Raw genomic sequence first — 92,677 nt, 5'->3', positions numbered from 1 at the left:
GGGCAGGGGGGAAAGGTAAAATTTAATTCTCCTTGTCCCCTTGTCCCCTTGTCTCCCCATCCTCCCATCTCCCCATCTCCTTGTCCCCTTGTCTCCTAAGTGGTGGAAACGGTTAAAGTGCTGGGTTTGCCTAAGTTGCCGTGTAGGGCGATGCCGCGATCGTTAGCTGCTAAATGACGGACAATTTTGTAAATTGCCTCTGTATCTTCAGTTGCGCCTAATTTTTCGGCAATTTGGCTTAAATACATGGGTTTGCCTTCTTGCTGAATTAACTGAACTACTTTGGTTTGCAGATCCAAAATTTCCGCAGCGGCTTTTTTCCCGGCTTCGACTCCGGGTTGGTGGTAGGCGTTAACGTTAACTAGGAAACCGTAGATGGTGACGGCGCGTTCGTAAAGGGCGATTAGTGCGCCGACTGTGTAAGGATTGACTTGGGGAATGGTGACGGTGATTGATTGACGGTGATTTTCGTAAAGTGCTTTGCGTGTTCCTTGTAAGAAACCGGAAAGATAATCACCTGAAGTTACTCCGGGATCTATTTCGGGGGATTTGCCTTCGCGGTCTTTTAAGACTTCAATGAAGGTGGCGAAGAAATTGGGGACTCCTTCGCGTAGTTGTTGGACGTAGGCGTGTTGATCGGTTGAGCCTTTGTTACCATAAACGGCTATGCCTTGATAGACTGTGTTGCCGTCGAGGTCTTTTTCTTTGCCTAAAGATTCCATAACTAACTGTTGCAGGTAACGGCTAAACAGTAGCAAGCTGTCTTTGTAGGGCAGAATTACCATGTCTTTTTCGCCTTTACCGTTGCCAATGTAGTACCAGGAAAGGGCAAGTAAGGCGGCTGGGTTACTTTTTAAGTCGGGGATGCGGGTGGCGGCATCCATTTGTTTGGCACCTGCTAACATGGCGCGAATGTCAATGCCTTGTAATGCTGCGGGGAGTAAGCCGACTGATGACATTTCGGAGGTGCGTCCGCCTACCCAGTCTTCCATTGGGAAGGTGGCGATCCAACCTTGGGAATGGGCGGTTTTGTCGAGGTTGCTGCCGACTCCTGTGGTGGCGATCGCTTGTTTGGCAAAGTCTAATCCTTGGGCGGCGAAGGCGTGTTGCACTTCGATCATGCCGTTTCGGGGTTCGGGTGTGCCTCCTGATTTGGAGATGACTAATACTAAGGTGGTGGCGAGTTTGTCTTTCAGTTTGGTGAGGATGCGATCGATCCCCGCTGGATCGCTATTGTCGATAAAATGAATTGCTAATGGGGGAGAGTCGGGGGCTAGGGCTTCGGCAACAAATTCTGGGCCTAAAGCCGATCCGCCAATGCCGATGGAGAGAAGGTCGGTAAATTTTGGGGCGTTGGGGGGATGAATTTCTCCGCTGTGGACTTTCTGGACAAATGTTTCGATTTTCTCTAAAGTATCGATGATTCCTTGTTTGAGTTCGGGGCTGGGTGCTCTGTCTGGATCGCGTAGCCAATAGTGACCAACCATGCGGTTTTCGTCGGGGTTGGCGATCGCACCATTCTCTAATGCAGCTAGGTCTTTAAATGCTTTGTCCAATTTTGGTTGCAACGTTTGTAAAAACTTGTCATCAAATCCCACACGACTGATATCTAAGTAAAATCCCAGTCCTTCGTGATAGTAAAGCCAGTCTTGGTAACGTTGCCAGAGTGCCGCTGCATCCATAGCAATTTTCATCCTAAAAGTTTAACAGTATCTTTTTCTTCCAACAGTTTAAAGGAGATAGAAAGATTAGATATATAATTTGGGCAAATCTTACAATCATTTAATGAACAGGTAACAGGCCGCAGAATTTTTTCCAAATCATTTCAGATTGCTTTGACTTGTCCAGTCTTGGCAAAACCCGAATATTAAAAATCTACCTCTCACAATTTAAATAATACTGCTATATAAGGTAAAATGCCTTAACAAAGTAGATACTGGTTTTTTATTTGCTACTGCCAATGATTCTGCCTCTAGGTTATTTAGTTTCCCTAATCATTTTTATATCAGTTTATGCCCTATTCGGCTTAGGACTAAATTTACAGTGGGGTTTTACTGGTTTAATTAACTTTGGTCATGTGGCTTTCATGGCTGTGGGAGCTTACACGACTGTATTATTAAGTTTACAGGGAGTTCCATTATTTATAGCTGCTTTAATTGGTGCGGCTTTAGCTGCGTTGTTGGGTTTGTTGGTGGGGATATCAACGTTGCGATTGCGAGAAGATTATCTGGCAATTGTGACTATTGGTTTATCGGAAATGATTCGCTTAATTGTGAATAACCAAGAATTGCCTGTAGGGAATGGTCAATGGCGATCGGGCGTGTTTGGTTTACAAGGTTTTCCTTTACCATTTAGTAATGTTACCCTGAATCCGCTTTTACAGTTTTTTTTGATTGCTGTACTCACAGGAATTGCGGGAATAGGTGGCTGGCAATTATGGCGGTGGATGAGAAAGAAATTGCAACAGGGAAAGATGAGTCAATCTACCCCTATTGCATCTTTAATTATGGGAATTATTGGAGGTGTTTTAGGATTAATTGTTTATCTTGTGGGTTTACTATCTTTACTTGATGCTAATAGTTTTACTTACAAAACTGGGTTAATGGTAGTGTTACTGTTAGTTTTAACTGTTGTATTTTGGGCATTGGAAAGATTAGTAAAAGCGCCTTGGGGAAGAGTTTTAAAGGCGATTCGGGAAGATGAACAAGTACCAAAAGCTTTGGGGAAAAATGTGTTTTGGTACAAGTTACAATCGTTGATGTTGGGTGGTGCGATCGCTGGATTTGCTGGGGCTTTTTATGCTTGGCAATTAGCAACAGTTTACCCGGATAACTTTCAACCCCAAATCACTTTTGATGCTTGGACAATTATCATTTTAGGTGGCGCAGGTAACAATTACGGAACTTTATTAGGAACGATAATTTTTTGGGCATATTTTGAAGGAACGCGCTTCGTATTACCGGGATTATTACCTTTTGATGATGCGCGTTTGGGCGCTTTTCGGATTATGGTAATTGGTTTATTATTAATTATTTTAATGATGGTCAGACCGCAAGGGATTTTAGGGAAAAAGGAGGAATTAACGCTTGGTAAATAATCCATCAGATTCACTATCAGATGTGCCTTTAAATGAACCACAAACTGATTTAGATGAGATTCTTAAACAGGTAGAAGATGCACCATCACGACCTCAACCTAGTGATAACCTTTTGTTATCAGCTAATGGTGTAAATAAGAGTTTTGGTGGGTTAAAAGCGGTGGATAATGCTACTTTGGAAGTGAGTCAAGGTAGTATTACTGGATTAATCGGGCCAAATGGTGCCGGAAAAACAACTTTATTTAATTTAATTTCTAATTTTATTCGCCCAGATTCGGGGCGGGTAATTTTTGATGGGGAACCTGTAGAAAGTTTAGCACCTCATCAAATTGCTCAAATGGGAATGATTCGCACTTTTCAGGTAGCGCGGGTACTTTCTCGGCTTTCTGTGATGGAAAATATGCTGTTAGCGGCGCAAAAGCAAACGGGAGAAAAGTTCTGGAATGTGTGGTTTCGTGCCCATGAAGTGAAGCAAGAGGAAAAAGATTTGCGCGAAAGGGCGATCGCTATTTTAGAATCAGTAGGATTAGCCCATAAAGCGAATGATTATGCTGGTTCTTTATCAGGGGGACAACGCAAGCTTTTAGAAATGGGAAGGGCGTTAATGTCGCAACCCAAATTAATTTTATTAGATGAACCAGCGGCGGGAGTAAATCCAACTTTAATTAATCAGATTTGCGATCGTATTTTAACCTGGAATCGCGAAGGTATGACCTTTTTAATTATTGAGCATAACATGGATGTGATCATGTCTTTGTGCGATCGGGTTTGGGTATTAGCTGAAGGACGTAACCTCGCTGTTGGTACTCCTGAAGAAATTCAAAACAATTCCCAAGTTTTAGAAGCTTATCTGGGAAAATAATCACGTAAGTTGTAGTTAAAAATATTGTTAATTCGATCCCCCCTCCGCCCCCCTTAATAAGGGGGGAACCAAAGGAAGCTACGCTATTAACATCATGGGGGAAACCAGATTCAAAGTCCTCCTTATTAAGGGAGATTTAGGGGGATAGAAAACACTTAAACTTATAACTAGCGATTTGCATTAATAGTTGTATCATTTCCAACATTTGAATAGAAATATTACTCTACAATTAGATTTAATTCAAGTTTTGGATGCTGAGTTAATGTGACTCAGAATTTTTTGGTGTGAGGATAAGCATGAATAAACTTTTAGGAAACGCACTACCATTGAGTATTGCAGTTATAGTTAATGGTTGGCTAATTTCTAGCCTGACTCAAGCAGCGGAAATTAGCGAAAACACTAATTCGTTGCAACAAATTGTTGAATATGCAGAATCATTAAATTCTGCTTCAGAAACAACAGAAGATTCTAATAGTTCAGAACAGGTAACTTCTGTTTCTCAACTGCGAGATGTGCAACCTACAGATTGGGCTTTTCAGGCATTACAATCTTTAGTTGAAAGATACGGTTGTATTGAAGGATATCCAGACCAAACTTATCGCGGAAATCGTGCAATGACCCGCTATGAATTCGCCGCAGGGTTGAATAGCTGTTTGGATAGAATTCAAGAATTAATCGCCGCTTTACCTCAAGGAGTTAGTAAAGAAGATTTAGATAAATTGCGAAGATTGCAAGAAGAATTTGCCGTGGAATTAGCTAATTTGCGCGGTAGTGTAAACGCTTTAGAAGCCAGAGTAAATAAAGTAGAATCCCAGCAATTTTCCACAACTACTAAACTGGGTGTCGAAGTGATTGCTTACCTTTCTGATGCTTTTGGAGAAAGGGCTGGCGATGTCAATCAAGCTACATTAGGTTATCGGACAAGAATTGATTTTAATACTAGTTTCACTGGAAAAGATCGCTTAAGAACTCGGTTGCAAGCGACTAATTTAAGATTGATTGATACCGGGGCGACTTATGGCGGAAATTTTGGGCTAGGTACAGCCGGACTAACAGGTGAAACTCGCTTTACTCCTAGTAGTGTAACCGAAAATAGTCAGGTAACAATTAATCAATTGCAGTATCGCTTTCCCGTAGGAGATAGGCTGACATTTTATCTAGATGCTGCTAGTATAGACCCTAGTTTTATCACCGATCCAATTAGTCCTTTCATTGAGACTGCTACTGGTGCTTTGAGCAATTTTGGTCAGGTTAATCCAGTTTACTTCCCTATAGGAAATCAGGCGGGGATTGGGGCTAACTTTTTAATAACTAAAGGATTAAGTTTAGACTTTGCTTATCTTGGAGAAGGGGGAAATGCTAATCAACCGAGTCTAGGGTTTTTCAATGGTGGTTACAGTGCTTTCGCGCAGTTAGTTTATAGTGGAGAAAGGTTAAAGTTTGGCTTACTTTATCTCAATTCTTATTCTCGCGAATTTGGTGTTGATACTTTAGCAGGAAGTAATGCCGCAAAAGTAATTGGTGCTGGGCCAGTTGTTGGTAATAATTACGGTTTTCAAGCTAATTATCGTTTCAGTCCTAACTTTGAATTAGGCGGTTGGGTAGGTTATACAGCGGCGCGTGCTTTGGGGATAAAAGGTGATGCAGAAGTTTTGAATTATGCAGCAACTTTTGCTTTTCCAGACTTACTTAAAAAGGGAAATTATGGCGGTTTTGTGTTTGGAATGCAGCCGAAATTGATTAGTACTAGTAATGCGGCTTTAGCAGCAGCAATTGGTTTACCAGATGGGGAAAGAAGCGATCGCAACACCGGATTCCACATTGAAGCATTTTACCGCATTCAACTCAATGATTATATCTCCATCACTCCCGGCTTTTTCTGGCTAACCGCACCTAACCACGACGCACGAAATCCTGATGCGATAGTCGGCGTAATTAGGACTTCTTTTGTATTTTAGTTACAATCAACAGGTATCTACCCAAAGATAGATTTTTGCAAAAATTATGTAACTACAAATACAATCAATCAGATAATAAGCCATATATCATTAATTCCAATAAAATCGGGAATTGCAAAATTGGCTTTTTTTAGGAATAAATAACTAGGAAGTTCATCAACGATGTTTAGAAAAAAGTGGTTAATGGCAATTTTATTTATTGCCACATTAGTCATATCTCTGATAGTCGGAAACTTGAAGACTGAGTATGTAACAGCACAAGACAATGCTGATAAAAAATTAGTCATGGTGACATCAGCTGACTATCCACCTTACCAGTTTCGTCAAACAGATAGCGGAAACAGTGAAATAGTTGGTTTTGACATCGACATTGCCAAATATATTACTAAAAAATTAGGTTACAAACTGGAAATTAGGGACACAGATTTTAGTGGAATTATTCCCGCTTTGCAGTCAGGAAGGGCAGATTTTGCCATGTCGGGAATGACTCCCACTGCGGAAAGAAAGAAAAATGTAGCATTTTCTGACCTTTACTATGAAGCCAAAAATACCATAGTTTCTCAGAAAACTAGTAACCTGAAAAATACCGCAGATTTAGCCGGAAAAAAAGTAGGAGTTGAATTAGGAACGACACAAGAAAAAACTGCTAAATCCCTAAAAGATGTCCAAGTAGTAGCATTAAATAGACCGGGAAGTATCATTCAGGAATTAAAGTCAAAACGCTTAGATGCAGCAATTTTAGAAGACACAGTTGCTAAGGGTTATGTTGCTAATAATCCCGAATTAACTTATGAACCAATTCCTACTACTTCAGAAGAAGTTGGATCGGCGATCGCATTTCCCAAAAATTCACCATTAGTTAACTCTTTTAATCAAGTTCTCCAAGAAATGAAACAAAACGGAGAATTACAAAAATTGATAACAAAATGGTTTGGTAGTGATGGTGCAAAAGTTAGCAGTTATCAAGCTAATAATAATGCCGCTAATGCTGCAACTCCTAGCAATACCCCAATCGCCCAAAACACCCAAAATACAGGGCGAAAATTAATAATGGTGACTTCCGCTGACTACCCACCTTATGAGTTTAGAAAAACGGGTAGTGGCAATGACATTATTGGTTTTGATGTTGATATTGCGAAATACATTACCAGAGAATTAGGTTACGAACTGGAAATTAAAGATACAGATTTTAGTGGGATTATTCCAGCTTTACAATCAGGAAGAGCAAACTTTGCAATGGCGGGGATGACTCCCACTCCCGAACGCCTAAAAAATGTTGATTTTTCTGATATTTACTACGAAGCAAAAAACACGATCGTTTCTAAAAAAGGCTCGAATCTGACAACAATTGCGTCTTTAGCTGGTAAAAAAGTCGGTGTGCAATTGGGATCGACACAAGAGAAATTTGCCAAAGAAAAAATCAAAGGTGCAAAGATAGTTGCTTTGAATAAAACAGGCGATTTAATTCAAGAAATTAAATCTAATCGCATCAGTGCGGCAATTATTGAAGATGCCATTGCTAAGGGATTTATTGCTAATAATCCTGACTTGGAATTTACGACTATTCCTAATAGTTCGGAAGAAGCTGGATCTGCGATCGCATTTCCCAAAGGTTCACCATTAGTGCAACCGTTTAACAAAGTTCTCCAGCAAATGAAACAAAATGGAGAAATGGATGCACTAGTCAAAAAATGGTTTGAAAACCAAGGCGGAAATCAAGCAGCTGAAGAACAGAAAAAACCATCAAGCTTTGAAACAGCTTGGGGTAGCATTCCTTTCATTGCTCAAGGCATAATTGTAACATTACAATTTACCCTAATTTCCTCATTCTTCGGATTTCTCTGGGGCATTGTTCTGGCATTGTTTAAAATTTCAACCATCAAACCTTTGAATATATTTGCGAAGGTTTATACTTCTGTATTCAGAGGTACACCGTTACTATTGCAAATTGCATTAGTATATTACGCAACGCCTCAATTAACTGGTTATGATATTCCAGCATTGTTGGCAGGTGTAATTACCTTCACTCTCAACTCAGGTGCATATATTTCTGAGACAATTAGGGGAGGGATTCTCGCAGTTGATAAAGGGCAAAGAGAAGCGGCTTTATCTTTAGGAGTGCCTTATCAACCAATGATGAAAGATATTATCCTACCGCAGGCAGTGAAAAATATTTTACCTTCCTTGGTAAATGAAAGTATTGCTCTTTTAAAAGATTCATCATTGGTATCAACAATTGGTGTGGTGGATGTGCTACGTCGCGCTCAAATTGTAGGGGCAGAAAAATATATCTATTTTGAACCACTGTTAGTTGCTGGCTTAATTTATTACGTTTTGGTAATGCTTTTAACATGGGGAGGTTCTAAACTTGAACGACGATTACAACGGAGTGCTTAAAAAAGATGCTGCGGCATTAAACGGCAAAACAGATATTGCAATTCAGGTTGAAGATCTGTATAAATCTTTCGGTTCTCTCAACGTTTTGCAAGGGATTTCTACTGAGATTGACAGAGGTCAAGTAGTGGCATTAATCGGCCCTTCTGGATCGGGAAAATCTACCTTTTTGCGGTGCATGAATTTACTGGAAACACCTACTTCCGGCAAGGTTTTTATTGATGGCAAAGAAATTACTTCGCCAAAAACCGACATTATGAAAGTGCGGCAAAATGTTGGTATGGTGTTTCAACATTTTAATCTTTTCCCACACATGACGGTGATTAAAAATATCATGTATGCACCTTTAAAGGTGAAGAATATCTCTGAAGAAGAGGCGCGAAGAGTGGGAATGGATTTGTTAAAAAAGGTAGGTTTAGAAGCGAAGGCAAATGCTTATCCTTCGCAACTTTCGGGGGGACAAAAACAACGGGTGGCGATCGCACGTTCCCTAGCCATGAAACCCGATATCATGTTATTTGACGAACCTACATCTGCCCTCGATCCAGAAATGGTGAAAGAAGTTTTAGATGTCATGAAAGATTTAGCAAAATCTGGCATGACAATGGCAGTTGTGACTCACGAAATGGGTTTTGCCAAAGAAGTTGCCGATCGCATTTTATTCTTAGATCAAGGAAAACTAGCCGAAGACTCACCCCCAGAGCAGTTTTTCTCAAATCCAAAGTGCGATCGGGCAAAACAATTTCTCGATAATATTTTGTAAGGGGAACAAGGACTGGGCACTGGGAGGAAGTGGGGGGAGTTTTGGATATAGTTGAATAATTTCTCCCCATCCCCCCATCTCCCCATTTCCCTAAGCTGCTGCTGCTTGAGGAATGCGTTCTAAAATTGGTTTTCTATTCTTCAAATTGTAGCTATAACCTTCAGGAAGAATGTGCAATCTAGCGCCACAAATTGCCATTACTTCATCCTTCAAAAGGCTATCTACATTACTATGAGTAATTTCTGCCACATCGACAATTGTTACAGAACCACTACCAACTACTTCAATTACATCTTGGCTAACTATTATTGCCGTATCTTCATCAATTCCAAATCCTAAAACAGCAGGTTGCTGTGCTAAAGCAGCAATCAAACGTCCTAAACGTCCCCGTTGAGAAAAATGTTGATCGATGACAATTCCGGGCAGAAATCCCATTCCGGGACCCATTTCTACCACTTCTGCTCTCGCATTTGTCGTCGAATCTCCTTCTACAATCATGACATCAGGCATCATAGCTGCACCTGCGCTAGTACCAGCAACCACAACACCTTCAGCGTAGCGTCTGTGAATTAAAGCATCGAGTTCAGTGCCTTTAATGATACTAGTAATTCGCGCTTGATCGCCGCCAGTGAAAAATACACCAGTAGCTTTTTCTACTGCTTCTAAATATGTCTGTGAGCTAGCATCATCTCTGGTAACAGTATCAATAATCCGAACGTTTTCTGCTCCCAAACGTTCAAATATTTTTGTATAATCTTCTCCTACTTCTCTGGGTAATTCTGTTGCTGCGGTCATAATAACAACGTTAGCTTTCGTACCTCCCGCACGGCGGACAAATTCCCGAAGTACTCTACAATCTCCCTCTCTGTCTTCTGCACCACCAATAATTATTAACTGTCCTGTTCCTTGATTGTCAGCCATAAAAACTCGCTTTTTAAAATTACTCACTTTGTTAGCAATTTTAGTAAAACATGGTTATTTATCCGTTTGAAACAGTCATTTGGTAGATATTAATACAGAATAAAGTTTTTAAATGTGATATATCCTCCTTCTAAAAGCTTATGCTTTAAGAGAGATAAACAATTGCAAGTAAAAATGTAAAATATTTTCAATCCGTTGCTATTAACAAAACAAAACCTCCCAATCCTATTTGTGAATCAGGAGAAAGGAAATTTAAATTTGTTGCTTGATGCCAAGAACGGTTCCTAACGTGATTTCTGGATTAATTTGGTTAAAAAAGAACGTGCCTTTTCTAAGTGGAGATGTCTAGGTTTACCCTGGTAAACGATTTGGTACTCGTCGCTATATTCACCATCTCCGTAACCCGAAATCAGGTTTAGGTGAAAAGCTTTTTCAGCTAATTGATGAACTTCTTCTCTTAGAGGAGTTATCGTGACAGTCATTTTACTGTCCTCCTAAAATGTAATCTTATTTACAATTTAATTTACGGCGCTGCTTTAATAAAGACATCTTTCTCAAGGGGTAGCTTTCAACGATATATTTCATTGGTTCTTCTAGGAATAAAAAATAGTTTCTCAAGCAACTTTTAGATAAAATTGCAACAGCTTTGGGATCAAACTGTAAATACTGACTATAGGTAGAAGAAATTATCTCAAAAATAAACTAAAACTGGGTAAAGATATTAGCTAATTGCAGGAGCGATCGCTAAATTAGAGTGTTCTACCAAAGGAGATAGTAATGATCAGAGAAAAAATTAGTGATGACCCCAGAATTAATGCTAGAGAAAAAGACGCTTTTGACATTTTTAACATTCAGCACTACGTAGGGCCAAACCCATATTTAAGCACAGCAGCGATCGTTTTTGATTTTGACCTCACTGGAGATCTGGAACCTTTAGCTATTGAAGATTACGTTACAGAAATTAGTAAATTTTGTCCCCAATTAAAAGATAAACAATATGAATCTTACGGACACTTATTAGCCGAAACTATCATGGAAGTAGGTAAATTACAGATGAACTTACATCCCAAAGAATGGAGTGTAACCTCATGTAAAAATCATCAAAGAATCGCAGTAGAAACTATCCACGCTAGAACTACAAAAGCAGTAATTTACTTTGTTTGGGATTGGTGGGAAGCAATTACCCAAAACGATGATTTCCCAGTGCATAAAAAATTTAAATTCCTGCAAGAAATGTTTCGCGCCTCAGTTTATGGAGGGCCAACAGTTTATTCTTTATTCCGTACCGCAACTCAAAAAGGCATTCCTGTATTTTACTTGTGGGATGAAGGATTAATGCAGTATGGTTATGGGAAAAAATTAGTGCGTGGTGTAGCTACAACCTTTGACCGTGACAGCCATTTAGATTCTGATTTTACCACTCGTAAAGATGACTGTAAGGATTTTTTGTACACCCTTGGTTTTCCAGTACCTAAAGGTGATATTGTTAGCACTTTCAGAGGTGCTTTAGATGCAGCCGATATCGTTGGTTATCCAGTAGCAGTTAAACCAGTTGTCGGTCATAAAGGAATTGGAGTAACAGCAAATGTGCAAAATGGTGATGAATTAGAACACGCTTTTAATCGTGCATTAAAAGCCATTCCCGAAACCCAACCTGTAAATATTATTGTCGAGAGAAGTTACACAGGAGCGGATTTTCGTTTATTATGCGTCAATGGCAAATTTGTAGCCGCTACCGAACGTCGTCCTGCTTGGGTAAATGGTGATGGGAACTCGACTATTTCGGAATTAATTACCAAGGAAAATTCTAAACCAGAAAGATTAGATACTCCGACTTCACCAATGGGAAAAATTCAAGTTGATGAAGCAATGGAGATGTTTTTGGATGAACAAAACTTGACAATGGATAGCGTAATTGAAGCAGATAAAACAATTTATTTGCGTAAAGTTGCAAATCTTTCTGCTGGTGGAGTAAGCATAGATGCTACCGCTACAGTTCATCCAGATAACATCATTTTGGCGCAAGATATTGCTCAGCATTTCCGAATGGTTTGCATGGGAATTGATGTGATTACGGAAACTCTCGCAGAATCTTGGAAGTCTGGGAATTTTGCGATTCTGGAAATTAATGCTGCACCGGGAATTTTTATGCACTTAAATCCGGCTTTTGGAGAAAGTGTTGATGTGCCATCTTTTATTATTGAGACTTTCTTTAAAAATGCGAATGAAGCGAGAATCCCCATTATTACTTTCAACCGAATTTCTATGAAAGAATTGGAAGAAACGATCGATCATATCCTGCTAAAATACCCTGGTTGGACTGTTGGTGCAGTTTGTCGTCAAGGAGTATTTGTTAACCGCTCCAAAAAAGTAATGCACAAGAATTATAATACTAACGTCCAAAGTTTACTACGCAATCCAAAGCTGGATTTATTGATCGCTGAATATTGCGAAGATATCTTAGAAAGCGATGGAATGTTTTACCAAGGTAGCAACATTATCGTTTTAGATAACCCCACAGCAACAGAAAAAACTTTGGTACAAAATGCTTACGAAGATGCAACCATAGTTGAAAAACAAGGTGATGATATTTCGATTCGTCGTGAAGGTTGGATAGAAAATTACCAACTTAGATCGGGTGAACCTTTTACACCAGTTTATCTCAAACAAATTGGCACTATTTTGTGATCAAAACGGCTAGATTGACGAAAAATTAGACCTTGCAGCAGGGGAGGTAGAACCTCCTTGACTCGTTCCCAGGTTGAACCTGGGAACAAAAAACAGAGGCTCTGCCTTTTGGTGCAAAATCTCAGTAAAATAAGCAAGGAACTATGAACAATAAATAAACAATGCGTTGTGCAATTTCAAGTAGTGCTGGTCAAATTTTAGCCAGGGGTCGTTTGTTAATCCAGAAGGATGAAAATGGCGAACAGAGATTGAGTTTTTTGAGCGATCGCGGAAAATTGATTACCGGGGGAATTATCGGTGAAGATGGCGAAATTAGTGCCGCTAGCGAAGAATTATTTCGCGGATTTTTTACTGCTTGGGGAGTGAGTGGTGTGACAATTATCGTCAGTAAATAAGTGATAGTTTAGTCTGTTGTAAGGACTTCAGTCCTTTAGTTCGTTGTCAGGACTTTAGTCCTTGAATTGCGGAAATGAACGACTAAAGTCGTTACAACAGACTTGGGATTAATTATTGAACATTTTCTTCTGGTTTAGTTTCCACCGGACGAACAATAGGCGCGGGAGTTGATTGTTTGGGTTGGAAAATTGCGTCGATCGCTTGTTCTAAAGTTTCTGCCATCACAATGCGATTTTCATAAGCAACAATTACCCGCACTAAAGTTGGCACGCTATTTTGTTCTGCTTCTAAATAAAGTGGTTCTACATAAAGTAGCGATCGTTCAATCGGAATGATTAATAAATTGCCTTGAATTGCCTTTGAACCTTGACGATTCCACAGGGAAATTTGCTGAGAAATTACGGGGTCTTGGTTAATTAAAGCTTCAATTTGTTCCGGGCCAAAAACTAATTGTTGTTTGGGGAATTGATAAAGTAATAAACGACCATATTCTTGACCATCAGAACGACCTGCTAACCAAGCAATTAAGTTTGTTCTGCCTTTAGGTGTAAAAGGAAGTAATAAAATGAATTCTTCCTCTTTGGCAGTAGGCAATTTCATGATTAAATAATAAGGTTCAACTGTTTGTGGTTTACCACCATAAATTTCTGTTGGAATCTGCCATAAATCTTCTCGATTATAAAAAACAGTGGGATCTGTCATGTGATAGGCGAGTAATCTTTCCGATTGAATGCTGTAAATATCTATGGGATACCGAATATGAGTGCGAAGTGCCGCAGGCATCACAGACAGAGGTTGAAACATTTTGGGAAAGATAGCAGATAAGCTTTTAATAATTGGGTCTTCAGGATCGGCTACATAAAAATCTACATCGCCGTTGTAGGCATCAATGACTACTTTCACTGAGTTTCTAATATAGTTAAATTTATTGTTTCCTGGGTCAGAATAGGGATAGCGATCGCTAGTCGTATAAGCATCAATAATCCAGTATAAATGGTTTCTAATATTATTTGCTATTTCTGATTCTTCAGGATCATCTGTAACTACTAAATAAGGCGAATTATCATAACTTAAAAAAGGTGCGATCGCTTGAACTCTTTCATTAATATTGCGGCGAAACAGTATCTTAGTTTCTTCGGTAATATTACTTGTTAATAACATTTGCCAATCATTTAAATATTTAGCAAAAACCCCTTTTCGCCACCAAACGCCAATTTTAATTCCACCAAACCCATCGTAAGTGTTATAAACATTTTCGTCTCCACTGGGATAGTCCAGTTCTTTAGTTTTGGTGTTAGTCATCACATAAGTATCAGAAATTTCTCCATAATAAATTCGGGGATTACTAGTAGGAATACTGTAGCGAATTAGCGGACTTGATGTTTGTAAATTGCCATCTTTTGTTCCCGCACCTATATTCTTGACGAAATAATATGGTAGTCCTCCTGGTGCAGCTATATTGACTGGACTCATCGTAAATCCATAACCATGAGTATAAACTAAATGTTGGTTTACCCAGGTTTTCGCTGCTTCAGGAACGTCATTATAATCTAACTCTCTAGCAGCTAGAATTACTTGTCTTTTTTCGGTTTGTTTAGGTGTTAAAGTGGCTAATGTATAGCGATCGATATCTGCACTAGGAAATTTATAATAAGGCCGGAATTGTTGTAATTGACGATTAGTTTCTAAAAGTGGACGGGTATCCCAAAGGCGAATATTCCGAATAGTGTCATTATTTTTGGTAATATCAGCTGCACTTAAATCACCTTGAGGATTAAAAGTTTCAACTTCAACTTTATCTAGTTGAAATGCCTCTCTAGTTAATTTAATACTATTTTCAAAAAAAGCTCGTTCCCTGTTTACTTCGTTGGGTTGAACAACTAATTTTTGGACAACTTCAGGAAGAATAAATGAAAATACAAACAAACTAGAAAAAAGTAAAATAAATCCGCTTGTGAATAAGAAATATAAACTGCGTTTATTTGACTGTTTTTTTCCTGGTTTAGCTGATTTGGGGAAAATCGATCGCCAAAATAGTAAAATAGCGATCGCCAATCCCACCAAACTCAGCAAAGTATAAATCGGTAATTGCACTGTAACATCAGTAAAACTAGCACCGTAAACTACCCCTTGAGTTGAATACAATAATTCATAACGCCGCAACCAATAGCTATAAGATATGCACAGCATGACTGCGCCGCCGAGTAATAATAAATGCTTTTGCTGCGCTTTACTAAAACCAGGGAATTTACCTTCACTTAAGCTATTGCCTGATAGTAAATAAATTAAAATTACAGCTATAAAACCAAATCCAAATAGACCTGAAAGCCAAAATTCTAATAATTGCCAAATTGGTAATTTAAAAACATAAAAGCCAATATTTCGATTAAATAAAGGATCGTTACTATCAAAAGCTTGCGCTTGAAAATATTGTAAAAATTTTATCCATTGCCCTGAAAAGACTATACCGAAGCTGAGACTAATTAAAATAGCGATCGCTTTTAGAACAATTCTATGTTTAATAACAATTATTATTAAAACTATGGGAATAAAAATTAATTGCCACCAAGGAGAATTTTGTAAGTTTTGCCAAATTGAGCCAGGAGCGAAATTGGCTGTAATAATAGTAGATACTGCTGTAAAATTTACATTTGGTTGCCAATAGGTAAAAGCAACTTTACCATAATGAAAAACCAACAATCCTACCAGTAAACTTAATGCGATCGTGAGAGTTAAAAGCCCACCTAAACCGAAACTAAAACTTCGCTGCTCATCTTCAGTCTTATATTTAGTTAAAAGGGGAGTTTTTCTAAGTTCCGAAAATGACGAATGAGGCGGAGGATAACTATGGCGTTCAGCAATATTTAAATTAAACAGCAAAAAGCCTAGTGAAAAAAGTGCGATCGTCCATAAACCCAGCTGAGTTCCTAAGCGTATCCAAAAAGCTGATTGATAATCAACCTCAGCAAACCATAAAGCCTCTGCTATTAAGCGACACAATAACTCTACACCCAACCATAAACCCAACAACCATAAAATTAGTTGGGCAAATTTAGGGAAAACCCTTTGAGATTCTCGTTTTTCAATTTTAGATTGCATTATATTGCAGTCCAATAAATGAAACTTCAGCCTTTTCGTTCGCGTAGCGTGCCGTAGGCAATCCCCCTAAATCCCCCTTACAAAGGGGGACTTTGAATCTCGTTCCCCTCTAATACCATTTCACGTTAAGGTTGATACAAATAATTTGTAGGGGCGGGTTTAGCCAATATTTTGGACTACCCACAATCAAATCTTCAACAAAACCCGCCTTTACCAGATATGTATCATTCATTTCCTGAATTGGTATTACAAGGGGACTTAGAATCTCATTCCTCCCTTACCAAAAGGGACTTTGAATCTCATTCCCCCCTTGGTAAAGGGGACTTTGAATCTCGTTCCTCCCTTACCAAAAGGGAAGTTGAATCTCATTCCCCCCTTGGTAAGGGGGGTTAGGGGGGATTTGACTTGAGTAATTATTCAACTATTCTAATTAAAAATTTCTCTCCTGCCCCTAAAAACTATTTTAGATTTCAGATTTCAGATTTTCCAAACAAAAACCCGAAACCCAAAATCTAAAATTACTTGGTTATTAAACAATCAACTGACAACTTTCAGTTATACTGCCTCACCAGATTGAGTTTCCGTACTCAAATTAAACAGCAATTGCAGAGATTGCATGGCTCTGCGTCTTGCTTCAATATCCTGTTGTGCGCGTAACTGTACCATTGGATCGTGGAGAATTTTATTCACAATTCCCCTAGTCAACGCTTCAATTACTTCTTGATGTCTTTCAGCGAATTCAGTACCCAAACGAGAGAGAGCTTTTTCTAACTCTTGAGTCCGAATCGTCTCCATTTTATCGCGCAAACAGCTAATAGTAGAAACAGTTTCCAAACTGCGCCACCACATATCGAAAGCTGCAACTTCTTCCTCTAAAAGTGCTTCAGCTTCTTGCGCCATTTGTCTGCGAGTTTCCTGATTTTGAGCCACAACAGCCTTCAAATCATCCACATTAAAAGCGTGAACATGGGGGATTTCATTAACATCAGTAGCAACGTTGCGCGGTACAGAAATATCGAACAACATCAAAGAGCGACTACCATCCAAAACCTGCTCTAATTTAAAGCGATTTAAAATGGGTTCAGTTGCAGAAGTACTAGTAAAAACGATATCAGCAGCGGCAATTGCTGACATCATTTCTGATAGCGGATGTAAATGAATTTCTACTTCTTGAAACTGTTTAGCTAACTCTTGGGCACGTTGCATCGATCGATTCACAATGCAAATTTGTGTTGCACCTTTGCTGATTAAATGTTGTACCAAAAGGCGCGACATTTTCCCAGCACCCAAAATTGCTATCCGACTGGTAGCTAAAGCAGACATTTTGATTTGTGCTAATTCCACAGCAGCGGAGCTAATGGAAACAGCGCCAGTACCGATGTTAGTTTCAGTACGAACTCGCTTACCAGCAGTGATCGCTGCTTTCAGTAATTGATTTAAAATTCGTCCGATACCTTTGTACTGCTGACAAACTTTTTGGGTATTTTTCACCTGAGCCAGGATTTGTCCTTCTCCCAACACTAAGCTATCTAAACCAGCAGATACTCGCATTAAGTGCATGACAGCATCTTCATGCAACAAAATGAACAGGTGTCTTCTGAGTTCACCCATTGGTAATTTGCTGTAGTCTGAGAGAAACTGACGGACTTCAGAAATTCCTTGTTCGGTTTCTGAGAGTACTATGTAAATTTCCAGACGGTTACAAGTGCTGAGAATCGCAACTTCTTCAATATGAGGATAATTTTTCAGTTGCGCGATCGCACTTTCAGTCTGCGCTTCGGGAATGCTCAGTTTTTCACGAATTTCAACTGGTGCTGTTTTGTGACTAAGCCCTACTACTGCAATATTCATTTGCTAATGGTTAATTGCTAACGGCTAATTGTTAATTTGCTAGTTGGTAATTGGCTGATATTCTTATCTATTATCCATTACTGATTACCAATTACCTACTATTTTAAAAAATCAGGCAGCTGGAAAATCAGGCAGAAAACCCGAATATATTACAAGATAAAAAAGGAATAGGTAAAGTTTAGAAAAGAATCTTTACCTTTACCCTTCCCCTGGTTCCTCTACGACATCAGAAAAACAGAATTACTCCTTAATATCTGATGACTATCTCAATTGCAAATTCTTGGGATTATCGAACAAGTGAATTGTATCGACAAAGCGAGCTGTCTTCGATTGGGTAGAGATTACCAAGCTTTGAGTTCTTGCGCCACCGTGGAAGAAGCGCACCCCTTCCATTAAAGTTCCGGGAGTGATACCGCAAGCCGCAAACAACACCGTGTCGCCAGAAGCAAGTTCATCGGCATTGTAAACCTTGTCAGGGTCATTAATTGCCATTTCCTTCAAACGGGCAATATTACCTTCTCTGCTTTCACCGATTAAGCCAGTTTTCACAACTTCAGGATCGTAAATCAGCTGTCCTTGGAAGTGTCCACCCAAACAGCGCATCGCAGCCGCAGAAATCACACCTTCTGGTGCAGCACCAATACCCATCAAACAGTGAATATTGGTTCCTGCAAAAGCGCAGGAAATGGCAGCAGAAACGTCACCATCGCTAATTAAACGAACTCTAGCACCTGCTTTGCGAATTTCCTGAATTAGCTCCTTGTGACGGGGACGATCCATCACTACCACAACCAATTCTTCAACAGAACGGTTCAGGCACTCGGAAAGAATTTTGAGATTTTCTGTGGCTGACTTGTTAATATCTACATGACCAGCCGCAGCCGCAGGTGCAGCTAGTTTCTTCATGTAGAAGTCAGGCGCAGCAAATAAACCGCCTTTTTCGGAAATTGCTAACACTGCCATTGAGCCTGGTTGCCCATAAGCTACTAAGTTAGTACCTTCACAAGGGTCAACAGCGATGTCAATTTCTACTAATTCATCGGGGTTACAAAAATCTTTGGCATCTTCACGGGTGCAAATACCCACTTCCTCACCAATGTAAAGCATCGGGGCTTCATCACGTTCGCCTTCTCCGATGACAATGCGACCCCGCATATGTATCTTGTTCATCCGTTCCCGCATGGCTTCCACAGCCACTTCGTCGGCGGTGTTTTTCTCACCTTTACCCATCCAGTGAGAAGAAGCGATCGCCGCTTGTTCAACAACTTCAATAATTTCTAATCCGAGCGTACTTTCCAACACGGGGTCTGTCCTCCCAAGGCAAATTTTAGGCAATAGTTCGTCTGGCTCTAACAGTTTTCAAGTCTATCAGAGCGTGTATACCTCTGCTGAACCGTCTTTGTAATACCTCTGTAAAGTTTTGCTGCTAATGCCTGGTTTCCCGTTGACTCTAGCACCCCAAAGGTGTTGTCCTGCTATCTTTGATTTTAGGGACTGGCAACTGGGGAGTGGGTTCCTATTCTTAAGATAATGCCGGAAGACCCAACTGAGTAAAAACAAATTTGAAAAATTACTGTTTAACTTGGAAGAAATCCATTTAGACATAGAACGTTTGGCAAATCAATTGATTGATTTCGTAGAACAAAATGAATCAAAAGAAGAACTAGAAAGCATTTTTGAATCTTTTCAATATGGTTCAATTCCTCATATTACAGGGCATTTGGAAACTATAGAGGAGTTACTTGAAAAGAGTAATAATTAGATGTGGCGATCGATCGACATCAATCTTAACGAGATTTTGTTATCTTTGTTTTTAGTAAGGCTTTTATTCGGTATCCCATGACAGCACCAATTCAACCTCTGAGTCAGCAAAAGATTTTTTACCCCGAAAGCGACGATCAGCCAATGGCAGATAATACTAAACAATTCCGTTACATCGTGACAATTCAAGGTGGACTGGACTCGCTATTTAAAGATAATCCCGATGTTTTTGTTGCTTGCGATTTACTTTGGTATCCAGTTGAAGGAAATAATACTATTCGCCAAGCACCGGATGTAATGGTGGTGTTTGGTAGACCAAAAGGCGATCGAGGTTCTTATCAACAATGGCGCGAAAATAATATTGCGCCTCAAGTCGTTTTTGAAGTACTTTCCCCTGGTAATCGTTTCGGAAAAATGCTGAATAAATTTCGGTTTTACGAACGTTACGGTGTGGAAGAATACTATGTTTATGACCCAGATAACGGAAACTTGGAGGGATGGTTGCGAGCGGGTACAGAATTAAATGAAATTGACTTAATGGAAGGTTGGGTAAGTCCTCGTTTGGGAATTAGGTTTGCAGTAATAGAAAATAAATTGCAACTTTATCGACCTGATGGGCAAAAGTTTGCTAGTTATGTGGAGATCGATCGACAACGAGAATTAGCAGAACAAAGAGCAATCCAAGAAGCCCAACGTGCAGAAAGATTAGCAGAAAGATTGCGAAGTTTGGGCATAAATCCTGATGATGTTTGAGTGGGGAAAATTTGCGATCGACAGTTAGCTAAGTTTGTTGATAAGTATTTACTCGTAGTTTATTAAGTTTTGCTGCTGATGGTCTTGCTTTTCAATCTTCTCCGGTAGTAGGGGAAAACTAAGAGGAAAAGTCAGTATAAAAATATGTCACAGCAAACAGACAACAAATACCAGTGTACTTACCTTCTTGCCGAGGTGGAGAAACAGCCGAAAGAACCCGCAGCACACCAACACCAAGCTTTAACAAAGTTACAACAATGGTTTAAAGAGCAATCTAAATATAAACAATCTGGTGGTATTTTAGTTTTACCCACAGGTGGCGGAAAAACTCTCACAGCCCATCGCTTTCTCTGTACAAATCCGCTTCCCAATGGCTATAAAGTTTTATGGTTAGCCCATACTCACCATTTACTTGAGCAAGCTTTTTATAGTTTAGAGTCAGAAGTTAAACTAATACATCAAAAAAACAACAACAAAGAAAAGCTAAAAGTGCGTGTTGTTTCTGGTACAAAAGGACATTTTCGCCCCTGTCAGATTAAACCAAATGATGATTTTCTTATCTGCACTCTTCAAACGGTAACTCGCGCCCAACAAAACGAACTAACGCAACTAAAAGCTTTCCTCAAAGCAGCCGGAGATAAACTATTTGTTATTTTTGATGAGGCGCATCATTCACCAGCACCCAGTTATTACAGATTTATCAGTAAACTCCGTGAAGAACACCCAGGAATGTGCTTATTGGGTTTAACTGCTACCCCCCTTTATACAGATAAGAAAAAAAGCGGTCGTTTAGGGGAACTTTTTCCTCAAGATATTCTTTATCAAGTTAGTGCATCACAATTAATCGCAGATGGTATTTTAGCAAAACCAGAATTCAAATCTGCTCCGACAAAATTCACTCCAGAGTTTGATGAAAATAAGTATAAACAATGGGTGAGAGACTATCAAGACCTCCCGGAAGAGATTATTACTAAGTTAGCAGAAAACCGCGATCGCAATTCCTTCATTGCCAAAACTTATGCCCAAAATAAAGACCTTTACGGGAAAACGATTATTTTTGCCGATCGCTGGTTTCAATGCGAACAATTACGCGAGTTTTTAGAACAACAGAAAAAAGGCATCAAAGTCGGCACAGTTTATTCTCATATCGATGCCGACCCCGGTAATGCTGATGCTAGAAACAAACGCACCCAAGACGAAAACTCAAAAGTATTAGAAGCTTTTCGTAAAAATGAATTAGACGTATTGATCAACGTGCGAATGTTAACAGAAGGAACCGACGTTCCTAATGTGAATACCGTCTTTTTAACCAGACAAACTACCAGTAAAATTCTCCTAACTCAAATGGTAGGTAGAGCTTTACGTGGCCCAAGATTTGGCGGTACCGAGAAAGCTTATATTGTCTCTTTCATCGACGATTGGCAACAAGCAATTAACTGGGCACAATACGATCCACTTGATAATAGACCTACTTTAACTAATGAACAAAATCAATTACAAACACGAGCAATGAGACTTATCTCTATTGATTTGGTGCGTCGGTTAATCAGTCAAATGGACAGTGGTAATAATATCAACCCAGTTCCTTTTAGTACCTTCATGCCTATCGGTTGGTATAAAGTAGAGTTTAAGTCTTCAATAGCAGGTAGTGATGATAGCGAACCTGTGCAGCTTTTGGTAATGGTTTTTGAAAATGAACAGAAGATCTATCAACAATTTATTGAACATTTAAACCGAGCCAACCTAGATGAATTCTTAGATCCAAATGTTACCTTAGAAAACCAAATTCAACGTTTAGAAGGGTGGCAAAGGCTTTTCTTTTCTGCAAACAATCATATAGGAGGAGATTTACTTAAAAACCTTTTCCACATAGCACGTCATATTGCTGAGAATGGGGAAGAAACTCTTGACTGGTTTGATTTTGAACAACGGAAAGAACACGATCTTGACAAGATTGCTCAAGATTTTATAAATAAAGATTTTGGCCCTCTTACCGTAAGTTCAAAATTACAAGAAGAGTATGATAGAAGAGAGCGTTATTGGCAAATCATTTATAGCGATTTCATCTCCTTTAAATCCCACTATGATGCTTGTGTAAATCGGATTTTATTCCCACCTCCAGCTCCACCCCCACCTCTGCCCTCATCACCACCTCCACCTGACCCAGAACCATCGGAAGCAGTCAAAAAACAAGTGAAAGAAAGAGATAGTTATCGCTGTCTTTGTTGTGGAGAGGATAGTCGATATGTATTAGTAATTGACCATATTATACCCAGATATCATGGTGGTACTAACTCATTAGATAATTTGCAAACCCTTTGTCGTAAATGTAACAACTTGAAAAATATCCAGACAATTAACTTCCGCAAATATCAAACTACTTCAAAGGAACCAATAACGACTTTTCCTCAAATGGAAAAACTGATAAAAGAAGCGGGGGATAATCCCCAAGAATGGAAACAATTACTTCGGCGTAATATTAATTTCTTCTATCAGTGCAGCAGTGTAAAATCAATCGTCAAAAAGAAAGGTACTGCCAAGTTTATTTTAGAGGTTAACCTTGAAGATGGAATCGATCGCACTAGGGTAAAACCGCACATTGAAAAGTTAACGCAAGGGGCTAGTTCAATCCGAGAATGGGAAATTTTAATCAAATAACGGCGATCGATCTTTAGCTGCTAACTTGAATGTAAATTGAATAGCGATCGCACTCTATCCAGTATCTATTAAAATGGAATGCGATCGCTTAACTACATAACAACATGGTTGATATTGGACTTACACATATTGCCCTTCCTGTCTCAAACATTGAGCAAAGTATTGAATTTTACTCAACTTATGCTCAAATGCAGGTAGTTCACCGTCGCATTGATGCAAATGCAGGGGTAGCAGTCGCTTGGCTAAGTGACAATACTCGACCATTTGTAATTGTACTAATTCAAACTCAATCAGTGCAGCCAATTCTCTCTCCATTTGCCCATCTTGGAGTAGGTTGTAAAAGTCGGGAAGCAATGGATGTGCTGTGTAACAAAGCTCGTCAAGAAGGCATATTAGTTGAAGAACCCAAAGACTCAGGTTATCCTGTCGGATATTGGGCTTTCTTGCGCGATCCAGACGGTCATACACTAGAACTATCTTATGGGCAAGAAATAGGTCTGACTGTGGAAAAAGCAGCGAATGTCTAGTACAAAAAAACAGAAGAAAAGAAGACTTGTAAAAAGCTTGATGACATGATGATAATCATCTGCTAATAATACAATTTGAATGTAATTAATGCTTTCATTACATCAATCTTTAACTCACAAGATAAATCTAAATCCCCATCTGTGTTTATCTGTGTCCATCTGTGGATATCTGTGGTAAAAAATAGACACCCCCTCTAATTTCAGGAAACTCAAAATGTTAGACTTCCTCAACCCAATTTTAGGACGACACCCAGAAAACATCAAAGCAAACGTAGAAATTTATACTTGGCAAACTTGCCCTTATTGCATTCGTGCCAAAATGTTGCTGTGGTGGAAAGGCGTAAATTACACCGAATATAAAATTGATGGGAACGAAGAAGCGAGAAACCAAATGGCAGAACGCGCCAACGGACGCAGAACAGTTCCCCAAATATTTATTAATAATCAATACATCGGTGGATGTGACGACATTTACAAATTAGATACTGAAGCCAAACTAGACCCATTATTAACTCAACCAGCCGCATAAAACCAAAAAATTAGTCCGCGCAGGCGGACTTAGTTTGTGTAGCCCCAGATTTCAATCTGAGGGATTAAAAACAATGAACCCCTCAACCTACGAAACACACCAAAAATGGATGAGTCGCGCCATTGAACTCGCCCAAGCAGCAGGAGAGGCGGGAGAAGTGCCCGTAGGAGCAGTAATTATTGACGGCGATGGTAACTTATTAGCAGAGGCAGAAAACCGTAAGGAACGGGACAAAGACCCCACCGCCCATGCGGAAATTATCGCCCTGAGAACAGCCGGAAAAGCCTTGCAAGATTGGCATTTGAACCAATGTACTCTCTACGTTACTTTGGAACCATGTCCGATGTGTGCGGGTGCGATCGTCCAAGCTAGATTAGGAATACTGATTTATGGCGCAGACGATCCCAAAACAGGTGCAGTGCGTACAGTAGCCAACATTCCCGATAGTGCCTGCTCTAATCATCGCTTATCTGTAATCGCCGGAATTCTAGAATCAGCCTGTCGTCAACAGCTAAAATCTTGGTTTAAGCAAAAAAGACATTAGTCAGAAACAAACCACATAGTAAAAATAGCAGCACATCCTCTAAAAGACAGAAGATTTCTCTGTGAAGTCGATCGACAATCTTAAATCGAATGACAGCATTTTAACTGTCCCTACATCCGAGACAATTAAGCCAGAAAATTTTACGGTAGAAATTAGGATGATTAAATATATTTTCTAGCCATCTTTTGTATGATGACTCAACTTGATTCCTCCTCACGTTCATTAGCAACCATCACACCGACAAATACTACTTGTAAAGTTTCTCGTTGGGTAGCATCCCTGGCTTATCCCATCGGACGATATATTGTGCTTCCTGTTTATTTTGGGCAAATTTCTGTAACAGGTAGGGAAAATCTACCTAAAGAAGGGCCTTTAATTTTTGCTCCTACCCATCGTTCTCGCTGGGACCCATTTATGCTAGGCTATGCAGCCGGAAAAGATATTACAGGTCGAGACCTGCATTTTATGGTTTCTGCCAATGAAATGTTAGGAATTCAAGGCTGGTTTATCCGTTGCATGGGAGGTTTCCCCGTAGATACAGACCATCCCGGAATTAGCAGCATCCGTCAGGGAATTGAATTACTCCAAAATGAAAAAGTTTTAGTGATGTTTCCCGAAGGCAATATTTTCCGGGAAAACTGCATTCAGCCACTCAAACCAGGTTTTGCTCGGATTGCATTGCAAGCAGAAGCTAGTAAATCTAAATTGGGAATTCAAGTAGTTCCGATCGCCATCAAGTATAGTCAAGAAATTCCCCATCGCGGCTGCAATGTTGCCATTAACATCGGTTCTCCCCTCAAAGTAGCTGATTATCGCGGCGATAATGTCAAACGCAGCGCCCAGCGTTTAACAGAAGATTTGCAAGCTTCCCTAAGTAAGCTTTATGAATGCCCTCTGAATCAAAGCCTGAGTTAAACATAAGTATTTTTGAGCGTCGCCAAACCAAAAATTGTTCAGGTTGTTACACTCAAATCTCAACCTGATTCGACCTGGTAATGTTAATATACTCCGAAGTTAATATCCATCCTAGATTTCTGCAAAGAAAAAAAGCTGAATTCATGGTGTTTCCTGCAAATGTTCGCTTCTCTCGCCTTAGCGGTTTGACTTCTCTAGCACTTATAGCAGCTTTTAGTTTGCCTTTATCAGTAAGTGCCCAAACAGAACAACCCGCTACTCCCACATCTCCTCCCCCAGCCCAGCCTTTGGAAGGGACAGATGCTAACCAATTACGTCCTCTCAGTCAAGATAACACTGTACTAAGCTTGCCTGGGGGTCAGAGACTAATGGCTGAAGCCAGTAGTGCGGTTTCTGCCCAAAATTATGACTTAGCAGTGAAGAAACTTCAAGAAGCTCGCCAGGTTTTTAATCAGTTATCTAATTTTTATCAAGAACTGGCTGGTAGTTTTTCGGGAATTGATAATCGCATTTCAGATAATCTACGAAAAAACGCGGTAGATAATGCCCAAATGCGAGATGAAGCTAGCTATCAATTAGCATTGGTTCATCGGGCGCAAAATAAACCAGAATTAGCTGTGCCTTTACTGGTACAAGTTATTAAATCGCAAAATCCGACACGAGAGTTAGGAAAGAAGGCTTATGAAGCACTAACTCAAAGTCAAGATAACAATGTACTAAGCTTGCCTGGAGGTCAACAACTCATGACTGAGGCTAGTAGTGCAGTTTCTAACCAAAATTATGACTTGGCGGTGAAGAAACTCCAAGAAGCTCGCCAAGTTTTTAATCAGTTATCTAATTTTTATCAAGATTTGGCAGCTAGTTATTCGGGAATTGACAATACCATTGCGGATAGCCAACGAAAAAATGCTGTAGAGACTGCCCAAAAACGGGATGAAGCTACCTATCAATTAGCATTGGTTCATCGGGCGCAAAATAAACCAGAATTAGCTGTACCATTGCTGGTACAAATTATTCGATCGCAAAATCCGACACGAGATTTAGGAAAAAAAGCTTATCAGCAATTGTTTGAACTGGGTTTTGTGGATTCTCCTTATCCGAGAAGTAGTAGCGATCGCCAACCTACTTCATCAAACCAATAATTCATTTACACTAAAAACAAACTGTCAAAATTTTTTTACGTGAGAGGAATTGAATGATTAGCCCAGAACAGGTTAAGGCGATGATTGTGGCAGAAATGCCTGATGCCCAAGTGGAAGTGCAAGATTTGACTGGTGGTGGAGATCATTATCAGGTAAGTGTCGTTTCTTCATTGTTCGCAGGTAAAGGGCTAGTTCAACAGCATCAAATGATATACGGTGCCCTGAAACAGGCTATGTCTACTGAAGCTATCCACGCCTTAGCACTGAAAACTTCTACCCCAAAATCTTAATCTGTAGCTTGGTTTGCTTGACCAAGCTGGATGTTATCGTTACACTAACTTTGTTAATGTAGAATTTACATCCACTAGGGCACAACCCAACGCAAGTTGTAACATTCTAATTAAAGCGATCGCATAGAGCGTTAGCTGCGCGAACTTACTAAACAACTATGACACCAGAACTCAAAGACCGGATTGATAAGTTAATCCAAGAAAATAAGGTTTTAGTATTCATGAAGGGCAACAAACTCATGCCCCAGTGCGGTTTCTCTAACAATGTAGTGCAAATTCTCAACTCATTGGGAGTACCATTCCAAACTGTAGATGTGTTAGCCGATCCTGAAATCCGTCAAGGAATTAAAGAGTATTCTAACTGGCCTACTATTCCCCAAGTTTACATCAATGGTGAATTCGTTGGTGGCTCAGATGTGATGATTGAGCTTTTTCAAAATGGTGAGTTGCAACAAAAGGTAGAAGTTGCCCTCGCATCCTAATTCTGTGATTAATTAATTCAGTATTCCCTTTAACTAACTGGGATTTAATTTATAAAAACGTCTACAACCTTTAAGGCAAACTTTTGTGTTGTAGGCGCTTTTATTTTAATTATTGTTAACTCAAGTTGCTTATTTAGTGAGGCAGTAGAAGATTTGCTTTTAATGAGCTTAGAAAAGTGGCTGGCATAGTCAGAATATTTACAGCCAAATATCAAAAAAATTTCCGAATTAGAGCCAGAGGTAATTAATAAATATTAGAAATTGGATATCAGAAAATAGCTATATATGTTGATTTGAATGGTATTCCGCAGCGATGCTCCCGCATTATCGCTTTTTCCAAACAAGATGGGGATGTGCGATACGCAATTCTTTCAGGCTACGCCAATGTCACTGACCAAGGTTTTTAAGTTATGCTTAAGTTGATGCTATTATCAACATCAATTTAAACATCAAGATAGTTATGCAAAATCAGACTGTCCGCACCACAATAACTCTACCTGCGGAACTTTTAGCCGCAACAGATAGGATAGTCAGCCAAGGAAAAGCCAAGAGTCGCAATGAGTTTGTAGCGCAAGCACTTCTACATGAGCTTGAAGCACTCAAACGAGCAGAAATTGATGCTGAACTGATTGAAATGACACAAGACCCGGATTATCAAGCTAAAGTGTTACAAATGGAGGCTGAGTTTGGGGTAGCGAGTTGGGAAGCCTTCCAATTGGGAGAATCAGCAGAATGAAACGTGCAGAAGTTTATGATGCTCGACTTGAACCTGTTGAAGGTTCTGAACAAGGGGGAACTCGTCCTGTCATCATCGTTAGTCGAGATGCAATTAATACGTATAGTCCTGTAGTTTTGGCTATTCCCTGCACTACTTATCAAACTGGTAAACGAGTTTATCCTACACAGATATTAATTGCTGCGCCAGACGGTGGATTAACTAATGATTCGATCGCGATGGCAGATCAGGTAAGGGTGTTATCTAAAACTCGCTTACTGAGTTTACGAGGAATGCTTAGTAATGAAGCAATAATTTTGCTGAATCAAGCTTTGTTAATTGCGTTGGATTTGCCCGGTAAATAGATTAAAAAAGCGATATGCCTACGGCAGGCTACGTCAACGCATAAAAGCAGAAAATCTAGAGTGCGATATACAATCTTGGTAGGCTACGCCAACGCATTTTGGGTAAAGATAGAAAGTAAATGGGGAAAAAGTGTTATCTTAAATCTTAGATAAGTTGCTGATTTTGGCAAATTAATATGACTGCAGTGCAAAAAACAATAGATGTGAGTGTTGCACAAATGAGTGTACAACAATTATTAAATCTTATTGATGAAGGAACAGAAATTTTACTGACAGATAGCGGGAAACCATTAGCTCGTATAGTTCCAATTATGGAACAAAATGCACCAAGAATAGCCGGGTTACATCCTGGTGCAATATCAACAAGTAATGATTTTGATGAACCATTACCAGAAGAATTTTGGACAGCAGGTGCATGAAATTATTGTTTGATACTCATACTTTTATTTGGTGGGATAGTCAGCCGAATAATCTCTCACAAACAGCTTTGACACTGTTGCAAGATAGGTCAAATATTTTGCTCCTGAGTGTAATCAGTATTTGGGAGATGCAAATTAAGTTACAGCTAGGTAAATTAACACTAAATCGCTCTTTGTTAGAAATTATTGAAAATCAGCAACAAACTAATCAAATAGTGTCGATTGCCACATTATTTGTCCGCGTTGACAAATAATGTGGCAATCGACAGCCTGAAACCTTTGCTGTATCTTAATTCTTAAAAAGCCCGTGACGAGGATTGAACTCGTGACCTCACCCTTACCAAGGGTGTGCTCTACCACTGAGCTACACGGGCATCGTGGAAGGTGGGCCGAGCTGGATTTGAACCAGCGTAGGCATAGCCAGCGGATTTACAGTCCGCCCCCATTAACCACTCGGGCATCGACCCGTTTGATCCACGATTATTTATAGTAGCACTCAAATTTTTGGTTGACAAGGGGTTGGAGCAAATTTTTTCTGTGTTGATTCTCTGACAAAAAAGAGTCTGGTTTAAAGGCGCGACAGCTTACTTTTACCAACACTGACTCTGGGGGGAATGTCACTCTCATCATAAATTTCTCCCACCAACTCTTCGAGGATATCTTCCAAGGTGATTAAACCCACTGTTCCCCCGTACTCATCGACTACGATCGCCAAATGCAACCGCGTCTGTAGCATCTCTTTGAGTAAACTGGGGACTCGCTTAGTTTCTGGAACATAGAAAGGAGAGTCCATTGCTGCTGTTACCAATGCTTTAGAACAATCGTCTTTTTGGCAATTGTTGAGATGTTGCAATGCCCGTTTCAGGTGAACCACTCCCACAATTTCATCTTTGGAATCTTCCTGTACAGGAATGCGGGAAAAACCTGTTTCTAAGCAAAGATTTACCAACTCTTCTAATGTTGCTTTATGGGAGATTGTCCGCATCTCAATTCTAGGTTTAACTACATCACGGGCAATTAAATTGTCTAGCGTTAAAGCTTTAGTTAATAACTGATGCTTATCTAAATCCAAGTAACCCTTACCGCCCAAAACTTCAATCATCAGTTGAAGATCTCTTAAAGATTCTCCTTCAGGAACGCTACCTCTTTCAAACAGGCGAATTACACTTTGGGCAATGTTTTGAAATAGATAAATTACAGGGGATAAAGGAATGGAAAGCCAGTAAACTGGACGCACTGCTAACCTAAAAATTGGCATAACATGAGTAATTGCCAAGGATTTAGGCGTTACTTCCCCAAAAATTAGCACTAAAAAGGTGACAACCGCTGTTGCAATTCCTATACCTGCATTACCTAACCAAAGAGCAAACAGGTTACTCGTCAGAATAGCGGAAAAATTATTTACCAGATTATTACCAATTAAAAGAGTGGTGATAAACTTGGCACGGTTTTCTAGTACTAAGGTAAAAATCTTCCGGGGATCTCCTTGTTCCTTGATAAAGGCTCGGAGTTTAAAATTGTCTAATCCAGTAATTGCGGTTTCTGCACCAGAAAAAAATGCTGATAACAACAGCATGATTACCAAGGCTGATACATCAAGCCAAATATTCCCTAACAGGGGGCCACTTTCAGTGGTAGTTAGTAAGTAAGACTGATTGGATATGAAAATCACTGGTTGCTAAGGAAGGAAAAAGGCATTTACTCCATCCTGATTTGATTTTCTTTTCTACCTCACGGAAGAAGAAAGGAAGTACAGGGGAATCAGCGCAATGGAGGAAACGGTATAATTCAGTATTGCAGCAGGGGAGGTAGAATCTCCCTGGACTGGTTCCCAGGTTGTTGAACCTGGGAACGAAAAACAGGGGCTGCTAGCCTCTTGGTGCAAGATCTGAGTAAAAGATAAAAGGAAAGCTTTGCTTTCTTTCACCTTTTATTTTTACCTTTTTAACCTAAATTAGCTCACCTGTTTCTTGCAGTGAGTGGAGACGATGATAAATCCCTTCTTGGTGTAATAGTTCGCTGTGTGTACCAACTTCAACTATTTGACCTTGGTCTAAGACAATGATTTTATCTGCTTCCCGAACGGTGCTGAGTCGGTGGGCAATAATTATGGTGGTACGGGTGCCTAAGATACTTCGCATTGCTAGCTGGATCGATCGCTCAGATTCATAATCCAAACTAGAAGTTGCTTCATCAAAGATTAACACATCGGGATTGACTAACAGCGCCCTGGCAATTCCTAACCGCTGTCGTTGTCCACCGGAAAGTCTGACACCTCGTTCTCCAACAACTGTATAGTAACCTTGGGGCATTTCCTCAATTACTTCGGTAACTCTGGCGATGCGACAAGCTTCTTCTACTTCGGCAAATGTGGCGTTGGGATTACCATATTTGAGGTTATCGAGGATTGTTCCGTTAAAGATATCTACTTCTTGGTGGACGATCGCTAATCTGCGTCGGTAAGCTGTAACATCAAGGTTGCGAATGTCTTCTCCGTCGATTAAAATTTGCCCTTGTGTAAGTTCAAAATACCGAAACAGTAGCTTGACTAAAGTAGATTTTCCTGAACCAGAACGCCCAACTAAAGCTACAGTTTGATAGGGTTCAATGAGCAGGTTAATGTTTCGCAGGACTAAGCGATCGCTAACATAGCCAAAACTCATTTTGCTGAACTCTATTTTACCTGTAAACTGATAGCTATTAGTCGGAAGCAAACTCTTTCCCGATGATATTAAATCAATTGTATCTTCGCCAGATGGTTGCTGAATAAATTCATGAAACCTCAGCATCGAAGCATAGCGCCGCGCAAATACTTCTGCTAATTGACTAATCGGTTCTAACTCGGCATAAGCCATGCTAGAAATAGTTAAAGTTGTGACAAAATGCCCTAAAGAAATTTTTCCCCCCACTGTAGCAGCCAAGGTCAAACCTAACACCATAAACACGAAGAATTGAATCACAGTCCTTTGCCAAGTATTTAACTTGACGTAACTTATGTGGATTCGGTAATCAACTACTTTCAATTCTCGATCGAGGCGTTCATTTTGTCGCTTTAATTCTCTTGGTTCGGTCGCAAACGCTTTGACTGTCTTGATATTTGTGATAATTTCCGAAGTGCGGCTTTCAGTATTTTCTATATACTTATCTAGCCGTTCTTCTTTTTTCATTATCTCTTGCAAATTTTTCATGCTAAATCCCAGAATTAGCAGAAAAGACAGCAAAAATAGAATAGCGATTCGCCACTCTATTAAACAAATAATCACAAAAATTCCCAAAACTCTAGCGAGTTTGGGAATTAATTGTCCGGCAACTTCTGGATAAGTCCATGTATGATTAGTAATGCCTCTGGCAACTCTTCCGGCAATGCGACCAGGGTTGTTTTCGTCATAAAATTCTAAGGGTAAGGTGAGGATTTTTTCTAAGGCTTTCTGGGAATTATCCCGCCGAGAACGGAGGGCGATTTCCCAATGAAACCAAGAAGTAAACCAAGGTTGAATTGGTGCTCTGACTACCGTGACAAAAAAGATGATTGCTAACAACACACTTAGGGATAAAATCTTACTTGCAGGTATCCCCGTCAGAGTGGCTACTGCTGCGATCGCTGTTTGCAATGGGCCATCTAAACTCTGTCCAGATAGCACGTTTAAAATTTGCCCAATGGTATAAGGAACCATTAGGTCAACAATCTCAAACACACTCGTAGCGGTAATGCTGAAAAGTGCGATCGTCCGATAAGGACGAAAATATCCGACGACATCTGCAAATTTTGCCATGTCTTGGCTTGTTAACGACAACCACACCCAGTCTTTCCATAAAATCTAACTGGGCTGTTTGTATTATAGTTGTATTATAAAACTTCGGCGGCTGATAAATCTAAAATCTCATGGCTACACCAAAACCCCCCACCCCAGAAAAATACGCCCGACTCAAAGAAGAGATCAAAGCCCCTTATCGCGGGTTAAGACAGTTTATTTATATAGCTTTCGGCGCTTCAGGACTCATTGGTGCTGTAGTGTTTTTGTCCCAACTAGCCGCAGGTCGAGAAGTTGACACAGCCCTGCCTAATTTTGCCCTGCAAGTGGGTATATTAGCTTTAATGGTGTGGCTGTTCCGTTTAGAACAAAGAGCCGCCAAAAAATCCCAGGAGAAAAAAGCCAAGCGTGATTTGTAATCTAAATCAAGGGATTAATTCTTAAAACACTCTAAAGATTTTTATAAATTTTGCTAAGGTAACGTATAAGCAAAATAAATTTACAAAAAGTAACAATTCAAGAAACTTGGTAAGAAATATAAAAAAAACATTAACAATTTTAGGATTTCGCGATATTGCTGTCACAATAAAGGTGTCTGAAACGGGGTCAGCCTATATAAAGACCCTGACTATAAAAACCCCCCCGGACATAAATACCGGGTTTTAAATGGGGTCAGCCTATATAAAGACCCCTAAGCTAAAAAAACTGACAGCTTTTTAAAGTCAGAATAAAGAACCAGCCCCAGAAGTTACTGCGGCTGGTTCTTTATTTTCGTTGTAAACACTTCAGTGTTTCCTAGCCAAAGAGAAACACTGAAGTGTTTACAACGAACGATTATTGTCCTCCTGCTTCTGATGGCGCATTAGAGGAAACGGTTACTATGTAAGGGGAAACAATGGCTTCCGCACGTCCTGCATTTACCATTGCCTGATATACAAAAGCAGCAACATCAGCCCTAGTGACAACTTGGTTGGGATTTAACTGACTTTGTTCTGGGTAATTTACCACCAACTTTTGGTTAGTGGCAGCGGCAACAGCTGAAACGGCGTAACTAGGAATTTGAGCAGCATCTTTATAAAAAGTCAGCACAGAAGTATTACCACTAGGCAGTTTCAAACCAGTTGCTAAAGCGACTAACGCTTGAACTCTGGTAATTTGTTGTAGAGGTCGGAAATTGCGCCCATCGCCAGATAAAAACCCACCTCGATAAGCAGCTTGAATTGCTGGAAAAGCCCAAAAATTATTTTTCACATCAGCAAAAGTTATGCTGGGGCGCTGTGGTGTAGGGGCAAAAGCTTTTTGAATAATTACGGCAAATTGGGCGCGGTTGACTGGTTCGCTGGGACGAAATGTTCCATCTTCATAACCAGTTAAAATACCTTTAGCAGCAAGGGCTTCAATATAAGGTTTTGCCCAGTGTCCTTCAATATCTGAAAAAGCGGCATTAGTTCCGCCAGTGGGAGGTTTTACTGTTGCAGCGACAAAATTGACTCGCCCAGAAATGCGACTGCGGTTAATATCATTACCGATCGCCAAAATGGTAACTGTAGAAGTAGCATTTTGAAGGTCGAATTTTGCATTATTGCGAATAATATTATTTCCTGGTTCAGTCTCCGTTCCCAAATCAGGTTGAGCATTAATTGTGGCTACAATACCAGCACGGGCATTATTTTGAATTACATTACTCCGCAACACCGGACGGGCAGAATCATTAATATAAATGCCATCAGTATTTTGTAGAATGCGATTTTCGGCAACTAATGGAGAAGATGTACCGCCAATAGCAATACCAAAACCCGTACTTTGAAACTGATTACGCAGAATTCGCCCTCTAGCAGCACGCGCCACAGAAATTCCATTACCATCATTGCGGATAAACAGGTTATTTTCAATTGTGGGATTAGCTTCACCAGTAACAAATATTCCTTCCCGTTTACTATCACTAAAAGTACTATTAGCAATAGTCGGATTGCTCGATTCAATCCACACACCTGTACCCCGTTTAATCGGGTTAGTTACAGTTACCCCGCGAATCTCAGATTCACTTTCCGCTATAATTGTGACGTTTTGACCTGCAAAAGTCGGACTCAGATATTTACCACCACCAAGAATCACAATACTCTGACCTCTAGTGGCATCATTCCCCCGTAAAATTACGCCACGTTTGACGGTTAAGGGGAAAATTTCGCCAGTTTGCGAGGTGTAAGAACCTGGTGCTAACTGAATTACTGTTCCCGGTTGCGCTTGTTGGAGAGCAAATGTAATAGTGCGATAAGGTGCCGCTTGATTGCCAGCACCAGCACTATCATTGCCTGTTTGCGGATTAACGTAAATAATATTGGCAGTCGCAGGTGCAGTAATTTGAGTTGGTTGTTGGGAGATTAACTGAGGGTTTGCCCCAGCGGGAAGTAAAATTAATCCACTAGAAGCAGAAAGCAAGAATGCAGCTAATCCAGCTTTTAGGGTTTTAGTAGATTGGATGGATTTAGTAAAATTGTGGTTCAAAATAGTCACCAGATTGATATGAGAAGCCAAGTGTTTACTAATTTTCGGATATTTTGAGTACTACTTTTTTATACTTGGGACAGATGAAAGTTATCTATAGAGGTTTGTAGCTGTTTGTTTACCACATTCAAGGCTCTATCTGCAAGGGTCATAAGTCATAAAATTTGTAGTTATAAGTTATTTTTAAATAAAAAGACTGCTGCTCTAAAAGCAGCAGTCTTTAGCATTGAGGAACTAATGCAGTGCAGCAGAAATAACCAACTCAGTTGAATCAAGAAAAGCCTTCTTTCCTTAGAATACTCTGCCTTCCTGCACTAATTGGTTGAAAGCGATCAATTTAATAAGCTAATGTTTCTAAAGTTTCACGTAGATACCGACGCACTCGATAATCAAGGCTGGTATCATCTCGATCGACTTGTTGCTCATATTGCCAACGCTCAAAACCAGAGCAAGAAGCGATCGCTTCTTTGAGGTTGTCCCAGACTTGAGCATCATTAATATCTTGAATGTTTGATGCAGCAGGTTGTTTAGCCATAACTATCACAAAGAGGAATAACAGATTAGGTGGATGAGGTAGACTTAGTATCTTCTATTGTGAATGAATTTGAATTTTAGCTTAGTGTTTTTGACGACAATTTTTTAGGTAAAATTCTGTCTACTTGAAAACCTGCGATCGTAAAATCGGCAGGAATTCTTTCCACTGGGTAAGGTTCTGTAGTCGCAAATTCTGATTCTTTGGTAAGTAACACCCCCAAAACACTCAAAGGAATCTGAAAAAACAGATTAGCTAACAGAAAAGCGACTCCGGCAACTAACAAACCAACAATTCGCCATGATGGTGCTAAAGGTGGGATTCCCGCTGCCACAGGAGCCACACTATAAATTTGCCACAGCACCCAGAGTAAAAACAATGGTGCTGCTATTGCTCCTACCTTTTCTAAAGGGCGTTTAAATAAACTCAAAATCTTTCTTTGTTCAACAGTTAGTACTTCTGGCTTGAGAGCTACTACCAAAATACAGAAAATATTAAAGGGTTTGACCAACTGCATCCACAAAATTGGCGCAATACCAATAATGGCAATTAAACTAAATTCCAACCAAACTGGCAATACAGGATCGCCGATCGCTAAAGACAGCAGTAGTATTCCTAACCAAATTGGGAAAGCTGCTATTCCAGCCAAATGAATCCAGATGAAAGGCTCAGACCAAAAAGAACGGATCATAATTTATGAGTTTCGAGTATTAAGTTATGAGTTTTAACTTAGTAAGTTAACTCAAAACTTATAACTCAAAACTCATAACTATCTAAAACTTTACACTTTCAGCTAACTGCCAGTCAAAGTACGGCGTTTTGTCACCATGCGGTAAGCCTCGATAATGTCACCTTCTTGCCAGTCGTTGAACTTATCGATCCCAACACCGCACTCAAATCCGGCATTGACTTCTCTAGCATCTTCCTTCATCCGTTTCAAGGAATCCAAAGAGCCTTCGTAAATCACTTGGTTATTGCGGCGTACCCGCACTTTACAGTTACGGATCACCTTGCCAGATTGAATATAACAACCAGCAACCGCACCTCGACCCACAGGGAAGACAGCCCGGACTTCCACCTGACCAAGGGGTTCTTCCACCAATTCTGGTTCCAGTAAGCCTTCCATCGCTCCTTGGATATCTTCCAAGAGTTTGTAGATGATGTTGTACTCGCGGACATCAATACCTGCTTGGTCGGCAGCTTGGCGTGCGCCACTAGCCAGGGTAGTGTTGAAGCCAATAATTACAGCATTACTAGCTGCGGCTAGGTCAACGTCTGTCTGCGTAACTTCCCCTGGTGCAGCTAACAGGATACGAATTTGTACCTGATTTTGCGGCAGTTGTTGTAATGAGCCGATAATTGCTTCTAGAGAACCTTGAACATCTGCTTTCAAGATCAAGTTGAGTTCTTTAAGTTCTCCTTCTTGAGCTTGAGCCGAGAGGGTAGTCAGAGTCACACCGCGCATCAAGCGAGATTGCCGTTGTTCTTCGGCGCGTGCTTCGGCAGTTAGTCTAGCTTTCTTTTCATCTTGGTAGACTTCAAACTCATCACCTGCTGCCGGAACGTCACCCAAACCTAAGACTTCTACGGCGAAGGAAGGAGTTGCGGCATCGACACGCTGACCGCGATCGTCAATCATTGCTCGAACTTTACCAAAGGCCGATCCTGCTACTAGGATATCACCAACTTGTAAAGTACCATTTTGGACTAACAGGGTAGCCACTGGCCCTCTAGATTTATCCAGGTTAGCTTCAATTACAGTACCTTTAGCTGCCCGATTCGGGTTAGCCAATAGGTTTTCATCTACTTCAGCAATCAGCAGAATCATTTCCAGCAGTGTATCCAAGTTTTCTTTTTGGATGGCACTCACAGGCACCATAATCGTGTCACCGCCCCATTCTTCTGGGACTAGAGCAAATTCGGTTAATTCTTGTTTAACGCGATCGGGCTGTGCTTCTGGTTTATCAATCTTGTTAATTGCCACCAAAATTGGCACTTCCGCAGCTTTGGCGTGACTAATTGCTTCAATTGTCTGTGGTTGTACCCCATCATCAGCAGCTACTACTAACACAGCAATATCTGTTACCCTGGCTCCCCGCGCCCGCATTGCAGTAAAGGCTTCGTGACCAGGAGTATCCAGGAAGACCACTTGTTGAGTTTCGCCGTTATGCTGAACATCTACGTGGTAAGCACCAATATGCTGGGTAATGCCGCCTGCTTCTCCCTGAGCCACTTTGCTAGCTCGGATCGCATCCAACAAGCTGGTTTTACCGTGGTCTACGTGACCCATGATGGTAACTACTGGAGGACGACGCTCTAGGTATTCCAGGTCTTCAGCATCAATCATCTCGCTACCTTTAGTAGCTTCCGATTGCTTCTGAGCAGTTTCTACTTCTACACCCAGTTCGGTTGCCACCATCGTTGTGGTAGCCATATCCAGATTTTGGGTCAGATTAACGGCTATTCCCTTCATGAATAACTTTCTGATGATTTCCGTTTCTGCGATTCCCAAAGCTGCGGCTAGTTCCTGCACGGTCATATTGCCCGTCAATACTAGCTTTTGCGGACGTTCTGGTGCTGCTTCTTCACGATTGCGCCTATTATTTGCGGCTCGACTAGCACTTCCTCCATCTCGTGAAGGTTTAGTTCTGGCTGTTGGTAAAGTAGCAGCTGGTACGGGTTGAGATGGTTTGGCAGCTTTCGGCTTTGGTGGACGAGCTACAGACAAACTGACTTGAATCGCCGGAGCTAAAGCATCGAGTTCTGGATCGTCGAAATCAATTTCGTCTTCATCAATGATTTGCTTGCTGCGTTTACCCTTACCAGCCAGTTTGGCAGCCTTTTGCGGTTGTTCTTCTTCCTCTTCTTCCCATTTCTTTTTCTTCGGTGCTGTCCTGGGCGGTATTGCAACAGGCCGCTTCAGTTCTTTATCTGCCTTACTGCGCGGTTTGACATCTAAATCTTCATCTATTACTGCGGTTTCTATATCTTCTTCACCTACAGTTCTCCCTGGAGATTTCTGTGCTGCTGGCGCAGTTGGTCTGACTGGCGGTTTAGGGCGTTGCAGTTCTGGTATTGCTGGGAGCGGTGCCGCAGCAGAAGCTCGATTTGGTTTTTCACCTGTAGGGGCAACTTTTTCGGGTCTTTCTTGCCGATCCCTTGTTTGCCCTACTGGTTTGAGTTTTTTCCGGGGTTGCTCGCTCTTAGGTTGGTCTGCCTTTGGCTGCTCAACTGTCTGCGCTTTTTGCGGTTGTTGAGGTTGAGGCCGACTTGGTGTTGGCAGCGGCGTGTTAGGGCTAGTCGCACTTGGTCTGGACGGTGGTTCAACTAGTTTGGGTTTTTGTGCTACCGGAGGCGTGACGGGTGGATTCTGTAATTGTTTGAGTTTACCATCCGGTTTATCATCCGATGTTTCCGTATCCGTATCTGCTTCTTTAGCGATCGTCTCCGGTTGGGGATTGGGACGTACTGGTTTGTTCGGCGCTGTCGGTTTTACGGATGACTGCGTTGGCTGATTGTTCACTGGCGATTTGGGGGGGATTGCCACTGTTGCCCCCTGCGGCTTGCCTGGGTTGTTTGAGATCTCCTGATGCTGGCGAATTCCTAAAATCTGTTGTTTTTTGGGAGCACTAGGTTTAGCTCCCGAACCGGGCGCATTAGCGCTAAGTTGTAAGTTGGGGTTATTTCTGGAACCTGATGTTGAGACGCGATTCATTACCTCTTTAGTTGGAGAAGAATGCTGAGCGGTGTATTTTTCCGCAGCTAAGGAGCGAATGCGTTCTGCATCCGCGTCTGGAATGGTGCTGCTATGGCTTTTTACCGGAATTCGCAGCTGGTCGCAAATAGCAAGGATATCCTTATTTTCCAAATTCAATTCCCGTGATAACTCGTAAATTCTGACTTTGCCGTTGTTCATCCACGCTTTCCCCTTGAATCCTACCAGTGGTAACTCTCTTTTGAGCCACTGTTTTTGATAGTTGTTTACATCATTGGAACGCTGCCTCCTTTGGCGGTGTTCAAATAGTGTTGGTGCTGCCAAGGAAAAACCAGTTTGGCTTTTTACTTGACTCTGGCTCCTGAGATAAGTTAATAAATCAGATCCAACTTCTAAAGTAGTTGTTTTTGCCTCCGTCCGTCAAATAGCCGGATTGCTCCAAGGCGATTCGCTTTCCGCTTCACACCCACTCTTCTAATCTTGCACCAAATTTTTCTTAAATGTGATTGTTATGGCTGATTATTTAACTCCATTTGTTGTTTAATTATGACTTTTACTATTCTGGCACCCATTACCCAGGCATGAGGTAACTGATTTTCCGGGAAGAATGGCTCCAAGGGAAAAAAGGCTCAAGGTTAATTTTCTTGTTGTTCCCTAGTCTCCTTGTCCCCTGGTCTCCTTGTCCATTTGTCCCAGTAGCCATCATCTATTGCCGAATCGGATGCTGATAGTTTTGGGGTTGTAGGATTCGCTTGTACAGGCTGATTGGATAAACGTTGCCATAAGGCTTGATATAGCTCTGGGGGTACGGTTGCTCTTAATGTCTTACCTAAGCGATTTTTTTTCTGGGCTGTTTCCAGGCAGGTTGCTTGGGGACAAAGATAGGCCGATCGCCCCATGCCCTCATCTAATTGTACCTGCCGGGATGGATAGACTCTCACAATCCGCCAAAAATTTGACTTTAAATCTACCTTTCGGCAACTGATACAACGTCGATAGTTAGGTTTCACTCTTATTCTTCATCTTCTGGCACAGATGTCTCTTCATCGTAGTCTGTTTCTTCTGCGTCGCCATCCAAGCTGTAGATTCTGATGCTATCTTCTCTCTCGGCATCAATGCTGGCTGCTTGTCCTTTAGCTAATGCCTCAGCAATTTTTTGGTCTTCTGCCGCTGCGTCGTACTTGGCAATATCTTTAATATCGATTTTCCAACCAGTTAAACGGGCTGCTAAACGAACGTTCTGCCCTTCTTTGCCAATAGCTAAACTTAGTTGATCTTCGGTCACGAGAATGTGAGCTTGCCGACCTTCAGGGTTAACCAACCGCACTTCTTCCACTCTAGCTGGACTGAGGGAATTTTGAATGTAGGTAGCTGGGTCTGGCGACCAGCGAATTACGTCGATTTTCTCTCCCCGCAATTCGTTAACTACTACTTGAATCCGGGAACCTCTAGCGCCGATGCAAGCACCTACCGGGTCTACGTCTCTTTCTAACGTATCTACTGCTATTTTAGTCCGAGGGCCAAGGGAACGTGAGGGCGGATTAGCCTCCCTAGCTACGGCGACTATCCGTACCACTTCGTCTTCAATTTCTGGGACTTCGTTGGCAAAGAGGTAAACTACTAATCCGGCAGATGCTCTGGATACTAGCAGTTGTGGGCCTCTTTGCGGGCCTTCCCGAACTTTTTTCAGGAATACTTTAAAGGTGGCGTTGGCGCGGTAGTTGTCGTTGGGAAGCTGTTCCCGTTTGGGTAGTTCGGCTTCGACTTCTGGTTGACCAAAGTTACTGCTGACAGCGAGGATTACTGATTGCCTTTCAAATCGCAAGACTCTGGCTTGTAAAACTGTTCCTTCTAAGTCTTGGAATTCTTCTTGAATCAACTTTCGTTGCTGATCTCGCAGTTTTTGGGAGAGTACTTGTTTGGTTTGGATCGCTGCCATGCGCCCAAATTCGCCTTGGTCTGGTGTTACATCTAATACTACGGTGTCGCCTAGTTGGGCTTCTTCTACAACTTCTTTAACTTCTTCAAGGGCTATTTCGTGATCGGGGCTGCTGAGTTTTTCTTTTTCCACAATACTTTTAGTGGCGAGAACTCGAAAGCCTTCTTCTTCTACGTCTAGTTCGACTTCTAAGTTGTCGAAGTAGTTGTCGTCGAAGTGCCGTCGATCCATGTTTTGTGTGCGTCGATAACGTTCGTATCCTTTAAGAAGTGCTTCCCGCAGTGCTTCTTTAACGGAATGTTTGGGTAAGTTACGTTCTCGACTAATACTTTCTATTAAGTCTTTTAGTCCTGGTAATTTAACGATCGTCACAAGTAAAAAGCCTCCGATTTATTTGTTTTTCCGAGGTGACACTCTGGTGGGTGAATTTTAGATTGGCGATATGCAATCGATTCCCCAACTTTCATTTAGCGACCGTATATGTACGATCAAAAATCGAAAATCGGCAATCTAAAATCGAAAATTGCTACTCTTTCTCTTCCAGTTGCACCCTAGTAATCAAGGGGCGGGGAATGGCGAAAGCCCGTCCTTTTTGGTTCAAGTAAACTGATGCGTCATCTCGCTTGATCAGTTTTCCTCGCCACTCACTCTTGCCTTCATAAGGTTCAGATGTATTGACGAGTACTGTAAATCCTTTAAAGGAGATAAACTCTCTATCGCTGGATAGATGGCGAGAAATTCCCGGACTGGAAATTTCCAGTACATAAGCGTCTGGAATTACGCCTGTGGCATCTAAACTGGTTTCTAAAGCCCGACTCATCCGTTCGCAGTCATCTAAACTAGTGTCTTGCACAGGATTACGAATGTCTACTCGCAACACGGGAGGGCTTTGGTTGGTATGAAATACTACGCCCACAACTTCTAAGCTTAAGGCTTCAGCGATGGGGTTAGCGATTTCGATAATTTGTGGTACTAAGGGATGAGTCATCCGTCAACTCCAATAAAAAAAGTGGGGCAAATACCCACTTCCCATGAAAGAATTTTTCCTTCTACAAAATCCCACGGTTGACTTCCGAGGATTAGGGGAACCGATTACTTAAGGGAGGGTTTTGCTGAGAGATTATCTGTGAGAAACGCAAACATATCTGCTCTCACCCGCCCCTACTTTCCTGCTCTCACTTATGAGAGATAGCGCCAGTATTACCAAGATACCTCTGCGCTCTGCTTTTATTTCAGAATGCTTCTTGGTTGTACTTTCACGCCGAGCGCAATCTTGATTGTATTCTAACTTACCGATTAGCTAAAGTCTTGCTTGCACTGAGTCAGCTGACTCTGGTGTTTTGATTGTTGGGGTTCATATTTGTTTATAGGGAAGGATTTCTACTGCTTTTGGTGCTGTTCTCTGGCGCAGTTGTCTGGTTTGTTCAATAATTTGTTGCATATCTTCTTGAGATAGGCGTTCGACGTAGTTTATTTTGATTTCTTCGAGCATATCAATCAGTAAGCTCTGAATTCTTTCTATGGTATGTTGGTTTCTTAGTTCTTGGGCGATCGCTTCCCCTAAATGATTTACCAAATTTCCTGATAGTTTCGCACCTACTGGATCTTCGATCGCAGATGTTAAACCTTGATATGTGGCTTGGGAAATTTCGGCAACTAATCTTTCGGTTAATTGTTTGGGTAAGTTGGCTAATCCGGGAATAGCTTGAACACTGCGGTAAGCTGGTAAATTTTGCAGCACGCTTTCTATATTATGCTGGAGTAATAGTTCAATGTCTGGCTGAACTTTAGGAAAAATTCTGTAAACAGCTAATCTGGTAACTATGTTACTAATTTCTGCAACTTCATCGGTATTATTGAGGTCTATATAAGTGCGATTTTGAGATTGAGATAACCAATTTCTTAAATCTCCCTGGCGAATGGAATCTTGGATTTGATTAATTACTCCCACTACCACTACTTCAATAATTTCTTCGGCAAAATTAGCAATAAAAAGCTGGTTAACTTGTCGTTGAAACCTATCAAATCGCTTGATTTCACATTGTTTGAGCCTCATGTAAACTGAAATGATTCTTAAAGGTCGCCAAAATGGTAAGAGGAGGAAAATGTCATACCAACGCCAAAGAATTGCTTCTCGCCAACTTACGCCTTTATTATTGCGACTAATATATATTACTCTTCCGATTAATTCAAGACTAAAAATCAGGAAAAATACCCAATCAATGCGTTCAAAGAAAAAATCAACTGGTTGACCGTTTTCGCCAATGGGACGGAAATAATTAGTTTCAATTAATGGTTGAATTTGTCTTTTAAAATAAGCTAATTCCTCTTCCCAACCTCTTTGTGATAAGAATGAATAGCTCCAAAATTCTCGAAATGATTCTTTAGCAGAGTCATTATCGAGATGCCGTCGCATCCGATTTTTAATTTTTTCTAATGTACCTGTTTTGTTAGCCACTGCAAAAGGATTTGTTTCGATCATTTCTACGCTTTGAAGCTGCAAGTCTGCTAACAATTTTTTTACTTCTGGAGACTGTAAACCTGTTTGTGATATTTGTTGTTTTAGTTGGTCTACTGTATTTAGATAACTTGCTGTGTCTCGATGAGGTTCAATACCTTTAACTGGATCGTACCATTTAGTAATAGGGGGTAAAGGAACGTTAATTGTTAAATTAACCAGTCTGAGATTACCCTGGAGCCAGAAATTACGCCAATATATGTATGTCAGATCAAATATTACTAGTGTGAAGTTGAGTAGGACGATCGCTGCCATCACTCTTTCAAATAACAGTTTTCCAGTTAAGCGTTTCTTTTTAATGGTTAATTTTTGTACTGGGTTCATGATTAATACTCCTAGTAAAAAGGGAAAGAGAAAAGGGTTAGGGGTTGGATATTTCCTTACCCTTTACCCTTTTCCCCTAAAGCAATTAAAGATTTTGCGCCTTGAGCCAAAATCTGGGATTATATACAGTTAAACTTGAGCATTTTCCGGCAACGGTCTACCTTTTGGTTCCGATAAAGCAGTGACGATAATAACAAAACAATATAGAAGATGTCAAAAAAATAAAAATTCAGTGGTGATGATGAAAAAGCAGAATTTATTAATATTGTTGCAAATTTGGGAAAATATAAGCTCTATCTATGAGCTTATCTAGTGCATCTTCCTTTAGCTAGCTAAGATTAACCCTCTACCTAGTCAGGTAGAGTAACTACTATTAAATTTATGAAGTTATTTTATTTTTTTTACTAATAAGTATATATTAATTGCATAAAATTAATATGTGTCTATTGCTATTAAGTCTGGTAAATGGGAAAATAAATTAATTAAGCTTTACAGCTAGCATCTATCTTCAGTAATAATTAAAAAGGTGGTTTCCTTTGGTTATCTTTCACAAAAATAAGTTTAATGCTCTGCTTGATGAGATTAGTCCTCTGAGGGCAAATGTAAGTGAAACTACAGAAAATTACTTAAACCATCCGACTTTTGGTTTACTTTATGGCGTTTGTCCATTGCAAGATAATCAGGAATTGTTCACGACTATTTATGCAATGCGGCTGTTTTTTGTCATTACTATCAATGGTACTGAAATTTTCGTGGAACCTGTGGGACGTGCTGATGCTAGGTTACTAGTAGAAAATTATTTGCGTCAGTTGCGGGGTGTTGGTCAATCACAGGAATATGAGAAAATTCTCAGTAAATATCAGCAAATTTTTCAGGTGAAAACTTTGGCTTTGTAGAGTGCGATCGCAAAATGCGGCTTTAGCTCGATCGAGTACTTTCCGATCGGACTTCTAGCAAAAACGATCGCTCTCAGATTTTTCACCGCAGATTAATGCAGATGAATCAAAATTAAGAATTGATTTGATATCTACAATTCGCCACATCAGGTAGCAGCGAATTGTAGGATGATTACCCAGAAACAGAGTTTTTCCGTGATGCTTTAATATTAAGAACGAGCAACACCTTCTAGACGTGCGGCTTGTTGAACTGCACTCGCAACAGCAGTGGCAACTCGTTTGTCAAACACAGAAGGAATAACTTGTTCTGGACTGAGGTCTGAGGGATTGACTAGGGAAGCAATGGCATAAGCAGCTTCTAAATACATGGTGGTGGTGATGGTGGTGGCGCGACAGTCTAAGGCACCACGAAATACGCCCGGAAAGGCTAAAACATTATTAATTTGGTTTGGGTAGTCGCTGCGACCTGTGGCGATGACGGCAACATCTGAGACAATATATTCGGGCTGAATTTCAGGAATGGGATTAGCCATTGCAAAAACAATTGGGTCTTTTGCCATCGATCGGACCATTTCCGGGGTAAGAACGCCAGGTACGCTAACGCCAAGGAAAATGTCTGCGCCTTGGAGAGCTCCAGCCAGAGAACCTTGGGCTTTGACGGCAAATTCGCGTTTTTCTTCGTTGAGGTCGGTGCGATTTTGGGAGAGAATACCTTTAGAGTCACACATCCAGATAGTTTCTGCGCCTGCTTTTTTCAGTAAGCGGGCAATGGCAATACCAGCTGCACCTGCACCGTTAATGACAATGCGAACTTCTGATAAGGATTTTTTGACTAATTTTAGGGCGTTAATTAAGGCAGCTAAACTAACGATCGCAGTACCATGTTGGTCATCGTGAAATACGGGTATATCTAATTCTTGTCGCAGTCGTCTTTCAATTTCAAAACAACGGGGTGCGGCAATATCTTCTAAATTAATGCCGCCAAAGACTGGGGCAATATTTTTCACGGTTTTAACAATTTCGTCGGGGTCTTGGGTAGAAAGGCAAATGGGGAAGGCATCAATACCTGCAAATTCTTTGAATAACATGGCTTTGCCTTCCATGACAGGTAATGCACCAGCAGGGCCTAAATTGCCTAATCCTAAAACGGCGCTACCATCGGTAACGATCGCCACTGTGTTTTGTTTAATGGTGAGGCTGTAAACTTTTTCTGGGTCTTGAGCGATCGCAGTGCAAATTCTACCTACACCAGGAGTATAAGCCATTGCTAAGTCAGATTGGCTTTTCAGGTGAATTTTGCTGTTGACGCTGAGTTTGCCGCCGCGATGGAGGTTAAAAGTGCGATCGTAAACTTCTAAAATTTTGATATCGGGGAGTGCTTTGACTGCTTGGATAATTTCCTCATCTTGTTCCAAGCTGGCAGCATCAACGGTAATTTCTCGAATTGAAACGTGACGTGATTGCTCGATTAAATCAATTTGTCCTAGATTACCACCAACAGAAGCGATCGCCTGGGTTACACTGGCTAACATTCCAGCCCGGTTAGGTAATTCAATGCGAATAGCCAAACTATAACTAGGATTTGGTGTAAGTTGTACCATATTTTCTTCTTGCCTCAGTTAACGTTGCTTTCTGGTAGTTTGCCCAGAATCTAATATTTTCTGTTACAACGTCCTCAGATTAGAGGAAGAAAAGTTATTTTTTTGTACAAACTCACACCAATTTAATAGTTGCAGGGGTTCTCTGAGCAGGGGAGCTCCAGGAGCAGGGGGGCAGGGGAGCTCCAGGAGCAGAGGAGCAGAGGGGCAGAGGAGCAGAGGAGCAGAGGGGCAGAGGAGCAAGAAAAAGTTCTTAACTCTCTGACTCCCCAAACTCTCTAAAACTCAAAACTCAAAACTCAAAACTCCCTTCTAGCTGACGGCGTAAGCAGAAGTGATTGCCCAAACTATTAAGCCGAGAATTGTACCTAGAACTAGGATTGCTGAAATAGTAACTGCTTTGGGGGTATCGGCTCCCTCGAATTTCATGATGCCACGATTTAAGTCTGTCATAGCCCTGTATATTCCTCCTGTAGAGCGGTGCAAAATTTTAGAAAATAAGGGTTTCAAATAATAAATTAACTAGTTGTTGCTGCCTTCGTCTATTACCTTTTGTTACAAAAACTCAATAATTAACTATATCTTTAGAAAGTTTTTTGTTAGATTTTGGCTTTTTTAGCACTAAAGTGCTGACAACGAACTGAACATTGTTTGGGGAGAAAAGAGTTGTGAAAGAATTGCCGATAGTTTTAGCGGTGGTTTTTGTTGTGTTGTTATTGTTAGAGGTGGGATTACGATCCCGCTTTGGCTTTGGCAATCCGTTAATTTATGTTGCGGATGCAGAGATTGGTTATTTGCTAGCGCCCAATCAGCGAACGCGAAGATTTGGGAATCGAATTGAGATTAATGAGTATTCGATGCGGGGTGAGCAGATTTCTCCGACTCGTAAGGAATCAACTTTGCGGGTATTGTTGCTGGGAGATTCGATCGCAAATGGTGGTTGGTGGACCGATCGAGCTGAGATTTTATCGGCAATGATGGTAAGTCAGTTAAAAGCAACTATTGCTAAAGATGAATTTACGGAAGTGGAAGTTCTGAATGCTTCAGCAAATTCTTGGGGGCCAAGGAATGAGTTAGCTTATTTAAAACGGTTTGGGACTTTTGGGGCGCAAGTGGTGGTGTTGTTAATTAATACTGATGATTTGTTTGCTACTGCGCCTTCTAGTGTGCAGGTGGGACGCGATCGCAATTATCCCGCCAAAAAACCAATGTTAGCATTACAAGAAGTTTTTACTCGCTATGTTTTACCAGCACCAAATATACCGGAATTAGCAACTTTGAATCAGGAACCAGGGGATAGGGTTGGGTTTAATTTAGCAGCAATTGGGGAAATTCAAGCGATTGCAAAATCTAACAACATAAAATTTTTGCTGGCAATGACACCATTATTGCGAGAAGTTGGCTTACCTGGCCCGCGTGATTACGAGATTAAAGAACGCCAACGTCTTACCGAGTTCACTACCAGCAAGCAAATTGTGTATCTGGACTTTTTGCCAGTGTTTAACTCTGCCGAGTCAAAAGAAAGTTTATATAGGGATCATATTCACCTCAGCTATCAAGGTAATTGGCAAGTTAGCCAAGCAATTACTCAATCTATTGGGCAATTATTAGAGCTAAAATCATCAGCCATTACAGACAGGGAAGAAAAACTTGGCTGAATTTACACCTTTGCAGGTGATTGATTATTAATGCGCTCTATCTCTTTCTCATGCCAAACTTGACCATCTAGAGCCATTTGCTCAATTGAGCTTGCTAAACGCAGGGCTTTGAGAGCTTGTTCGCCGCCTACAGAAGGTTGATTGCCGCCACGCACGCAATTGACAAAATGCTCCAATTCTGCATGGAGTGGTTCAATATTGCTGGTGTAAACTTTCTCGATTAGACCATCTTGCCGATAGAGTACCTGACCGTAATCAGTCATGTAGTTGGCGGTAGTTTGGCGATGAATCAGGATTTCGTTATTGAGAAAGTCAGCTTCAGTCAAAGAGTTTTTACAGTGGGCTGCAATGCGGCGGATTTTCCGGTGGGTGACTTTGCTAGCAGTCAGAGTCGCCACTATGCCATTGCTAAAGCCCAAAGTAGCGGTTACATAATCTAAATAGCCAGAATCGGAAGCACGACTACCACTGGCGGTTAATTTCACCACTGGCGCGGCTGCTAATTCCAGTAAGAGGTCTATGTCATGGATCATTAAATCCAAGACTACAGAGACATCGTTAGCTCGGTCTGAGTAGGGACTCATGCGGTGTGCTTCTAGCGCCAGTAATTCTTCAGTCTTCAGTACTTTGCTGAGTTCTTGGAATGCTGGATTAAAGCGTTCAATGTGTCCGACTTGGAGAATGCACCCGGATTCAGCGGCAGCGTTGACTAAGGATTCAGCTTCGCCAATGCTAGCTGCGATCGGTTTTTCAATCAAAACATGAACGCCTGATTGCAGACAGGTCATTCCCACTGAATGATGCAAGCGAGTCGGTACGGCAATGCAAACAGCCTCTACATGAGGCAGCAAGTCGCGGTAATCTTCAAAGAAGCGCACGCGATACTTACTAGCAGTATCTAAGCCGCGTTCTACGTTAATATCTGCGACACCAACTAGTTCCACATCTTTGAGTAGGCTCAAGACACGGGTATGATGTTGTCCCATGTTACCCACACCGATGACCCCGATTCGCAACGGTTCTATATTTCGTTGCATATAAGCATTTGCAAATCTTACGGAGATGCTTTCTTGCACTCTGGTATGCTCCTACACCACGCTCGGTCTTTTTACTTATAGCCGTCAAAAACCATCCAGATGGTAACATAGTGGCTCCATTGATTAAGAATTTATAAGCAGACTCAAAGTTCCTATACAGGTTAGGTTGACCAATAGGAGATTTTATGCTTTAGCGTAAAATGCCGTAAGCCAAAGCTAGAAGGAGTAGCGAGGGAGGAAAAATTGTGAAAGCGGTGATTTTACTATCTGGGGGTTTAGATTCGTCAACTGTGCTATATCAAGCTCTGGCGGATGGGTTCGATTGTTATGCTCTTTCGTTTGATTATCAGCAGCGTCACCGCCGAGAGTTGCTTGCAGCGCAAGAGGTTGCGCGTTTTGCTGGGGTGCGGGAACACCAAGTTGTGAGTTTTGATTTACGGTTGTGGGGAGGTTCGGCGCTGACGGATAATCAGATTGATTTGCCGAGCGATCGATCGCTGACAGAAATGGGACGAAGTATTCCAATTACTTATGTTCCAGCCAGAAATACAATTTTTTTGAGTTTTGCGTTGGGCTATGCAGAAGCGATCGGCGCGTCTAGGGTCTACATTGGGGTAAATGCTTTGGATTATTCTGGTTATCCAGATTGCCGTCCTGACTATATCCAAGCGATGCAGGAAGTTTTTCGTTTGGGAACTAAGCAGGGTCTTGAAAGTGAACCAATTAAAATTGTTGCGCCTTTAATTGATTTAAGAAAGACAGAAATTATTCAATTAGGTAATAGTTTAGGGGTGCCTTGGTCAAAAACTTGGTCTTGTTATGCTGGCGGGGAAAAAGCTTGCGGTGTTTGTGATTCTTGTCGCTTACGTTTGGCAGCTTTTGAGGAATTAGGGTTAAAAGATCCTGTAGATTATTGTTAGTAAATAACTGTTATATCAAAGATTTAATATAAAGATCACTCCGATTCCCAATCTCTATAAAAGCGGGGTTTTCCTTGACTTAAATTTGTAGCAAGGGAGGTTGAACCTCCCAGAACTCGTCCCAGGTTCAACCTGGGAACGAGAAACGAAAAAAGAGGCTCTGCCTCTTAGAATAAAATCTCAGTTGATGTTTATGAACTAGGTTTAGTTTTAGCAATTAATTTGAAGTAATGTCATCGTCAGTGCTTTTGCTAGAGTTCTCGTTTGTCAGAGGCTCGTCTGTTTGATTTACGGTGTTTAATTCGTTGCTATCTTCGATAAAACTTGCAGTTGAGTCAAGGCGACGAACGCGAATTTGATTAAGGCGGGGTCCAGCCGAAGAAACCACAGTAAATTCCAATTTTTTATAGCGTAAACTTTCTCCAACCTGGGGAATTTTTTGGGCTTCATAAAGTAAGAAACCTGCTAAGGTTTGGTATTCATTAGTTAAGGGTAAATTTAAGTCTAGCAATTCGTTGAGTTCTTCTAAATTGATTTGTGCTTGTACCAAAAATGTTTGTTCATCTACGCTTTGAATGATTAAATCTTCGGAATTTTCTGATTCGTTATTATCACCGATTATTTCGGCAATTAAATCGTTAATTGTGACCAATCCAGCTGTACCGCCAAATTCATCAACTACCATTACCATTGGCTGGTGCGATCGCTGCATCATCGGCAACAATTCACTCAATAGTGTATACTCAGGAACAAATCTTACAGGACGAATCCAAGGTTGAATGTGAGTATCTAAATTAAGATTTCCTTGGGCTAAAGGTTCAGCTAATTCGATAAAGTCTATAATTCCCCGAATATCATCTAAAGATTCTCCCATAACTGGGTAGCGCGAGTGACCATTGGCGGCAATTTCATAAAGTAGCATTCGCAAGGTGGCGGTGCTAGGAATAGCGGCAATACTAATTCTGGGAATCATTACCTCTTCGGCTGTAATATCGCCAAATTCAAAGACGTTTCTTAACAGTTCTCTTTGTTCAGCTTCTAAGCCTGTTGATTCGGTTGAAGTGGTGATAATTTGTTGTAATTCTTCGGGGGTAACTGGGGTTCGCCAACCTTGCCCAGTGTAACGAATTCCGACTAGTCTTAATAACAAGCGAGTGGATTGATTTAAAATCCAAATGAAGGGGTTAAAAAAGCGAGCGATCGCTAAACTTGGCGGCCCTAAAAATCTGGCTAATTGTTCAGAATAAAGTAAGGCAACTGATTTAGGGCATAACTCTCCTAAAACTATTTGTAAATAAGCAATTAAGAAAAAAGCTAAGGGAATGGCTAAAGTATGAGCCATTATTTGATTGAGGGATCGGGGTAATGGTAAGCGAGTCAAAAAAGTAGCGACTAAAATCGCCATTGTATTTTCACCAATCCAACCCAAAGCTAAACTAGAAAGGGTAATTCCCAGTTGGGTAGTTGAAAGTAAGCGATCGATACTGCGTTGCAAATCTTGAACTGTTTTTGCCGGAATGTCACCAGAGTTAACTAGTTGGTTAATGCGCGATCGTCGCACCGAAACCATAGAAAATTCAGCAGTAACAAAAAAAGCGTTGATTGCAATTAGCAACAACACTGACAAAATCCGAAATAAAACATCTGACCAAGTTAGAACAGTGGGAACTTGATTACTCAATCCCTGATTGGTCGTTAACAAAACCACAACAGTGGCAAACATTTAAGGAAAAACTATTATTATAAAAAAATGATTTGCAATTAGTTACTAGGTTTGGCAATCGGAATACCAGCAGCTTGCAGACGAATTTTTTGCTCAGGATAATCTGTTAACGTCAAAGAAAGTTGCTCTGCATTCTCTAACACTGAACTCGGAATGTTTACTGTCCCAGTAAATGCCTGACTATTAGCTGGTAATTCTTTTGGCAAGCCTTCTATGTTAGCACTTAAAGGTCTTCCCCAGTTATCAGTAACATCTAAAAAGCTATAAACAAACTGTACTGGTTGAGAGCTTTCATTCTTTAAGCTAACATCCAGCAGTAAAATCCCCTCTTTTTGATGTGTGGATAGAATTTCCAAGACTACACCTTTATCTTTGGTAGTAATAGGAAAACCTGACTGAGTTGGCGGTTTTTGAGCAGCTTCAGCTTTAGCAACCAACTTCTCATCAATATTACTGTCTGCTTGTTTCTTTTCTTTTTCTGGTTTCTCTTGCTTGTCTTTTTCCTGTATCCGAACTTTTACAGTCTTAATGATATCGGCTTCTTTGACAAAAACCAGGGGTTTGGAGGCCAATTGCGAGTCCTTCTGATTCTTTTTGGCTGTTGGTCGAGCATCTGGTTGAGTGACACCTTTGAGAGCTTCCCTACCTAAAGCAAACCCCCAAATTCCACTCAAACAGCCCCCAACAAGCATCAGTGCTAACAAAGTAATTGTCACTACTGCTGTTGGGTTCAATCTTTTGATGGATGTTACGTTTTTCGCCATTTTGCTTCCACTAACGCTCAATTAAACTCAGCTAGCATTAAAGCTTGTCGAATTTACCTGACTGATTATACAATTAAAAAGCTTAACGCTCTGGATATACTTGAAGTGGTATTATAAAATCTATATGAAGCTAGTACCGCTTTGTAGGTAACAGTCTTTTTCCGGCAGTTGGCCGAGCGGATTAGGCAGCGAACTCATAATTCGCCTCAGGCAGGTTCGACTCCTGCACTGCCGATTTTACATTTACCAGAATCAGCACCAGATGTGTGGTAGTAAGGAATTCTGTCCTGCCTTGGTTGGAAATGAGGACTAAAGTCCCTACTACAAAGTTTTACTGTGGAGGTAATCCTTCGTTGTACAGTTCGACTCCCGGAACTGGGTTTGGGTTAATAATCAAACTATTTTGGAGTTGCAATACAGAGGTGTTGTAAGGATTGGGTAAATTTCTAGTTCGCAACACAGGGCCACTAGTATTTTGTAATCTCATGGCTTCTACGTAAAACTCATGAACTGCTTTTGCGTCCTTGGTTATTTCAATTTCTGGGTAAGCGCCTTCAAATAAACTGCCGCCGAAGCCAAAAATGTAGTTAAGTTGTCTGGGCAACAGTTGATCTTCATAAAGTGGCTTATAGTGGCTGAAATAAGCATCATTCATTGCTTCATCTAGAGTGTAACCGCTCAAGGGAAAAGGGTTGACACAATCTATGGTGTTGTAGGTTGTACAATCTACTCCCGGTTGAGCTTTGGCAGTAGTGCCAATTAAACTAGTAGCAGCACTCAGCGTTAATGCTGCTATTAAACTGCTAAGGCGCATGACCATAATTTCACCCTCACTTTTTCCCAAATATTAGCCTATCTTTCAGTCTAAGATCATTGTTGGCTGATTTAGATTAATTACTGTAATGACTAGTGAAATTAAAAGTTCATCTGATTTGACGAGTTTAAGGCAGCAACTCTTAGATTTATTTTGTCAGTTGGCGTATCAATCTGGGGATTTTGTGCTGTCTTCAGGACAAAAGAGTTCTTATTATATCAATGGTAAACAGGTAACTTTACATCCTGAAGGTGCTTTGGCGATCGGACGTTTGCTTCTAGCAATGTTACCGGAAGATACTCAAGCTGTTGCTGGGTTAACTTTGGGTGCCGATCCGATCGTATCAGCTGTAAGCGTAGTTTCTGCTTTGGAAAATCGTCCAATTCCCGCTTTAATTGTTAGAAAAGAAGCTAAAGGTCATGGTACTAAAGCTTACGTTGAAGGGCCAAATTTACCCGATGGTGCAAAGGTGGTAGTTTTGGAAGATGTGGTGACAACTGGACAGTCAGCAATGAAGGCGGTGGAGAGATTGCGCCAAGCTGGTTACACTGTGGAAGAAGTGATTTCTTTGGTGGATAGAAAGCAGGGTGGTGCGGAGTTTTATCAGTCTGTTGGGTTGAAGTTTTCGGCGGTTTTTGGCATTGAGGAAATTCAAAGTCGGGCGCAGGAATTAGTGGGTCGTTAGTTATTGGTCATTGGTCGTTAGTATTAGATTTGTGGTGAGAGTTTGCGATCGTTTTTTTGAACGCAGATGAATGCAGATGAACGCAGATGAACGCAGATGTTTTTCTAGATTTTTGGTGGGCTGCATAAATTTGATTTTAACCACAGATGTCCACAGATGAACACAGATGAACACAGATGTTCTTCTAGGTTTTTGGTGGGGTAGTAATGGCTAATGACCAATGACTGATGACTACTTTAATTACAAGATTTTCATTAAGATCTGCATTTGCCTGAAAGCGAGTAGTCATATTTTCAATTAATTGAATTTATTCCATTCATAAACTAACGCATAACTGCGAATAAAATTTTCGTCTATTGGACGATCATCCGAAAGTTTTATTAACTCAGTTTGCATAAAAGGCGAGGTCAATTTGCGGCAGTGGGAAATTACATAGAGAGTTTGAACGCCTACTTCTCCGTCCTCTTTCTCCCATAAACCTTCTTCCTGAGTAGATTCTAAACAATTAGTAAGTAACTCTTTGGTTTTAGGGTTATCTGCTTGCGGTTCTAATAATACTTCTTCTAAAATAGCTTCATATTGAACTAATTTTTCCTCACCGGGTACAAAGTAAATTTTACAAAAACTGTGAGTTTTTACTGCTAATTCAGCTGATGTCCATTTTAAATAAGAACGAAAGGTAATAGGTTGCCGAGGATTTTTCTTGATCGCATCTTCAAGGTGCTGCTGATAATTGCGAGTAAATACAGCACAATTGGGAGTAACCTTAATTTTGGCTTGTAAATCCATTTCTTTTTACCAATATAAAGAATATAAAAGATTAGGGTGGGATTTTTCCCACCCTACTTTAATTTTAGATGCTAGGAACTGCTACAGATTCCTGATCTTTTGCCAAGAATTTCTCTAATTCTTCCAATGCTTCGGCATCAACTTTTGTTTGCATGGGGCAGAATTTTGGCCCACACATTGAGCAGAATTCGGCGGTTTTGTAGATGTCTGCTGGTAAGGTTTCGTCGTGGTATTCTTTGGCCCGATCGGGATCTAATGCCAACTCAAATTGACGATTCCAATCGAAATTATAACGGGCTTTGGAGAGTTCGTCATCGCGATCGCGTGCTCCCGGACGATGACGCGCAATATCCGCAGCATGGGCAGCAATTTTATATGCAATTAACCCATTTCTCACGTCTTCTGCATTCGGTAAACCTAAATGTTCTTTAGGCGTTACATAACACAGCATTGCAGTACCATACCAACCAGCCATTGCTGCCCCGATCGCAGAAGTGATATGGTCATAACCAGGCGCAATATCTGTCACCAATGGCCCTAAAACATAGAAAGGTGCTTCGGAACACTCTTCCATTTGTTTCTTCACATTAAACTCAATTTGATCCATCGGTACATGACCTGGCCCTTCGACCATTACTTGCACGTTATGTTCCCAAGCTTTGCGAGTTAATTTGCCAAGGGTTTTTAATTCTGCAAGTTGGGCAGCATCGGAAGCATCATGGGTACAACCAGGGCGCAAAGAATCACCTAAACTAAAAGAAACATCATATTTCTTGAAGATTTCAATGATGTCTTGGTAGTGAGTATAAAGAGGATTTTGTTTGTGATGATGCAGCATCCATCTAGCAATAATTCCACCACCACGAGAAACAATTCCTGTAATTCTGGATTTTACCAAAGGCAAGTATTCTATTAAAATACCTGCGTGAATTGTCATGTAATCAACGCCTTGTTGAGCGTGTTTTTCAATCACATGAAGAAAGTCATCAGGGGTAAGATTTTCCATCTTTCCGTGAACGCTTTCTAATGCTTGATAAATTGGCACTGTTCCAATGGGAACAGGCGAAGCTTTAATAATAGCGGTGCGAATTTCATCTAAGTTTCCGCCACCTGTGGATAAGTCCATCACGGTGTCAGCACCATATTTAACCGACAATTTCAGCTTATTGACTTCTTCTTCAATATTAGAAGAATTGGGCGAAGCACCAATATTGGCATTAACTTTACACTTGGAGGCGATGCCAATACACATCGGCTCTAAGTTAGTGTGGTTAATGTTAGCCGGGATAATCATCCGTCCCCTTGCTACTTCATCCCGAATTAACTCAACTGGGAGATTTTCCCGTTGGGCGACGTAGTGCATTTCTTCGGTAATGACACCCTGACGGGCGTAGTGCATTTGAGAGACATTAGCTTCCCCACGCCGCTTGGCGACCCATTCTGTTCGCATATTTGATTCCTCGAATAAACAGCTTCCCTCCGCTGGTATTACCCAGTCTCAGGTACTAAGGGTCTAATCTCAGCCCACAAAGGGCACCCCTAGCTTGGATGTTGATTGTATCACCTTGGATTGGTGGTGAGTTAGGGTACGTTAGGAAAAATTTATAAAATGGGTAGGAATGGTAATTAGTATGTCAAGTTTCGCTTTTATAATTACCAAGCTACTAATTTCATTTGATTTTCCGCAGGTAGCTGGCAATGTTTTCTAATGAGTAATTCGGCTTTTTCCCTTCCTTTTCCTGTGAATAAGTTGAAAATTGTTTGTTCATCTGGGGAGGAAAGATGTAATAAACCAAAGTCTTTTATCCGTGAGTAAATTAGGGGAACTCTGGCGAGATGGAGTAAGGTGGCTTTTTTGCGATCGCGCTCCCTAGCGTCTGTGTTATCGTGATATGAAGATTGAAACTCTACAACTAAACAAGGTCTATAATCAAAGTCTGTTATTAAAGCATCTACATTAGAACTAAAGAAAAATTTTCTTAAGTCCCAGTCAATTGGTCTGTCTATTTCACAAAATTGAGATAAACTAACCTGTGTGTGGATTTTATAATTTGCTTCTACACAAATTTGGATAAATTCAAGCATTCTTTCTTCGTATGGATTAACCAATCTTTTGATTTTGATAGACATTACTGTTGCTCCATTAAAATTCTTGCAAAACTAGTAATAAACTCTCGTAATACTTCTTTTGAACTGATAGATACTTGCCATACGTATGGAAAAAGTTTGTCTTCTGTTAGTATTAGATAAGTTTGACTAGCAGCAAATTTTTCTATGCTAAAGTCTTTTGGTTTTAGAGAACTTATCTCCCCTGAAAAATAGTTGTCGTAATAAAGTTTAAATACACCTGTAGTGTCCCCCTCAAAAACAGATGGGTATTGGTCTTGTATTGACTGCAAAAATACATCTTCTTTGCTGGGAATAATCCAAATTATTCCTAATGTGCTAAATTCATATTCTAAGTTATAAAAACTTTCATCTGAATCTGCCAATCCACATACCAAGCATTCCTCTATTTTTAAGCTTTCTTGCTCTAAAATATCTTTAGTTATAGAAATATTTAAACTTTCTTTTCTCTCGGAAAGAACAAGTTGATAACGTTTATCACCTTTTCCGGGGTTTTTAAGGCGATAGCCTACATATTGAGATGTCCTTTTTTCCTCAAACTTCTCGTAAAAACCCATTTGAGTTAGCAGACTGATAGCCAAAGACAGCAAATCTTCGCCACCTTGAATCACTTGGATATTTGTCGAAACTAAACGGGGAATACCGTTTTCTACCTCAAAACGCTGGATGACATCGTAGATAATCTTGGACATTTGCCGATTCCCAAAAACCTTGGCTAAGATTCTTGGATATAGCATAGCTGTTATTTTGGACTTTGCCAAGAGTCTTAGCTAAGATTTTTAGATTTTGTTGGAAAGAGCAACCCCTAAAGAGGTAGCAAAATCATCAAACGCTATACTCTATCTGTAAAACAGGCAGATGCACCAATGACAGACAACGAAATCATCCACCTTTGGGGAATGAGGAGAGAACCGCAGGGTTAACGTCTAGAGGGGTTGTAAGTGGAACGAAAAACTTGTGACTTCTATCACGGGGAAAAAGGCGATTCACTCACAATAAATCTAAGGTTTATCGCACGTTATTTATACCTAATTGTCACAGGAATTGAACTCGGCTCATCACTTGAGCGGCTGGCTAAACAAGGAATACTGTTAAGCATCCTCAATTTCGTACTAACAGATACCTAAATGGTCAGTAAATTCTCCATGTCGCAAACTAGATTTACCACTCAAAAAAACCCACCTGCTAAATCTGGGTTGGTTTTTATTATAGGCAATAATGCTAATAATTTTGATTTGTTGTCCAAATTATTAACGGAATCTCGGTTTAATGTAGTGGTAGCAAAAAGTACTGATTCAGCTATTTATAAAGCTGAATATGCACGACCAGACTTGATGATTTTGGATATTACAGAACCAGATTTTGAAGGCATAAAAGCTTGTCAATTATTAAAAAAACACAAAATAACTGAAGATATTCCTTTGATTTTGCTTTCTGACCTTGCTCATCAAGCGGAGAAAATTAGATGTTTGGAAATTGGTGCAGTTGATTATATCAATAAACCAATTCAGCCAGAAGAAGTTTTAGTCCGAGTCAGAAATAATATAACTATTTACCAGTTGCAAAAACAAGTGAATGAGCAAAATTTACGCATTCAACATCAAATGGCTATTCAGAACTTAATTGGGATAATGCAAGAGAGAATTTGTCAGTCTGCTACATTAGACGAAATTCTCAAACATACGGTTAATGAACTCCGAATAATTTTGCGAAATGAGCAGATATCAGTTTATCAATTTGAGGATTACTCTAACTATACAATAGATTTTGATTCCATAAACTTAAAGGATATTCCCAGGTCAAATACTACAACAAAGTCTGGCAGACAAGACAATTACCAAGAAACGAAAATGGGAGTTAATACTGCTATTAATAGCTCTCAAAATCAACTACAATATCGAGGTAAAAGTCAGCCTAATTTAATATTTCCGATTCGACAGGGAGGCAAAATATGGGGATTTTTAATTATCGAAAATCTGTTACGAAAATATGATGAGCAAGAATTAGAGATGGAGTTACTCAAGCAGTTGGCAAGACAGATAGGAATAACTATTCAACAAGCTCAGCTCTATGAAAAATTACAAACGGTTAATGAAGAATTACATCGCTTGGCGACTTTAGATACTTTAACTCAATTAGCAAATCGGTATTGGTTTAATATATATCTTAGCCAAGAATGGCAACATTTATTAATTGAGGAGACTCAAGGATTCAGGTTTAAAGGGAATTCAAATTGTTTATCTTTGATTATGTGTGATGTGGATTACTTTAAGCTTTATAATGATACTTACGGTCATTTGACGGGGGATTTTTGTTTAGAGGAAGTGGCAAAAGCGATTCGAGAAACTGTGAATCGTCCCGCTGATTTGGTGGCGCGTTATGGTGGAGAAGAGTTTGCGGTGATTTTGCCAAATACAAATCCAGAAATGGCGTTTGATATTGCAGAGAAAATTCGGGCTAAAGTCAAAGGGTTACAAATTACCCATAGTCAATCACCTATCAGCCAATATGTTACTCTCAGTTTGGGAGTGTCGAGCATTGTTCCTCATCAAGAGTCTTCGCCAGAAGAGTTGATTGCGACGGCTGATAGGGCGCTGTATCGGGCAAAACAAGAGGGACGCGATCGCACTTATCTCTTATAGTGGGTTACAATGCACCTCTTAGGAGTGATAGTCTGAAAACTATTCCCATCCAAATAGATACCAATGAAACCGAAAATTACTAATATGGTTGCATGGCAGCAAGCTGAGTTGTTGATGCAGCCCGCCTATCTCCGTATTGTTGATAATCTTCGTAAACAGTTGGAAGAATCTGCTTGGAAAGGTACTTATGAGGAAGTGCAAAGCCCTTATCCGGGCTATTTACTGCGTTTACAACATAAAGATCGGGAATTTAGTATAAATTTGTGGGAACTTTGCTTCCAGGTGTGCTTTTTGGAGTACCCACCTACTCATTCGGAACTAGAAAGCCAAGATGTTCAGATTGATACTAGTTTAATTGATAAAACTGGGGATATAGATTGGGAAAGGTTGGAGGAGAAAACTCAACGGATAATTGAAGAGATATTTACAAATTTACCCGCTAGTTAGTAAACTTTTTATCCTAGAGGTAGGAGAGGATAATGCAACATTTACATGATATTCAAGTGGCTGCTGGCGCAAATATTATAGATGGAATAGCTGTTAGTTTTGGGAATGAGTTGGATGCTTTGTTGGCGGCTAGGGAAGGGGTGGCTTTGTGCGATCGATCTCACTGGGGTAGAATTTTAGTCAGCGATGACGATCGATTGCGCTTTTTACACAATCAAAGCACCAATGATTTTCAATCTTTAAAACCTGGTGCAGGTTGCGATACAGTTTTTGTTTCTTCTACAGCCAGAACAATTGATTTAGTTACTGCTTATGTTTTAGAAGATGCAGTATTGCTTTTAGTTTCGCCAAATCGTCGGGAATATTTGCTGCAATGGTTGGATAAATATATCTTTTTTGCTGATAAGGTAAAACTGAAAGATATTACTAATGATACTGCTACTTTTAGTTTAATTGGGCTAGAAAGTCAGCGAATTGTTAAAGAGTTGGGTGCAGAAGAAATCATTAATCAAACTTATAGTAATCACCAATTATTTAAGTTAGAAAATATTGAATTTCGAGTTGCTATCGGTAGTGGTTTAGCAATTCCCGGCTATACTTTAATTGTTGCTGCTGAGTATGCGGCGAAGTTATGGAAAAAGTTAGTAGAATTAGGTGCAGTTCCTTTGGGTGAAAAAGGTTGGGAACAGTTAAGAATTACTCAAGGAAGACCGATTCCAGACCAAGAATTAACTGATGATTATAATCCTTTAGAGGCGGGTTTGTGGCAAACAATCTCTTTTACTAAGGGATGTTATATTGGTCAGGAAACTATTGCTAGGTTGAACACTTATAAAGGTGTAAAACAGCAACTTTGGGGAATTCGTTTAGCTGCGCCTGTAGAAGTGGGAAGTGCGATCGCTTTGGATGATGAAAAGGTAGGGAAACTTACGAGTTTTACCGAAACTGAACAGGGTTATTTTGGGTTAGGTTATGTGCGAACAAAAGCTGGTGGGGAAGGTTTAAAAGTGCGAGTTGGAGAAGTGGAAGGTGAAGTTGTCGAAGTTCCATTTTTGACGCGAGAAGCACAGTAGCCAACCTACAAAGCGTAACTACTCAGTTTTTTTAGAAAACTTTATGACTGAATATAAATTTTCTAAAAAATTATTTAATTTAAAAAAATTTGACATAAATTAATAAATTATATACTCATTTATTCATAATTAATGTCAATAACTTCTATAAACAACCTGGTAAAATTCACTGGAAAGAAATACCAAACCGCTCTCTGTGGTTGTTATTTCCAGATTAAGAAAGAGGTTAACATTATGACGATAGGTGGACTTTTTCCGCCAATTGGTTTGGTGATCCGATGCAGTCAGTACGCAGTCAACGTACCCTTACAAGTGAACGTCCTGGGACTAGTTACGCTGGACTTCAAGGGAGGGTTCGATGTGCGAGTAGAGAAGCCCACTTCAGAAGGTCTCGGCGGTCTCAAGCTAAAGATTCTCGCCTACGAGATCTCGGCTGATAGTCCTGTACTTGGCCGGGTTACCATCAGTTGGGCTGATATCGAGACGACACCGCTCAGCACACTCGTAATCATCAAAAGTCTCCCTCCGACCTTCCAGAATACGTTATATCTGGATTTCACTATGACGATCGAGAAGCCGCCCGGAGGCGGTCCGCCCTTGGTGCTGTCGAACACTAAGACGGCTGAGCATTTGAACAACAAACTCCCGATGTTTCCGCCGCAGGGTAACGTTTACCAGCTGGCAGCACCCGTTGACCTCGCGCCTATTGGTGCGCCGTCCCAGGTCGTCGCCCAGCTCCAGCAGTTACCCATGACAGTTACGCACAACCCGTAACAAACCAGACTGGGGGCTGTCACCGTTGAGATAGTAGCCCGGAATTAACATCTTCACAGATCTAAAGCAACGGTGATTCCTAATACTCACGACTTAGGTTTCTGCTTCATAGCAACTGCCCCCATTCTCGAAAGAATCTTGATCTTACGTTCGCTCTACAGACTGAAACGGCAAGCCCTGCTGCTATTTTTTTTTGCTTATTCCCTAGATAGAAAAAGATATTTTTCTATACTCTCCTTAAGACTGATTTATCGCTACCGGAAAGCGAAGCATTTAAATTTAAAATTTAGGCTGATGGGGAGAGGGATTGAAAGTTTTGCCTAACACCAAAAATATAGAATTTAGATGCGCTTTAGCTTATTATTTGGGATGAAACTTAGCATAAAGCATTGCTACAACTGGTTTATCATTTTTTAAATGTCTTTCAACTACTGCGGGTACTTCATCTGGATGTACGCGATTGTACCAAATATGTTCCGGTTCAACTAATACCATCGGGCCATTACCACATTGTCCTAAACAGGTACTGGCGATAATATTAACGTCGGGTACAGGATGCGCTAAAAAAGCTGCTAAAACTTTTGCAGCGCCTAGTTTTCGACAGGCTTTACTTTGACAAATTAAAACTGTTTTTGCAGACATTTCTATCGAGTAGGTTGAGCGATCAAAAACCCAACCTACTTCGATTTTGCCTCAATTTAGCTAACTTTGAGAACAGCACGATAGCGAACTTTATTCTCGCGGACTTTTTGCATTGCTTCGTTAGCTTGTTGCAAAGGGAAGGTTTCAATGATAGGCTTTATGCCAAAGCGATCGGCAATTGAAAGCATTTCCACAATCATCGCTCTTCCGCCAATGGGAGAAGCCATCACTCGACGACGCTTGTTAAGTAATAGGGACATTGGTAGCGTCAAAGGTGCATCAGGAACCCCTACTAAAGTTAAAGTTCCATCAGAATTGAGATACTCTATGTAAGCTGCCCAATCCAAGGATGTGGGAACTGTGCTAATAATAATGTCGAGTAGGCGTGTTGGTGGTGGTGGCGACTCTCCGGGAGGAACGACAACCACATGATTTGCACCCAATTGATGGGCGAATTCTGCTTTATCCTGAGAAGTAGTAAAAACGGTGACGCTATTGCCTAATTTACTAGCAAATTGCACCGCTAAATGTCCCAGTCCGCCAATGCCAATTATGCCAATCTCTTGACCGGAACTCATGCCACCATAGCGCAAGCCTGAGTATACTGTAATCCCCCCACAGAGTAATGGCCCTGCGGCTTCCGTTTCTATGCCTTTAGGAATAGGAAAAGCAAACCGCGAGTCTAATTTTACGTAATCTGCAAAACCGCCATAACCTTCGACAATTAAACCTTGGTTTTGGTCGCAAAGATTTTCGTTACCTTTGAGACAATCAGGACATTGTAAGCAGGATGACATTTGCCATCCTATACCAATGCGATCGCCAATTTTCAAATGTTTTACTTGCGAACCTAACTCTACCACTTCCCCAATCACTTCATGTCCGGGAACTAAAGGATAACGCGAGTTTCCCCAATCGTTATCTATCATGTGAATATCAGAGTGGCAAATGCCGCAAGCTAATACTTTAATTAAACAGTCGTAGTCTTGCAATTCTCCAGGGTCGAAGCTGTAATCTTTTAAGGATTCGCCTGTTTGGTATGATGCTAAAGCGTTAATTTTCATTATTTAACCGCAGATGTAGGTGATAGCCTTCCCGTAGGTACGCAGATGTTTATCGGGATTTTTTGTGGGGTGCAAAATCTTGTTTTTTACCACAGATGTCCACAGATAAACACAGATGAACACAGATGTTTATGAGAGTTTTTTGTGGGATGCGAAAATCTCTTTTTTAACCGCAGATGAAAGCAGATTAACGCAGATTAACGCAGATGTTCATGAGAGTTTTTTGTTGGATAGAAATGACTAATGATTAGTCTGGTGATAGTCCTTTTGAGGCTAGCCATTCTTGATTGTACAATCGTGATTGATAACGGGAACCACCATCGCAGAGTATGGTAACTATTGTATGTCCAGGGCCTAATTTTTTGGCAATGGCGACAGATGCACCAACGTTAATGCCTACAGAACCTCCCATAAATAAGCCGTCTTTTCGTAATAATTGGTAAATTACCCGAATCGCTTCTTTGTCATCAATTTGAAGGGCATCATCGATCGGTACGCCTTCCATATTAGCTGTGACCCGACTGTTACCAATCCCTTCTGTGATAGAACTACCTTCAATTTTAATTTCTCCAGTTTTGGCATAACTGTACAATCCACTTCCCATTGGATCTGCCAAAATAGTTTTAACATTGGGATTTTGGTCTTTGAGAAACATCGACACACCCGCATAAGTTCCACCTGTTCCAGTAGCGCAAGTGAAAGCATCAATTTTTCCGTCTGTTTGCTCCCAAATTTCTTTTCCGGTAGTCTCGTAATGGGCAAGTCTATTCGCTAGATTATCAAATTGATTTGCCCAAATCGCGTTTTCCATTTCCGAGGCAATTCTGCCGGAAAGTCTAACATAATTGTTCGGGTCTTTGTAGGGTACGGCAGGAACGGGACGAACTTCTGCACCTAATGTTCGCAATGCGTCCATTTTTTCCTGAGATTGGGTGTCTGGGATAATAATCAGGCATTTGTAACCTTTGGCGTTGCAAATATGCGCTAGTCCAATACCTGTGTTTCCCGCAGTTCCTTCAACAACTGTACCCCCAGGCTTGAGTAAGCCTTTCTCTTCTGCTTCTTTAATAATATAAAGTGCGGCGCGGTCTTTCACCGAACCCCCTGGATTGAGAAATTCTGCTTTTCCCAGGATTTCGCAACCTGTTTCTTCGCTGAAACTATCTAACCGAATTAGTGGTGTATTGCCAACGGTGCCGATAAAGCCGTTTTTGATGTCCATTTTTGAATTTACCTTAATTCTCCTTTAAAAATTTTGACTTATATTCTTACCAAACTTTACTCAAATTTAAAATAAATCCAGGTAAAACTGGATCTCCGCTGATAGTTGCCGGATTATCTAAAATTTCTACTTCTTGATGGGGACGATAAATATAAACTTGATGATTCTTTCTATCAATTAACCAGCCTAACTGTACTCCTGGTTCTCTCATATATTCTGCCATCTTTTCTTGCAGAGGTTTCAGATTATCTGAAGGCGACCTTAATTCAACTACAAAGTCTGGACAAATTGGCGCGAATTTTTGTTGCTGTTCTGAGGTTAAACTATTCCACCTTTCTAATTTTATCCAAGAAGCGTCTGGCGATCGATCTGCCCCCGTCGATAAAGTAAATCCTGCACTGGAAGAAAACGCAATCCCAGTACCATCTTCATCTGCCCAATTCATCAATTGCTGAATTATTCTAGCTTCTCGATTTCCTGAATCTGAACCCGTCGGCGGCATTATTAACAATTCTCCAAACTTGTTCCTTTCAATCTGCAAATCACGATTTATTTGACAGAACTCAAAAAATTGCTCATCTGTCATTTGCAACTGTGGCGGCATCCGCAATACTATAGGCTCGGAAAGCATGATTAATTTCCTCGACCCTTCAAACTACACACAATATAAGGTTAGCAAATCTTCCCCATCTAAAAAAAATCAGGTGAGCATTGCCCACCCTACAGAATAATTATTGCAAATTTCAACCAAACTAAAAATTACTTGTTTGGTTGAGGAGTCATCCGCAAATAAGGTTTAACTTCTTCGTAACCTTTGGGGAATTTCTCTTTCAAAACTTCGGGATCTTTTAAAGATGGCACTATTACTACATCTTCGCCATCTTTCCAGTTAGCAGGTGTCGCTACGCTGTAATTATCTGTCAGTTGCAAAGAGTCAATTACCCGCAGAATTTCATCAAAATTCCGTCCTGTACTGGGAGGATAGGTAAAGCTTAAACGTAGTTTCTTTTGGGGATCGATCACAAAAACTGTGCGAACTGTTACCGTGTTGGTAGCATTGGGGTGAATCATGTCATAAAGGTCAGAAACCTTTTTATCTGGATCTGCCAGAATTGGATAATTCAGCTTTACACTTTGAGTTTCTTCAATGTCACCAATCCAGCCTTTGTGAGATTCTACATCATCCACGCTGAGGGCTAATACTTTTACGTTGCGCTTGTCGAATTCTGGTTTGAGGCGGGCAACTTCGCCTAATTCGGTGGTGCAAACGGGTGTATAATCTGCGGGGTGAGAGAACAGGACAACCCAGCTGTCTCCTGCCCAGTTATAAAAGTCGATATCGCCTTCGCTGGAGGCTTGAGTAAAGTTGGGAACGGTGTCGCCAAGTCTAAGCGCCATAATCTTTGGTTTCCTCTGCGCTGAAACCGCTAAAATCATTTACTTTGCAATCATGCCATAAAATCCGATCTTTCCGACCGGATTTTAGATATTTTAATGTTTTATTGGATTTTTTGTAACTTCCGATACAATTCAACGGTTGAGAGGTTGCTATAGACAAACTGAGAAAATTTGCTAGGCTATAATCAACTTTATAGTTTTTTGCTGATGGCAAAATAGCCTGGAACTTTAAGTTTAAGTTAAGGTTTAAGGTTGCATATTTTTTTGATTCTTTCCCAATTCTTAATTAAGTGCGTCAGTAAAAAGTAGGACTGGCATTGTATTAGTTTGCAAGTGGACAGTTTCCACTTTTATTGGAGATTGAAGATATATGTCTCGTTTCAAATTTTTTAACAAGTTTTTACCTTTGGCAACATCTTTATTGGTGGCTGGAATACCAGCAGGTGCGATCGCTTCAAACACCCCTCAGCAAACTAACCTACCACAACCCAAATCACAAGAAGTTCAGTTGATGCAAGCTGATTTGGGATTCAGTTTGCCAATGTGGATTTATGCCGTTGGCGGGGTTGTAGTAATTCTCATTTTCTTACCTAAAATTGGTTGGATTTTAGGGTTGATAGTTATTGGCGAACGAGAAGTGGGAATTGTTACCAAAAAGTTCGCTGCTAAAAGTTTGCCCGCAGGTAAATTAATTGCGCTCAATAGTGAAGCGGGTTTGCAAGCAGATACCCTACCACCGGGATGGCATTTTGGTTATTTTCCTTGGCAATATAGCATTCGGAAAGAGCAAGTTATCGTTATTCCTCAAGATGAAATTGGTTTAATTGTTGCTAATGATGGCACAACTATTCCACGCAATCGAATTTTAGGCAAAGTTATTGAATGTGATGATTTTCAAAATGCTCGCAAGTTCCTCACTAATGGAGGCGAAAAAGGTCGGCAATTAGCTGTTATGACTACCGGAACTTATCGGATTAATACGGCTTTATTTGAGGTAATTACATCTAATAATGCTGCTAAACATGGAATGACTAAGGAGCAATTGAAGGTCTATAAAGTTGAGTCGGAACGAGTGGGAATTGTCTCTACTTTAGATGGGGTTCCCATTGAAGAAGGGGAAATTGCTGGGCCGATAATTCCTCAACATGATAACTTTCAAAAAGCGCAAAGTTTTATTAATGGTGGCGGACGGAGAGGTTTGCAGGAACAAGTAATTCTTTCGGGTTCTTGGAATTTAAATCCTTGGTTTGTGAAGGTGGAACAAGAACCAATGACGGAAGTGCCGATCGGTTATGTAGGCGTAGTAATTTCGTTTGTGGGTCGATCGCACGAAGATATCAGCGGCGAATCTTTTACTCACGGCAATTTAGTTAATAAAGGTGACAAAGGCGTTTGGATTGAACCTTTGTACCCCGGTAAACATCCCCTCAACACAAAAATTATGAAAGTGGAATTGGTTCCCACAACTAATATTGTGTTGAATTTTACGGCGCGATTCAGCGGCGAACATGGTTATGATTCTAAATTAGTTGCTTTGAAGTTGCTTTCTTTTGATGGTTTTACTTTCGATTTAGAAGTTTTCCAAATAATTCATGTTGCTGCTGTTGATGCACCAAAAGTAATTTCCCGGTTGGGTTCGATGCAGAATTTAGTAGATCATGTTTTGCGTCCAATTGTAGGTAATTATTTCCGCAATTCTGCACAAGAATACACGATTTTGGATTTCTTGGTCGATCGCGCTCAACGCCAAGCAGAAGCAGCCGAATACGTGCGTCAGGCGTTGCGTGCTTATGATGTGCAGGCGGTTGATACTTTGATCGGTTTGATTTCGCCGCCGCCTGAACTAATGCAAACTTTGACCGATCGCAAAATCGCCGAAGAACAACAGAAAACCTACGAAGTTCAACGAATGGCGCAGTCGCAGCGTCAAGAACTGGTGCGGGAAACGGCTTTAGCGGACATTCAAAAAGATGTGGTGACAGCAGAACAAGGAGTTAAAATTGCTGAACTTCATGCGACTGCAAAAATTAATGAGGCGCATGGGGAAGCGGAATCGATTCGCGTCACTGGAGAAGCGAAAGCGGATGCTTATGAAGCTGGTGTAAATGCTTTAGGTTCGCAATCTTACACAGCGTTACAATTGATGCAGGTGATTGGCGATCGCAATGTGCGAGTTGTTCCCGATGTAGCTGTTAGCGGTAATAGCCAAGGTTCAGGTTTAGTTGATGGTTTGATGGGAATGTTGTTGTGGAATCAAACTAAAGAATTGCAAGGTAATGGTAAAAGTAATGGTCAGAATTTAATTGTCAAAAGCCAAGTAGAAGATCAGTTAGAAAAAGGCGGTTAAAACCGCGTCTACACAAACGAAGTCCGCCTACGCGGACTCCTAAAGGCGAATTTTGAACCTGAAGAACCCCACCCCCGCCAAAGCTGCGCTTTGTCTCCCCTCCCCGTTTACGGGGAGGGGATTAAGGGGTGGGGTTTAACTTAGCGGGAAAGGTAACTGATGATCCCAAATTAATATAAAAAGATGAGTCTTGAAGGTAGAGAAACAATTTGTTTCAACCCTAGTTGTAATGAGTCACAAAATTACGATCGCAATTCTGTAATTTGTCAATTTTGTGGCTCTACTTTACTTCTCAAAAAACGCTATCGTGCGGTTAAAGTTTTGGGTAGGGGAGGCTTTGGACAAACATTTTTAGCCTTTGATTTGGCTGAAGATTCTCCTACTCTTTGTGTTGTCAAACAATTTTGGCGAGTTCTCGATCGGGGTGATTCCGAAAAATTTTTGTTTGGAGATGCGATCAACAAATTAAAAGAATTAGGCAATCATCCCCAAATTCCTGCTGTTATAGACAGTTTTGCCGAAAATGGCAATTTCTACCTCGTCCAAAAATACATAACTGGAAAAAACCTAGCAATACTTTTAGGCGAAAAGGGTCAATTTAGTGCCGCGGAAGTCTGGCAAATTTTAGAAAATTTACTTCCCGTCCTCCAGTTCATTCATTCCCATCAAGTCATTCATCGCGATATTAAACCTGAGAATATTATTCAAATAAAATCGTTAAATGATTTATTTTTAGTTGATTTTAGTGCGGCAAAACTGGTGACAGAAACTTTTTTTGTTACGCCAGGAACGACGATCGGTAGTGCTGAATATGCTGCACCAGAACAAGTGAGAGGAAGCGCAGTTTTCAGCAGCGATCTTTACAGTTTAGGGGTTGTTTGCCTGAATTTACTAACAGGAATTCGTCCGTTTCACCTGTTCGATTTGGCGAATAATTGTTGGGTATGGCGAAATTATTGGCTGTCAGATTTGGCAAGTTCTGTAGAATATGATTTGGCGCAAATTATCGATCGCCTAATCGAACCTTCATTAGAAAAGCGATTTCCTTCTGCTGAAGTTGCACTCACCGAAATGCAAAAACTCACAGGTAAAAAAATCCCAATTTCAGCACCTCCTCCTAAACAAACTTGGGAAACTTACGCCACACTTGTCGGTGATGGAGGGCTATTTTCTGGGATTAATGCGATCGCTCTTTCTCCTGACGATAAAATGCTTGCCAGTGTCAGCGACGATCGAACAATTTGCTTATGGGATATTGGTCATTTTGTAGAGACGTTGCGTGCAACGTCTCTACAGGAATTTTTTACCTTAAAAGCTCATACAGGAAAAGTCAAATCTGTTGCTTTTCATCCTCATTCCCCGAACATATTAGCAAGCGGAAGTAGTGATCGCCAAATCAAGCTTTGGGATTTGCAAAAACGCCAGGAAATTCACACAATACTCGGTCACAATGGCGCTGTCAACGCTTTAGCATTCAGTCCTGACGGGAAAATTCTTGCCAGTGGTAGTGCTGATAAAACTGTCAAATTATGGCATCCCGAAATAGGAGAACAGATAACAACATTATCAGGAGCTAAATTAGGGATAAATGCGATCGCTTTCAGTCCAGTTTCCCCTATATTAGCAAGTGCAAGTTCCGATCAAATTGTGCATATTTGGGATTTAATAAAGTTTGAATTAATTTGTACTTTGGTTGGACATACTGGGGGGGTGAGAGCGATCGTATTTAGTCCCGATGGCAAATTACTAGCTACAGGCGGCGAAGACAGAACTATTCGCCTTTGGGATACCACAACTTGGCAATGTAATTGTATTCTTTCAGGACATCCTTGGTTAATTTCTGCGCTTACCTTTTCCCCCAATAATCAAATTCTCATTAGTGGAAGTTGGGATAAAACTGTAAAATTGTGGCAAGTTAGTACTGGAAAAGAAATAGGAATACTCGTCGGTCATACAGATTTGGTTAGTTGTGTTGCCATTTCTTCTGATGGCAGTTTCATTGCTAGCGGTAGTCAAGATAAGACGATTAAACTATACAAGCAAAATTAATAGATTTATGGAAATATACAATTCTGAAAATGAAAGCAAATATTTAGTAGAATTTGCTGATAACCAAGGGCGGGAATATGCAATGGCTATTTTGAAAGCTGATGAACTGATTTGTATTGCAATATGAACTGATAAGTGATTAATTCTTTCGGAGTTCCCCCCTTGAGTAAGGGGGGTAGTGGGGGGATATAACGCTGTCATTACTGGGTTTAGATCCCCCCAACCCCCCTTAATAAGGGGGGCTAAGAAAGAACTATACTGGTAACTAGCAACTTAAATTACAACTTTCTCAGTAATAGCAAAAAACCTATCTCCGCCGTTCCTGCAACTTCCGATAAACTGCTTTAATATCAACATTATGATGCGCTAAAGCGACCAAAGTATGATAAAATAAATCTGCAACTTCGCCAGCAATTCCTTCTTTATCATCATCTTTAAAAGCCATCACCACTTCAGCGGATTCTTCGCCAATTTTTTTTAAAATCTTGTTATTTCCACCCGCAATTAACTTGCAAGTATAAGACTCTTCGTTGGGATGATCTCTACGATCGCAAATTACCTCAAACACCTGTGATAAAGTATCCGCAGGTGGCGCAATCTTCGACCCATTGGTTTGATGAAAACAACTGCGTTCCCCAGTATGGCAAGCAATATCACCAATCTGTTCCACAGTAATTAGTAATGCGTCGCTGTCGCAGTCATAACGCATACTTTTGACATTTTGCACATGACCGGAAGTTTCCCCTTTAGGCCATAATTCCGATCGAGAACGACTCCAAAACCAAGTTCTTCCTGTTTCCAACGTTTTGGCTAAAGATTCCCGATTCATCCAAGCCATCATCAAGACAGTACCATCAAGGTAATCTTGAACAATAGCCGGAACTAACCCACGTTCGTCGTAACGAATTTGCTCGATCGGGATAGACTGGTTAAGAGCCGTTAAATCAGCAGGCATAAACTTCGGTCACAAAAGCAGAGTAGATTGCTTATTTTAGGGGACAAGGGGACAAGGCGACAAGGGGACAAGGCGACACGGTAGGGGCGGGTTTAGTACATAATCTTTGTACCGCACAAACAATCTCTGGGCAAAACCCGCCCCTACAAACTCAAAACTCAAAACTCAAAACTTAAAACTTCCCTTCTGCCTTCTTAAGCTACTAAAGTACTTGACCCCTGATCGAGGGTATTATAAATATTTGCGGCTTGAGTTCTTACAGCACACCAAGCAACCTGATGAGCTTTTGACTCTTCACCGTACCAATGAATAGCACAATTGAACGCTGCTCGGTATAATTCTTGAGCAGCTTCAGAAAGGCGATCGCGCACATCTGCTGGTAAATCTTGATTGCTCTTATATAACATCTTGGTTATTTACGGGTAGATGGGGGTATCGCGAGAGTAACATTGTCAATCATTGGTTGCATCTATCTTAAGACAGACTTTAAAGCCAAGACAGGCAAAGACTTACAGTTAAGGAGACAGCTTTGGTGACCACCTCTTTTAAAACCACCAAATCGGAAGAAATTTTTGCAGCAGCGCAGAAAATCATGCCAGGAGGCGTGAGTTCTCCTGTACGTGCTTTCAAATCAGTGGGAGGACAACCCATCGTCTTTGACCATGTTAAAGGCGCTTACATCTGGGATGTTGATGGAAATGAATACATTGACTATGTAGGAACTTGGGGTCCAGCAATCTGCGGTCACGCTCATCCAGAAGTAATTAAAGCACTACACGAGGCTTTAGATAAAGGTACTAGCTTCGGCGCACCTTCTGTTCTGGAAAACGTCCTGGCAGAAATGGTAATTGATGCCGTTCCTAGTATTGAAATGGTGCGGTTTGTCAATTCTGGAACTGAGGCTTGCATGGCGGTATTGCGTTTAATGCGTGCTTTTACCGGACGTGAGAAAGTAATTAAATTTGAAGGTTGCTATCACGGACACGCCGATATGTTTCTGGTGAAGGCGGGTTCCGGTGTTGCTACCCTTGGTTTACCCGACTCTCCGGGCGTTCCCAAGTCTGTAACTAGCAGCACGCTCACCGCACCTTACAACGATTTAGAAGCTGTAAAAGCTTTGTTTGCCGAAAACCCTGGTGAAATTGCAGGTGTAATTCTGGAACCAGTGGTAGGTAATGCAGGTTTTATTCCTCCAGATGCCGGATTTTTGGAAGGTTTACGGGTAATTACCCAAGAAAACGGTGCATTGTTGGTGTTTGATGAAGTAATGACTGGGTTCCGCATTGCTTACGGCGGCGCACAAGAAAAATTTGGCATTACTCCCGATTTAACGACTTTAGGTAAGATTATTGGCGGTGGTTTACCAGTAGGTGCTTATGGCGGTAGACAGGATATCATGTCTATGGTGGCACCTGCTGGCCCAATGTACCAAGCAGGAACATTATCCGGCAATCCCTTGGCAATGACAGCGGGGATTAAAACTTTGGAATTACTGCAAAAACCCGGTACTTACGAGTATTTGGAAAAGATTACCAGAAAACTCAGTAATGGCTTGTTGCAAATTGCCAAAGAAACAGGTCATGCTGTTTGTGGCGGTCAAATTAGCGCCATGTTTGGTTTATTCTTTACTTCCGGGCCAGTTCATAATTATGAGGATGCCAAAAAGTCAGATACGGCTAAATTTGGTCGTTTCCATCGCGGAATGTTAGAACGTGGTGTTTATTTGGCACCTTCGCAATTTGAAGCTGGTTTTACTTCCTTTGCTCATACGGAAGAGGATATCGATCGCACTTTGGCAGCTGCTAAGGAAGTTCTCTCTACTATCTAGAATAAATTTCATTTATCTCTCGGTGTTACCCCGTCTCTCTAGGCGGGGTTTATTGTCTGTATTTTTAACTAATTTGTTTATTTATATTTTTTCATTACAAACCCTTAATTTTCAGTAGTTAATCGGGTATCAATTACATCAAGATACTAATAAAATCAGTTTATCTGGTGGTAAAACAACTAAGCTGTTAATCTTTTAAATTGCTTGTTGAGGCAGCAGGGGTGCAAGGGATAGATATGAACATTACATGGCTGTTAGCTAGCTTAATATAGGCAATTTTTATCCAAAAACTCCTAAATTATAGCCAATATACAGAGAAAAAATGAAATATTCAATGTCACAAAAAGATATAGAAAAAATATCCAAATTTATTAAATTACTGAAGCTGCTATCTCAATTTACTAGTGTAATCAGTATTTTATTTGGGTTTTACCTTTATTTTAATTCGATAAATGCTCCTGGATTAGGATTAATTTTATCCGGGTTAACATTGTGGCTATGGCATCAAGAAAAGGTTAAAGCTAAATTACCAATTTTGACTTTTGGTTGTTTAGTCTTGCTAATTTTTGTAGAGACTTTAGAAATGGTTTCCTTATTTTTTCAGATTAATTTCTGGAAGATACCAGAAAGTTTGACTGTTAATACAGCTATTACTTTTGTTTTTCTAAGTATAGCATTATTACTTTTAGTAAAAAACTTTTATAGTGCTGCTCAATTTTTTGGTGTTATGGCTTTTTTGATTTCTTTAATTGGTTTTTTAGGTGAGGTTTATCAAATCAAAGATTTTTATGGATTTGGTTCTTATACTATAATGCTATTGCCAACAAGTATAGCAATTGTTTTATTGTCTTTGGGAATTTTATTGGCTGCTCCCGAACATGGTTGGATCAGAACTTTCACTAGCGAAAATGCTGGGGGAATTATGGCAAGACGGATGTCACCTATTGCGATCGCAATGCCATTAATTGTCGGCTGGCTAATTTTAATCGGTTATCGCAGTAATAGTTATTCCCCAGAAATTGCCATCACTTTATCGAGTCTGTTAAATATTATCTTTTTTAATTGGGTAATTTGGTGTACGGCTAGATTTTTAACCAGAATTGATAGCCAAAGACAACAAGTACAAAAAGCCCTGCAAGACAATGAGCTTAAATTTCGTGCTATTTTCGATCAATCCTTCCAATTTGTTGCTTTATTACAACCAAATGGTACTTTGATTGAAATCAATCAAGCCGCATTAGATTTTGCAGGAATTACCTCTTCCGATGTAGTTAACAAACCTTTTTGGCAAACCCGATGGTGGGTAGAGGAAGATAGATTAATTACCAGGTTATCGCTGACTAGCCATGAGGATTTATTAGAGGTACAAGAACAATTAAAAACCGCTATTAAAGAAGCAGCAAAAGGCGCATTAGTCCGCTATGAAGTGGATGTTTGGGGCGCAAATAATCAGGCGGCAACTATTGATTTTTCTCTAAAGCCGCTTCGCGATCGTACCGGAGAGGTAATATTATTAATTGCTGAAGGACGCGACATTAGCGATCGTAAACAATTTGAAACTGCTTTACGAGAAAGAGAGCAATTTTTAGCCAGTATTTATGATGGTGTTAATTATATTATATGTGTCGTTGATGTTGCTGAAAATGGCAATATTACTTATGCTGGTTGGAATCCCGCAACAGAAAAAATTACTGGAATTAGTTCTCAAGCTATTTTTGGTAAAACTCCTGAAGAACTTTTTCCTCCACAGTTATCCAACGAATTTCGGCAGGGATTTAACAAATGTTTAGCCGCCAAAGCTTCTATTTCTTATGAAAGTTGTACGAACATTGATGATGAAGAAGTTTGGTTAATGGCAACTTTAACTCCTCTCAAAGATCAAGCCGGGAAAATTCACCGAATCATTGCTACTTCTACTTATATTACCGAACGCAAAAAAGCCGAAATAGCTTTGCAAAACTCCGAAGCACAATTCCGCAAATTAGCACAACAAGAAGCATTAATTAATCGCATTGCTAACCAAATTCGTAATTCTTTAGATATCGATCGCATTTTAGAAACTACGGTAAATGAAGCCCGTAGCTTATTACAGATCGATCGCGCCGCTTTTGGTTGGTATCATTATGATAGTAATCCCCAAACTTGGGAATGTATTAAAGAAGCAAAAAACGACCTTTTGCCAAGTATATTAGGATTATATAAAGCAACTGTGCTTGGCCCTTTATGTGAAAAAATTATGATGCGGGAAATTTTCCAAGTTGATGAAGTTAGGACTTTCCCCGATCCAATTTTGCGAGAATTTCTCTCAGAGTTACGTTATACTTCAATTTTAATTTTACCCATTCAAACTCAATCTGGTAAAGTGGGCGCTTTTAGTTTCGGACATACTCGCTATAAACGTCCTTTTACTGACAGCGAAGTAGAATTAATAGAAGCTGTGGGGGTACAATTAGCGATCGCCCTTAACCAAGCAGAACTATACGCCCAAAGTCGGGAACGTACCCAACAATTAGAAATAGCATTACAAGAATTACAACAGACTCAAACCCAATTAATTCAAAGCGAAAAAATGTCTTCTTTAGGACAAATGGTAGCAGGCGTAGCCCATGAAATTAATAACCCTGTAAGCTTCATTTATGGCAATATTCAACCCGCTACCGATTATATCCGAGACTTACTTAAATTGCTCGAACTTTATCAAGTCCATTACCCATTTCCCGCGCAACAAATTCAAATGGAAGCAGAAGCAATTGATTTAGAATTTTTAGTCGAAGACTTACCAAAATTATTAAATTCCATGAAAGTGGGCGCAACTCGAATTAAAGATATTGTACAGAGTTTGCGGATTTTTTCCCGCTTAGATGAAGCTGATATGAAAGTAGTCAATATTCACGAAGGGATTGATAGCACGATCATGATTTTAGAACATCGACTAAAAGCCAAGCCTCACTTTTCTGGGATTTCAGTAATTAAAAAATATAGCAAATTACCCCTGATAGAATGTTACGCAGGGCAATTGAATCAAGTGTTTATGAACATTTTAGCAAACGCCATAGATGCGTTAGAAACTCAACCCGAACCCCGAAATATTACAATTACAACTCAAGTGAAAAATCAGTTAATAATTATTAGTATTGCTGACAATGGCGTAGGAATGCCTCAAGATATTAAAAGTAAAATATTTGATCCATTTTTTACAACAAAGTCTGTAGGTAAAGGTACAGGGTTAGGATTAAGTATTTCTCACTCCATTATTGTAGAAAAACACAATGGTAAATTAAAATGTAACTCCCAATTAGGTCAAGGTACAGAGTTTATTATTGAAATTCCAGTTCGACAGAAATAGTTACAGCAGGTTACAGGTAAATGAGATCCAGAAATTCTAGTTTCAGGAGACAGGCAACATAAATTAAAACTTAGGTTTACCTTACAAAAACAGAAAAATACTGGATTTATTAAAGAGCAATTTTTATCAACAGAGGAGGATGTCCTGTTAGTCACTAAGAATTTAGGTTGTAATCAATAGCATTTTCTATCTTGGTGAGGTATAACGATCGCAGTATAAAGCTTTTATTCGCTATACCTCAATTAATCAAATCAATTATGTACTTTAGAACCATTTCTAGACTTGAGTTTTTGATTTTTGACTCTAGTCTGCGGCAAATCTTTTTTGTCTTTTTGGAAGTAACAAATTTCAACCAATGTAGGCCAAATTTCCAAAGCAGCTTGAAACTGACTCACTACATCATCAATAATTCTGGAAACATTTTGCTGGAAAAAGTCCGGTTCAAATCCATAAAATACTCTCGTTAAACTATCAGCAAATCTTTGCAGCGATTGCTTACGATCTTCATCTTGAGTTCTTTTTGCCGCTTTGATAATATCAGTATAGATTGCAGTAATTTTTTGCAAAATTTCCTCTGAATCTTGCAAAGTGATTTCGCCTGTGTAGCCAAACTTAATACTCAAATCATCAAGTTCATAGAGGCTATCTTTAATTTTGCGTTTCAGCAGATTGGAAATTTCCTCGTTGAAAATTTCACTTACTAGCGGATTACGCATATAGTTATTTCTGATATGGTTTTGTACTGCATCAACATGGGCTGCAACAATGCCATTTTGCTGAATCCAAAGCCTATAAATGTAATCTTCAAATCTCAATCTTGTGGGAAAGAATGGTGGTAATCCTAGTCGATTGTCATAGCCAGCAACACCACAATCCATTCGCCAATTTTTGTTAGTTACAACGGGTCGGAAATTAACAAGAACATACAATTCATTTAAATCGTCTGGATTAATTTGATTATCATTATTGAGATACATATAAACAAAATCCAGCGTATCAATGTCATTGGTTCCTGTCCGAAAGGTCTGAGCCATTTTAACAACGGCATCCTCGGAAATTTCCCCCGATCGCAATAACAAAGAATTTTCTCGGAAGTAACCTTTCGTAGTGTTAGTTTCCAGATCCATTGTCGTGTCAACAACCAATTCTCCAATCTCATAGTTTTCTGGAACTTGGCTTACTTTCTGTCCCAAAACATCTTCAAATGCTGTTAGTAAATCAAACGATCGATGAACAAATCCGGTTTCATTTGCCCCAAACAATTTGCCTCGACAAATTTCATCTGTTTTTAAAGATTCGGGACTTGTTTCGATTAGTGCATCAGGTCGCATATCATCGTCAGAACTCACCATTAAATGTCCAAGAGTGTACATCAATGTGAAGTTGCGATTGCCTCCGTAACTAGGGCGAAATAAATTTCTGACCAACGATTCTAACTTTTTATCCCGTAATCTTTCGTTCAAGAATGTAATAAATTGTTCTTTCTCCTGAGGACCGACGTAAAATATATCGTTGACGGTTTTTGTTTGCTCTAAAAGTGGGTAGTACTTTTCGTAGTTAACTAAAGTTGAATCGTCAAAAATTATAATTTTGGGTGCGTGTCCGTTTGCCCAGAAATTATCATCATATTTTTCGATCGTCTCCGCTACATCTCTGAGTCGGTATGTTGGAATTACAAAAAAAGTTTCTTTAGGTTTCATTTCCTGACAATGTTTTCAAAATGATCAATGATTTGAGGTTGAGTTAAGTTCAACAGTCTTTCTAAATGTTTAGCTAGCAATTTCTAACTGTTGATAGATGAGTTCAAACTGTTGCCAGAGGTCTTCAATTTTTTGATAAGCTTCTTCTCTGGAAATTTTACCGTTTGTTTCTAAACTGGTGATGTAATTAGTGCGTTGAGCAAATTCTTGTAAGTTTGCATTAAACACTAAATGGTCTGGTGTGATTTTTCCGTGATAGCGCGAGCGAGCATACAAAAGTTCGTTTTTAGTGGACATTTCTAACTGTTCCTGCAACAAATTGATTAACCAAAATAGGTATCTTCTGCGGCTGTATTCTCTTTTGAATCAGGATTTTTTCTCATCGCTGCTTGATGCTTTTGTCGTAAAGCGACTAACCCAATACAACCTACTACTCCAGCGACAGTTGCAAAAACTAACCATCTAGGCTTTTGGACATTTTCTAATTGAGATGCTTGTGGATTTTGCGCTCGTTCTGAAGTGATTGGTTGAACAAAGTTAGGTTGAGCTAAGAGTACAATGGCTATGGTGAGAAAGATTAAATCAAAAATTAAGAACTTAAACCGAAAATTGTTCAAGAAATTAACAGGTTTCATCTTAATTAGCTACGACACATTAGGAAAGTAACTGCTGGATTAAACTGACTCAATTTATATTTTTAATGTAGCACCGTAAACTTCTGTAAATCAATATATCTGAGATATAAATGTGAGATATAAAGCAAGATATAATCCTTGTTTAGGATGACATTTTTTACTAGTGGTGGGGGCTAAACAGAATCACGAATGTTCCAATGAGGGAAACTGTAACGCCCAACAAATCCCACTTGTCTGGTTGGACACCTTCAACTAACCATAACCAGAGGAGAGATATTAAGATGTAAATACCACCGTAAGCGGCATATACTCTGCCAGCATTTGAAGCATCTATTTTAGTGAGAGTAATAGCAAAGATGACTAAAAAAAACAGTCCTGGAATAACCCAAAGTAGACTTTTTCCAAGTTTCAACCACGCCCAAAAACTGTAGCAACCAAAAATTTCACTAAATGCAGCAATTAGGAAGAAAACAAAATTTTGCATAAAGGTATGTTGTTGCGCTTTAGCGCTCTTAGTATATCTGAAATAAGAGCGCTAAAACTGAATTCTTTCTTAATCAGCAACTTCTTGGATTGTGGTTGGATAAACAATGTGATTTCCAGTCATCTCTAGGACAAGCGTTTAGTACTTTGTAAATTTGGAACAAGCAAGCCAAACGATTGTTTAGTTTCTGTTTGAGGTAACGATCGCTTTTCCATTTCCCAGAAAAAACAAATCATTAGCATTGAGCCAATGCAAGTCGTCATAAATAGCAAAATGAAGGTAAACACCAGTTCAACCACATCTTTGTCGAATAGTTTCGAGTAGTAAACCCGCAATTTTTTTACTAAACTAGTGGAAGTCATCGGAGGTAATTTACTAACACTTAATAAAGTTTCAAAGTTGATCGTTCGTCCTTTAAAGGAGTAGCATTCGGATAGGGAGGCGTACTGATGAAAAAAAGAATGTTTCCCAAGCAATACACCAGAAAAGCCATCGCTACGCCGCCAATCAACGCATTGATGCTGACAATCAAGGCTTGCCGCACCAAAGGAAATGCTTTGAGTACTATAATTTTTTGGGCAAATGGCAAAGTCTCTCGAACAGGAGGCGTGTTTGCTGCACTTGTCGATCGCAGACTTAAAAAAAAAGCTTTTTCGGTTTCACAATCCCAGGCGTTCTCTCTACCAGGCAGGTAATACCAATTCTGCGTTAATGGGAGGTAGACTGTAGCTCCAGATACGGACGGAGTTTTCTGAACAAAGTTAGTAATTGATTTGAGCAGAGTAGAATCGGAAAAATTTCTGCTCTGAATCGCACTATCTGTTTGTTTCTCAGTTGAAGAATTTAAATCTGCTAAAATCTCTGATACTAACTGATAACGTCGTCTGACTGCTGGTTGCAATAATTTATACAAAATCGCTTTTAACTCGGAACTAATAGGTTGAGGTAAATAAGCTTGCCACTTCCAGTCATCTTCAACAATGTCATACAAATCAAAAGGTCGCATCTGCGTTAACAGATACAGGCAAGTTACACCCAAACTGTACAAGTCGCTAGCAAAAACCGCTTGACCTTTGATTTGTTCTGGCGCAGCATACTCTACACTGCCAATCATCGTTCCTGTATGACATGAGTTGAGGTGAGTGATTTGCTTTGCTGCACCAAAGTCAACTAAGATTAATTGACGATCGCTCTGGCGGCGAATAATATTAGCAGGTTTAATATCTCGATGGATGATTTGGCGATCGTGGAGATGCTGTATAACTGGTAATATTTCTCGCAGAAATTGCCAAACCTCAACCTCATTAAACGGAATTGCTTTTGCTTCCTGTTCCAAAGTCAAACCATCAATCCATTCTTGCACGATAAAGCCACAGCCATCTTGCTCAAAGGTATTGAATAACTCAGGAATCTGAGGATGTTCGCCTAATTGAGCTAATTTCTTGACTTCCTGATGAAAGCGTTCTGTAGTAGTTTGATGATGAGTTGTATTACTTTGGAAGAATACTTGTTTAATCACACAAGGCTGTAAATTTTGTTGTTCATCTACCGCCAGAAATGTGTAACCAAAACCACCTTGTCCTAAGTGGTTAATAATACGGTAGCGGTGATTAAGCCGTTGATTTAACAGGCTTTGAAAATAATGACTTCCGTTCCCTAAATAGGGTTTTTTCGTACTCATAATAATTAAGTAAACCGGATTAATTTGGGGAATGCTTGACGATCGAGAATCTCAGTCCCCAAAAGCAAAAATCAGTCTTGGTTCATTTCAAAGAACCACAGATCCGATCGTGGAAGATTTTGCCGCAGTTAACAAGGTATTGGAAGGTATAACTTTGCCTTTATTAAAAGGTATATATCAAGGCACTCCAAATATATTTCTCGATAAATAAGTAGGTAGATATAAATAAAGTGAAAACTCTCGTCAAACAGGATCTCCACCCCACAAGCAATACTGCTCGGTTAAGAGTAGGGGCGAACGCGAGTGCGTGCCGGAGGCATCAGCATTCGGGCGACAGTTTATACCAAATCCGGGTTAAATACCCCCTTTATACTTAATCCTGTTTGATTACTTTTTTTGAACCACGTTCGCGTAGCGTGTGCGTAGCACGTAAGACAAGGTAGCGTAGGACTGAGTTTCAAGAATTAGCGTCTCTTCAAAACGGGTGTTGTCATTAAACTTTTATTGACTACAGAGGGAATATTTGTTTTTCTGTTTAGTGGATTTAATTTAGTAGGAACAGGGTTATGTCGCAACAACAAAAGAGGAATACTTAGTAATCCTAAAACCATCACAATTACAGCAGTTAACCACACCATTAAACGGCTAGGTTTATAGTTAGCTTCTTCAATTTGTCGGAGAACTTTGTTGTACCGCCATACAGATAACGCAATGACAATTACTCCCAAAATTACTAAACTAATGCCTAAACTTTGGGAATTAATCAAAGAATCGGGAATAGTATTTTTACCTGTAAACGAAATCTCTATTTGTCGGAGAAATAAGCCAAAACGGGCAATAGCAAAACCAAAACCAATTAAGGCAATTGCTGTTCTTAACCAAGCTAAAAACGTGCGTTCATTGGCTTGATGTTCTCTTTGGCGATCGATCTTTGTCAGATTAGCCATACTTTTAAAACCGAGTGCAGCATTGCAGAAATGAATATAAAAGTTAAAAATCTTATGTCCTTCTAACTTCTGCCTTTTTGCATTAGTTAGTTGGGAAATCATACCCAACCAACTTTAAAATTTAGCGATAGTTAGTAAATTGCAACGCTACCGGATAATCTTCCTGCTTCAAACGCTGAATAACAGCTTGCAAATCATCTTTAACTTTTGCGGAAACTCGCACTGCATCGCCTTGGATGGAAGCTTGTACTTTCTTAAATTCGTCACGAATTAATTTGCTAATTTGTTTAGCCATTTCCTGGCTAATCCCTTTTTTTAGGGTAATTTCTTGACGGACTCGATTACCGCTAGCTGCTTCAACTTTGCCGTAATCAAAAATTTTTAAGGATAAATTACGTTTTGCTGCTTTTGTTTGCAAAATTGTATGCACGGCATCTAAAGTAAACTCGCTATCCGTGTTAACAGTAATCGTATCCTTACCTAATTCTACTGTCGTTTTAGTATCTTTCAGGTCGTAGCGACTACTAATTTCCCTAGTAGTTTGATCGACTGCATTTACTAATTCTTGGTAATCAAAGTCACTAACAATATCAAACGAATAAGTGGAGGCCATAACAAGTAACTGAACGCTAACTGGGGATAATTGGTAATTGGTAATTGGTGGTTAATTGGAAATTTCAAATCTAAAGATGGCATGAGATTTGTTATTGCTAATTTTCCTACCTATTACCCATTACCTAACAAGAAATTTCATCTAGCCTGGTCAAGACTCAACACAATTAAAGTGCCACTGCAAAGAGTTGCGATCGCAAACGTCAGCGATCGCAACAGTGGTACATTCAAAATGTAAAACACCGAGTAAAGCAAACGGGCAACCAAAAAAGTTAACCCAGCAAATACTGCCAGAGTCGAATTTACACCTGTCACATAAGCCATTAATGCTGCTGGAGCAAAGATCATCAAAGCTTCAAAACCATTTTGATGCGCCCAAGTAGCACGTTGAGCATAAGCAGGTAACTTATCAACCATAGCTCTAGGAGTTGCTAAAGCTTGTGTTCCCAAATTGACCCGAGCATAAGCCACCAGCAAAAAGGGAACATAAACTAAAACAATAGCCACAGCAATGCAATACAGAAAAATTATCGATCCTGACATTAATAATCACCTCATCAGCCCTGATTTATTTCGCAGATTTGCACCTTAATCAAAGTAAAACAAGGTGACTAATTTTCTTTGCTCCTCAGCATCTTCGCAGGTTTTCAAAAGAGTCCTACTATCGTGAAAAGCAAAGCAAATTAATTGTTGGCATCGGGAAACAATTTCCTGATTGCAGAGAGCACTAGCTTCACCCAAAGACAAATGATCGTTTTCCGGCTTTTCTACCAAGTGCATTACCTGTTCCAACAACTCGCGAGATTCTCGTGGTTGCCTGTCCAGGCTCTGGGGTAAAATTACCGTTAACAACTTGGGATCGGCCCGCATTGCGCCGCGAATAGCCGCCGCATTTGTACCAGTAGCACCAGAAGTGAGCAGCTTATTCCCTGTCAAAACCAGGGCATAGCTCATCATTTCAATTAAGTGCTGATGGGTAATAGGAACATGGCGCGAACCTAACAGGGCAATTCGTTTAGAACCTGTTTGTTGGATCGTCGCTAGTTCTTGGACTAATTCATCAAATTTAGGAATGTCCAGCGATTGACTCAAGGATTAAGTTGAAGACACAACGACCTAGTTATTTTAACAGACTCGGTTAAGGCAACGTCACAGCTGCCTGTAAGTCGAGTTTTGTCAGTAACCGATTAATATCAAAATGTTGTGCCATTAACTGACGGACACATTCGACCTTGATCGGTTCTTGGAGACGCACTTGACCAAAAGCTTGATCGATAATTTCTACAGTGGTTAAAGTATCCAGATCGACTGAGAGAATGGGAATTTCCAAATCTTCAGCCCGACTCAAAATCAAATCTGAAGGTGGGATATGTCCTGTTAAAATCAAGCATTGGGTGGAAGTTTCCAGCGCCGCTAGTTGAATTTCCGTGCGATCGCCCCCTGTTACCACCGCCATATTCCGCCCTTTGCGGAAATACTTCAGCGCCGAATTAACATCCATTGCCCCAATTGTCAAGCTTTCTACCAGTAAATCCAAGCGATCGCTACGACATAAAACCTCAGCCTTCAATTGTTTTACCAATTCCCTAACAGTCACACTGCGGAGCAAAGCACTACGAGGCAAAATACCCAACACTGGAACATCCCGTTTTTCTAGAAATGGACGGACTTCTGTTTGAGCCATTTCCATTTGATTTACTGGCACATCATTCAGGACAACGCCCAATAAGCGATCGCCCAACAAACGCTTCGCTGACAATAACTTATGCACTGACAGTAAAGACTGCCAACGGGACACTAGTAGGATCGAGGCATCAATAGAATTAGCCGCCTCTAGTAAAGAAAAATCAAATAAACTGCCTTCTTCTAGAGTACCTGGCCCCTCCAGCAACACCAACTCCCCACTAGCCACATCCAGATATTTTGCTAATTCCGCACGGTAATCTACCCTGTCCTCGCCTCTGATGCGTTTAGCTACAGCATCTTCGCTCAAAAAAAACAGAGTTGGTCTAATTCGATCTGATGGCAAGTTCAGGTTTTGAGCCAAAAACTTCACATCCTCATCGATCGCATCCGTTTGTGGTTCATTCCAACAAGTTCCCAGAGGCTTACCGTAGGCAATATCCAGTTGTTTTTGTTTTAACTGATGGGCAAGCCCCAATATTACTGCTGACTTGCCACTATAAGATTCTGTTGACCCAATCAGCAGATATTTCGTAAATTTTGGCACACCCTAGCTCCTGACTTTAATACTAAAAAGGTGGCTTTTCCAATTTTTATTCATCCAGGCGCAACAGCCTCCGGTAGAAACTCTTGGAAAAGTCGATCGTCCGCGTGGACTTAAAATTCATTATGACTTCTATGAGAAAGTTAACAAATTCATTATTAGCCAAAGTCATCTCATAGCTGAGTTCCGCATTGCCATCAAACTGCAACCGACAACGAGTTAAATCGGCTGGTAATGCAGCTACACTCCAAGTTGCAACAAAAGGGATGCTCTCACCACCTTCAATTTTGCGATTGCCTTCGAGTACGCCCTTTTCATAAAGGCTCATTGCCTTCGGTAGCCAAGTTCGCTTATTGCCTTGGTAATATGGCATATAAACATTTACTCTTTGGGGATTGGCTGGGGGCAGTTGCTCAATAATATCCATAATGTTCCCTTTTTGCTCGCTCGTTATTATAGGTACTCAACTGAATGGTTCTCTTGTACTTGTGGTAAAAAATCCTGTGCCAGGGGACTGTACAAGCAATTGATGAATTGCCCCTAAAACTGGGATTCCTGATACATCAACAATTTTAGAAATTAATCAGGATTGCTTATCACCATAAGTTAAGAGAGAGACAGATGTTTGGGAATTTTTTTGCACGATCGTATTATTCCCCAATTTACCTAGTGGAATTACCAAATTGCCGCAAAACTAATCCGAAATTTTCATTACAGAAATACATTACACTCAGATCTTGCTCTTTGAAAGGAGGTAGAACCTCCCAAGACCTCGTTCCCAGGTTGAACCTGGGAACGAGAAATAGAGACTCCGCCTCGTGGCGCAAGATCTCAGTTACATAAATAATTGAAATAAAAGAAAAATCCTCTCCCAGCCCCATAGCAACTCATTTCCAGCGCAATATCCTCCCCGAAAATTACCAAATCAATAGCGGCAGCTGCTAAGTAGTACAGCAATCTTGGATACAATAAGGCTGCATTAGCAGTACTGGTGGTTGAATCAACTGAAATATGCCAGCGAACTCCTGGCCCGAAAACAATTCCTACGACGAGCTTGACGAACTGAGCTCGTTGATCTCCGATATCTCGCAAACAGAGGAATCTGACAAAACACCTAACCAAAGGTATGGAGGACGTAGGCGCAAAGCGGCGATCGTCCTGACGATAGTTTGGAGTGGCACTATTGCCCTGCATTTACTCTCTTGGGGTAGTTGGCTAATTTTAGGCTTGACAACCTTAATGGGAATTCATGCGATCCGCGTTCTGCGTGCTCGCCCCCATGCCTTACCTGAGCCTTTGTCAACCGAAAACCAAGATTCTTGGCCATTCGTTTCTTTGCTGGTAGCAGCTAAAAATGAAGAGGCTGTAATTGAAAGATTGGTAAATACCCTCTGTAGTTTAGACTATCCCAGCTACCGTTATGAACTTTGGGTAATTGATGACAATAGCACGGACAAAACCTCACTTTTACTCAAGCAACTAACTCAGAAATACGAGCAGTTGAAAGTGTTCCGGCGATCGTCAGGTGCGACTGGCGGCAAATCAGGGGCCCTAAATCAAGTCCTGCCTCTGACTCGTGGCGATATTATCGCTGTGTTTGATGCTGATGCTCAAGTACCTAAAGATATGTTGCGGCGCGTTGTCCCTGTTTTTGCTAAAGAACAGGTGGGCGCAGTCCAAGTCCAAAAGGCTATCTCTAACCCTGATGTGAATTTGCTCACTATGGGTCAAGTGGCGGAAATGGCATTGGATAGCTATTTTCAACAACAGCGGATCGCCCTTGGTGGCATTGGCGAACTGCGCGGAAATGGCGAGTTTATTCGCCGTTCTGCTTTGGAAGACTGTGGCGGTTTCAATGAGGAAACTATTACTGATGACCTCGATTTAACTATTCGTCTGCATCTGGAGCAATGGGATATTGAATTTGTCATCGATCCAGCTGTGGAAGAGGAAGGGGTAACAACTACGATCGCTCTCTGGCATCAACGTAACCGTTGGGCAGAAGGCGGTTATCAGCGTTATCTGGACTATTGGCGACCGATTTTTGCAGGTTCGATGGGCTACCGGAAAACTTGGGATCTGTTTATGTTTTGGATTACCCAATATTTCCTCCCCACCGCAGCAGTGCCAGATTTTTTAATGGCGATCGCTCGCAACCGAATGCCTGTGTTTAGTCCAGTCACAGGTCTTATGCTCACGATGTCTTTTATCGCTATGTTTCGCGGTTTACGGCGCGTTAATCAACAGCAAAAAGCCACTATTCCTAACCCGTTGTTAACTGCGCTCAATACCCTACGTGGCAATTTGTATATGCTTCACTGGGTCATTGTTATGGCTAGTACCACCGCCCGAATGTCCGTTTTACCTAAACGACTAAAATGGGTGAAAACTGTCCATAAAGGCGCAGAGTCTTAGAAGGACAAGGGGACAAGGGGACAAGGGGACAAGGGGAAAATTTAATTCTTCCCTGTACTCTGAATCCCTAAAACCCCTCTTTCCTAAAATTCTTCTGCTGATTCTGATTCATCTTCTGGTTCAAAAGTTGAGTCAAAATCTGGTGTTTCTGAGGACGATCGCAAATTGTTTTTCTCCGGTAACGTATCAGCTAATTCCAGTACATCAGGTAATTCCACAACCTCCCCTTTAAAAGTACTAATTAAACGTTGAGTTGCCTTAGCAACTATTTCAGCTTCCGCATTTTTTACTAATTCTTCGCTGCTTTTTGGCTGCGCTTTCTTCGGTTCATTTACTATTGGCTGTGTTACTTTTTGTTCTGGTACAGGTGTTATTGAGCGAGTCGGTATTTCTGAATCAGCTTTTACCGGAACTTCAGGAGAGTGAGTTGTAGATTCAATCTTAGTTCTGTGAGGCTGAAAAATTTCTCTTTCTTTATTAGTAACTTTTACATTTTGATTACTATCGCTTTGATTTGGTGTAAATACTTTCAAAGTTACTTTAATTTTTCGATTAAAAATTCTTCCTAATGCAGCTTCTAAGTCTGATATTTTTGGTTGAGCGTGTTTCAGTAAATTAGCTGTTTTAACTCCTATTTGAGCATGAGAATCTTGGAAGTTTAATAAACATCCATGTTCCTTAAAAAGGGATTTTGCCGAAATGGATAAATTTGCTAAGATTTGCTGCCAAACTTGCTCCAAATTGATGTTTTCCTCTGAAATATCTGCCAGTTGAGAATTTTCTGGTATTGATTCAATTTTCGCAGTTTCAGAGGTTTCAGAAACAGAAGGATTAATCTCTTGCTTTGGTTGAATCGGCTCGAATTTAACTGAAGATTTTACAGAAGTTGAATCTTCGGCAGGTTGCGTATTTTTAACATTTGATGTTGACAAATTATTAGCTATATTAACAGGTTTAGCGTTTTGGGTAACTGGGAAATTAGTAGCAGGTTGTGTTGTTTGTCTAATTGCTGAAGGTAATAACCCTAATAGAGTAACTTCTAACCATAATCGGGGTTGAGTCGTGTTTTTAATCTGAAATTCGCTATCTTTAAGTAATTTTTGCCCTGCTAAAATTTCCGGATTTTGTAAATATGTAAAATCACACATTTTTTCCCAAGTGGGAGTAGTGACAACTGCTAATTCTGGACGGTTAGGCGCACTTTTGGCAATTAACAAATCTCGGTAAAAACTGGCTAAATTTTGCAACACAATTAAAGGTTCTCGTCCTCTATCCATGAGACGACGGGCAATTTCTAAAACTTTGGTACTTTCGTCATTGGCGATCGCTTCCAACATCTCCATCAAATCCCGTTCGGGAACTGCACCCACTAAATCCCAAACAGCCTCAACTGTCACTTGTCCGGGAAATAAACTTAACTGATCTAATAAACTTTCTGCATCTCTTAATCCACCTTGGGCAACTTGGGCAATTAAAGTAATTGCTTCTTTGGTAATGTTAATCTTTTCTTGATTAGCAATTTGCCACAAATGTTCGACCATTTCCTGTAAAGGAATGCGGCGAAAATCAAACCTTTGGCAACGGGAAATAATTGTGGGTAAAACTCTTTGCGGATCTGTAGTTGCTAAGACAAAAATTACTCGATCGGGCGGTTCTTCTAAAGTTTTTAGTAAAGCATTGAACGCCGCTGTTGATAGCATATGAACTTCGTCAATGATGTAAACTTTGTAACGACATTGTACGGGGGCAAACTGCGATCGCTCAATGATTTCCCGAATATTATCCACCCCAGTATTGCTAGCAGCATCAATTTCAATTACATCTAAAGATGAGCCTTTGGCAATAGTTACACAAACATCACATTTACCACAGGGACTTTCTGTGGGAACATTACTAGCAAGACAATTTAACGACTTGGCAAAAATTCGCGCACTAGAAGTTTTACCTGTACCTCTAGGCCCAGTAAACAAGTATGCTGGCGCAATCCGATCTTGTTGGATAGCATTAGTTAAAGTAGTCGCGATCGCCTCCTGACCTACCAAATGGGCAAAAGTTTGGGGACGATACTTATGATGTAGGGGTTCGTAGGACATAAGAAACAACAAGCAATATAGTTAATCGTTAAAATGCCTATTAAAGGTGAGATTATCAATCTTGAGTTTAAAAATTTTAACTTTGAATTGCCGATCGGTTACTTGTTATCACCTAGCAATTACCATGCCACAATTTTTCAGCAATAGTTTATTCCTCTGTAGCTTGGCTGTTCTCACATTCATCGGTCTACAATTACCACAAAAAAATCCTCATAATATTAAAGCAAAAAAAGAAAAGCCCAATTTATTACCACAAAAAATCGAAACTAGTCAAGGGAAACAAAATAATTTAAACTTGCAGCCAACCCAAAGTTTTTTAATTATCGGCGGTGGACCTGCGCCAGAAGCGAATGAAATCGGCATTGAAAAAAATATTTTGTACTTTCAGCGGACTCTGCGTGTAATGGGCTACAATCCAGCAGAGGTACCCATCTTCTTTGCTAATGGTAACAATCAACAAGCCACAGTGAGCTACTTGGATAAAAACGGCAGACAATTGTTTAAAATTCCAGAGATACCCAATATCAAGGGTGCCTCAACTTTGTCTAACCTACGCAGCACCTTTCAACAATTGCAGAGTAAAAAGTCAGATTCTGTGTTCTTTTATTTTACAGGACACGGAACTCGTAATCCTGAGAATATCAATAATAACCTAATCTTGTTATGGAATGATGAACCATTGAGCGTTCAAACGTTTTCTTCCTTGTTAGATCGATTACCTCCGAAAACATCTTTTGTAGCTATGATGAGTCAATGCTACTCTGGGTCATTTGCTAATTTAATTTATGAAGGTGGTAATCCCAAGCTTCCTATAACTCAAAGACCTCGCTGTGGTTTCTTTGCTACTGTGAAAACCCGACCTTCCGTTGGCTGTTCTCCACAAGTTAACGAAGCCGACTATGAGGATTATAGCTCTAGTTTCTTCGCTGGTTTAAGTGGTCGCAGCCGCACTGGTAAAACAGTCACTTCAGCTGACTATAACCAAGATGGAAGAGTGTCTTTCGCAGAAGCCCATGCTTTTGCCAAAATAGACCAACAAAATGTTGATTTTCCCCTTTCTACTTCCGAATATTGGTTACAAAATCAAGCTAATAAAAGGATTCAAGAAAAAATTGTAACTCAGGCAATAAATGTTACTTTAATAACAGCACGTCCTGAACAAAAGTCTGTAATTAATTATATCATAAAAATGTTTAAATTTGATCCAGAAAAGTCTTTCCAAGAAAATCAAAGAACTATTCTGGGAGGGAAAGCCAAAACGGAAGAACAAGAAGCTTATTTAATGCGATTACGGATGGAATTGTTAAATATTGCGATGGAAAAACAAGTGCGAAATTCAGGAAATCCTCAAGCTATCAGCATACTTGAGAGATTGATTGAATGTGAAAATGGTTCTTGGGGGAAACAATAAACAAGCGGTTGCCAAATGAATAAAATTAATCCTGAAATTAAAGAAAAGATCAAACGTACTGGTCGAGTTATTCTCAACTGGTTGAGAAGAAAACTCAGACGATGGTTAAAACCTTGGTTAACACCAAAGCCAAAGAAATTTCAAGTGTTACAAAATTATGTGTCTCCTGAACAGAGTAGACCTTTAGATAGTACAGATTATGAATATTTTTTCATGCAGTTACTAGAAGGGGTGGATCATGGATGGCGAAAAATTCAAGTTGAGCGAGTTTTTGCGGCTTTGTCTGAGAGAACTACAGAAGCAGAATGGATTGATTGGTTAAGGGGATTTGGCGATCGCTTATTAGCTGCACCAACCTCAAACGATCATTTAGCTAGTCAAATGATTAGATTAGGTGAATTAGGTTGCGGTACATTTGGCAGAATATCCCGTGAAATTGGCTTTTCTTTATTGGCAAAATCGCCTGAAGCCTACATATATAGTCACGAATTTTATCGAGAACCAGAAATAGTAGAAACTCCTACCCAAAAAGCTCAAGATTTATTTAATCAAGGGGTCGAACAATTTAATTCTGGAGACTTTTGGGCAGCGATTACAACTTACGACAAAGCCTTAGAAATTTTACCCAATGCTAACGAAGTTTGGTACAATCGCGCCAACGCTTTATTTAAATTAGGTAAAGCAACAGAAGCGATCGCCAGTTATGAAAAAACCTTGGAATTGAAACCCGACAAATACGAAGCATGGAACAATCGCGGCAATGCTTTATTTAATTTAGGCTACATTCAAGAAGCCTTGGAGAGTTACACTAAAGCCGTCGAAATTCAACCCCAATATCACCAAGCTTGGTTTAATAAAGCAGTATTATTGGGCAATTTAGGTAGACTAGAAGAAGCGATCGCATCCTACGACAAAGCCTTAGAAATAAAACCCCAAGACGATCAAGCTTGGTTTAATCGTGGATTAGTTTTAGGTAATTTAGGTAACTTAGAAGAAGCGATCGCTAGTTGGGACAAAGCCTTAACAATTAACCCAGAACGCTACGAAGCATGGTATAACCGCAGTGTAGCTTTGAGTAACTTAGGGCATACAGAAGAAGCTAATGCCAGCTTAGAAAAAGCTAAGGCACTCAAACCAGACCTTTATTGAAGAAAGGCAGAAGGCAAAAGGCTTTTTGAAGGCAGAAGGCAGAAGGCAGAAGGCAGAAGGCAAAAGAAAAATTCTCCTTGTCCCCCCATCTCCATCATCCCCCTATCTCCC

Annotated in this window: 86 protein-coding genes, 3 tRNA genes and 1 riboswitch; of the genes, 41 read left to right on the top strand and 48 right to left on the bottom strand. The window is 40.3% G+C overall.

Going from position 1 to position 92,677, the window contains the following annotated elements:
* Positions 1 to 95 precede the first annotated feature (95 nt).
* The gene (locus tag IQ264_RS04425; RefSeq protein ID WP_193979009.1) at positions 96 to 1,682 is read right to left on the bottom strand and encodes a glucose-6-phosphate isomerase; all 1,587 of its coding nucleotides are present in this window, start codon (positions 1,680 to 1,682) and stop codon (positions 96 to 98) included.
* A gap of 278 nt (positions 1,683 to 1,960) precedes the next feature.
* Here IQ264_RS04425 and IQ264_RS04420 point away from each other — a divergent pair, with 278 nt between their 5' ends.
* From IQ264_RS04420 to IQ264_RS04395, 5 genes are all read left to right on the top strand, one after another.
* The gene (locus tag IQ264_RS04420; protein WP_193978986.1) at positions 1,961 to 3,097 is read left to right on the top strand and encodes a branched-chain amino acid ABC transporter permease; all 1,137 of its coding nucleotides are present in this window, start codon (positions 1,961 to 1,963) and stop codon (positions 3,095 to 3,097) included.
* The gene (locus IQ264_RS04415) at positions 3,087 to 3,959 is read left to right on the top strand and encodes an ABC transporter ATP-binding protein (RefSeq protein ID WP_228061281.1); all 873 of its coding nucleotides are present in this window, start codon (positions 3,087 to 3,089) and stop codon (positions 3,957 to 3,959) included. Before IQ264_RS04420 ends, IQ264_RS04415 begins: the two co-directional genes overlap by 11 nt.
* A 296-nt stretch (positions 3,960 to 4,255) precedes the next feature.
* Entirely contained in the window at positions 4,256 to 5,917 is a 1,662-nt protein-coding gene (locus IQ264_RS04410; RefSeq protein WP_193978984.1) for an iron uptake porin, read from the top strand.
* A gap of 162 nt (positions 5,918 to 6,079) precedes the next feature.
* Positions 6,080 to 8,314 (top strand): ABC transporter substrate-binding protein/permease, encoded by a 2,235-nt coding sequence (locus IQ264_RS32705; protein WP_228061280.1) that lies wholly within the window; start codon positions 6,080 to 6,082, stop codon positions 8,312 to 8,314.
* 40 nt (positions 8,315 to 8,354) lie between these two features.
* Complete coding sequence (locus tag IQ264_RS04395) at positions 8,355 to 9,074, top strand: amino acid ABC transporter ATP-binding protein (protein WP_413470332.1); 720 nt, start codon at positions 8,355 to 8,357, stop codon at positions 9,072 to 9,074.
* A 90-nt stretch (positions 9,075 to 9,164) separates the two neighbouring features.
* Here IQ264_RS04395 and IQ264_RS04390 read toward each other — a convergent pair whose 3' ends face one another.
* Positions 9,165 to 9,995 (bottom strand): cyanophycinase, encoded by an 831-nt coding sequence (locus tag IQ264_RS04390; protein WP_193978981.1) that lies wholly within the window; start codon positions 9,993 to 9,995, stop codon positions 9,165 to 9,167.
* Positions 9,996 to 10,279: 284 nt separating this feature from the next.
* Positions 10,280 to 10,477 (bottom strand): hypothetical protein, encoded by a 198-nt coding sequence (locus IQ264_RS04385; protein WP_193978979.1) that lies wholly within the window; start codon positions 10,475 to 10,477, stop codon positions 10,280 to 10,282.
* 295 nt (positions 10,478 to 10,772) lie between these two features.
* Between IQ264_RS04385 and IQ264_RS04380 the strand changes: the two genes are divergently transcribed.
* Positions 10,773 to 12,683, top strand: coding sequence for a cyanophycin synthetase (locus IQ264_RS04380; RefSeq protein ID WP_193978977.1), 1,911 nt, complete (start codon positions 10,773 to 10,775; stop codon positions 12,681 to 12,683).
* A gap of 161 nt (positions 12,684 to 12,844) precedes the next feature.
* On the top strand, positions 12,845 to 13,078 hold the full coding sequence (locus IQ264_RS04375) for a hypothetical protein (RefSeq protein ID WP_193978975.1): 234 nt from the start codon (positions 12,845 to 12,847) through the stop codon (positions 13,076 to 13,078).
* A 112-nt stretch (positions 13,079 to 13,190) separates the two neighbouring features.
* Here the strand turns inward: IQ264_RS04375 and IQ264_RS04370 are convergent, their stop codons facing one another.
* The 3 genes from IQ264_RS04370 to glpX all read right to left on the bottom strand — a co-directional run bounded on the left by IQ264_RS04370 (position 13,191) and on the right by glpX (position 19,328).
* Positions 13,191 to 16,178, bottom strand: coding sequence for a UPF0182 family protein (locus IQ264_RS04370; RefSeq protein WP_193978973.1), 2,988 nt, complete (start codon positions 16,176 to 16,178; stop codon positions 13,191 to 13,193).
* Between the two features lie 555 nt (positions 16,179 to 16,733).
* Entirely contained in the window at positions 16,734 to 18,029 is a 1,296-nt protein-coding gene (locus IQ264_RS04365; RefSeq protein ID WP_193978971.1) for a glutamyl-tRNA reductase, read from the bottom strand.
* Between the two features lie 261 nt (positions 18,030 to 18,290).
* A complete protein-coding gene (glpX, locus tag IQ264_RS04360; RefSeq protein ID WP_193979002.1) occupies positions 18,291 to 19,328 on the bottom strand; it encodes a class II fructose-bisphosphatase in 1,038 nt (345 codons plus the stop codon).
* 283 nt (positions 19,329 to 19,611) lie between these two features.
* On the opposite strand from glpX, the gene IQ264_RS04355 reads away from it, so the two are divergent.
* From IQ264_RS04355 to IQ264_RS04290, 14 genes are all read left to right on the top strand, one after another.
* Entirely contained in the window at positions 19,612 to 19,791 is a 180-nt protein-coding gene (locus tag IQ264_RS04355; RefSeq protein ID WP_193978969.1) for a hypothetical protein, read from the top strand.
* A 77-nt stretch (positions 19,792 to 19,868) separates the two neighbouring features.
* Positions 19,869 to 20,543, top strand: coding sequence for a Uma2 family endonuclease (locus IQ264_RS04350; protein WP_193978967.1), 675 nt, complete (start codon positions 19,869 to 19,871; stop codon positions 20,541 to 20,543).
* A gap of 144 nt (positions 20,544 to 20,687) precedes the next feature.
* Positions 20,688 to 23,201: a DEAD/DEAH box helicase family protein gene (locus IQ264_RS33625; RefSeq protein WP_193978965.1), complete on the top strand. Its 2,514-nt coding sequence runs from the start codon at positions 20,688 to 20,690 to the stop codon at positions 23,199 to 23,201.
* Positions 23,202 to 23,305: 104 nt separating this feature from the next.
* Positions 23,306 to 23,728, top strand: a complete 423-nt coding sequence (locus IQ264_RS04340) for a VOC family protein (protein WP_193978963.1) — start codon at positions 23,306 to 23,308, stop codon at positions 23,726 to 23,728.
* Between the two features lie 214 nt (positions 23,729 to 23,942).
* Positions 23,943 to 24,257, top strand: coding sequence for a glutaredoxin 3 (gene grxC / locus IQ264_RS04335; RefSeq protein ID WP_193978961.1), 315 nt, complete (start codon positions 23,943 to 23,945; stop codon positions 24,255 to 24,257).
* A 73-nt stretch (positions 24,258 to 24,330) separates the two neighbouring features.
* On the top strand, positions 24,331 to 24,801 hold the full coding sequence (gene tadA / locus IQ264_RS04330; protein ID WP_193978958.1) for a tRNA adenosine(34) deaminase TadA: 471 nt from the start codon (positions 24,331 to 24,333) through the stop codon (positions 24,799 to 24,801).
* Between the two features lie 189 nt (positions 24,802 to 24,990).
* The gene (locus IQ264_RS04325; RefSeq protein ID WP_228061279.1) at positions 24,991 to 25,716 is read left to right on the top strand and encodes a lysophospholipid acyltransferase family protein; all 726 of its coding nucleotides are present in this window, start codon (positions 24,991 to 24,993) and stop codon (positions 25,714 to 25,716) included.
* A 551-nt stretch (positions 25,717 to 26,267) separates the two neighbouring features.
* Positions 26,268 to 26,858, top strand: a complete 591-nt coding sequence (locus IQ264_RS33815; protein ID WP_413470331.1) for a hypothetical protein — start codon at positions 26,268 to 26,270, stop codon at positions 26,856 to 26,858.
* A 53-nt stretch (positions 26,859 to 26,911) separates the two neighbouring features.
* Positions 26,912 to 27,148 (top strand): BolA family protein, encoded by a 237-nt coding sequence (locus IQ264_RS04315; RefSeq protein ID WP_193978956.1) that lies wholly within the window; start codon positions 26,912 to 26,914, stop codon positions 27,146 to 27,148.
* 158 nt (positions 27,149 to 27,306) lie between these two features.
* Entirely contained in the window at positions 27,307 to 27,630 is a 324-nt protein-coding gene (gene grxD, locus IQ264_RS04310) for a Grx4 family monothiol glutaredoxin (protein WP_193978954.1), read from the top strand.
* 460 nt (positions 27,631 to 28,090) lie between these two features.
* Positions 28,091 to 28,366 carry a ribbon-helix-helix domain-containing protein gene (locus IQ264_RS04305; RefSeq protein WP_193978952.1) on the top strand — a complete coding sequence of 92 codons (276 nt, stop codon included), beginning with the start codon at positions 28,091 to 28,093 and terminating at the stop codon, positions 28,364 to 28,366.
* The gene (locus tag IQ264_RS04300; RefSeq protein WP_193978950.1) at positions 28,363 to 28,710 is read left to right on the top strand and encodes a type II toxin-antitoxin system PemK/MazF family toxin; all 348 of its coding nucleotides are present in this window, start codon (positions 28,363 to 28,365) and stop codon (positions 28,708 to 28,710) included. The genes IQ264_RS04305 and IQ264_RS04300 overlap by 4 nt, the downstream gene beginning before the upstream one ends.
* A 176-nt stretch (positions 28,711 to 28,886) precedes the next feature.
* Entirely contained in the window at positions 28,887 to 29,129 is a 243-nt protein-coding gene (locus IQ264_RS04295) for a type II toxin-antitoxin system Phd/YefM family antitoxin (RefSeq protein WP_193978948.1), read from the top strand.
* A complete protein-coding gene (locus tag IQ264_RS04290) occupies positions 29,126 to 29,383 on the top strand; it encodes a type II toxin-antitoxin system VapC family toxin (RefSeq protein WP_193978946.1) in 258 nt (85 codons plus the stop codon). Before IQ264_RS04295 ends, IQ264_RS04290 begins: the two co-directional genes overlap by 4 nt.
* 48 nt (positions 29,384 to 29,431) lie before the next feature.
* Here the strand turns inward: IQ264_RS04290 and IQ264_RS04285 are convergent.
* The 4 genes from IQ264_RS04285 to IQ264_RS04270 all read right to left on the bottom strand — a co-directional run bounded on the left by IQ264_RS04285 (position 29,432) and on the right by IQ264_RS04270 (position 32,902).
* Positions 29,432 to 29,503 (bottom strand) — tRNA-Thr (locus IQ264_RS04285).
* An 11-nt stretch (positions 29,504 to 29,514) separates the two neighbouring features.
* Positions 29,515 to 29,596 (bottom strand) — tRNA-Tyr (locus tag IQ264_RS04280).
* A 101-nt stretch (positions 29,597 to 29,697) separates the two neighbouring features.
* Entirely contained in the window at positions 29,698 to 30,801 is a 1,104-nt protein-coding gene (locus IQ264_RS04275) for a hemolysin family protein (protein ID WP_413470330.1), read from the bottom strand.
* Between the two features lie 277 nt (positions 30,802 to 31,078).
* Complete coding sequence (locus IQ264_RS04270) at positions 31,079 to 32,902, bottom strand: ABC transporter ATP-binding protein (RefSeq protein ID WP_193978942.1); 1,824 nt, start codon at positions 32,900 to 32,902, stop codon at positions 31,079 to 31,081.
* 110 nt (positions 32,903 to 33,012) lie between these two features.
* On the opposite strand from IQ264_RS04270, the gene IQ264_RS04265 reads away from it, so the two are divergent.
* On the top strand, positions 33,013 to 33,300 hold the full coding sequence (locus tag IQ264_RS04265) for a DUF3493 domain-containing protein (RefSeq protein ID WP_193978940.1): 288 nt from the start codon (positions 33,013 to 33,015) through the stop codon (positions 33,298 to 33,300).
* Positions 33,301 to 33,715: 415 nt separating this feature from the next.
* On the opposite strand, the gene IQ264_RS04260 is transcribed toward IQ264_RS04265, so the two are convergent.
* From IQ264_RS04260 to IQ264_RS04225, 8 genes are all read right to left on the bottom strand, one after another.
* Positions 33,716 to 35,395 carry a DUF1565 domain-containing protein gene (locus IQ264_RS04260; RefSeq protein ID WP_322744593.1) on the bottom strand — a complete coding sequence of 560 codons (1,680 nt, stop codon included), beginning with the start codon at positions 35,393 to 35,395 and terminating at the stop codon, positions 33,716 to 33,718.
* A 328-nt stretch (positions 35,396 to 35,723) separates the two neighbouring features.
* Positions 35,724 to 35,921 carry a hypothetical protein gene (locus tag IQ264_RS04255; protein ID WP_193978936.1) on the bottom strand — a complete coding sequence of 66 codons (198 nt, stop codon included), beginning with the start codon at positions 35,919 to 35,921 and terminating at the stop codon, positions 35,724 to 35,726.
* 76 nt (positions 35,922 to 35,997) lie between these two features.
* Positions 35,998 to 36,609 (bottom strand): low-complexity tail membrane protein, encoded by a 612-nt coding sequence (locus tag IQ264_RS04250; protein WP_228061277.1) that lies wholly within the window; start codon positions 36,607 to 36,609, stop codon positions 35,998 to 36,000.
* A 102-nt stretch (positions 36,610 to 36,711) separates the two neighbouring features.
* On the bottom strand, positions 36,712 to 39,834 hold the full coding sequence (gene infB, locus IQ264_RS04245) for a translation initiation factor IF-2 (RefSeq protein ID WP_193978994.1): 3,123 nt from the start codon (positions 39,832 to 39,834) through the stop codon (positions 36,712 to 36,714).
* A gap of 434 nt (positions 39,835 to 40,268) precedes the next feature.
* Positions 40,269 to 40,643: a YlxR family protein gene (locus tag IQ264_RS04240; RefSeq protein ID WP_193978934.1), complete on the bottom strand. Its 375-nt coding sequence runs from the start codon at positions 40,641 to 40,643 to the stop codon at positions 40,269 to 40,271.
* 2 nt (positions 40,644 to 40,645) lie between these two features.
* Positions 40,646 to 41,944 carry a transcription termination factor NusA gene (nusA, locus tag IQ264_RS04235; RefSeq protein WP_193978932.1) on the bottom strand — a complete coding sequence of 433 codons (1,299 nt, stop codon included), beginning with the start codon at positions 41,942 to 41,944 and terminating at the stop codon, positions 40,646 to 40,648.
* Positions 41,945 to 42,098: 154 nt separating this feature from the next.
* Positions 42,099 to 42,560 carry a ribosome maturation factor RimP gene (rimP, locus tag IQ264_RS04230; protein ID WP_193978930.1) on the bottom strand — a complete coding sequence of 154 codons (462 nt, stop codon included), beginning with the start codon at positions 42,558 to 42,560 and terminating at the stop codon, positions 42,099 to 42,101.
* A gap of 366 nt (positions 42,561 to 42,926) precedes the next feature.
* Positions 42,927 to 44,414 carry a hypothetical protein gene (locus IQ264_RS04225; RefSeq protein ID WP_193978928.1) on the bottom strand — a complete coding sequence of 496 codons (1,488 nt, stop codon included), beginning with the start codon at positions 44,412 to 44,414 and terminating at the stop codon, positions 42,927 to 42,929.
* Between the two features lie 536 nt (positions 44,415 to 44,950).
* Between IQ264_RS04225 and IQ264_RS04220 the strand changes: the two genes are divergently transcribed.
* Complete coding sequence (locus IQ264_RS04220; RefSeq protein ID WP_413470329.1) at positions 44,951 to 45,310, top strand: PipX family protein; 360 nt, start codon at positions 44,951 to 44,953, stop codon at positions 45,308 to 45,310.
* Positions 45,311 to 45,519: 209 nt separating this feature from the next.
* On the opposite strand, the gene IQ264_RS04215 is transcribed toward IQ264_RS04220, so the two are convergent.
* The gene (locus tag IQ264_RS04215) at positions 45,520 to 46,911 is read right to left on the bottom strand and encodes a malic enzyme-like NAD(P)-binding protein (RefSeq protein WP_193978926.1); all 1,392 of its coding nucleotides are present in this window, start codon (positions 46,909 to 46,911) and stop codon (positions 45,520 to 45,522) included.
* Positions 46,912 to 47,220: 309 nt separating this feature from the next.
* The gene (locus IQ264_RS04210) at positions 47,221 to 47,361 is read right to left on the bottom strand and encodes a hypothetical protein (RefSeq protein WP_193978924.1); all 141 of its coding nucleotides are present in this window, start codon (positions 47,359 to 47,361) and stop codon (positions 47,221 to 47,223) included.
* A 215-nt stretch (positions 47,362 to 47,576) separates the two neighbouring features.
* Between IQ264_RS04210 and IQ264_RS04205 the strand changes: the two genes are divergently transcribed.
* A complete protein-coding gene (locus IQ264_RS04205; RefSeq protein WP_193978922.1) occupies positions 47,577 to 48,566 on the top strand; it encodes an SGNH/GDSL hydrolase family protein in 990 nt (329 codons plus the stop codon).
* Between the two features lie 2 nt (positions 48,567 to 48,568).
* Here IQ264_RS04205 and IQ264_RS04200 read toward each other — a convergent pair whose 3' ends face one another.
* Positions 48,569 to 49,603, bottom strand: a complete 1,035-nt coding sequence (locus tag IQ264_RS04200; RefSeq protein ID WP_193978990.1) for a Gfo/Idh/MocA family protein — start codon at positions 49,601 to 49,603, stop codon at positions 48,569 to 48,571.
* Positions 49,604 to 49,848: 245 nt separating this feature from the next.
* Between IQ264_RS04200 and queC the strand changes: the two genes are divergently transcribed.
* On the top strand, positions 49,849 to 50,523 hold the full coding sequence (queC, locus tag IQ264_RS04195; RefSeq protein WP_193978920.1) for a 7-cyano-7-deazaguanine synthase QueC: 675 nt from the start codon (positions 49,849 to 49,851) through the stop codon (positions 50,521 to 50,523).
* A 217-nt stretch (positions 50,524 to 50,740) separates the two neighbouring features.
* Here the strand turns inward: queC and IQ264_RS04190 are convergent, their stop codons facing one another.
* Both IQ264_RS04190 and IQ264_RS04185 read right to left on the bottom strand, forming a co-directional pair.
* Positions 50,741 to 52,246 carry a hemolysin family protein gene (locus IQ264_RS04190; RefSeq protein ID WP_193978918.1) on the bottom strand — a complete coding sequence of 502 codons (1,506 nt, stop codon included), beginning with the start codon at positions 52,244 to 52,246 and terminating at the stop codon, positions 50,741 to 50,743.
* Positions 52,247 to 52,284: 38 nt separating this feature from the next.
* A complete protein-coding gene (locus tag IQ264_RS04185; RefSeq protein ID WP_193978916.1) occupies positions 52,285 to 53,010 on the bottom strand; it encodes a hypothetical protein in 726 nt (241 codons plus the stop codon).
* Positions 53,011 to 53,172: 162 nt separating this feature from the next.
* Here IQ264_RS04185 and IQ264_RS04180 point away from each other — a divergent pair.
* Positions 53,173 to 53,245, top strand: a tRNA-Ile gene (locus IQ264_RS04180).
* A 96-nt stretch (positions 53,246 to 53,341) separates the two neighbouring features.
* Here the strand turns inward: IQ264_RS04180 and IQ264_RS04175 are convergent.
* Complete coding sequence (locus IQ264_RS04175) at positions 53,342 to 53,830, bottom strand: hypothetical protein (RefSeq protein ID WP_193978914.1); 489 nt, start codon at positions 53,828 to 53,830, stop codon at positions 53,342 to 53,344.
* 82 nt (positions 53,831 to 53,912) lie between these two features.
* On the opposite strand from IQ264_RS04175, the gene pyrE reads away from it, so the two are divergent.
* Complete coding sequence (pyrE, locus tag IQ264_RS04170) at positions 53,913 to 54,509, top strand: orotate phosphoribosyltransferase (protein ID WP_193978912.1); 597 nt, start codon at positions 53,913 to 53,915, stop codon at positions 54,507 to 54,509.
* Positions 54,510 to 54,806: 297 nt separating this feature from the next.
* On the opposite strand, the gene IQ264_RS04165 is transcribed toward pyrE, so the two are convergent.
* The 4 genes from IQ264_RS04165 to IQ264_RS04150 form a co-directional block, all read right to left on the bottom strand.
* Positions 54,807 to 55,298, bottom strand: a complete 492-nt coding sequence (locus IQ264_RS04165; protein ID WP_193978910.1) for a hypothetical protein — start codon at positions 55,296 to 55,298, stop codon at positions 54,807 to 54,809.
* A gap of 64 nt (positions 55,299 to 55,362) precedes the next feature.
* Positions 55,363 to 56,748, bottom strand: coding sequence for a phosphomethylpyrimidine synthase (thiC, locus tag IQ264_RS04160; RefSeq protein WP_193978908.1), 1,386 nt, complete (start codon positions 56,746 to 56,748; stop codon positions 55,363 to 55,365).
* A 7-nt stretch (positions 56,749 to 56,755) separates the two neighbouring features.
* Positions 56,756 to 56,849: riboswitch (TPP riboswitch) on the bottom strand.
* A 102-nt stretch (positions 56,850 to 56,951) separates the two neighbouring features.
* Entirely contained in the window at positions 56,952 to 57,428 is a 477-nt protein-coding gene (locus tag IQ264_RS04155) for a DUF2726 domain-containing protein (protein ID WP_193978907.1), read from the bottom strand.
* The gene (locus IQ264_RS04150; protein ID WP_193978904.1) at positions 57,428 to 58,117 is read right to left on the bottom strand and encodes a hypothetical protein; all 690 of its coding nucleotides are present in this window, start codon (positions 58,115 to 58,117) and stop codon (positions 57,428 to 57,430) included. Before IQ264_RS04150 ends, IQ264_RS04155 begins: the two co-directional genes overlap by 1 nt.
* Positions 58,118 to 58,366: 249 nt before the next feature.
* Between IQ264_RS04150 and IQ264_RS04145 the strand changes: the two genes are divergently transcribed.
* The 5 genes from IQ264_RS04145 (at position 58,367) to IQ264_RS04125 (ending at position 62,361) form a co-directional block, all read left to right on the top strand.
* Positions 58,367 to 58,552 carry a hypothetical protein gene (locus tag IQ264_RS04145; RefSeq protein WP_193978902.1) on the top strand — a complete coding sequence of 62 codons (186 nt, stop codon included), beginning with the start codon at positions 58,367 to 58,369 and terminating at the stop codon, positions 58,550 to 58,552.
* 18 nt (positions 58,553 to 58,570) lie between these two features.
* The gene (locus tag IQ264_RS04140; RefSeq protein WP_193978900.1) at positions 58,571 to 60,067 is read left to right on the top strand and encodes a diguanylate cyclase domain-containing protein; all 1,497 of its coding nucleotides are present in this window, start codon (positions 58,571 to 58,573) and stop codon (positions 60,065 to 60,067) included.
* Positions 60,068 to 60,130: 63 nt separating this feature from the next.
* Positions 60,131 to 60,514 carry a hypothetical protein gene (locus IQ264_RS04135; RefSeq protein ID WP_193978898.1) on the top strand — a complete coding sequence of 128 codons (384 nt, stop codon included), beginning with the start codon at positions 60,131 to 60,133 and terminating at the stop codon, positions 60,512 to 60,514.
* A gap of 32 nt (positions 60,515 to 60,546) precedes the next feature.
* A complete protein-coding gene (locus IQ264_RS04130) occupies positions 60,547 to 61,587 on the top strand; it encodes a YgfZ/GcvT domain-containing protein (protein WP_193978896.1) in 1,041 nt (346 codons plus the stop codon).
* Positions 61,588 to 61,821: 234 nt separating this feature from the next.
* Positions 61,822 to 62,361, top strand: coding sequence for a hypothetical protein (locus tag IQ264_RS04125; RefSeq protein WP_193978894.1), 540 nt, complete (start codon positions 61,822 to 61,824; stop codon positions 62,359 to 62,361).
* 360 nt (positions 62,362 to 62,721) lie between these two features.
* Here IQ264_RS04125 and IQ264_RS04120 read toward each other — a convergent pair whose 3' ends face one another.
* The 5 genes from IQ264_RS04120 to IQ264_RS04100 form a co-directional block, all read right to left on the bottom strand.
* Positions 62,722 to 63,003 carry a (2Fe-2S) ferredoxin domain-containing protein gene (locus tag IQ264_RS04120; protein ID WP_193978892.1) on the bottom strand — a complete coding sequence of 94 codons (282 nt, stop codon included), beginning with the start codon at positions 63,001 to 63,003 and terminating at the stop codon, positions 62,722 to 62,724.
* A 56-nt stretch (positions 63,004 to 63,059) separates the two neighbouring features.
* Complete coding sequence (locus tag IQ264_RS04115) at positions 63,060 to 64,067, bottom strand: NAD(P)-dependent alcohol dehydrogenase (RefSeq protein ID WP_193978890.1); 1,008 nt, start codon at positions 64,065 to 64,067, stop codon at positions 63,060 to 63,062.
* A gap of 247 nt (positions 64,068 to 64,314) precedes the next feature.
* Positions 64,315 to 65,289, bottom strand: coding sequence for a cysteine synthase A (locus IQ264_RS04110; RefSeq protein ID WP_193978888.1), 975 nt, complete (start codon positions 65,287 to 65,289; stop codon positions 64,315 to 64,317).
* Positions 65,290 to 65,335: 46 nt separating this feature from the next.
* The gene (locus IQ264_RS04105; protein ID WP_193978886.1) at positions 65,336 to 65,920 is read right to left on the bottom strand and encodes a Uma2 family endonuclease; all 585 of its coding nucleotides are present in this window, start codon (positions 65,918 to 65,920) and stop codon (positions 65,336 to 65,338) included.
* 128 nt (positions 65,921 to 66,048) lie between these two features.
* Complete coding sequence (locus IQ264_RS04100; RefSeq protein WP_193978884.1) at positions 66,049 to 66,687, bottom strand: peroxiredoxin; 639 nt, start codon at positions 66,685 to 66,687, stop codon at positions 66,049 to 66,051.
* Positions 66,688 to 67,057: 370 nt separating this feature from the next.
* On the opposite strand from IQ264_RS04100, the gene IQ264_RS04095 reads away from it, so the two are divergent.
* The 3 genes from IQ264_RS04095 (at position 67,058) to IQ264_RS32680 (ending at position 71,210) form a co-directional block, all read left to right on the top strand.
* The gene (locus IQ264_RS04095) at positions 67,058 to 69,034 is read left to right on the top strand and encodes an SPFH domain-containing protein (protein ID WP_193978882.1); all 1,977 of its coding nucleotides are present in this window, start codon (positions 67,058 to 67,060) and stop codon (positions 69,032 to 69,034) included.
* A 183-nt stretch (positions 69,035 to 69,217) separates the two neighbouring features.
* A complete protein-coding gene (locus IQ264_RS04090; RefSeq protein ID WP_193978880.1) occupies positions 69,218 to 71,083 on the top strand; it encodes a serine/threonine-protein kinase in 1,866 nt (621 codons plus the stop codon).
* A 7-nt stretch (positions 71,084 to 71,090) separates the two neighbouring features.
* Complete coding sequence (locus tag IQ264_RS32680) at positions 71,091 to 71,210, top strand: DUF4926 domain-containing protein (protein WP_228061276.1); 120 nt, start codon at positions 71,091 to 71,093, stop codon at positions 71,208 to 71,210.
* 180 nt (positions 71,211 to 71,390) lie between these two features.
* Here the strand turns inward: IQ264_RS32680 and hisIE are convergent, their stop codons facing one another.
* Both hisIE and IQ264_RS04075 read right to left on the bottom strand, forming a co-directional pair.
* Positions 71,391 to 72,038 (bottom strand): bifunctional phosphoribosyl-AMP cyclohydrolase/phosphoribosyl-ATP diphosphatase HisIE, encoded by a 648-nt coding sequence (gene hisIE, locus IQ264_RS04080; RefSeq protein WP_193978878.1) that lies wholly within the window; start codon positions 72,036 to 72,038, stop codon positions 71,391 to 71,393.
* A 194-nt stretch (positions 72,039 to 72,232) separates the two neighbouring features.
* Positions 72,233 to 72,445 (bottom strand): ChaB family protein, encoded by a 213-nt coding sequence (locus tag IQ264_RS04075; RefSeq protein WP_193978876.1) that lies wholly within the window; start codon positions 72,443 to 72,445, stop codon positions 72,233 to 72,235.
* 122 nt (positions 72,446 to 72,567) lie between these two features.
* On the opposite strand from IQ264_RS04075, the gene hemL reads away from it, so the two are divergent.
* Both hemL and IQ264_RS04065 read left to right on the top strand, forming a co-directional pair.
* Positions 72,568 to 73,866 (top strand): glutamate-1-semialdehyde 2,1-aminomutase, encoded by a 1,299-nt coding sequence (gene hemL, locus IQ264_RS04070; protein WP_193978874.1) that lies wholly within the window; start codon positions 72,568 to 72,570, stop codon positions 73,864 to 73,866.
* Positions 73,867 to 74,188: 322 nt separating this feature from the next.
* Positions 74,189 to 77,212 carry a PAS domain-containing sensor histidine kinase gene (locus IQ264_RS04065; protein ID WP_193978872.1) on the top strand — a complete coding sequence of 1,008 codons (3,024 nt, stop codon included), beginning with the start codon at positions 74,189 to 74,191 and terminating at the stop codon, positions 77,210 to 77,212.
* A gap of 251 nt (positions 77,213 to 77,463) precedes the next feature.
* Here IQ264_RS04065 and IQ264_RS04060 read toward each other — a convergent pair whose 3' ends face one another.
* The 6 genes from IQ264_RS04060 to IQ264_RS04035 all read right to left on the bottom strand — a co-directional run bounded on the left by IQ264_RS04060 (position 77,464) and on the right by IQ264_RS04035 (position 81,712).
* Complete coding sequence (locus IQ264_RS04060; protein ID WP_193978870.1) at positions 77,464 to 78,912, bottom strand: hypothetical protein; 1,449 nt, start codon at positions 78,910 to 78,912, stop codon at positions 77,464 to 77,466.
* A 69-nt stretch (positions 78,913 to 78,981) separates the two neighbouring features.
* Positions 78,982 to 79,209 carry a DUF7219 family protein gene (locus IQ264_RS04055; protein ID WP_193978868.1) on the bottom strand — a complete coding sequence of 76 codons (228 nt, stop codon included), beginning with the start codon at positions 79,207 to 79,209 and terminating at the stop codon, positions 78,982 to 78,984.
* A 26-nt stretch (positions 79,210 to 79,235) separates the two neighbouring features.
* Positions 79,236 to 79,547 (bottom strand): hypothetical protein, encoded by a 312-nt coding sequence (locus tag IQ264_RS04050; RefSeq protein WP_193978866.1) that lies wholly within the window; start codon positions 79,545 to 79,547, stop codon positions 79,236 to 79,238.
* A 160-nt stretch (positions 79,548 to 79,707) separates the two neighbouring features.
* On the bottom strand, positions 79,708 to 80,031 hold the full coding sequence (locus IQ264_RS04045) for a YnfA family protein (RefSeq protein ID WP_193978864.1): 324 nt from the start codon (positions 80,029 to 80,031) through the stop codon (positions 79,708 to 79,710).
* 125 nt (positions 80,032 to 80,156) lie between these two features.
* Positions 80,157 to 80,393: a hypothetical protein gene (locus IQ264_RS04040; protein WP_193978862.1), complete on the bottom strand. Its 237-nt coding sequence runs from the start codon at positions 80,391 to 80,393 to the stop codon at positions 80,157 to 80,159.
* A 20-nt stretch (positions 80,394 to 80,413) separates the two neighbouring features.
* Positions 80,414 to 81,712, bottom strand: coding sequence for a serine/threonine-protein kinase (locus IQ264_RS04035; protein WP_193978860.1), 1,299 nt, complete (start codon positions 81,710 to 81,712; stop codon positions 80,414 to 80,416).
* A 31-nt stretch (positions 81,713 to 81,743) separates the two neighbouring features.
* Here IQ264_RS04035 and IQ264_RS04030 point away from each other — a divergent pair, with 31 nt between their 5' ends.
* A complete protein-coding gene (locus tag IQ264_RS04030; protein ID WP_193978858.1) occupies positions 81,744 to 81,923 on the top strand; it encodes a hypothetical protein in 180 nt (59 codons plus the stop codon).
* Between the two features lie 253 nt (positions 81,924 to 82,176).
* On the opposite strand, the gene IQ264_RS04025 is transcribed toward IQ264_RS04030, so the two are convergent.
* The 6 genes from IQ264_RS04025 to ebsA all read right to left on the bottom strand — a co-directional run bounded on the left by IQ264_RS04025 (position 82,177) and on the right by ebsA (position 85,925).
* Positions 82,177 to 82,761, bottom strand: a complete 585-nt coding sequence (locus tag IQ264_RS04025; RefSeq protein WP_228061275.1) for a YidH family protein — start codon at positions 82,759 to 82,761, stop codon at positions 82,177 to 82,179.
* Between the two features lie 19 nt (positions 82,762 to 82,780).
* Positions 82,781 to 83,272 (bottom strand): YajQ family cyclic di-GMP-binding protein, encoded by a 492-nt coding sequence (locus IQ264_RS04020; RefSeq protein ID WP_193978856.1) that lies wholly within the window; start codon positions 83,270 to 83,272, stop codon positions 82,781 to 82,783.
* 137 nt (positions 83,273 to 83,409) lie between these two features.
* Positions 83,410 to 83,814: an MAPEG family protein gene (locus tag IQ264_RS04015; RefSeq protein ID WP_193978854.1), complete on the bottom strand. Its 405-nt coding sequence runs from the start codon at positions 83,812 to 83,814 to the stop codon at positions 83,410 to 83,412.
* Positions 83,815 to 83,859: 45 nt separating this feature from the next.
* Positions 83,860 to 84,363, bottom strand: a complete 504-nt coding sequence (locus tag IQ264_RS04010) for a DNA recombination-mediator protein A (RefSeq protein WP_073591437.1) — start codon at positions 84,361 to 84,363, stop codon at positions 83,860 to 83,862.
* A 46-nt stretch (positions 84,364 to 84,409) separates the two neighbouring features.
* Positions 84,410 to 85,501, bottom strand: coding sequence for a phosphotransacetylase family protein (locus tag IQ264_RS04005; RefSeq protein WP_193978852.1), 1,092 nt, complete (start codon positions 85,499 to 85,501; stop codon positions 84,410 to 84,412).
* A 46-nt stretch (positions 85,502 to 85,547) separates the two neighbouring features.
* Entirely contained in the window at positions 85,548 to 85,925 is a 378-nt protein-coding gene (gene ebsA / locus IQ264_RS04000) for a type IV pilus biogenesis protein EbsA (protein ID WP_073591439.1), read from the bottom strand.
* Positions 85,926 to 86,509: 584 nt separating this feature from the next.
* Between ebsA and IQ264_RS03995 the strand changes: the two genes are divergently transcribed.
* Positions 86,510 to 87,913 (top strand): glycosyltransferase, encoded by a 1,404-nt coding sequence (locus tag IQ264_RS03995; protein ID WP_193978850.1) that lies wholly within the window; start codon positions 86,510 to 86,512, stop codon positions 87,911 to 87,913.
* Between the two features lie 83 nt (positions 87,914 to 87,996).
* On the opposite strand, the gene IQ264_RS03990 is transcribed toward IQ264_RS03995, so the two are convergent.
* Positions 87,997 to 90,006, bottom strand: a complete 2,010-nt coding sequence (locus IQ264_RS03990) for a DNA polymerase III subunit gamma/tau (protein ID WP_193978848.1) — start codon at positions 90,004 to 90,006, stop codon at positions 87,997 to 87,999.
* Between the two features lie 61 nt (positions 90,007 to 90,067).
* Here IQ264_RS03990 and IQ264_RS03985 point away from each other — a divergent pair, with 61 nt between their 5' ends.
* Positions 90,068 to 91,417 carry a C13 family peptidase gene (locus IQ264_RS03985; protein ID WP_193978846.1) on the top strand — a complete coding sequence of 450 codons (1,350 nt, stop codon included), beginning with the start codon at positions 90,068 to 90,070 and terminating at the stop codon, positions 91,415 to 91,417.
* Positions 91,418 to 91,432: 15 nt separating this feature from the next.
* On the top strand, positions 91,433 to 92,566 hold the full coding sequence (locus IQ264_RS03980) for a tetratricopeptide repeat protein (RefSeq protein WP_193978844.1): 1,134 nt from the start codon (positions 91,433 to 91,435) through the stop codon (positions 92,564 to 92,566).
* Positions 92,567 to 92,677 lie beyond the last annotated feature (111 nt).

The sequence above is a fragment of the [Phormidium] sp. LEGE 05292 genome (assembly GCF_015207735.1).
GTDB lineage: Bacteria > Cyanobacteriota > Cyanobacteriia > Cyanobacteriales > Aerosakkonemataceae > Floridanema.
Note: the sequence above shows the minus strand (reverse complement) of the source record. Positions and strands in the feature narration are given on the sequence as shown.

What these genes read in the sequence shown, in the direction of transcription:
- IQ264_RS04425 (WP_193979009.1), bottom strand. Translation starts at nt 1,682, where the DNA reads ATGGATGCAGCGGCACTCTGGCAACGTTACCAAGACTGGCTTTACTAT.
- IQ264_RS04420 (WP_193978986.1), top strand. Translation starts at nt 1,961, where the DNA reads ATGATTCTGCCTCTAGGTTATTTAGTTTCCCTAATCATTTTTATATCA.
- IQ264_RS04410 (WP_193978984.1), top strand. Translation starts at nt 4,256, where the DNA reads ATGAATAAACTTTTAGGAAACGCACTACCATTGAGTATTGCAGTTATA.
- IQ264_RS32705 (WP_228061280.1), top strand. Translation starts at nt 6,080, where the DNA reads ATGTTTAGAAAAAAGTGGTTAATGGCAATTTTATTTATTGCCACATTA.
- IQ264_RS04390 (WP_193978981.1), bottom strand. Translation starts at nt 9,995, where the DNA reads ATGGCTGACAATCAAGGAACAGGACAGTTAATAATTATTGGTGGTGCA.
- IQ264_RS04385 (WP_193978979.1), bottom strand. Translation starts at nt 10,477, where the DNA reads ATGACTGTCACGATAACTCCTCTAAGAGAAGAAGTTCATCAATTAGCT.
- IQ264_RS04380 (WP_193978977.1), top strand. Translation starts at nt 10,773, where the DNA reads ATGATCAGAGAAAAAATTAGTGATGACCCCAGAATTAATGCTAGAGAA.
- IQ264_RS04375 (WP_193978975.1), top strand. Translation starts at nt 12,845, where the DNA reads ATGCGTTGTGCAATTTCAAGTAGTGCTGGTCAAATTTTAGCCAGGGGT.
- IQ264_RS04370 (WP_193978973.1), bottom strand. Translation starts at nt 16,178, where the DNA reads ATGCAATCTAAAATTGAAAAACGAGAATCTCAAAGGGTTTTCCCTAAA.
- IQ264_RS04365 (WP_193978971.1), bottom strand. Translation starts at nt 18,029, where the DNA reads ATGAATATTGCAGTAGTAGGGCTTAGTCACAAAACAGCACCAGTTGAA.
- IQ264_RS04350 (WP_193978967.1), top strand. Translation starts at nt 19,869, where the DNA reads ATGACAGCACCAATTCAACCTCTGAGTCAGCAAAAGATTTTTTACCCC.
- IQ264_RS33625 (WP_193978965.1), top strand. Translation starts at nt 20,688, where the DNA reads ATGTCACAGCAAACAGACAACAAATACCAGTGTACTTACCTTCTTGCC.
- IQ264_RS04340 (WP_193978963.1), top strand. Translation starts at nt 23,306, where the DNA reads ATGGTTGATATTGGACTTACACATATTGCCCTTCCTGTCTCAAACATT.
- grxC (WP_193978961.1), top strand. Translation starts at nt 23,943, where the DNA reads ATGTTAGACTTCCTCAACCCAATTTTAGGACGACACCCAGAAAACATC.
- tadA (WP_193978958.1), top strand. Translation starts at nt 24,331, where the DNA reads ATGAACCCCTCAACCTACGAAACACACCAAAAATGGATGAGTCGCGCC.
- IQ264_RS04325 (WP_228061279.1), top strand. Translation starts at nt 24,991, where the DNA reads ATGATGACTCAACTTGATTCCTCCTCACGTTCATTAGCAACCATCACA.
- IQ264_RS33815 (WP_413470331.1), top strand. Translation starts at nt 26,268, where the DNA reads ATGCGAGATGAAGCTAGCTATCAATTAGCATTGGTTCATCGGGCGCAA.
- IQ264_RS04315 (WP_193978956.1), top strand. Translation starts at nt 26,912, where the DNA reads ATGATTAGCCCAGAACAGGTTAAGGCGATGATTGTGGCAGAAATGCCT.
- grxD (WP_193978954.1), top strand. Translation starts at nt 27,307, where the DNA reads ATGACACCAGAACTCAAAGACCGGATTGATAAGTTAATCCAAGAAAAT.
- IQ264_RS04305 (WP_193978952.1), top strand. Translation starts at nt 28,091, where the DNA reads ATGCAAAATCAGACTGTCCGCACCACAATAACTCTACCTGCGGAACTT.
- IQ264_RS04300 (WP_193978950.1), top strand. Translation starts at nt 28,363, where the DNA reads ATGAAACGTGCAGAAGTTTATGATGCTCGACTTGAACCTGTTGAAGGT.
- IQ264_RS04295 (WP_193978948.1), top strand. Translation starts at nt 28,887, where the DNA reads ATGACTGCAGTGCAAAAAACAATAGATGTGAGTGTTGCACAAATGAGT.
- IQ264_RS04290 (WP_193978946.1), top strand. Translation starts at nt 29,126, where the DNA reads ATGAAATTATTGTTTGATACTCATACTTTTATTTGGTGGGATAGTCAG.
- IQ264_RS04270 (WP_193978942.1), bottom strand. Translation starts at nt 32,902, where the DNA reads ATGGCAAAATTTGCAGATGTCGTCGGATATTTTCGTCCTTATCGGACG.
- IQ264_RS04265 (WP_193978940.1), top strand. Translation starts at nt 33,013, where the DNA reads ATGGCTACACCAAAACCCCCCACCCCAGAAAAATACGCCCGACTCAAA.
- IQ264_RS04255 (WP_193978936.1), bottom strand. Translation starts at nt 35,921, where the DNA reads ATGGCTAAACAACCTGCTGCATCAAACATTCAAGATATTAATGATGCT.
- IQ264_RS04250 (WP_228061277.1), bottom strand. Translation starts at nt 36,609, where the DNA reads ATGATCCGTTCTTTTTGGTCTGAGCCTTTCATCTGGATTCATTTGGCT.
- infB (WP_193978994.1), bottom strand. Translation starts at nt 39,834, where the DNA reads ATGAACAACGGCAAAGTCAGAATTTACGAGTTATCACGGGAATTGAAT.
- rimP (WP_193978930.1), bottom strand. Translation starts at nt 42,560, where the DNA reads ATGACTCATCCCTTAGTACCACAAATTATCGAAATCGCTAACCCCATC.
- IQ264_RS04225 (WP_193978928.1), bottom strand. Translation starts at nt 44,414, where the DNA reads ATGAACCCAGTACAAAAATTAACCATTAAAAAGAAACGCTTAACTGGA.
- IQ264_RS04215 (WP_193978926.1), bottom strand. Translation starts at nt 46,911, where the DNA reads ATGGTACAACTTACACCAAATCCTAGTTATAGTTTGGCTATTCGCATT.
- IQ264_RS04210 (WP_193978924.1), bottom strand. Translation starts at nt 47,361, where the DNA reads ATGACAGACTTAAATCGTGGCATCATGAAATTCGAGGGAGCCGATACC.
- IQ264_RS04200 (WP_193978990.1), bottom strand. Translation starts at nt 49,603, where the DNA reads ATGCAACGAAATATAGAACCGTTGCGAATCGGGGTCATCGGTGTGGGT.
- IQ264_RS04190 (WP_193978918.1), bottom strand. Translation starts at nt 52,246, where the DNA reads ATGTTTGCCACTGTTGTGGTTTTGTTAACGACCAATCAGGGATTGAGT.
- IQ264_RS04185 (WP_193978916.1), bottom strand. Translation starts at nt 53,010, where the DNA reads ATGGCGAAAAACGTAACATCCATCAAAAGATTGAACCCAACAGCAGTA.
- IQ264_RS04175 (WP_193978914.1), bottom strand. Translation starts at nt 53,830, where the DNA reads ATGGTCATGCGCCTTAGCAGTTTAATAGCAGCATTAACGCTGAGTGCT.
- pyrE (WP_193978912.1), top strand. Translation starts at nt 53,913, where the DNA reads ATGACTAGTGAAATTAAAAGTTCATCTGATTTGACGAGTTTAAGGCAG.
- IQ264_RS04165 (WP_193978910.1), bottom strand. Translation starts at nt 55,298, where the DNA reads ATGGATTTACAAGCCAAAATTAAGGTTACTCCCAATTGTGCTGTATTT.
- thiC (WP_193978908.1), bottom strand. Translation starts at nt 56,748, where the DNA reads ATGCGAACAGAATGGGTCGCCAAGCGGCGTGGGGAAGCTAATGTCTCT.
- IQ264_RS04155 (WP_193978907.1), bottom strand. Translation starts at nt 57,428, where the DNA reads ATGTCTATCAAAATCAAAAGATTGGTTAATCCATACGAAGAAAGAATG.
- IQ264_RS04150 (WP_193978904.1), bottom strand. Translation starts at nt 58,117, where the DNA reads ATGTCCAAGATTATCTACGATGTCATCCAGCGTTTTGAGGTAGAAAAC.
- IQ264_RS04140 (WP_193978900.1), top strand. Translation starts at nt 58,571, where the DNA reads ATGTCGCAAACTAGATTTACCACTCAAAAAAACCCACCTGCTAAATCT.
- IQ264_RS04135 (WP_193978898.1), top strand. Translation starts at nt 60,131, where the DNA reads ATGAAACCGAAAATTACTAATATGGTTGCATGGCAGCAAGCTGAGTTG.
- IQ264_RS04130 (WP_193978896.1), top strand. Translation starts at nt 60,547, where the DNA reads ATGCAACATTTACATGATATTCAAGTGGCTGCTGGCGCAAATATTATA.
- IQ264_RS04125 (WP_193978894.1), top strand. Translation starts at nt 61,822, where the DNA reads ATGACGATAGGTGGACTTTTTCCGCCAATTGGTTTGGTGATCCGATGC.
- IQ264_RS04120 (WP_193978892.1), bottom strand. Translation starts at nt 63,003, where the DNA reads ATGTCTGCAAAAACAGTTTTAATTTGTCAAAGTAAAGCCTGTCGAAAA.
- IQ264_RS04115 (WP_193978890.1), bottom strand. Translation starts at nt 64,067, where the DNA reads ATGAAAATTAACGCTTTAGCATCATACCAAACAGGCGAATCCTTAAAA.
- IQ264_RS04110 (WP_193978888.1), bottom strand. Translation starts at nt 65,289, where the DNA reads ATGGACATCAAAAACGGCTTTATCGGCACCGTTGGCAATACACCACTA.
- IQ264_RS04105 (WP_193978886.1), bottom strand. Translation starts at nt 65,920, where the DNA reads ATGCTTTCCGAGCCTATAGTATTGCGGATGCCGCCACAGTTGCAAATG.
- IQ264_RS04100 (WP_193978884.1), bottom strand. Translation starts at nt 66,687, where the DNA reads ATGGCGCTTAGACTTGGCGACACCGTTCCCAACTTTACTCAAGCCTCC.
- IQ264_RS04095 (WP_193978882.1), top strand. Translation starts at nt 67,058, where the DNA reads ATGTCTCGTTTCAAATTTTTTAACAAGTTTTTACCTTTGGCAACATCT.
- IQ264_RS04090 (WP_193978880.1), top strand. Translation starts at nt 69,218, where the DNA reads ATGAGTCTTGAAGGTAGAGAAACAATTTGTTTCAACCCTAGTTGTAAT.
- IQ264_RS32680 (WP_228061276.1), top strand. Translation starts at nt 71,091, where the DNA reads ATGGAAATATACAATTCTGAAAATGAAAGCAAATATTTAGTAGAATTT.
- hisIE (WP_193978878.1), bottom strand. Translation starts at nt 72,038, where the DNA reads ATGCCTGCTGATTTAACGGCTCTTAACCAGTCTATCCCGATCGAGCAA.
- IQ264_RS04075 (WP_193978876.1), bottom strand. Translation starts at nt 72,445, where the DNA reads ATGTTATATAAGAGCAATCAAGATTTACCAGCAGATGTGCGCGATCGC.
- IQ264_RS04065 (WP_193978872.1), top strand. Translation starts at nt 74,189, where the DNA reads ATGAAATATTCAATGTCACAAAAAGATATAGAAAAAATATCCAAATTT.
- IQ264_RS04060 (WP_193978870.1), bottom strand. Translation starts at nt 78,912, where the DNA reads ATGAAACCTAAAGAAACTTTTTTTGTAATTCCAACATACCGACTCAGA.
- IQ264_RS04055 (WP_193978868.1), bottom strand. Translation starts at nt 79,209, where the DNA reads ATGTCCACTAAAAACGAACTTTTGTATGCTCGCTCGCGCTATCACGGA.
- IQ264_RS04050 (WP_193978866.1), bottom strand. Translation starts at nt 79,547, where the DNA reads ATGAAACCTGTTAATTTCTTGAACAATTTTCGGTTTAAGTTCTTAATT.
- IQ264_RS04045 (WP_193978864.1), bottom strand. Translation starts at nt 80,031, where the DNA reads ATGCAAAATTTTGTTTTCTTCCTAATTGCTGCATTTAGTGAAATTTTT.
- IQ264_RS04040 (WP_193978862.1), bottom strand. Translation starts at nt 80,393, where the DNA reads ATGACTTCCACTAGTTTAGTAAAAAAATTGCGGGTTTACTACTCGAAA.
- IQ264_RS04035 (WP_193978860.1), bottom strand. Translation starts at nt 81,712, where the DNA reads ATGAGTACGAAAAAACCCTATTTAGGGAACGGAAGTCATTATTTTCAA.
- IQ264_RS04030 (WP_193978858.1), top strand. Translation starts at nt 81,744, where the DNA reads ATGCTTGACGATCGAGAATCTCAGTCCCCAAAAGCAAAAATCAGTCTT.
- IQ264_RS04025 (WP_228061275.1), bottom strand. Translation starts at nt 82,761, where the DNA reads ATGATTTCCCAACTAACTAATGCAAAAAGGCAGAAGTTAGAAGGACAT.
- IQ264_RS04020 (WP_193978856.1), bottom strand. Translation starts at nt 83,272, where the DNA reads ATGGCCTCCACTTATTCGTTTGATATTGTTAGTGACTTTGATTACCAA.
- IQ264_RS04015 (WP_193978854.1), bottom strand. Translation starts at nt 83,814, where the DNA reads ATGTCAGGATCGATAATTTTTCTGTATTGCATTGCTGTGGCTATTGTT.
- ebsA (WP_073591439.1), bottom strand. Translation starts at nt 85,925, where the DNA reads ATGGATATTATTGAGCAACTGCCCCCAGCCAATCCCCAAAGAGTAAAT.
- IQ264_RS03995 (WP_193978850.1), top strand. Translation starts at nt 86,510, where the DNA reads ATGCCAGCGAACTCCTGGCCCGAAAACAATTCCTACGACGAGCTTGAC.
- IQ264_RS03990 (WP_193978848.1), bottom strand. Translation starts at nt 90,006, where the DNA reads ATGTCCTACGAACCCCTACATCATAAGTATCGTCCCCAAACTTTTGCC.
- IQ264_RS03980 (WP_193978844.1), top strand. Translation starts at nt 91,433, where the DNA reads ATGAATAAAATTAATCCTGAAATTAAAGAAAAGATCAAACGTACTGGT.